Consider the following 115,343-nt stretch of genomic DNA (forward strand, 5'->3'; position numbering starts at 1 on the left):
CCAACCTATTACGAGAATGATGGCTTAGACGTTGTTGCCGCACGCCTTGCAAAGCCTGGACATCAATTGCCGCAGCTTGCCCGCATCACTCCGATGCCGCATGCTTTGCCTGATCAGGCGATTGTAGAGCTTGGCAGAATGATGGAGAAACTCCATGCCTCGGGAGCAGCAGGGTTCTATGTAGATGTGCTGCAAGCGGCAAGAAGCTTTGCGGATTCACAAGCTGTTCTAAACCGTTTGCCGGAGCTTGCGGCTGCCAATCATTATGCCGATAAACCTCTGTATTTGTATGTCCCGCCGGATTATCCGAATGAGAGGCTTATTGCTATATTAAGCAATCCGAAATCGATTATATGGAGCGGGGTGGTCATCGGTGAGGCTGTCCGTGATGGCGGAAGCGTTGGCGATGAAGGCGGTGGCGAAGCCATACGCGTGGGAAGAGAAGGTAAAGCTCTTGCCCTGGATAAAATAAAGCTGCTCCGCAGCGTGTGCGGACCCTCCCTGGTGATTAAAGCGGGAGGCGGAGTGCATGAGCCGCAGGATGCGCTCGATCTCCTGAAGGCGGGCGCGGACGGCATCATGCTGCATAGCGGCTTAGTGTATGCCGGTCCAGGCCTGCCGAAACGAATAAATGAAGCTATTGTTTATGAACAGGTTTGCAAGCTTCCCGTACCCCAAACACCCTCCTTCTGGAAGCATTGGGGGTGGATGTGCCTGCTGGGCATCGGGATGATGATTGGAGGTATTTTTTCCTGGATTATCGCTGCTACTTCCGTGCTGCTGCCTTATGATTTAGACTTTATAGGCATGTCGCTAGAGGAGCTGCGCCATATCAACCCTAATCTTCTTCATTTCATGTCACATGACCGGGTTACGCTGGCGGGAACGATGATTTCGATTGGCATTTTGTATTATCAGTTGGCTAAGCATGGAATAAGAGAAGGCATGGACTGGGCTAGAACGGCTTTGCTGACGTCGGGGGTTGTTGGTTTTTTAAGCTTTTTTTTATACTTGGGCTATGGTTATTTTGATCCGTTTCATGCACTGGCCTCGGCTATCCTGCTTCCGATGTTTTTTCTTTCGATGCGAAGCAATCCGGAGCAGCCCTATCGCCTTCCTGTCAACCTCCGCAACGACCGCGTATGGCGGCTTGCCATGTGGGGACAGCTTTGCTTTGTCGTGTTAGGTTTTGCGCTGGCTGCCGGCGGATTAACAATCGCTCTGGTTGGGGTTACAAACGTTTTCGTGAAGACCGATCTTGCTTATTTGTACGCCAGCTTTGCTGCTCTAAAAGAAGTAAACGCGAAGCTAATTCCGCTTATTGCCCATGACCGGGCCGGTTTTGGCGGCGCGCTGCTGTGCGATGCCTTAGCGATTCTCATCACAGCGCTATGGGGCAGCCGGCAAGGCGCCCGTTGGTTATGGTGGACGCTTCTGTTTGGCGGTGCGCCGGGTTTCTACGCTGGATTTAGCGTGCATTTTTCAATTGGATATACCGATTTCTGGCATCTTTCACCGGCTATATTTGCTTTGCTGCTCTATGTTTTCGGACTTATTTTGCTATACCCTTATTTGATGAAAAAGGCGCCGCTTACAAGTTTAACGTACAAATGAAAGCGGTAAGAAGGAAGATGTCTGCTTTTGTCGAAATGATAACGAGGGAGGTGATTAGCTTGGACTTGAAAGTGCCTGAAATCATGTTGCCTCAATTTAAAATGCCTAACTTGTCCGAACCGGTAAATACGCCAGGACAGAATTTAGCGAGCGAGTTTTACAAGAAAATAATCCGTATGATTAAAAATTTTGATGCGAGACTGGATGCTACCGAGCAGGTAGGCGTTAGGCTCGTTACATTTGGCAAGTCTGTAACTTTTCAAATAACCGATGTTGGATATGATGATCCCAGCTTGATCATGTTCACTGGAAATTTAGATGACGGAAGTCCTGTTACATTAATCCAGCATGTATCGCAAATCAGTTTCTTATTGATGGCTGTTAAAAGACAAAATCCAGAGGAGCCTAAAAGACCTATTGGGTTTCAAAGCCAATAATTTTATAGCTTGAAAAAAATCGGGCGTCCCTTGCAGGACGTCCTTTTCACGGGAGGGGAGAGAGAGTTACAGGATATATGCTAACTCTGGGTTTATAGGAGACGGGGATGACATCGTAAAGCAAGCCATAGATTCAACGGAAGGATTTACGATTGTTCTTTGCGGACTAAAGGCGCTCCTAGAGCATGGCATCGTCCTGAATCTCGTGTACGATAAGGCTCCTGAAGCCCATGTTAAACGTTAAGAAGAGCCCTCAAATTGAGCTTTGCAAAAATAGCTAAAAACCAAAACGGCAGCCAAACCCTGGGGTTAGGACTGCCGTTTATTCATAATTGCTGGATTTGTTTGGACAAGTGTTTGTCCAACAAGTCATTACTTCGCCTACATGTAAGGGCGGTTTTGGTTCATCATCAATGAATGTTTTCATTACATCCTTGACTGCTTCAAATACACTTGTCAAATCATTCACTTCTTTCGTTTTTTTTAGTGTGTATAATGTCCCGAATAACTATGCACTTGTCTCTTAATGAATTGTGAAGAACATAACCCACTTATAAAAACAAATAATAAGGAAGAGATTGGAAGATGAATAATAAAGGGAATGTAATTGATCTGCAGTCACTGGTAAATGCAGCCGATGGCAGAAGCACACGAGGATGGTAATACCTAGGAAAGCACCTTCAATAAGAAAAAGGCTCCTCTAGAGCGGATCTCCAACCGCTTTAGAGGAGCAGAAAAAAAGGTTATATACGTATGGTAAACAATTAGCGCGCGTAATTCCAATTAGAAAAAATTAAGGTGGATTAGAATAAATTCATTATGTTTCATCTAAATAGCATATTGATGCAATAAGGCTTTAAACAAAAAATCGGGCGTCCCTTTCGGGACGCCCTTTTCATGGGAGAGGAGAAACCGGACGAAGAGCTTATGGGGAAACGTAAGTCTTCTCCGCGGTTGTCTACGGCATCTTGCGACGCCGATAAATGTATCTTGTCCGGTTTAAGAGGAAATATACATGATTAGGGTGAGAAATATTTTTGTGCACAGTTGGACGGGTCCTCTGCTCCGTAATTTTCGACATGCTTCTGCTTTATTAAGAAAGGGATTCTATGGTACGATAGGCGGGAATGAGATAGAAGGGGGCAATTGCAGTGAGAGTCATTGCGGGCGAGGCCAAGGGCCGCACGCTGAAGGCTGTGCCTGGCATGAACACGAGGCCGACAACGGATAAGGTAAAGGAAGCTATTTTCAGCATGATCGGGCCTTACTTCGACGGTGGAACGGCGCTGGATCTGTTTGCAGGTACGGGCGGTTTGGGCATTGAGGCCTGGAGCAGAGGTGTAGAGCGTACCGTCTTTATTGATCGGGAGAAAATAAGCGTAGAGATTATTCGGCAAAATGTACAAACGGCGAATATGGGCAGCGCCGCTGAAATTTATAGGAATGATGCGGAGCGTGCATTGAAAGCGCTAGCGAAGCGGGGACAGAAGTTCCGGCTTGTTTTTCTTGATCCGCCATACAAAATGATAACGATGGACAGTTTGATGGCGCAGCTCGCAGTGAATCAGCTGCTGGAGCCGGAGGCGATTATTGTAGTCGAGCATGATGCAGCACACCGGTATCCGGAGCAGCTGGAGCATTTTGAACAACTGAAGCACGCGAAATACGGGGATACCGCCGTGTCCATATTCCAATATATCAGCTCAGACAGTCACGACGGAAGTGAGGTCAATGTCAATGTCAATGAATAAACAAGAGCGTGTAGCCGTATACCCGGGAACCTTTGATCCTGTTACTTATGGACATCTGGATATTATTCGCAGATCCGCTAAGCAATTCGATAGGCTTATTGTAGCCGTTTTAAATAATTCCAGCAAAAATCCGATGTTCAGCGTTGAGGAGCGCAAGGCGCTGCTTGCCGAAGTCACGCGAGATATTCCGAATGTAGAGATCGACAGCTTCCGGGATTTGCTCGTCCGATTTATGAAGTCGCGGCAGGCTAACGTAATTATAAGAGGAATTCGATCGGTAACCGATTTTGAGTATGAGCTTCAGCTCGCTTCGACGAACCATTTGCTTGATGATGAGATCGATACGATGTTTATGATGACAAACCCTAAGTATTCCTATTTGAGCTCCAGCATTGTCAAGGAAATCGCACAGTTCAACGGGGCTGTTCATGAGCTGGTGCCGCCTGTTGTGGAGAAGCAATTGCGGGAGAAATATAAACCAAAGAGCTAAACGGATTTTCACCTAAGCCATTATTCGTCTTATAGCGATTATAGCGGTCTGCCAGCTCGGCGAAACGGCAGCAGCATAATAGAAATACCGAGTCCGAGGAGCGCAAGCAGAGCGCAGGCCGACAGGGAAAACTGCCATAATAACGGTAAATCACCGGCTCTCAAGGCAACAGCAACGGCTTTATCCGGCGAGAATGATTCGACTGGCGCAAATGCCGGTGCGGCTGCTGGTACGAGTAGAGGGTGCAGCAGGGACGTGGCCGGCTTCCAGAGCAGCAGCATGAATAGGAGGGCATGCAGCGCATGTGCGACTCTCCATGCAACGAACGGTAGAAGCTTAAGGTCCGTTCCGGTAATGGAATAGCCTGCTTGTAAAATGCCGCTGAGCCCGCTCCATGCGAGCACGGCTGCGATCGCAGCGGCGTTGCCAAGTGTTCCGGCTCCCGGCGCATCCCAGACAGCAGCTGCATAGGTACCCAAGTGGCCTTCAAAAAAGGCTTTGCTGATGAAGCTTAGTCCGGCTTTGTCCAGAAGAGATGAGAGAAGCGGCTCTGACAATTTGGCAAGAACAGCTGCGAAAATCATAAAACCGCCGATCAGCATCAGCTTCTGAACGCCGGCAGCAACGGCATCGCCAAGCGCTTTGCCGAAGCTGCGGCCATCCTGCTCCCTGCCGAGGCGGAGCGCTTCGGATGCTCGCTGAAGCATGCCAAGGCCTCGCTCCGTATCTTTAGCTGCAGTAGATTGCATATCCGATGCTTGGCCGCTTTGACTGAACAGCGTCATGAGAAGCATCAGCCATAGAGCAGACAGCCATACGATAACTGCAATGATCACTCCGACAATAGGTTTGTGCAGAAAGCCTGCGCCAATGACGACGAGCATGAACAACGGGTTAGGCATATGGGCAAAGGCAAGCAGCCGCTGGCCTTGCTGCTTGGTAACGAGACTTTTTTTGCGCAAAGAAGCAACCGCCTCCGCTCCTCCGGGATAGCCTCCCATCCAGCCTAGTACGAGCGCAAGCGCCGCTTCTCCCGGCAGCTTGAACAAGCGGTTCATTAATGGCTGCAGCAGTGAACCGATGGCATGCGCAAGGCCGAAGGCGGTAATTAGTTCAAATAATACGAGAAACGGCAGCAGGCCGGGAAATACGATGTTCCACCATACGGTTAGCCCTTGCAGCGAGGATTGAAATGCAGCATCCGGCTGAAGAATAATGGCAACGACAAGCAAGATGGACAGGAACGCAAGCAAAACCGTTTTAGCCAATGCTGCTCAACTCCTTTATTTCGCTGGGGAATATGAATGATAGGGCAGGCTGGTAAGCAGATTGAAGACATGAAGAATTGGACAATCGTATACGTTAAATAGTACGCATGCCGGGTGCCGGATAGACCACATGCGATCGCTAGTCCAGCAGTCGAAAAGCGATTTCGGCATGTCTGATAGGGAAAACGGAAGTTTGAATGGGGGGTGACAGGTGCAAAAGCAACGTGCTGGTTTACGCAGAATGGCGATGATTGGTTTATCGACCGCAGCATTCATGTGGGTGATATTGTACGCTCCAACGCCCTATGTTGTTTATGAGCCTGGAATTGCCGTTCCCGTTAAGTCGATGGTATTGATGGAAGAAGGCGATCGTCTGGGCGGCGGCGATTTTTTGCTTACTGCCGTAAAATTGACGGAGCCGAATTTTTTGCACACATTTCAGTCGATGTGGAATTCGAACATGGAGGTGCATCTCAAGCGGGATGTGCTTCGAGGCTATTCGAAGGAGCAATACGCAGACAGATTGAATGTTATTATGCAGGGGGCGCAAAATAATGCAATCGAAGCGGCTTATCGTTACGCTGGTTTTCCTTATGAGAGCAGAACGAACGGCATTGTCATATCCGATGTGCTTGTGAAGAAGAATACCGGGTCCAGCTCATTTAAGGCGGGGGATAAGCTTCTTGGAATTAACGGCGTTAAGCCGATCGGCAGTATGTCGGAATGGCTTGATAAACTGCAAAAGATAAGCAAGGACAAGCCGGTTCAATTCGAGATTGAACGTGGAGGAACACGGCTTAATGTGATCTTTGCAGCGAACTTATTTCATTCGACGATGACAAACGAGCAGCGCTTAGAGGCGATTGGCATCATGAGTTTGACCGAGCTCCGCAGCTTGGAGCCGGCGGATGAAGGCAAACGTCTCACAATAACAGCTGGAGATATCGGCGGTCCTTCGGCCGGTCTGGTCTTTGCGCTGCAGGCTATAGATCTGCTCTCTAAAGGGGATTTATCGGGCGGCCTTCGCATAGCGGCAACCGGCACCATAACCGTGGACGGGAAAGTCGGCGCGATCGGCGGAATTAAGCAAAAAATCGTCATTGCAAGCAGCGAGGGCGCCCAGCTGTTTCTGGCGCCTGCGGATAATTTTGAGGAAGCCGAGGCGAAAGCAAAAGCGCTTGGCACCCCGATGAAGGTGGTTAGCGTTAAAACGCTGAAGGAAGCAATGGATCAAATACAAGCCTTTCATGATGCGTCTACATAAAAAGTTCGAGAACTCGCTGAAGTCCGAAATTATTCAACCGTAACCGGCTTCTCCGTAAAGTCACGGAACAACGAGTGTGCGGAGGTTGATCCAGGGACGCCGAGCATATAGACACTGCTCGCTTGCGTGTCCAGCTCCAGGTAGCGGAAAGGCTGCGGTGCCCGCGCTGCGCTAAGCAGCACGGGCAGCTTGGCGGAATTCCGCATGCGCCGAAGCAGATGCTTGCCTTTTTCCGTAAAACCAAGCACTCTTATATATTCAACTCCCGATGCGAGCTTGTCTTGTGTGAAGTCGGCTTTGCTGTGTCCTAGCAGAATAGAGAGAAGCGCGCGCTGCAGCTTCGTCCGGGTGTAGCGCTTCGTTTTCAAAGCCTCCAGTATGTCTTCGAATTGACGTGATGCCAGCTGCGGAAGGGCATTCCGGATCCGGTGTTCTATGCCCTCGGAAATCTCATGCAATTCGGCCAGTTCCGAAGGTGTGCGAGTTACAATGGCATGAAGCAGAGCGCTTGTAAAATGCTCCCAGCTGATTGGGCAATGGCCTGCCGACCATTCCTGCTGCAGCGTACGCAGGGTTGATTCCGGCACGAAGGAGCGCGCTGCTTCAAGCGAGCGCTGCTCAAGCAGCAGCTTGCGAATGGCGGTTGCGCTTGCAATCATACTGTCGGTCGCGGTTTCCTGGTTATACTGCGCCTTCTCGCGGGTAATGGTGAAGGGCTCCATTTTGCCGCCCAGCCGTTTCAAGGCAAGTAAATAATGGAGCGCCAATGTATGATTGGGAAGCGCGAATGGGAAATTAGCTGCAGAGGCATATCCTCGATCCGATAAGTAGGCGGTTATTGCGCTGCTGTATGCGCTTGGATAGCTTATGCCTGTTTGAAGCAGCTGCTTCAGGAGCGCCTTGAAGGCAGGCGGCTCATTCGCGACGGTTTCGGCTGCCTGCAGCAAAGGCTCAAGCTCACCGTTTTCCGTGCCGAAGCAGAAGCTTTCAACGACGCCTGTCGCCTCGAGGAGGGAGACAGCTCCATAGGCAAACCACTCGGCCGCTTGCGTCGCATAAGCGACTGGCAGCTCGATAACGAGATCACAGCCGCCCTCTAGCGCCATCTTCGTTCTGGCCCATTTATCGAGCAGGGCAGGCTCGCCGCGCTGCAGGAAATGACCGCTCATGACGGCAACGACAGCGTCCGCCTGCGTTATTTTGCGCGATTGTTGTAAATGATACAAATGTCCGTTATGAAACGGGTTGTATTCGACAATGAGTCCGACGGTGCGCATTCGTTTGACCCTCTCTCTGTTAATTGTTGGTTGTTTCACTATAGCATAGAGAGGGAGCTCAATCACGGATTGCTTTAGGTTTAGTGAAAAACAGTGTGAAAATGTTGACAAAACGGTATTCTGATAGATATAATAATCTTTGTTTGTTTGGGGTGATCTGATGCAGTTTCATATTCAAGAAACAATGTCCAAAGGGTTAAAAACGACAGTTAACGAAGAGTTGGATGTCAGTGACCTTTTTAAAGGACGCCAAGATGTTTATCGCACGGGACCGCTCCGGGTATCGCTTCAGGTAACAGGGCATGAAGGCTTTATTGAAGCTGATGGCGAGCTTGCCATCGATCTTGAGCTTGCTTGTTCACGCTGCCTCGATCCGGTGAAGGAACATACGATTATTCCTTTCTCGGAAGTATTCAAGCCGGCTTCGCCCAGCGCAGAGCGCGATGAGAATTCGGATGAGGAAGAGAGTGACTTTATTGAAGTAGATGCGGAGAGACTGGATTTGAGGCCTTATGTGGAAGAAGCGCTTCAATTGTTCATGCCTTTTGCACCGCTCTGCAGCAATGATTGTAAAGGTCTTTGTCCCACGTGCGGACAAAACTTAAATGAGCACAAATGCAGCTGTTCTACGGAGAAGATTGATGTCCGTTTTGCAGCGCTAAAGGATCTATTTAAGGAATAGCTAAGTTGTGATTGAATTTTTGAAGGAGGTGTTAAATATGGCAGTACCTCAGCGTAGAACATCCAAAACTCGCCGTGATAAACGTCGTACGCATTTCAAACTTGCAGTACCTGGCATGGTGAAATGTGAGCAATGCGGAGAGCTGAAATTGGCTCACCACGTATGCAAAGTTTGTGGATATTACAAAACAAAAGAGATCATTTCCCAATAGTGAATTGATGTCAGGGATAGCACTTCATCACGCGATGAAGTGCTATTTTTTTGCCGCATGAGAATGTTTTACTTGTTAATTCATAGCGCTAAAAACGATACTTTCTTGTGCTACATTGCGCTCGAGCGTATTTTTTTATATACTTATTTAGTACCAGGTGATAAAATCGGGCAACATACAAATACTAATCGTGCTGATGCTGATAGGGCTAAGGCGCGGTTTAAATCGTTTATCAGTCACTTCACGGTTAAAGGCGGTGCCGAACATCGAACGAATGCCCAAACGGCAGCGGCATCAGCAGCTTGCCCGATACATTGAAGAAAATCCTTTTATAACCGATCGGGAGCTCACGCGCCTGCTAAAGGTAAGCATCCAGACCATTCGGCTTGACCGGATGGAGCTTGGTATTCCGGAGCTTAGGGAGCGGCTGAAGCTGATGGCCGAACGCTCCTACGACTCGGTTCGATCGTTGCCATTGCATGAAGTAATCGGTGACATTGTCGATTTGGAGTTGGACAAAAGCGGAATCTCGGTGTTCGAGATTCGCGAAGAGCATGTATTCTCAAGGACCGGCATCGCTCGCGGTCATCACGTATTTGCACAGGCGAATTCACTTGCAGTTGCTATTATAGATGATGAAATTGCACTTACTGTAACGGCTGATATCAGATTTATCCGTCCAGTTAAGCTAGGGGAGAAATGTATTGCCAAGGCTTACGTCAGGTCCATCTCGGGCGAGCGAAGCAAGGCAAAGGTCGAGCTGTTTACGTATGTTGGCGATGAAATGGTGTTCCAGGGTAACTTTGTTATTTTCCGGTCCGCGGGAGATACAGAAACGGAAGGAGGAAACGAACGTGCGGATCGCTATTGATGCTATGGGCGGAGATAACGCTCCGAGCTTAATCGTACAGGGAACGCTTGAAGCGGCGGCGCAGTGGCCGGATACAGAGCTGCTGCTCGTTGGCAATACGTCAGTCATTGAACCGCTTATGAACGGGCGGAAGCCCGCTAACGTGACCATATGTCATGCGGACGAAGTCATCGGCGCCGACGATGAGCCGGTTAAGGCGGTGCGGCGCAAAAAGGGAGCGTCCATGGTTGTTGCCGGACAGCTTGTTCGCGAGAAGCAAGCCGATGCGATGCTCTCGGCAGGCAATACGGGGGCTCTGATGACGACGGGACTTCTCGTCGTTGGAAGGATGGAAGGCATCGAGAGACCGGCGCTTGCGCCTATGATGCCAACGATGGACGATGTCGGCATTCTGACGCTTGATTTAGGAGCGAATATGGATGCTAAACCGGAGCATTTGCTGCAATACGCAATTATGGGCAGTATATATCGCACTAAGGTTCATGGGCTGGAGAAGCCCAGAGTAGGACTTCTTAACGTCGGAACCGAGGCGATGAAGGGGAACGAGATGAGCAAAGCGGCATACGCCTTGCTGGAAACGGCGCCCATTCATTTTATTGGCAATGTCGAGGCCAGGGATGTTCTTAACCGTAATTGTGATGTGCTCGTTTGCGACGGCTTTGCCGGCAACATTATGCTGAAGGCGATGGAAGGCGCGGCAGGCACAATTTTCACATCGCTTAAAGACGCATTTGGTCAATCGCTAATGACGAAGCTGGCTGCGGCCATCATGCTGCCGAAGCTGCGCTCGCTCAAGAAAAGAATGGACTATAAGGAGCATGGCGGTGCGCCATTGCTTGGATTGAACGGCCTTGTTGTAAAATGTCATGGCTCGTCGGACGCGCTCGCCGTCAAAAATGCGGTAAGGCAAGCACGAAGCGCCATTCAAGGCCAACTGATTGAAACGATTGCAGCAGAAATAAACGGGAAGTGAGTGTGAGGAATGAGTTTACATCCTGTAGGCATTATTGGAACGGGCAAATATGTTCCAGAACGCATTTTAACGAATAAAGAGCTGGAAGCGATGGTCGAAACGAATGATGAATGGATCGTCACGCGCACGGGCATTAAAGAACGCCGCCTTGCATCCGCGGAGGAGGCAACGTCCGACCTTGCTCTGCATGCATCGCTTAAAGCAATCGCTGCGGCTGGTCTAACTGCGGAAGATATTGATCTTATCGTTGTAGCTACGATTACGCCTGATATGTTTTTTCCATCGACGGCATGCTTGCTGCAGGAAAAGCTGGGAGCCAAGAAAGCGGCTGCTTTTGATCTGTCGGCTGCTTGCTCCGGTTTTATTTACGGGCTGGCAACAGGTTCGAGCATGGTTGCAAGCGGCATGTACAAAAATGTGCTTGTCGTAGGCGCTGAGACGCTATCGCGCATTACGGATTATACCGACCGCAATACATGTATTCTGTTTGGAGACGGCGCAGGCGCTGTCGTCCTAGGACGGGTTGAAGAGGGCCGTGGATTCCAATCCTTCGAGCTTGGCGCGGACGGCAGCGGCGGAGAGCTGCTTAAAGTGTCGGGAGGAGGCTCCCGCATTCCGGCAACGGCAGAGAGCATCGAGACGAAGCAGCACTTCATTCACATGGCCGGCAATGACGTATTTAAGTTTGCCGTAAGGATCATGGGAGGCGCAGCCGAGGAAGCCTTGGTTAAGGCTGGACTTACGAAGGACGATATCGACCTTCTTGTCCCGCATCAGGCGAATATCCGGATTATTCAATCCGCTTTAAACCGGCTAGACCTTTCTGCGGATAAAGCGATGATTAATTTGGATAAATACGGAAATATGTCATCGGCATCCATTCCGGTTGCTCTTGCAGAAGCTGTAGAGCAGGGACGGGTGAGCGAAGGCGATCGCCTTGTGCTCGTGGGCTTTGGCGGCGGTTTGACGTGGGGCGCTTCGGTACTTGTCTGGTAATTTTTATGTTTAGGTAAACATCAAGTATAAAATAAACCGCGATAATCTTTCTTCTTATAATCGTTCTAAATTTCACCGCGTTCGAGCTTTGCCGCCGCTGGCCGGCGCAATGCGTATACGCGTGTCAGGGGGAAACGTATTGAGTAAAACAGCATTTGTTTTTCCGGGACAAGGCGCTCAGGTAGTCGGAATGGGCAAGGACGTCTACGATGCATTTGATCGTTCCCGCTCGATTTTTGAACAGGCGGATGAAGCTCTCGGCTTCTCCTTAAGCAGTATTATATTCGAAGGTCCGGATGAGGCGCTGAAGCAGACAGCAAATACTCAGCCTGCCCTGCTTACCGTCAGTGTCGCCTTGCTTGCGGCATTAGAAGGACGCGGACTGAGGCCGGATTATGTGGCTGGTCACAGCCTTGGAGAATACAGCGCGCTTGTCGCTGCCGGCGTGCTTAGCTTCGAGGATGCCGTTCGAACTGTTCGCGCCCGCGGACAGTTTATGGAGCAAGCCGTTCCGAGCGGACAAGGCGCAATGGCGGCAGTGTTAGGTGCGGAGCGCGGGACGCTCGCTGCGCTATGTGCAGCTATTACGGCTGATGGCACGGCTGTCGAGCTGGCGAATGTGAATTGCCCGGGACAAATCGTAGTGTCAGGCACAGCCGCAGGCGTTCAAGCAGTTGCCGAACGCGGTAAGGAAGAGGCTGGCGCGAAGCGGGTCATTCCGCTTGAAGTAAGCGGTCCTTTCCATTCTTCGCTCATGAAGCCTGCTGCGGTTAATCTTCAGGCAACGCTCGCAAGCATCGCGATGAAGGATGCGATCGTTCCCGTTGTGGCTAATGTGACTGCAAATGTCGCTACAGCGGCTGACGATATTCGCAGCTTACTCGTGGAGCAGGTTTATTCACCTGTGCTATGGGAAGACAGCGTTCGCTATTTAATCCAGCAGGGTGTTGATACATTTGTGGAAATCGGCTCGGGAACGGTTCTTGCCGGCTTGATTAAGAAAATCGACAAAAATGTAAGGGTCATTTCCATAAACAGCATCACTGCGCTTGAAGCGCTGCAGGTAACGGAACATTAGGATGGAGGCGATATGATGTTTGCCAGCTTGGAAGGTAAGAAAGCGCTCGTAACCGGGGCGTCGCGCGGAATAGGCAGATCGATTGCAATTGCACTTGCCGAAGCAGGCGCGGATGTTGCGGTTAACTACTCCGGCAGCGAGGCTGCGGCAGTTGAAACGGCACAAGCCGTTGAAGCTCTTGGAAGACGCGCAATTGTCATCAAAGCTAATGTCGGCAAAGCAAGCGAATTTGAAGCGATGGTCAAGGAAGTCATCGAACAATTTGGCGCAGTTGACATTTTGGTGAATAATGCGGGTATTACTAGAGATAATTTAATCATGCGTATGAAGGAGGACGAGTTCGACCAAGTTATTGAAACGAACCTTAAGGGCGTCTTCAATGGCATTAAAGCGGTCACTCGTTCGATGATGAAGCAGCGTTCCGGCCGGATCATCAACATTTCTTCGGTCGTTGGTGTGCTCGGAAATCCGGGACAAGCTAACTATGTCGCGGCGAAGGCTGGCGTAATCGGCCTGACTAAGGCTAGCGCTCGCGAGCTTGCGTCCCGCGGCATAACAGTTAACTGTGTTGCCCCTGGATTTATCCAAACCGAAATGACGGACAAGCTACCGGAAGAAATGCGCCAGTCGCTGGCTGGCCAAATACCGCTTGCCCGTCTCGGTGACCCGAGCGACATTGCAAATGCGGTCCGTTTCCTTGCTTCGGATGCCTCAGCCTATATGACTGGACAGACGATTCATGTGGACGGCGGCATGTATATGTAGCACTAAATAATTCCCCTTTGTGGAATTAGCACGGTTACGTATGGCATTTTATCTTTAATTCTCGTATAATACCATGGAGGAGGTGAACCGGATGTCCGAAGTAGTAGATCGCGTAAAACGTATCGTCATCGACCGACTAGGCGTAGACGAAGCGGAAGTTACACTTGAAGCTTCATTTAAAGATGACCTCGGCGCTGACTCTCTTGATGTCGTTGAATTGGTCATGGAGCTAGAAGACGAGTTTGATATGGAAATCTCTGATGAAGATGCAGAGACAATCACCACTGTGGGAGAAGTAGTTAAATACATACAATCTCATACGTAAGAAGGACAAGTCCCGTTTTAAAAAAAACGGGACTTATCTCCATCTAGACCGTTTTCATTGATTACGATTATGCAAAGCGTTATAGCTTGATACGCATCGATTTTATACCTCCTTATATTTCAAGCGTAAAGGCTCTCTCCGTTCACGAATGGTATCGCTTTTATTTACCGAGAAATATAAGCAGGGTATACGCATCAAATGAACGTCGACTTAAATGAAACAAGATGATGCAGCATGCTCATCTATATTGCTGGACATAGAGGTGAATCGAATGAAACAAAGAGTTGTTGTTACTGGTATGGGGGTTATTACCTCGCTCGGTTCCGATTTGGAGCAATTCTGGGGTAACCTGATGGAAGGAAAATCCGGGGTATCGGTTGTTGAGGCCTTCGATTTCTCCGAATACCCAACGCGCATTGCCGCAGAAATCAAAAATTTCAATCCCGAAGATTACGGTTTAGATAAAAAAGAAGCACGCAGAATGGACCGTTTCGTTCAATTTGCGGCAGTAGCCAGCCAGTTGGCGGTTAAAGATGCGGATTTGCAAATTGGCCAAAATGCGGACGCTGAACGCGTTGGAGTTATGGTTGGCTCCGGTATCGGCGGGCTTGGCACTTGGGAGGATCAGCATAATATTTTGCTGGAGAAGGGTCCTAAGCGCGTCAGCCCATTCTTTATCCCGATGATGATCGCGAACATGGCCTCCGGCCAAGTGTCGATGCTTACCGGCGCGAAAGGCCCGAACAGCACAGCGGTTACTGCTTGTGCGACGGGTACTCATTCCATCGGAGATTCGTTCAAAATGATTCAGCGCGGCGATGCCGACGTCATGATCGCCGGCGGTGCAGAAGCGACGATTAGACCTACAGGAATGGCGGGCTTCTGCTCGATGCGGGCGATGTCTGTACGCAATGATGAGCCGGCAAAGGCAAGTAGACCGTTCGACATAGACCGCGACGGTTTCGTTATGGGCGAAGGCGCTGGCGTATTGGTACTGGAGTCGCTTGAGCATGCTCAAGCACGCGGTGCAAAAATTTATGCAGAGGTGATTGGCTACGGCATGAGCGGCGACGCCCATCACATGACCGAGCCCGATCCGGATGGCGCTGCTCGCTGCATGACGAAGGCGTTGAAGGATGCCGGTATTGAACCTTCTGACATCGACTACATCAATGCGCACGGCACATCAACACCGGTAGGCGACCGCTCGGAGACGAAGGCGATTAAGAAAGCGCTTGGAGACCATGCTTACAAAGTAGCGGTCAGCTCGACAAAATCGATGACGGGCCATTTGCTTGGAGCTGCCGGTGGCGTAGAGGCCGTTATTCTTGGCTTGACACTCAAAAACGGTATCATTGCTCCGACCATTAATTTGGATAATCAGGATCCTGAATGCGATCTCGATTACGTCCCGAATACACCGCGTGAGGCGAATGTGAAGACGGCATTGTCAAACTCGTTCGGCTTCGGTGGTCACAATGCATCGATCGTGATGAAAGTTTATGAAGCGTGATTCCTTTTATGAGCTGCAGCAGCGGCTGCAGCTGAATTTTAAACGTACGAAGCTGCTGAAGCAGGCCTTCACCCACACTTCTTATGTCAATGAACACAAGCGCGGGTCTGCTCAGGACAATGAACGTTTGGAGTTTTTGGGTGATGCGGTGCTGCAGCTGCTAGTGTCGGAATATTTGTTCGCGACTTATCCGCAGCGACCGGAAGGCGAGCTGACGAGAATGCGCGCCTCTATCGTCTGCGAGCCTTCCTTGGCACAATTTGCGGAACGTCTGGAGCTCGGCTCCCACGTGCTGCTTGGGCGCGGTGAAGAGCAGCTAGGCGGCAGGCAGCGTCAGGCTTTGCTGGCTGACTTGTTTGAGTCGTTTGTCGGCGCGATCTTCCTTGATGCCGGCATTGAGCAAACGAGAGCCTTCCTTAATGAGCATATGTTCCCGTTCGTTGAGTCCAATGACTACGGCCTGCTTGTGAAGGATTCCAAGTCGAAGCTGCAGGAGCGCTCTCAGCATCATGGACTGGGTCCGGTTGAATATCGTATCATCGAGGAACGTGGACCAGCGCATGATCGTGAATTTGTCGTTGAAGTATATCTCGGGGAAGAACGCTTTGGCGTTGGAAACGGGAGAACGAAGAAGGAAGCGGAGCAGCGTGCTGCGGCTGAAGCATGGCGTACGCTGTCGCAGGAACAAGCTTAATCAGCGAAGAGAGTGTCCAGTGAAGGTCATGCGACCGGAAGGACACTCTTTTTTTCTTAAAATATAAGATATTTATAAGTTTCACACTTATAAATATACTTATATTTCACCGCGAAACAAGCTTTTGCCGCCAAGGACGGCGACAGCCGTTTGCGCTTGGTAATAACTGAAAATACATACATGTATTCGATATGATAATAAATGGCGACGACGCTTTTGTACGGTCTAAGGAAGGTGAAAGCCATTTTCACTGGGCTACCGTTAAACCGCCGTTAAGGTTATCAAGGCCCATTAGATGTGGTACAATGAGGGGTGAGGTGAAAACCAAAACATGTTTCTGAGACGGATTGAATTATCAGGTTTTAAGTCTTTCGCCGATAAGACTGAAATGGAATTTGTAACCGGAATTACAGCGGTGGTAGGTCCGAACGGCAGCGGAAAAAGTAACATTTCGGATGGCATACGCTGGGTGCTTGGCGAGCAAAGCGCGAAGAGTTTGCGCGGCGGCAAGATGGAGGATATTATTTTTGCCGGAAGCGATGCCCGTAAGGCTGTCAACTATAGCGAGGTTTCGCTTACGCTGGATAATGCTGACGGTGCGCTGCCTCTTGAGTATAACGAGGTAACGGTCACCCGCCGTGTACACCGGAGCGGCGATAGCGAATATTTGATTAACAAGCAGCCGTGCAGGCTAAAAGATATTACCGAGCTGTTTATGGATACCGGTATCGGTAAAGAGGCTTACTCCATCATCGGACAAGGTCGAATTGAAGAGATTTTAAGCACGCGCTCGGAGGACCGGCGCGGTATTTTTGAGGAAGCCTCCGGCATAGTCAAATACAAGTCGCGTAAACGCGAGGCGCAGAGAAAGCTCGATGAAACCGAGCAGAACCTGCTTCGCATACATGACCTTGTAGCGGAGCTTGAGGATCAAGTTGGTCCGCTGCGCAAGCAGTCGGAGAAAGCCATTCACTTTAAGGCTCTTAAGGAACAGTTGAAAACGAAAGAAATCTCAATGTACGTACATAACATTGAACAGATCCATAGCTCCTGGAATGAAGCGAACGGCAAGCTTGAGCGTTTGCAGCAGGAGCAGCTTCAGCTGTCCACTGTTGTCAGCAAGCATGATGCGCATTTGGAGAAGGATCGCCAGCAGCTGCGGGAGCTTGAGCAGGCTCTCGACCAGCTTCATGAAGCGATGCTGCAAATTAGCGAGGATTTTGAGAAATGCGAGGGCTATGGCGAGGTTCTTAAAGAGCGCAAACGCAATCTGGAGCAGAATAAACGGCAGCTTGAAGAATCTATTGCCGCGCAGGATGCCCGCATTGGCACTATGACTCAGGAGGAAGCGGAATTCCGCAGCCGCGCTGCGGCGCTTCAGCTTCAGCTGGCTGATCTCCGCGCGAAAATTACCGAAGAAGAAGCGCGATTGCTTGGCGTTGCGGGCGGTGCAGTTGCCGATGCGGAGGAAACGCTTAAGGGCGAGCTGCTGGAGGTGCTCAGCGCAATGGCTCAGCATCGCAATGAAATTCGATATGCGGCTCAGCAGCAGGAAACACTGCAGCGGCGTATGGAGCGAATTAGCGAGGACGAGACAAAATGGCAGGAGCAGCAAGCAAGACTGGATGAAAGACGGTCAGAGCTAACGCTTTCACTTGAATCTACGCTCGCTCGCCTGGAGCAGGCAAGGAACACATCGCTCGCCGAGTCTGAGCAAACCAGAACGATTTCGCAAAGCATGGAAGAAGTTACGTTAGCCATTCGAAAGTGGGAGCAGAAGCTCGACAGTCACGTTTCGAGACGCGACACGATGAAGGAAATGCAGGATGCTTTAGACGGCTTCATGCAGGGTGTTAAAGAAGTGCTCAAAGCCTCGAGGCGCGGCAGCGGCGGCATTAGCGGTGTTCATGGCGCGGTTGCGGAGCTTGTTCGTGTTCCTGAACGTATCGAAACGGCTGTTGAGACGGCGCTTGGCGGAGCGCTGCAGCACATTGTCATGGAGGACGAGAAAACGGCCCGTACCGCAATCGCCTTTCTGAAGCAGCGCCAGCTTGGACGGGCAACCTTCCTTCCGCTGGATGTCATCCGTGGCAGACAAGTGCCTGAGCATGACAAGCGGACTGCAGAATCGGTCGACGGTTTCGTTGGTGTTGCTGCTGATCTGGTCAGCTCGGATTCCCGTTATGCGGCGATAGTGAATAATTTGCTGGGTAATGTACTGCTTGCCGAGACGCTAGAACAAGCGAATCGGATCGCTTCGAAGTGCCAATACCGCTACCGCGTCGTTACACTTGAGGGCGATATCGTAAATGCCGGCGGATCGATGACGGGAGGCAGCTTGCAGAAGAAGGGGGCCAGCTTGCTTGGCCGTCAACGTCAGATCGACGCGCTTGACCAAGATATTGAGAATGCACGCAGGATGGTAGAGCAGCTGCGCAATAAGCTAAGCGATTTGCGCAAAAAGCATTCGATACGCACCCAAAAAATAGAGGAATTGCGCGCTGAAGGCGAGAAAAGCCGGATTGAGGAGCAGCAAATCAGAGCGGAGCTTCAGCAGCTGCACAATGAAGCCAAGCATTTGGATGAACAGCGGCAGCTATACTCGGCAGACCGCAATACGCATTTATCCGAGCAGAAGGATGCGCAGGCGGCGGCTGCAGCGGCAGAGCTCCGGTTAGAGCAGCTTGTCGTAGATGAGGCAAGGCTGCAGGAAGCGATCCGTATGGCGGAGGAGCGGCGTAGAGCGAGCGAATCGGCTAAGGAAGAGCTGCAAGGCCAGCTTACCGATATTAAGATCGCGGCGGCGAAGACGGATCAGGAAAGGCTCTCGTTCGAGGATCAATCGGCACGCGTGCGCGCTGATATACAGCGGGTGAAGCAGGAGCTGGCAGGGCTTCGCTCCTTGTCCGTACAGCAGGAGGAAGAGCTGAAGCGCCATGCCGATGAGACGGTGCAGCAGATTGAGCAGCTTAACCATCTTCGCTTGAAGAAGCAGGAATGCGCGGAACAGACGGATTTGAAGCGATCTGCGCGCGCACAGCGTATTACTGAGCTTGATCTGGGCGAAAGTGAGACGAAGGAGCAGCGTGCTCAGCTCAGACAAGTCGAAGAGCAAATGCGGCAGACGGAGATTGCTGCTAACCGGCTTGATGTGGAGCTGGATAATCTGCTTCGCAAGCTAAGCGAGGAATATGAGCTCAGCTATGAGCTTGCCAAAGAGCAGTATCCGGTGCCGGAGGATGTTGTCGGGACGCAGAACGAGGTTAGAGATATTAAACGCCAGATAACGGCTCTTGGCGAGGTTAACCTGGGCGCTATCGAGGAATATGAGCGGGTTAGCGAACGGTTTGAGTTTTTGTCAGAGCAGAAGAATGACTTAATCGATGCGAAAACGACGCTGTATCAGGTAATCCGTGAAATGGACGATGAAATGTCGAAACGGTTCAAAATGACTTTTGAAGCGATTCGCGGACATTTTGTCATCGTATTCGCGAAGCTATTCGGCGGTGGAAGGGCTGATCTTGTGCTCGTAGAGCCGGATCGCGTGCTTGATACCGGTATTGATATCGTTGCGCAGCCACCGGGCAAAAAGCTGCAAAACCTGCAGCTGCTGTCTGGCGGAGAGCGCGCATTGACGGCGATCGCCTTGCTGTTTGCCATTTTGCAGGTGAAGCCGGTTCCGTTCTGCGTGCTCGATGAGGTAGAAGCCGCGCTCGACGAAGCAAACGTATCGCGTTTCGCTCAATATTTGCGCGAGTTTTCGGAGCTGACGCAATTCATCGTAGTAACCCACCGCAAGGGTACAATGGAAGAAGCAGATGTGTTATATGGCGTTACGATGGAGGAAGGCGGCGTATCCAAGCTCGTATCGGTACGCTTAGAGGATGATGAAGAGCCGGTATCCGCATAAACAAATAAAGCCGGCAATGTGAGGATAGGGAGTTGAAACGATGAGTTTTTTTAAGAGGCTTAAGGAAAGTATCGCAACGAAGACGGAAGCGGTAACGAATGTTTTCAAAGAAGGCTTGTCGAAGACGCGTACTGCGTTCGTAGAAAAGGTCGAGGAGCTTATTACGCGCCGCAAAAAAATCGACGAGCAATTTTATGAGGAGCTTGAAGAGATTCTAATAGGCGCGGATGTTGGCGTAAACACCGTTATGCAGCTGATTGACGATCTTCGCGTCGAGGTGAAGAAGCGCAAGATCGAGGATGCCGCAGATTTGCAGCCGGTTCTTTCCGAGAAGCTGATCCAGCTTATGAAGAGTGACGATCAATCCGGTTTACGGATGGCTTCGAGCGGCATTACCGTTATTTTGTTCGTAGGGGTTAACGGTGTCGGCAAAACGACGACAATCGGAAAGCTTGCGCACAAGTTCAAGAGTGAGGGCAAAAGCGTGCTTATGGCAGCCGGTGATACGTTCCGTGCAGGAGCAATCGAGCAGCTTGAGGTATGGGGGCAGCGCGTAGGCGTCGACGTTATTAAGCAGCAGTCAGGAGCGGATCCGGCGGCCGTTATGTATGATGCGGTGCAAGCCGCTAAACAGCGCGGCGTAGATGTGCTCTTGTGCGATACAGCTGGAAGGCTGCAAAATAAAACGAATTTGATGGAAGAGCTCAATAAAATTTTCCGCGTCATAAGGCGCGAGCTGCCGGATGCCCCGCATGAGGTTCTGCTTGTGCTTGATGCAACGACAGGTCAAAACGCGCTCAGCCAAGCGAAGCTGTTCGGCGAGAAGAGCGGCGTCACCGGTCTTGTACTGACGAAGCTGGACGGTACCGCTAAGGGCGGCATCGTTATCGCGATTCGGAATGAGCTTAGCTTGCCGGTCAAGCTTGTTGGGCTAGGAGAGAAAATGGGCGACCTTCAGCAGTTTGATTCGGAGCAATTTATCCACGCGCTGTTTGCCGGGTTAATCCAACGCGAGGATGAGCAGGATTCGGAGAAAACGACGGAATAACGCGCTTTTGAGCCGAGCTCAATGCTGGTCTTTGCTGCTTGTAAAGGTGACAAGGGGAAATGCTTGACAGCTGCCTATGGCGTCATGTATGATAATAGACGTCGCCTAGTGTAAAGGTATTTACCTTGTCGGTGACGCAAGCATAATAACAGGAGGGGCTGCGGGGATGAAAGCAAATGAACCAGATGCCTTATCCAAAATGACCCGAATAAACTTGTTGTTCGACTTTTACGAGCCGCTCTTAACAGAGAAGCAGCGGACGTTCCTTAAATATTATTTTCACGATGATTTCTCCCTTGGAGAGATCGCGGCAGAGTTCGGCATTAGCCGGCAGGCGGTATATGAGCACATCAAGCGTGCTGAACAGGTGCTTGAGAGCTATGAAAGCAAGCTTGGCTTGCTTGTAAGGCATGAATCACTTCAACAATTAACGGTGCAGCTTGTCAACAGCGTAAACGAGCTTTCGATTGCTGAGCAGGACAGGCAGGCGCTTATGCGTGTCATTGCACAATTTAATTAGGCTGAATAATACATGAAGAGTGGAGGTGACGGTACATGGCAGCATTTGAGAGCTTATCAAGCCGGCTTCAAAATGTGTTCAGCAAGCTGAGGGGCAAAGGTAAGGTTTCCGAAGAAGATGTTAGTGAAGCGATGCGCGAGGTGCGATTGGCGCTTCTAGAGGCGGACGTTAACTTTAAGGTCGTGAAGGATTTTATCGCGAAAGTGAAGGAACGGGCAATTGGCCTCGATGTGTCAAAGAGCTTTACGCCCGGCATGGTCGTCATCGATATCGTAAATAAAGAGCTAACCGAGCTTATGGGCGGCACACAAAGCAAGCTGGTGAAGGCAAGCAAGCCTCCGACAGTCATTATGATGGCAGGCTTGCAGGGTGCCGGTAAGACGACGACGACAGGCAAGCTGGCAAAGCTGCTCCAGAAGAGCAACAATAAGCCGCTTCTCATCGCGTGTGATATTTATCGTCCCGCAGCGATTAAGCAGCTTCAGGTTCTTGGCGAACAGATTAATGCGCCGGTCTTCTCGCTTGGTGATCAGATTTCACCAGTCGAAATTGCGCGTGCCGGACTTCAGCATGCCAAAGAGAACGGCAATGATTATGTCATTATCGATACCGCAGGCCGCTTACATATCGACGAAGAGCTGATGGAAGAGCTGAAGCAAATTCATCAGATTACGAAGCCGGACGAAGTGCTTCTCGTCGTTGATGCGATGACCGGTCAAGATGCGGTTAACGTAGCGCAAAGCTTTCATGAGCAGCTCGCTTTAACCGGTGTCGTACTGACTAAGCTCGATGGCGATACCCGAGGTGGCGCGGCGCTTTCGGTCAAAGCCGTAACGGGCTGTCCGATTAAGTTCGCGGCGATGGGTGAGAAGATTGACTCCTTGGAGCCGTTCCATCCGGAGCGTATGGCATCCCGGATACTCGGCATGGGCGATATGCTCTCACTCATCGAGAAGGCGCAGTCGAGCATCGATGCAGAGAAAGCGAAGGAAATGGAACGTAAAATGCGCACAGCAGACTTTACGTTCGACGATTTCCTCGATCAGATGGAGCAGGTTCGCAATCTGGGGCCGCTCGATCAAATTATGGATATGCTGCCCGGCATGAACAAGATGAAGGGCATGAAGGATATAAAGGTCGATGAGAAGCAAATCGGCCGCGTCGAGGCGATTGTCCGCTCCATGACGAAAGATGAGAAGCAAAAGCCGGAGCTGCTAAATCATAGCCGCCGAAAGCGCGTTGCTGCCGGCAGCGGCACAACGGTCGTTGAGGTTAACCGCCTCATTAAGCAGTTTGACGACATGAAAAAAATGATGAAGCAATTCTCATCGATGATGGGACCGAAAGGGCCGAAGGGCGGCAAGAAAGGCCTGAAGGGCTTGCTCGGCAAAAATATGAAGTTCCCGTTTTAACAGCTGTTTACTCTTTGAAGGAGGTGAATTTTCATGGCAGTACGTATTCGTTTGAAAAGAATTGGTGCTCACAAAGCTCCTTTCTACCGCGTAGTAGTATCGGATTCCCGTTCACCGCGTGACGGACGTTTTATCGAAGAGATCGGCACTTATAACCCGGTTGCACAACCGGCTCAAGTTAAGATCGATGAAGAAAAAGCGTTGAAATGGCTGCAAACAGGCGCGCAAGCATCTGATACAGTTCGTGACTTGCTTTCCAAAGCTGGTGTTCTTAAAAAGTTCCATGAGCTTAGGCAACAGAAATAACTGTTGAATAGCGGAGGGCCTTGAGATGAAAGAATTGATACTTGTCATAGCGAAGGCATTGGTTGATCATCCGGATCAGGTGCTAATCAATGTGAAGGATGATGACCGAGGCACGATATACGAGCTTTCGGTTCACCCCGAGGATGTCGGTAAAATCATCGGTAAACAGGGACGCATAGCGAAAGCGATGCGTACGGTAGTGACTTCTGCTTCCGTCAAATCGCAAAAGCGCGTCATCGTCGACATTATGTCATGATGAACGTACAGGAAGAAGGTTAGGATGAATGTCCTAGCCTTTTTTTAATGTGCTGTTTTTTTAGTATAAGGCTTAACCTAGCGGCTTCGTTCTCCAGCGTGGAACGATGCCGTTTTTATATGTATAATAAGGGTATACACAAATGAAGGGCTGGTTGTAATGAGCGAAAAATGGTTTACAGTCGGGAAAATTGTTAATACGCACGGTCTTCGGGGAGAATTGAAAATACTTTCGCAAACGGATTTTGCAGATATCCGGTTCGCAGCCGGCAGTAAGCTGCTCATGCAGAATGAGGAAAACGGAGCAACGCTTGAAGTCAATGTTATTAGCTCCCGGCCGAACAAAAACGTATACATACTGAAGCTGGAAGGCTTCATTGACATTAATCAGGTTGAGAAATATAAGGGCTGGGTGCTTAAGGTATCCGAGTCTAATTTGGTTGATCTGGATGAAGGCGAATATTATTACCACGAGATAATTGGCTGCCGCGTCGTAACAGAAGAAGGTGAGGAACTGGGCACGATTTCCGAAATTTTAAGCCCGGGCGCCAATGATGTATGGGTTGTTGACCGGCCGAAAGGCTCCGGCAAGCAGCTGCTCTTACCCGTCATCGATGAAGTCTTAATAAGCGTCAACACAAAAGAAAAGATCGTGATGGTCCGCTTGATGGAAGGATTGATTTAAGCGATGAAAATAGATGTGCTGACGCTGTTTCCGGAAATGTTCGACGGCGTATTTCATGCGAGCATTTTAGGTAAAGCGAAAGAAAAAGGGATCGTCTCCCCTCAGGCTATTAACTTCCGTGCTTATTCGGGCAATAAGCATAATACGGTCGACGACTATCCGTACGGGGGCGGAGGCGGCATGGTATTGAAGCCTGAGCCGGTATTTGCGGCAGTTGAGGATCTTAAGCTGGACGAGCATGTAAAGCCTCGCGTCATCTTGCTATGTCCGCAAGGGGAGCAGTTTACACAGCAGAAGGCAGAAGAGCTAGCAAAAGAGAAGCATCTGGTCCTCATTTGCGGCCATTATGAAGGTTATGATGAGCGTATTCGCGAGCATCTGGTCACGGACGAGCTATCGATCGGCGATTATGTCCTAACAGGCGGAGAAATTCCGGCGATGGTGCTCATTGACAGCATCGTTAGATTGCTTCCAGGGGTGCTTGGCAACGAAACCTCAGCAGTTACAGACTCGTATAGCACGGGCTTACTTGAGCATCCACATTATACGCGGCCTTCTGAATTCCGCGGCTGGGAAGTACCGGATGTTCTCATTTCCGGCCATCATGCGAATATAGAGGTGTGGCGCCGCGAGCAGTCGCTGCTTAGGACGCTGCAGCGCCGTCCTGACCTGCTGAAGAGCGCTGCGCTTTCGGATAAGGAACGGAAATGGCTGGCTGCTCGGTCGAAGCAGGAGCCAAATAAAGCGGATAAATAGAATAACTTCAGTCAGAAGAAAGCCGCAGCGGATGCCGTTGCGGCTTTGTTCGAATATAAAACATAAGAATGACTAAGTTTTGAGCTTATGCGATCTTGTCACCAGACGTTTAAGCCGGAACAGAAGAGCAGTTTATGGAGTTGACCCAGCCATAGTGGGCAAAAATGCTATCCGGGTATCCGGCTGCGATGTTTTCTGCGGCAGAATGGTATTTAACGCCCGCAGCCTTCATGCGGTCAAAAGGGGACAATCAGTCGATTCGGTGTTAGTATACATAAAATAGGAATAAAAAAAATCGTGTTGTATTATTGGGCTGGTTATGGTAAAATTTCTAATGTTGTTCGTTAAGTCGGACGGTCCGCTATCAGCGATGAACCGGTTCAGAGGAATTCGGTGAGCTTATAAGAACGTCTATGGTGGAAGGAGTGAATCAAATGAATCTTTTGCAAACAATTGCGCAAGAAAATCTGCGCCAAGGTCTACCGAACTTTCGTCCTGGTGACACGCTAAAAGTTCATGTGAAAGTTATCGAGGGAACTCGTGAGCGTATCCAATTGTTCGAAGGCGTTGTAATTAAACGTCGCGGCGGTGGAATTAGCGAAACTTTTACAGTGCGTAAAATTTCCTACGGTGTTGGTGTGGAAAGAACTTTCCCGCTTAACTCGCCTAAAATCGAAAAAATCGAAGTGGCTCGCCGTGGTAAAGTACGTCGCGCGAAATTGTACTACCTACGTAGTCTTCGCGGAAAAGCTGCTCGTATTAAAGAAATTCGTTAAGAACAGACGACAAGAGGGGCTTGCGCAAACAAGCTCCTTTTCGTTTTTTCTCAAAGTCGTTTACATATTACAGCTTAGGGAAGAAGGCGGACAGAGTGGACTCACAGCAGCGAAATGACGGGCTGAACAATGGTAATACGAATGATTTGAAGGATACACAAAACCATACGAATATTCAGCAAAATTTGCCAGAACGTGCAGTGACCCATGGTTCCAGCTCCGGCAAGCAAAGCGGTACTTACAAAGAAATCGTCGAATGGATCAAGGCGCTAGTTATCGCGGTCGTGCTCGTATTTCTCATTCGCCAGTTTTTGTTCTCGCCGTTTATCGTGGACGGACCATCGATGCAGCCGAATTTTGAGACGGGTGAACGCTTAATTGTAAATAAAATATTGTACACGATCCGCGAGCCGAAATTCGGAGAGGTAGTCGTATTCGATGTTCCGGAGCAGGGCCGAAAATTCATTAAACGGGTTATTGGCGTGCCAGGCGATAAGATTAGACTGGAAGGCGATAACCTTTATATTAACGACAAGAAAATCGATGAGCCTTATATAAAGGAAGCTATTGAAGCGGCCCGCGCTGAAGGCAGGCTGTACAACACTGGACCCAACTTCCCGAATTCAGATGTGAAGGATATGACGGTTCCAGAAGGGACGATTTTTGCGCTTGGCGATAATCGGGGCGATAGCACGGATAGCCGATTTATCGGTTTTGTGACGGATAAGGAAGTTGTTGGCCGCGCCGATATTATTTTTTGGCCGCTGAACAAGCTGGAGTTTATTAAGCACTGGACTAAATGAGGTGAGTAGATGACCATTCAATGGTTTCCGGGTCATATGACCCGAGCGAAACGGCAAATACAGGACAAGCTCAAATTAATCGATCTTGCCATTGAACTATTGGATGCCCGGGTTCCGCTTTCGAGCCGTAATCCGATGATTGAGGAAATTTTGAACGGAAAGCCAAGGCTGATTGTATTGAACAAAGCTGATTTGGCCGATCCGAGGACGACTGAGCAATGGATGGCTTATTTCCGTAACGAAGGACATGAATCGATCGCGATCGATTCTTCGACGGGAACGAAGGTCAATGAGGTTCCGCTTAAGGCGAAGCAGATTTTGCATGAGAAAATAGCCCGTCAAATCGCCAAAGGAATAAATCCGCGCGCTATCCGCGGGTTAATCGTAGGCATACCGAATGTCGGAAAATCCACGCTTATTAATAAGCTGGCCGGCCGCGCCATTGCTTTAACAGGTGACCGGCCAGGCGTTACGAAGGGGCAGCAGTGGATTAAGATTGGAACGGAAATGGAACTGCTCGATACCCCTGGTATTTTGTGGCCGAAGTTTGAGGATGAGCTTGTCGGCTACCGGCTTGCGATGACAGGCGCGATAAGAGAACAGATTTTAAACGTAGACGATATTGCTTTTTTTGCGATGCGTGAGCTAGTGGACCGTTACTGGCCTAACATAAAAGAGCGCTATGAGCTTGAAACGCCTCCGAAGGATGTTTCCGATCCGGATGAAATCGTAAGGGTAATGGAGGATATCGGGCGCCGGAGAGGCTGTCTGGTAAGCGGTGGGCGTGTCGATTTGGAGAAAACATCCGGGATTATTTTGCGTGACTTGCGCGCAGGAAAGCTTGGACGCATTACGCTTGAAGCTCCACCTTATTGATTTGAAACGGGGGAACGTAACGTGCTGCAATATGAACAGTCGTTATGGCAAGAGGGATACAACGCCATTGCCGGCGTGGATGAGGTTGGCCGCGGATGTCTCTTCGGAGACGTTGTGGCTGCAGCCGTTATTTTGCCGCCGGGGCTAGTGATAGAGGGAGTAAATGACTCCAAGAAGTTATCCGAGAAGAAGCGAGACCAGCTCTATGACATTATATTGCGGGAATGCGTGGCCTGGTCGGCCGCTCGCGTTGATGCGGAAACGATTGACCGCATCAATATTAAGCAGGCTGCCAGGCTAGCGATGAAGCTTGCTGTGGAATCGCTGCAGATTCCTTCCGATTATTTGCTTGTCGATGCAGAGAAGGTTGACGTCACGCTGCCGCAGCTGTCGATTATCAAAGGCGATGCTACAAGCCAGTCGATCGCAGCGGCATCTATCGTGGCTAAGGTTACGCGTGATAGGCTTTGCGCGGCACAATGGGAGCAGGAATACCCCGTTTATGGAATCGCTGTACATAAAGGCTATGCGACGAAGCTGCATCGCGAACGATTGCTTGAGAATGGGCCTAGCCCATTGCATCGCAGATCGTTTCTTGGCAACTTATTTACGGGGGAGCAATTGCTTCTCTTCTAGCCGCTTCCTGGAAGGGATGCTGACTGACGCTCGATTGATTGTACGAGGCAATGAATGCCTGGTGTAATGATCGGCGTCTTTTTTTATTTTTAAGCTTGTTTTTCGAGATAAATCGCTTCATGCTTGGCTCTTTATAACCGATATAAGGTTTATGAGTTTTAATGGTGACGTACGAATTATAATACAGAATGATAAGCGCGTGGAAAGCAACTCGTAGATAGGCGCTGGAACTGCGGAGGCCGATGAACAGATGAATATAAGTCAAATGATGCGAAGCTTCTTGGGCGAAGCGTCTAGTGCGGATTCGCGTGCAATAGAGCTGAAGGTTGGACAAATCGTGCGGGGTGTCATCTTGCAGGTTATGGAAAATAATGAGGCACTCGTCCAAATAAACGGTGTACAGGTGCGGGCGAAGCTGGAGATCCCGCTTCAAGTGGGGCAGTCAGCCATGCTGCAGGTACAGCCGCAATCCGGTGGAGCACTCGTCATGCTAAAGCAGGTTGAACCGGGCGCAGTGGGATTGCCGGAGGACACATTTAAGGAATGGGCTAAGCAGCTGGCATTGCCCGAACAGAAGTGGGCCGCCCTTCTAGTAAAGGATTTAAGAAAAGAAGGCGTCATTTTGAACTGCGAGGTTGCACAAGTCTTTCAGCAGACAGCATCCGCGATGCCGGAAGGCGGAGATGCAAAGCAATGGATGCAGGCAGCTGCAGCTACGTTTAAACGGGGCTTGCCTATGACTGGCGCTACAGTTGGTGCCATGCAGCAGGTTATGTTCGGACGCAGTGCGCACGAGCTGCTTGAAACGCTGCAGCAGCAGCTATCGTCTATTGCAGCTGACACAGACGGAGTGACAGCAGCGAAGCCATTGCCGCATGCGGCTGCGCGTGTACTGGCTCTGCTAACGGAAGGCATGGAGCTGCTTCGCGGCGCAACTTCTTCGAGTGCGAGCGAGGCATTGCGTGCTTCAGGAGCAGGTTCAAAGGAAGCTGCAGCTGCCAAACCGCAGAATGCGCAATTGACAAGGACAGATTTACCTCAGGGCAGCGCAGCCGTTTTGGCTGCGGGAGAAGAGGGTTCCGGGCAGCAAGCAATGCCGCAAGCGGCTCGAGCTGCAGCAAGCCCGCCTAATTGGCTTGGACAGATGATGAAATGGATGGGGGTGGACCATGAGCTCCAGCTGGCCAAAGCGGTTACGATGGATACGCAGTCGAGTCAGCAAGCGCCTGCGTTACAATCACAGACAGCTTCAGCAGTTGCTGCTGTGAAGCCTTCTGCTGCATCGCCAAATCATCCTTCTCCGCAGATTGTCCCGGCAGTTGAAGTGAGCAGCAAGGAAGCGGCTCAAACGGTTATTACCGCCCAAGGCAGTACGGGTGATGCAGAGGATCAGCAGTCAATGAAAATTCAAGAACTTAAACATTCCGCGGAACGAGCTGCAGCAGCGGTTATCTCAGCCGTAGCGGAAGGCATGCCTGCTGCTGGTTCCTCCTCGCCTGCACAGCAGGAGTCACTGAAAAGCGCGCTGATTTCATTAGTTTCTGCGGAAAATACGCCGCCTGCCATTAAGGAAACTGCGCAGCAGCTCGTCCAGCAAATAACGGGACAGCAGCTTTTGCTCACGCCTGAACGCAATAGCTCGGTGCTGACACATGTGACTATGTTTATTCCGCTTAATAATACGGAAGGGAAACAGACCGCATCGGTTCATATTCAGACAAGACGCGGACGCAAAGGAGAACTGGACTCCTCCAACTGCAGGCTGCTGTTCAACTTATCGATGAATACGCTTGGAGACACGATGGTTGACGTAAATGTGATGGACAAAATTGTAAGCTTGAATTTATGGAACGATCATCCCGCCATCTCAATGCTCGCTGAGTCATCCCGTTCCGAAATTGCGGGCAGCCTTCAGCAAGCAGGCTATCAGCTGCTTTCGCTTCGTACAAAGCCTTTGCCAAAGGCTGGCGAGCAAAGGCTGGAGGAGACAGGGGCGGCGGCCAAGAACCAGCAGCTGCCTGAAATGTCCGCCTTTTCTTCCAATCGATACAAAGGAGTCGATTATCGCATATGAGCAGCGATCAGGAGAATAAACCGCAGCAATCGAAAATCAGGAAAGCAGTTGCGCTAAAATACGAGCCCGGTGAACGAGCGGCTCCGGTTATGGTAGCAAAAGGCAAAGGCCATTTGGCGGATCTTATACTGGAGAGAGCTATGGAAAACGGCATTCCCGTCCAAGAGGACTCCTCGTTAGTTGAAGTGCTCTCCAAGCTCGATATTGATCAAGAAATTCCCCCCGAGCTTTATACGCTGGTTGCTGAAATTTTAAGCTTCGTCTATCGTTCTGATCGCAAAGCGAGGGATATGAGAAATGGTTGATGGCGAAGGAGCGGTTAGCAGACAAATTAAATGGGACACTAGAAAGCATACGGGTCAGATCGGGGAAGCCGCAGCTTGCGTTTACTTGACGGAAGCAAACTATACCATAGTGGACCGTAATTGGCGCTGCCGCAGTGGAGAAATCGATATTATCGCGGAGCGGGAAGGCAGACTCATTTTTGTAGAGGTGCGGGCAAGAAAGGCTGGCGGCAGATTCGGCACGGCAGCTGAGTCGGTAGATCGTCGGAAGCAGCAAAAGCTGAGAGATACGGCTCAGGTATATTTGCGCAGCGTTGGGCGTTCTGATGCATCCGTTCGATTCGATGTAATTGCTATAAGCTTGAACGGAATGGATGAGTCGATCATCGAATGCAAGCATTTCGAATGCGCTTTTTAATAGAACGTCAAATCGAAGGGCTTTCTCTTAGGTTATAAACCTAAGAAGAAAGCCCATGCCTTTAAATGAAGAAAATGATTAAAAAGACCGATTAATAGGGATAAAACAGCTATGCGATCATGGAAGCTGCCTGTCCAGCCCGCGATATTGAATGGCTTCAGCGACATGCGCCGTTTCGACCGATTCACTGGCTTCGAGATCGGCTATGGTACGGGCAAGCCTCAACATTCGATCATACGCTCGCATGCTTATTCCAAGCGCATCAAAAGCATTTTCTAACAGGCTGACTGCACCTTGCTTTATGTTTACAGTTTTGCGGAGTGCAGCGCCTGTTAATTCGCCAATGACAGTGGTGCCGCTATCAACGTTTCGGGCGTGCCGGAAGGCTCTGGCTTCCAGAACGAGCCTCCTCATTTGAGCGGTGTCAAGAGAAGGTCCAGACTTTGCAATGTCCAATGAAATAGGGCGCGGTACCTCAAGCTGCAAATCGATGCGGTCAAGCAATGGGCCGGATATTTTTGAACGATAGCGGCAAATGGCAGCTGCGCTGCAAGTACAACGCTTTTCTCCATACTCATGTCCATAGTATCCGCACGGACAAGGATTATAAGAGGCTGCGAGCATAATGCTCGCGGGAAACTGGAACACAGCCTTGGAGCGGGAAATGGTCACAATTCGGTCCTCAAGCGGCTGACGCATGACCTCCAGCACTTGCCTTGGAAACTCAGGAAGTTCATCCAGGAAGAGAACACCGCGATGAGCGAGCGTTACTTCGCCAGGCTTCGGTATCGAGCCGCCTCCGATTAATCCGCCGGCAGAAATCGTATGGTGAGGCGCGCGGAATGGCGGATCGGTAATGAGGCCGCGGGAGCCTTCGAGGAGCTTGCCTGCCACGCTGTAAATTTTCGTAACCTCCAGCGCTTCCTGTTCGTTCAATAGCGGCAAAATGCCTGTCAGACGGCGAATCATCATCGTTTTACCGGTGCCTGGCGGTCCGCTCAGAAGAATATTATGATTGCCGGCTGCGGCAATGAGCATTGCGCGTTTGGCTTGATGCTGCCCGATGACATCCCCGTAATCTCCGGTACTATCTTGTCTCTCAAGTGAAGTTTGGTGCGAGTCTCGATTAAAGGAAGAGTTGTTGTCTGGATTGACGCGAATATGATGCCAGCCGTCTTGTTTCTTTTTGTGCAAATCAAGCTCGTTCAAATGATTTAACGCAAATAACTCCATACCTGTGATCCAGCTTGCTTCCTTCACGTTGCCGATTGGCAGCAAAACACGCGTAAACCCAAGCCTCTTTGCTTGCTCAAGCATCGCCAAAACGCCGGCTACCGGACGGACATTGCCGTTCAGGGAGAGCTCGCCTAACAGCAGCGTATTCTCGAAGAGGGCGGCGCTTATTTGACCGCTTGCCGTCAAAATTCCAGCCGCAATGGCCAAATCGAAGGATGTTCCTTCTTTACGCAAATCGGCAGGTGCCAGATTAACCGTAATCCTGTCCATTGGAAAGATGAAGCCGCTGTTTTTCAACGCCGCTCTCACGCGCTCGACAGACTCGCGGACTGCCGGATCAGGGAGGCCAACGATGTTGATTTGTGGTAAACCGCTCGAAATATCCACCTCTACCGATATACTTTTCCCGTCTACCCCATACACGCTTGCACTATGAATTAAACTAAACAAGACAAAAAGCACCCCCATTTGTGTGAATGAAGGTGCTTCCTTTCGATTCCGTCCCTAGATATGAATTTGGAAATATCATAGATTAGTTGTCTTCAGGTTGTCAATGTTTAAAATTTTCGCGTATAGAAAAGGTGTTTTGGTCATACTAGATGGCGTGGTTCCCTGGGTAATCAGATGTCAGCTATAGCTGTTCCATTTGTTTAATCTCAATTTGAGATGAAATCCATATCAAAAAAGCCGTATTAATTATGTCTGAAAATAAGGTAACAAATGTCGAAAGGTGCTACAATGATAGAGGTTTGTGTACATATGACTGATTTCAGTCTATGAAATGGAGGATTTCAACAATGAATATCCATGAGTATCAAGGGAAAGCGGTCTTGAAACAGTATGGTGTCGTCGTGCCAGAAGGAAAAGTAGCCTTCTCCGTAGACGAAGCTGTTGAAGCTGCTAAAGCGCTCGGAACACCGGTGGTTGTCGTGAAAGCACAAATTCACGCTGGCGGCCGTGGTAAAGCGGGCGGAGTTAAAGTGGCAAAAAGCATTGACGAGGTGCGTGCATACGCTGGCGAGATTTTAGGCAAAGTGCTCGTTACGCATCAAACAGGTCCAGAAGGCAAAGAAGTAAAACGTCTTCTGATCGAGCAAGGCTGCGACATCAAGAAAGAGTATTATATCGGTGTGGTATTAGACCGCGGTACGGGTCGTGTCGTTATGATGGCTTCGGAAGAGGGCGGCACAGAAATTGAAGAAGTAGCCGAGCACTCCCCGGAGAAAATTTTCAAAGAGATCGTTGATCCGGCTGTTGGCCTGCAAGCTTTCCAAGCCCGTAAATTGGCTTACGCAATCAACATCCCTAATGAGCTTGTTAACAAAACGGTTAAGTTCATGCTTTCGCTCTACACGGCTTTCGTAGAAAAAGACGCTTCCATTGCAGAAATCAATCCGCTCGTCGTAACTGGCGATGGACAAGTTATTGCACTTGATGCGAAGCTTAACTTCGATTCCAATGCGCTTTACCGTCACAAGGATATCATTGAGCTGCGCGACTTGGAAGAAGAAGACGCCAAAGAAATCGAAGCGTCTAAATTCGACCTTAGCTACATCGCTCTTGACGGCAACATCGGTTGCTTAGTTAATGGTGCGGGCCTTGCGATGGCGACTATGGATATTATCAAATATTACGGCGGCGACCCTGCCAACTTCCTAGACGTAGGGGGCGGTGCGACAGCTGAGAAGGTAACGGAAGCGTTCAAAATCATTTTGTCCGATGAAAAGGTTAAAGGTATTTTCGTAAATATTTTCGGCGGCATTATGCGTTGTGACGTTATTGCAAACGGTGTTGTCGAAGCAGCGAAGCAAGTCGGCCTTGACCGTCCGCTCGTTGTTCGTCTAGAAGGCACGAACGTAGACCTCGGCAAAAACATTTTGAAAGAATCGGGATTGAACATCGTGGCTGCGGATTCCATGGCGGACGGCGCGCAGAAGATTGTCGCTCTCGTGAAATAAGATAACTTGCTGTGTGGCTTTAGGCCGCATACGAATTCATTCAGGGGATGTGAGTTAAGAGTGAGCATTTTGGTCAATAAAGATACAAAAGTCATTACCCAAGGTATTACAGGAGCTACTGGCTTGTTCCATACAAAAGGCGGATTGGAATACGGCACGCAAATGGTTGGCGGCGTAACACCTGGTAAAGGTGGCACGAACGTTGACATTACACTTGATAACGGCACGCTCGTATCATTGCCTGTATTCAATACGGTTGCTCAGGCGAAAGCTGCTACTGGAGCTAACGCTTCGGTTATCTACGTACCACCGGCATTTGCTGCGGATGCGATCATGGAAGCTGTTGACGCTGAGCTTGACTTGGTCATTTGTATTACAGAAGGCATTCCAGTGCTTGACATGGTAAAAGTAAAACGTTACATGGACGGCAGCAAAACGGTTCTTATCGGGCCGAACTGCCCAGGCGTTATTACTCCGGATGAATGCAAAATCGGGATTATGCCAGGTTACATTCACACAGCTGGACACGTTGGCGTTATATCCCGCTCAGGAACATTGACTTATGAAGCGGTTCATCAATTGACGACTCGCGGAATTGGACAATCTTCTGCAGTAGGTATCGGTGGCGATCCGGTAAAAGGCTCCGAGTTTATTGATATCCTGAATCTCTTCAATGAAGATCCAGACACCTATGCGGTAATTATGATTGGTGAAATCGGCGGAACGGCAGAGGAAGAAGCCGCTGAGTGGATTAAAGCCAACATGAAAAAACCGGTTGTCGGCTTCATTGGCGGCGCAACGGCGCCTCCGGGCAAACGGATGGGACATGCAGGCGCAATCATTTCCGGCGGTAAAGGAACAGCTGCTGAAAAAATCGCAACGCTTGAAGCATGCGGTATTAAAGTAGCTCCAACACCATCCGAAATGGGTTCAACGCTTGTAAGCGTTCTTGAAGAGCAAGGCTTGCTCGAAAAATGCATTACCCGCAAATAATCATATCGATTTAAGCAAGGTAAGCAACCTTTCAACAACCCGAAAACGGGAGTTGAAAGGTTGCTTTTTTATTTGCCGGTTGCCATTATTTTTACGGTTGACTTGCAATCTTATGGCGTGTAACGCACAATAGATAAGAATGCAAGCCAGCCCAGTTGAAGAAAGGGTTGGTTGATATGGAGAAAAATAAAGATATTCGCAGACAAATGATTATTGCCTTTCATGAAATTCCAGGTATCGGATGGCATGCCATTCAGAAGGCCGTTACGCATCAATTTTGGAATAAAAGATCATGGAGTATAGAAGATTTACTTGCTATAGGCTTAAATCGGAGTCAAGCGCAATCAGCAGCAGAGCGTTATGCAGAACGTCCATGGATTTTGACAGAGGATCCATCCGAAGCGGTCGCCAGAGCGAATGCGGTTGCTTTAACGCCCTATGATTCCGCATATCCAAACCTTTTGAGAGAAATCGCCCAGCCGCCTTGGGTCTTATATGCAAGAGGGAGACTTGAATTATTGCAGCGACCTGCTGTCGCGGTTGTTGGAACGAGAGTGCCAACAGCTTATGGCAGGCATTCGGCGACTACGCTGGCACAGGATCTGTCCTCTGCAGGCTTAACGGTCGTAAGCGGTCTCGCAAGAGGCATCGATAGTAAAGCTCATGAAGCGGCGTTATACGGGGCAGGAGGCACGATTGCCATTCTGCCGACGCCGATCGATAAATGTTATCCGCCCGAAAACCTATCATTATTTCATAAGATTGCGGAGCACGGCTTGCTCGTCTCGGAAACGCCTATCGGAACGCCGCTGCATCCCGGACAGTTTCCTCAGCGTAATCGCATTATTGCAGCCTTGTCGGTTGGAACTGTCGTTGTGGAAGGGGCTACGAAGAGCGGCTCACTGATTACAGCGAAGCATGCATCGGACATGTCGCGGGAATTATTCGCGATCCCCGGCCCGATCTCATCCCCGAAGAGCAAGGGGCCGAATGAGCTCATTAAGCGGGGAGAAGCGAAGCTAATAAGCGGCGTTAACGATATTATCGACGAGCTGCATTGGCTGCCTGCTGCATTAGAAGCTTACAAGGATGCAGAAAAAGCGAGTCTTTCCAATCAGGAGGCAGAGGGTGCCAAGCTAACGGCAGAAGAGAACAATTTGATCGCTTTATTAAGGGATCAGCCGTTGTCAATTAATGAATTGCATGAGCTCTCAACCATTCCGTTTGGACATTTGAACGCACTTCTGCTAAATTTATGTATAAAACGCAAAATTGAATTGCAGCAAGGGTCAATATATATTGCTTTATAAGCTTGCAATGGAGAGAGGAGGTGCCTTACATGGCAGATTCTTTAGTTATCGTCGAATCGCCCGCAAAAGCCAAAACGATCGGAAAATATTTAGGCAGTAAATATATCGTTAAAGCTTCAATGGGACATATTCGCGATTTGCCCAAAAGCCAGATCGGCGTCGAGGTTGAAAACGATTTTAATCCAAAATATATAACGATACGCGGCAAAGGCAGCGTCCTCAAGGAATTGAAGGATGCCAGCAAAAAAGTTAAACATGTCTTTCTGGCAGCCGATCCGGATCGCGAAGGTGAAGCGATCGCTTGGCATTTGGCACACTACTTGGAGCTCGACGAGACCGATGCATGCCGCGTAGTATTTAATGAAATAACGAAACAAGCCGTTAAGGACGCATTCAAGACGCCGCGCAAAATTAATATGGATTTAGTGAATGCTCAACAGGCGAGACGGATTTTGGATCGATTGGTCGGATACAAAATCAGTCCTTTGCTATGGAAGAAAGTGAAAAAAGGCTTGTCAGCCGGCAGGGTGCAATCGGTTGCGGTTAAGCTCATCATCGATCGCGAAAACGAAATCGATGCTTTCACACCCGAGGAATACTGGTCCATTACTGCGAAGCTGAGTCATTCCGGCATTCCGTTTGATGCGAAATATTATTCCATAAACGGAGATAAGCGTGAACTTGGCAAGGAAGCGGAAGTGCAGGAAGTGCTCGGTGCGATGAAGGGCAGCCAGTTCACGGTCTCTGACGTAAGAGAGAAGGAGCGTCTGCGCAATCCGGCACCGCCATTCATCACGAGCTCGCTGCAGCAGGAAGCGGCAAGGAAGCTGGGCTTCCGCGCTTCTAAGACGATGTCTGTCGCGCAGCAGCTTTATGAAGGCGTTGAGCTGGGCAAGGAAGGCACCGTCGGTTTAATTACCTATATGAGAACCGATTCCACGCGGATATCGCCAGTTGCGCAAGAGGAAGCAAAGGAATTTATCACGGAAAAGTACGGTGCGTCATTCGTGCCTGAACAACCGCGAATTTATTTGAAGAAAAACAGCAACGCCCAGGATGCGCATGAAGCGATTCGGCCGACCTCTATTTTGCGGGATCCTGAATCGATGAAGCCTTTTTTGAGCCGCGATCAGTTCCGGTTATATAAACTCGTATGGGAACGCTTCGTATCAAGCCAAATGCAATCAGCGGTGCTGGATACGATGACGGTCGATTTGCAGGCGGGTGAGACGGTTTTTAGAGCTACGGGCTCTAAAGTCAAGTTTGCCGGCTTTATGAAGGTATATGTGGAAGGCAATGATGATGGCACGGTAGAGGAGCATAAATTTTTGCCGCCGCTAACAGCAGGGGATATTATAAACTCGGAATCCATTGATCCAAAGCAGCATTTCACGCAGCCGCCGCCGCGCTTTACGGAGGCTAGGCTTGTTAAGACGCTTGAGGAGCTCGGCATAGGTCGTCCAAGTACGTATGCGCCTACGCTTGAGACGATTCAGAAGCGCGGCTATATTGCAATGGAAGAGAAAAAATTTATGCCGACCGAGCTTGGTGATCTTGTTATCCAGCTTATGGAGGAGTTTTTCCCTGAAATTCTCGATGCCGAATTTACGGCTAACATGGAAGGCAACCTTGACCATGTGGAGGAAGGCACGGAGGATTGGGTAAAGGTTCTTGCGAAGTTTTATGAATCCTTTGAGAGAAGATTAGAAGTAGCTGAAGACGAGATGAAGGAAATCGAGATTCAGGATGAAGTGTCCGATGAGCTTTGTGAAAAATGCGGACGTCACTTGGTCTACAAAATGGGGCGCTTCGGTAAATTTCTGGCTTGCTCGGGCTTTCCGGATTGCCGTAATACAAAGCCGATCGTCAAAGACATTGGCGTTACTTGCCCGAAATGCGCGGAGGGAAAAATCATCGAGCGCCGCAGCAAAAAAGGCCGGATTTTCTATGGCTGCGATCAATATCCGGGCTGCGATTATGTTTCGTGGGACAAACCGACGAACAAGCCCTGTCCGCAATGCGATTCCAAGCTGGTGGAGAAGCGCAACCGCAGCGGCGCAAAGCTGCTCTGCCCAACCTGCGACTATTCTGAAGAGGTTATCGAAGAAGACGAGCAAGGTACGGATACCGAATAACGATGTAGCCTTCTCTTACCAAATGAATAATATGGGAGAGCGCATGCCCGTCAATTTCAAACGCATGAACAAGTCCTCCCTCCACACAGGGAGGACACCGTTGTTAAACGGCCTGTTCATTTACCGATAAGGATTATTTTTGATAAACAAGCTCGTACAAAAATGTAAGCGTGTCCCGCAGGAACGAAAGCGCTCCATGCCCTCCTGACATTACAGCATCTTTAGTTGATAAGCGGGTTAAAATAACTGAATTTTTTGTATTATGCTGAGAGAATTATATTTTGAAAGGATTGAACACATTTTGTCACAATCACAAAAAGTAACCGTCATTGGAGCAGGTCTTGCAGGAAGTGAGGCTGCATGGCAAATCGCATCGCAGGGAGTACCAGTAACTTTATACGAAATGCGTCCGGTAACGAAAACGCCAGCTCATCATACGAACCAATTTGCGGAGCTTGTCTGCAGCAACAGCCTGCGGGCCAATGGTCTCTCTAATGCTGTAGGCGTCCTAAAGGAAGAAATGCGCCGGCTTGACTCGCTAATTTTGAGCAGCGCCGATCAGCATGCCGTACCGGCAGGCGGGGCGCTAGCGGTTGACCGTGACGGCTTTTCCGGTGAGGTTACGCGCCGGCTGCATGAGCATCCGCTAGTCGAAGTGCGTAATGAGGAAGTGACGGAAATCCCGGCAGATGGTATCGTAGTCATCGCTACAGGGCCGCTGACAGCACCGGGTTTATCTTCCCAAATTCAAGAGCTGCTAGGCGAGGAGTACTTTTATTTTTACGATGCAGCTGCTCCAATCGTAGAAAAAGATTCAATCGATATGAATAAGGTTTATTTAGCTTCCAGATATGACAAAGGGGAAGCCGCATATTTGAACTGCCCAATGACGGAAGAAGAGTTTGGAATTTTCCATGAGGCGCTTACGACGGCAGAGAAAGCAGAAGTAAAGGATTTTGAGAAGGAAGTATACTTTGAAGGCTGTATGCCGATTGAAGTGATGGCGAGCAGAGGCAAGCAAACGGTATTATTCGGTCCAATGAAGCCCGTTGGCCTCGTCAACCCGCATACGGGCAAGCTGCCGCATGCCGTTATCCAGCTTCGTCAAGATAACGCCGCAGGTACTTTATATAACCTGGTTGGCTTCCAGACCCACCTGAAGTGGGGCGAGCAGAAGCGTGTATTCTCATTAATACCTGGACTGGAAAACGCGGAATTCGTTCGTTTTGGTGTCATGCACCGCAATACATTTATCAATTCACCGCGTCTGCTTAAGCCGACTTACCAGCTTAACAACCGCGACACGCTGTTCTTTGCAGGTCAAATGACCGGCGTTGAAGGTTATGTGGAATCGGCTGCGTCCGGCTTAATTGCCGGCATAAACGCTGCGAGACTTGCACGAGGTCTGGAGCCGCTTGTCCTGCCGGAGCATACTACGCTCGGAAGCATGGCTCATTATATTACGACTGCCGATTTCAAACATTTTCAGCCGATGAATGCTAATTTCGGGTTATTTCCGCCGCTTGAGAAGAAGATTCGGAGCAAGAAAGAAAAGAACGAAATGATCGCGAATCGCGCGCTGGAAAGTATCGAGCAATTTAAACGGGAACATTTGCAGTAACCTTTCGTAATGAAGGCATGACAATCTATTTTCAAGATGGAACCTTGGGGAGGCAAAGCAATGGAAATGCAATTTCACGCAACTACGATCTGTGCAGTTCGGCATGAAGGGAAAGGCGCTATTGCCGGGGACGGACAGGTAACTTTCGGGAACAGCATGGTCATGAAAAATTCAGCGAAAAAAGTAAGAAGGCTTTACCGCGGTCAAGTCATTGCAGGATTCGCGGGATCGGTCGCAGATGCGATTACTTTGTTCGAGAAGTTTGAGGCGAAGCTGGAGGAGCATCATGGCAATTTGCAGCGTTCAGCAGTGGAGCTTGCAAAGGAATGGCGTTCCGATCGCGTTTTACGCAGGCTGGAAGCGATGATGCTGGTTATGGACAAAACCGGCTTGCTGTTAATTTCGGGCAATGGCGAAATCATTGAGCCGGATGACGGCATTTTGGCAATAGGCTCGGGCGGAAGCTTCGCTTTGTCTGCGGCAAGAGCGCTTCATCGCCACGCGCCTCAATTGGAAGCAAAGGATATCGCGCGTTCTTCACTCGAGATCGCAGCTGAAATTTGCGTGTTCACGAATCATAATATTATCGTAGAAGAAATCGTATAAATCAATTAATCCTCTTTAGAATAGACGGCAAGCTTCGGGATGTCATAGGGAAGAATAGATATCGGAGGGATTTTATAATGGGAAATGATGCATTGACGCCACGGCAGATCGTAGCGGAGCTTGATAAGTATATCGTTGGGCAAAAGCCGGCGAAACGTTCCGTAGCAATTGCGCTTCGCAATCGTTATCGCAGAAGTTTGCTCGATGAAACGCTGCGCGATGAAATCGTTCCGAAAAATATTTTGATGATTGGACCAACCGGAGTCGGTAAAACGGAAATCGCCCGCCGTTTGGCGAAGCTGGTAAAGGCGCCTTTCGTAAAGCTTGAGGCGACAAAATTTACTGAAGTGGGCTATGTCGGCCGCGATGTTGAATCAATGGTCCGTGATCTCATCGAAACAGCCATTCGGATGGTGAAAACGGAAAAAACCGAAAAAGTCAAAGATAGAGCCGAAAAGCTTGCTAATGACCGGATCGTATCCTTGCTGGCGCCGTCCGCAACAAAAGCGAAGTCGCAAAAAAATCCGTTCGAGATGCTCTTTGGCAATCAACAGCAATCCGAGGAGCCGAAGGAAGAGCCTGAAGTAGAGAATGCGCTCTCTCAAAAACGCTCGCAGCTCAAGGAACAGCTGTCCTCAGGTAAGCTCGAAAATGAAATGATTGAAATTGAGGTCGAGGATACCTCGCCGAGTATGATGGATATGCTTTCTGGACAGGGGCCTGAAGGCATGGGCATGAATATGCAGGAGTTGTTCGGTCAGCTTATGCCGAAGAAGCCAAAGAGGCGCAAGCTTCCGATAAGGGAAGCACGTAAGGTGTTGACGCAAGAAGAAGCGAATAAGCTGATCGATATGGATGATGTGATCTCGGAATCAATTGCCAGGGCGGAGCAATCCGGCATTATTTTCATAGATGAGATTGATAAGATCGCAAGCCCTTCGCGCGGTTCCGGCCCGGATGTTTCCAGAGAAGGCGTTCAGCGCGATATTTTACCAATTGTAGAGGGTTCTACGGTAATGACCAAATATGGTCCGGTCAAAACGGATTATGTTCTGTTTATAGCCGCAGGCGCGTTTCATGTTGCTAAGCCTTCCGATCTGATTCCCGAGCTTCAAGGCCGCTTCCCGATTCGGGTAGAGCTTACAAGCCTCAGCCTGGAAGATTTTGTAAGCATATTGAAAGAGCCGAAAAATGCTTTAACGAAGCAATATGCGGCGCTGCTCGAGACGGAGGGCATACAAATCGAGTTTTCGGAGGAAGCGATTCGCGAGCTAGCATCTATCGCTGCTGAAGTAAATCGCAATACCGAAAATATTGGCGCGCGCCGCTTGCATACGATTTTGGAAAAGCTGCTTGAGGATTTATCGTTTGAAGCACCGGAGCTTTCGCTCGATAAAATGACGATAACGCCGGAATATGTTCGGGAAAAACTGGGAAGCATTGCACAGAACCGTGATTTAAGTCAATATATACTGTAGTTGTTATGAGTTTTAGGAGGCATCAGAATGACTTTACTAACAAAGACAAGAACGCTGAATCGATTGCTGCAACGTGCGGCCGGCAAAGCGCTCAGCTTTAGGGAAATGGCGGAAGTGCTTTGCACAACGATCCAGACGAATGTATTCGTCGTCAGTCGCAGAGGGAAAATACTTGGCTGTTCGGCCGTAGACGCATATGATCATGATTTTATGCGAACGTTATCTGCCGACGAGCTTCGTTTCCCGCAAGAGACTAACGTTCGTTTTCTAGATATGCAAGAATCGATGACGAATGTGAAACCGGATCCTGGTATTTACGAAACCTTTCCAAGGTTAGGGGATCAAGAAATAATGACGGTTGTGCCCATTATTGGCGGAGGAGACCGTTTGGGAACTTTAGTGCTGACCCGTTTGTCAGGCACTTTCGATGATGACGATCTTATATTGGCGGAGTATGGGTCAACGATCGTTGGTATGGAAATTTTGCGTGAGCGGACAGAGGAAATTGAGCAGGAGGTTCGCAGTCGAGCTGTCGTTTCAGTCGCGGTCGGTTCTTTATCGTTTAGTGAATTAGAAGCAGTCGAACATATTTTCGAAGAGCTTGATGGCAAGGAAGGCTTGCTCGTAGCGTCGAAAATCGCTGATCGAGTAGGTATTACCCGCTCAGTCATCGTTAACGCATTGCGCAAGCTTGAAAGTGCCGGCGTTATCGAAACGAGATCTTTAGGGATGAAAGGCACATACATTAAAATATTGAACCAGCAGCTGCTGCAAGAGCTGGAAAAAATTAAGTCCTGATTGCAGGACTATGAGAATAAAAGGGCCCTATCTTTTTTAAAAGATAGGGCTTTTTTCTTATTGTAATAATTTAGGTAATTGTTAAATATTAATTTATCAGCAAAAAACGACACAGTCGTCTCATTTTTTTAATATTTCTGTCGAACAAAGAAGGAAATTAGCGGTAATCTGTTGAATAGGTAAAATAGATCTCTTATGTGAAAGTGGTGAAACTACGTGAATTTGTTGAATGGCGCAGCATTCGGAAGAATGGAAGGTGCGCTTCAAGCAGCAGAAATGCGGCAACGCGTCATTTCTAACAATGTGGCAAATGGAGATACGCCGCATTTCAAACGGTCTGAGGTTTTATTTGAGGAATTATTAGGGCAAATGACGGGGGACCGGCAAGGTCGATTGACGGGTAAAAGAACGAATGATAGGCATATTGCTATAGGACCAGGATCACCCGGATCATCTAATGTGCCTATACCCCAAATTGTGACCGATGAATCAACTTCGATGAACAACAATGATAACAATGTTGACATCGACCGAGAAATGTCTTTGCTGGCCAAAAATCAATTGAGCTATAACCTGTATGTGCAACAAATTAATCATGACGTGAGAATGATGCGCACGGCGATTGAAGGGAGAGCCTAACGGTGAGATTGTCAACAGGGTTTGATATTAGCGCTTCCGCATTATCTGCGCAACGTCTGCGTATGGATGTTATTTCTTCAAATATAGCAAATGCAGAAACGACTCGAGGCAGTTTTGTAAACGGTCAATTCCAGCCATATAAGAGGAAGATGGTCGTTATGGAACCGATGCAGCAGTCGTTTTCAAGTGTGCTTTCCAGTCAATTAAGTGGAAGCTCGGCAGCGCAAGGCGTTAAAGTAACAAAAATAAAAGAAGACCACTCGCCGAACAAGCTAATCTACAATCCAACTCATCCTGATGCGGATGCCAATGGCTACTTGAATATGCCGAATGTGGACGTTACGAAGGAAATGGTGGATATGATTTCGGCGACACGTTCCTATGAAGCAAACGTAACGGTTTTAAATGCTTCCAAATCGATGTTTGTTAAGGCATTAGAAATCGGCAAATAACCATACATAATCATTCTGTAAAGTATTGGAGGAATATTGATGATACAAGCGATGTCGCTTGGACCGGTGCAGCCCGCGAAACTAATTGATACAAAATCGGTTCAAGAAGCGACTCCGGCACAATTAACACAGTCCTTTGGACAATTTTTGCAAACGGCAATCGATAATGTAAGTAACCAAGAACAAAACGTACATAAGCTTAATGATAAATACATAATGGGTCAGGCGGATGTTTCGAAGGTTCTCATTGCTTCAGAGCAATCACAGTTGAGTTTGCAGCTCACCTCACAAGTCCGCAACAAAGTAGTTGAGGCTTATCAAGAAATAATGCGGATGCAAATCTAATCATACTTAAGACCTAGCATAGTATTTGGGTGAGGTGACAACGTGAACGAGAGAATCGCCCAATATCGAGATAGGCTCACTCAATTTTGGGGCCAAATGGGCAGAAAACAAAAAATATGGTTGGGGGCATCTATTAGTGGACTGTTGTTAACAATCATTTTGTTAACGATCGTGTTTTCGAGAACGGAATACGAAATTGCTTTCCAAGATTTAGACACGACCGATGCAGCAGCTATTATGACTTACTTGGATAGCAGTGGAATTGTTTATCAGCTCAGTAACAACGGGAAAAGCATTTCAGTGCCAAGCACGGATGCATCCCGAATTAAGGTAGATGTCGGCTCGCAAGGATTAGTTCAAAACGGTTCAATCGGATTCGAAGCCTTTAGTGCAAGCTCCAGTCAATTTGGAACAACTGAAAATGAATTTAACGTGAAGTATCTCAATGCCTTGAATGGAGAAATACAGCAGCTTCTAAATGCTATGCAAGGTGTGGATAGTTCGAAAGTTTTGGTTAATTTGCCGGAAGAAAGTGTATTTCTTTCAGCGGAAGACGCTGAACAAGCATCCGCATCAATCATGTTGAAGTTTATTTCAGGCTATCGGCCTAGTCAAAAAGAAATCGACGGGTATTATAACCTCGTAAAAACCGCTGTTCCAAATTTAGCGATCAAAGATATCACGATTTCTAGTCCCCAAGGAGAATTGACATATTCTGAAACAGATGGTGGATTGGCTGGCAGTACAGATGCTGTAGAATCGCAATTCATCATTCAACGGAAATATGAAGCCGAGCTTAAGAAAAACATTCAGCAATTTCTCGGGCCGATCGTCGGAGCTGATAATTTAGTTATTCAAGTGTCCAGCAGCATGAACTTCGATAAGAAGACATCGCAGGAATCAGTCGTGAAGCCGCTTGATAACAACAATAATAACGGAATTATTATTAGCGAAGAGATCAACAACAGCACTTCGACCGGCAATTCGGGAGAGGCTGGCGGCGTTGCAGGAACCGGGGAGACTGATGTGCCGGGGTATGAGGCGGCGTCGACAGGCGGAAGCTCTTCTGAAACGAACTCGCAAATTCGGAATTATGATGTTACACGAATTAACAATAACATCGTATCCGGCCCTTTTGTTCTTAAAGACCTTTCTATTAGTATCGGAATCGAACAATCAGAAATGAATGATGAAGCGAGTAAAACAGCAATTATGACCTATTTAACTGCATTGGTAAGAGCGCAGCTCGCGGATTCTGGTCAAGATGTGAACGATGATGCACTCATGCAAAAGAAAGTATCCTTAATCGCAAGAACATTTTCCGGCAGCAGTTCTGATGATCAAGCAGGTCTGCTATCTACGCCATGGATGATTGGCATAGGTGTTGCTGCTCTTGCCATAATCGGCGGACTGATCTTTATGCTTGCCCGCAGACGCAAAAAAGTTGTCGAGGAAGAAATTGAATTGGCAGCTCCTGCTAAAGTAGAATATCCGACGCTTGATTTAGAAAGTATCAGTAACGATAGTCAAGCCCGTAAAAATCTTGAAACACTTGCAAAACGAAAACCGGATGAGTTCGTTAATCTTCTTCGCACATGGCTCGTGGATGAATAGAGGTGGTTCAATTGTCAAAGTTAATGCCAAGCTTAACAGGTCGCCAGAAAGCTGCTATTTTGCTTATTACGCTTGGACCTGAGGTATCGGCACAAATATTTAAGCATTTACGTGAAGAAGAAATTGAACAGCTAACGCTGGAAATCGCCAATGTACGAAAAGTGGACAGTATTGACCGAGAAACGATATTGAGCGAATTTCACCAAATTTGCATGGCTCAGGAGTACATAACGCAAGGTGGTATTTCCTACGCAAAAGACATATTGGAAAAAGCGCTGGGCGAACAAAAAGCGCTTGAGGTCATTAACCGATTGACAGCTACGCTGCAGGTAAGACCATTTGATTTCGCCAGAAAAGCGGAGCCTACGCAAATTTTAAACTTTATTCAAAATGAGAATTCGCAAACGATTGCTTTGGTCTTGTCCTATTTGCAATCTGAGCAATCCTCGCATATTCTTTCTTCTCTTCCTCAGGAGAAGCAAGCAGAGGTAGCAAGGCGAATCGCGTTGATGGACAGTACGTCGCCAGAGGTTATTTCTCAGGTTGAGCGCATCCTTGAGCAAAAGTTATCCGCTACGGTTACGCAGGACTACACAAATGCCGGGGGTATCGATTCTATCGTACAAATTTTGAACGGTGTCGACCGCGGTACGGAGAGAACCATTCTTGATGCGCTTGAAATTCAAGATCCGGAGCTTGCAGAAGAAATCAAGAAGCGCATGTTCGTGTTCGAGGATATTGTCAATATCGACAATCGCTCGATTCAACGTATCATTCGCGATATCGAGAATGCTGATCTTCAGCTGTCGCTTAAAGTGGCGAGCGAAGAGGTGCGTGAAGCGATATTCCGCAATATGTCGAAACGGATGGCAGAGACCTTCAAAGAAGAAATGGAGTTTATGGGGCCGGTCCGTCTGCGCGACGTGGAAGAAGCACAGACTCGTATCGTTGCTACCATTCGCAGACTAGAAGAGTCTGGTGAAATCATCATCGCCCGCGGTGGAGGAGACGACATCATTGTCTAATTTGATAAAATCTTCGAGCGTGATTACTCTTGATCAATTAAAACAGCTGGAATGGCTGTATCAACGAAATGTTGAAATGCACGAGCCGCTTGATCAGGAAGCGGACATTGAGCCTGTACCTGATGAAGAGACCATTTCTTTGCGAGATCAAATTTTGAATGATGCTCAGCTCTATGCGGAAGAAAGACTTCGCGAAGCGGCCCAGGAAAGCGAAAGGCTTCTGGCTGAAACGCAGCAGCAGATCGATGTTTGGTGGCTGCAAAGGCGTACGGATGACGAAGCAGCAGCCGAAGAATCGCGGCAAGCCGGCTTTGAGCTAGGTTATGCTGAAGGGGCTGCGCAATCAGAATCGGAATTGCGAGAGAGCTGGGAGTATAAGCTTTCCGAAGCATCGGATGTATTAAAAACTGCATTCGAAATGCGCGAGCAAATCATTCAGGAGGCGGAGCCATTTCTAGTTGAATTAAGTTGCGCCATTGCGGAAAAAATCATTGGACAGCAGCTTACGTTAGCGCCTGAGATGGCTATCGAGCTGATTCGCAAATCGTTGTCTCGAAGAAGAGAGCAGGGCGTAATCACGCTGTGCGTCGCGCCAGGCCAGCTCGCATTCGTACAAGCTGCCAGAGAAGAGCTTCATTTTGCGATCGATTCGCAAGCCGAGCTGCAAATTTTGCCTGACTCGACGGTAAAGGACAACGGTTGTGTCATTCGTTCTGTATATGGCAGCATCGACGCCCGGATCGATACGCAGCTAGCTGAGATTAAACGAGAGTTGATGCATCTTGCTCATCATAGCGGCGAAGAGCGAGGTCATTTCGATGAAAGTGAATAATTTGGATGTTCTAAAGTACATCGAGCACATGCAGCCACTTGATCCCGTGCGGGTAAACGGCAAAGTAACACAAGTTATCGGTCTGACGGTTGAATCGGAAGGGCCGGATGCGAGTATCGGTGACGTTTGCTTAATCTATCCTTCCAAAGGAGCGAAGCCGATCAAAGCAGAAGTCGTCGGATTTCGCGATAACAAGGTTATCTTGATGCCGCTCGGCGATCTTCATGCGATAAGCCCTGGCTGCGACGTCGTCGGCACCGGCAAGCCCTTAACGGTTCAGGTCGGATCAGAGCTGCTGGGTAAAGTGCTGGACGGCCTCGGCAATCCGCTCGACGGATCCTTCCTGCCTAGGCGGATGCAGCATTATTCGACGCATAATGAGCCGAGTAATCCGCTAAAGCGTCCACGAGTCGTTGAACCGCTCGGGATTGGCGTGAGAGCGATTGATGGCCTGCTTACCGTAGGACGCGGTCAGCGCGTCGGCATTTTCGCTGGTTCCGGTGTCGGCAAAAGTACGCTGCTAGGGATGATAGCAAGGAATACATCCGCTGACGTCAACGTAATCGCCTTAATCGGTGAGCGAGGACGTGAAGTGCTGGAGTTTATCGAGAAGGATCTGGGGCCTGAAGGGCTAGCTCGTTCGGTCGTAATCGTAGCTACTTCAGACCAGCCGGCATTAATTCGTATGAAAGGCGCTTTAATTGCGACTTCTATTGCTGAATATTTTCGCGATCGTGGTCTAAACGTTATGTTAATGATGGATTCGGTTACGCGTTATGCGATGGCGCTGCGCGAAGTTGGCCTTGCTATCGGTGAGCCTCCCGCTACACGCGGCTATACGCCTTCAGTATTCGCAGCTCTGCCAAAACTGCTTGAACGAGCAGGGACAGGTCCTACAGGTTCCATTACAGCCTTCTACACCGTGCTTGTCGACGGTGATGATATGAATGAGCCCATCGCGGACGCTGTCCGCGGAATTTTGGACGGTCACATCGTTTTGAGCCGGCAATTAGCTCATAAAGGACATTTTCCAGCAATCGATGTGTTAGCCTCTGTTAGTCGCGTTATGAAGGAAATTGTAACGGAAGAGCAGCAGGATGCGGCAAATGATTTGAAAAAACTACTGTCTATATATAAAGATTCGGAAGACTTGATAAATATCGGGGCGTACCAACGTGGCTCAAATGCAGAAATTGATATGGCGCTTCAATTTATTGAGCCGATTCAGAGTTATACGAGGCAGAAGACCAGCGAAAAGGTGAGCCTTGAGGAAGCGCAAAATCGTTTAATTACCGATTTTTACAGGAGTTGAACCGTTAGATGGCATCGTTTCGTTATTCATTTCAAAAGGTTGTTGATTTGAAGGCTAGTGAGAAGACACAAGCAGAATGGACTCTGTCATCAGCAATTGGCGCTCTTACAGAAGAGGAGCTGTCGCTTGAGCTGTTACGTGCGAAGCAGCGGGAATGGGAAGGCAAGCTGCATGAGGCTACGCGTATTGCCGTTCCCCTGTCAGAGCTTCAAGTCATCCAGCATTATTTGGATCATTTAGTAGCTTGTATTACAAGCAAATTGAAAGATGTGCTGCAAGCACAGAAGGCGGTTGAGCAAAGCAGGCTTAAGCTTTCAGACAAGATGAAGGATGAGAAAGTGTGGCTTAAAGCAAAAGATCATGCGCGTGACCGATTCCAGCATGCTATGCAAATCAAAGAGCAGAACGAGTTGGATGAGCTGGCAAGCGTCCGTTTCATGATACCAACCCCATAAACGTGATGCGTGAGACCGGCTAGAGGGAGTGAGTAGAATTGGCGGGTTTGGATAAAGAAAAGCAAGGTTACAGCGCGCTGGAACGAATCATGTTTTTGATGACGCCGATTTTATTCGCAATCGTTTTGCTCGGCGTACTGTATACCTTGTTCAATATTGATTTTCGCAATAAGATGCTGGAGGCCGGAAACTCGGTTCCCTTCTTAAAGGACGTGCTTCCTGAGCCTAAGGTTGCGGGAGGGGTATTAAATGATGATGAATTGAAAACAGCAAATATGTCTGCGAAAATTGCGGATTTGCAAGCGCAGCTGACTGCGATTGAAAGCGAACTGGCAGCTGCAAACCAGTCTAAGACTGCGCTTGAGCAAGAGGTTAAAGATTTGGAAAGCGATAACTCTCAGCTCAAGAGCGTTAATGATGAGCAATTGCTTAAGGATGAGGAATACGAAGCAAAAATTCAAGAATTAGCGAGTATGTTTTCCAAAATCACGCCAAGCAAGGCAGCCCCTATTTTGCAAAGCATGACTTTAGAAGAAATCGTGCTTGTATTTGCAAATATGCGTTCCGATGACAGGGTTCGTATTATGGAGAAGATGAATCCGCAGACGGCGGCCGACGCAGCTATGATGCTGAAGGATAATGTGAAGACAAAGGATTTGCAAATAGCCGCGCTTCAAGCAAAACTAAATGCTCAGAAGACGCCGGAAACGAAGAAAGCAACCTCCGTGCTTGATCAAGAGCAGTTAAGTGCAACGTTCACGGCTATGGATGCAAAAAGCGCCGCTGAATTGTTAATTAAAATGGTCGAGGTAAGTCCAAGCAAGGTGCTTCGGATTCTTAATTCGGTTGACAATCAGTCGAGATCGGCGATTCTGGCCGAAATGTCGGGAATTAATGAAGCGACCACAGCTCAGCTTGTATCCAAATTGATGACAGGCAGTTAACGGCTGATCAAGCAGCTTTTGAACCCCCTATTCGAAAGGAGGTGAGAAAAATGGAAATGATGATTCCACAAATTGCGTCAAGCCAGCCACAGGCTCAAGCGACTACAACTGGACAAGCGAGCAAAAGTACAGGCGGAGCGGTGTTCCAAAAAACGTTAGTGAAGCAGCTTAACGGCGGCGATGCTGCTGGTGGTACTGCAAATACGCTAGGCAATCAGCCAGTTGGAATTGTATTAAAGGAAGCGGCAAGCGAAACCACAGATTCCGCAGCTGCCCCAACTGTATCTGATCTGATGTCGATTATCGACGGATTGCTTGAACAGCTGGCTGAACCGGCAACAGAAGAAGGCGAAGCGCCAGCAGAAGATGAGCAGCAGCTGAAGCAATTAGAAGCTGTTCTCGATCAAATGAATGCGCTGCTCGCGCTGCTCGGAATTCCAGTTCCTGTTATTCAGCAGCCGGCTAAGCCATTGAATGCCGAGAATGGAAGCATGTCCGATCAGCAAGCGGTTGCGAACATCAGGGCTGTAAAGTCTAACTTGCAGGATACGCTGCTGCAAATACAAGCCATGCTTCAGCAGGGGGCGACTAAGCTGATTCAACAACAAGAGCCAACGGAATGGGTAGCGAAGCAGCTTCAAGCGTTAACAGCGATTTTGGAAGGCGAGACGGTGGATACGAATAAACCGCAGACGAAATCGTCAGCCTTCACACAACAACTGTTTTCAGCGCAAACTGCTCCACAAGCTCAGGTTAGCACGCTGTTGCAGCGCTTATCGCAGCAAGCGGCAGTTCATCCGGCACTCCTATCTACAGCAGTTCAAAGCTCGGAGAAAGGCGTCGATTCAGAAACAGCCGCTTCATCGGCTGAATCGCCCCCGCTGGTTCAGCCGGGCGCAAGTAATCCGGATACGCTGCGAGGTTTCGCACCGCTGGTTGCAAATGCAGCAGCTGCTTCGACTTCATATGTCGTTGCGGATGAGTTTGCTAAGTCGATGACGGGATTGATCGTACAAAAGTTTGATTTAACATCCGTCAATGGTGTTTCAGAAGCGAAGATTATACTTTTCCCTGAACATATGGGACAAGTGGACGTACGAATTACGATGCAAAATGGCTTATTGACGGCAATCTTCCAAACCGACACAGCTATGGCCAAAGATATGCTGGATAATCAAATGGCGCAGCTTCGTTCCGCTCTTCAAGCACAAGGCCTAATGGTCGATAAGCTTGAGGTGTCGCAGGGGCAATCGATGACACAGCTGTCTCAGCAGCATCAAGGTCATGGAAGCAGTCAGCAGCAAGATTCCAGCCGTCAGTCTTTTCACGGCGAAGAGGGATCGAGCGAAACTCATTTTGAAACCGAAATGATTGAACAATCGGCAATTCAAGGACTTGGCTTCGGCAGAGGAATAAACGTTAAGGCTTAGCAGAGCAATCGTACCGCTAGAGAGATCGGAGGTGATCGGAAATGGCAGATAGCATTTCTACTCGCGCAGTTTGGCCGAACTATAGTCAAGCGAACGTGCAAGCCGCAGCAAACAAAACTAGCACGGATACGCTTGGCAAGGATCAGTTCCTAAGCATTCTAGTAACGCAGCTTCGTAATCAGGATCCCATGCAGCCGCTGCAGGATAAGGATTTCATCGCACAGATGGCTCAATTCACCTCGGTGGAGCAGCTTATGAACATGTCTACTGAGCTTACCTTAATGCGTCAGAATATAGGCTCCGCTTCAACCATGATTGGCAAAACGATTGAATGGAACGAAGCTGACGATGCAGGAGAAGTCACAACCCAAAAGGGCGTTGTTGATGCCATTATATCGAAGGACGGCATTCTATATGCAAGAGTAGGCGGTGCTGAGATCGCTCTTGATTATGTCACAGCGATATCGGAAACGAATAGTGACAGTGCTAGCACAGAGGAAACGGCAGATAATGCCGGCGTCGGACCTGCGGATAATTCATCTTCTGAATCAGCGGATGCTGAGGAGGGGGCGGAAACCTAGTGAACGATGGCGTGAAAATCGGCCATATTTTCCCGGTTAAATCCACATCCATTCAATCAGGCAAAACGGCAGCTATCCGTTTACCGCAATCAACAGAGTTTCAAGGCATGCTTGATGCGAAAATGCTTAAGTTCAGCCATCATGCCGAGGTGCGCATGCAGCAGCGAGGCATTAAACTACAGCCGGAATCGTTAACGAAAATTATCAATGCCGTTGAAGAGGCTGCATCTAAAGGCGCTCAGGATACTTTAATCGTTTTTCGAGATATTGCAATGATTGTGAATGTTCCAAACCGCACTGTAGTAACGGCTATGGATGGCGGACAAATGAGAAGTAACGTATTTACTCATATAGACAGTGCTATTATTTTATCGTAAGGCTGGACCTATCAGGAAGCCTCAAGCTGCGGACCGATTGAAGCAGCTATATGATAGTGCATACATACTTAGAAGCCAAAGAGACCAATCCATATTCCAGGAGGAAAAACGAAAAATGTTAAGATCGATGTATTCGGGCGTATCCGGTATGCGCGGCTTTCAAACAAAGCTTGATGTCATTGGCAACAATATCGCCAACGTCAACACGGTTGGTTTTAAAGCAGGCCGCGTCATGTTTAAAGATATTCTAAGCCAGACTGTTGCAGGCGTTACCGCACCTGAGGAAGGCGTGCGAGGTGGCGTAAACGCGAAGCAAGTCGGTTTAGGCGTATCTATCAGATCTATCGATACGGTACATACCGCAGGAAGCGCAATGACGACGAATCAGGTGACAGATCTACGTATCGACGGCGACGGCTTCTTCGTTGTCCGAGCTAACGACGAATCTGAAATGCTTCTGACGCGCGCAGGAAACTTTACGCTGGATGCGAACAGACAGCTTGTAACAGGCGATGGATATTTTGTACTTAGCGTCGATCAGGAGCCGATCGTTCTTGACGAAGCGATTACTGCTTTTTCCATTGGTCAAGATGGAACGATTACGGGCGTAACGGCTGACGGTACGGAAGCTGTTGCACAGCTTGGCGTTGCGAAGGTTGTAAACCCTAGCGGTCTTGAGAAGCTTGGCGGCAATATGTACCGTGTGACGGCCAATGCTAACCCGGACGCTTCGATTGAAGACTTTATGACGTTCGCAGGCGACCCGGAGCTCGGTACTGGATCGATCATTGCCGGACAGCTGGAAATGTCTAACGTTGATTTGACAGCTGAATTTACGGAAATGATCGTTGCGCAGCGCGGTTTTCAAGCAAATTCACGCATTATTACAACATCCGATGAAATATTGCAAGAGGTAGTTAACTTAAAACGATAGGTAAGTCATAACGGGCGGGAGGCCTAGTGCCTCCCCTAGGTGTGAGGGGGTAACTAATGATTACTGTAACGCGATTAAATGGAACTAGAGTCACGATAAATGCACTATTAATTGAAGTGATCGAAGAATCTGCGGATACCGTTATTACGCTTACGACAGGAAAAAAGCTGGTAGTAAAAGAGAAGACAGCTGAGCTGTTGTTGCTTAACGGGCAGTATCTTCGGACAATTGGCCTCGTTGCGGCGGCCCAAAAGAGTGAGCAAATGGAGGGGCCCTCAGCATGAAAAAAATGCTTCCATGGTTAATTACTATTTTGTTATCTATAACATTAATCGCAATTGTAGCCATTATATTGTTTAAATCCTTTTTTACCGACCCTAAGGAGCAAGCGACGGAGACAAAAACCATTGAAGTTAAAGTGTTGTCTGCGGATGAGCGTGTAGAGGTTACATCCGAATTAAAGGATTTCAGAAGAAACCTGAAAGACCCCGAATATGTTGTTGTTCTTAGCTTTGCTTTCCAGCTTGACAGCAAGAAAACAAAGGAAGAGTTCGATAAGCTGACCGAAATCGAGGTTAGACCCATCATTAACCGTACACTAGCTGATATGACCGCTGACGAGCTGAAAGGCTCTCAGGGCGAAGATGCACTCGAATCCAAGCTGCTTAATCTTATTAATCCCATTATCCCAAAAGGTAAATTGGTTAAGGTAGAAATCACAAACTTTATTATTACAGAAATTTAACTGACTACGCCGACATTCCTCGAAGGAGGTGAGATATTTGGTTGATGTTTTATCGCAAAATGAAATTGATGCGCTGCTTGCTGCTTTGGATTCCGGAGAAATGGATGCAGAGGAATTAAAAAAGGAAGAGACGACACGGAAAGTCAGTTTGTATGATTTCAAGCGCGCCGTTCGTTTTTCGAAGGATCATATTCGAAGCTTGACCCGGATTCACGAAAACTTTGCGCGATATTTGACAACCTATTTCTCAGCGCAACTACGCACATTTGTTCAAATAAATGTCGTGCAGGTCGAGCAATTGCCTTATGACGAATTTATTCGTTCGATTCCTAAGATGACGATCTTGAACATCTTTGAAGCGGAACCGCTGGAAGGGCGGATGGTGCTTGAGGTTCATCCAAACGTAGCTTACGCCATGCTTGATCGAATGTTAGGCGGACAAGGTATAGCGCCTTCAAAATTTAATAGCTTAACTGAGATCGAGACGATCATCATGGAGCGTATCTTCAGCCGAACGTTTGAAAGCCTGCAGGAAGCATGGAAAACGATAATTGATATTTCTCCTAGACTGGAAGCTTTGGAAACGAATCCTCAGTTCATGCAGATCGTATCTCCGAACGAGACGATAGCACTTATTTCTTTCAGCACCAAAATTGGTGATACAACAGGAATGATAAACCTTTGTATCCCGCATGTCGTTATCGAACCGATTATGTCCAGATTATCTGTTCATCATTGGTTTGTTTCGCAGAAGAAAGCCCGTGCGCCGGAAGAGGTTGAAATATTGGAGCAGCGGGTGAACAAAGCGAAGCTTCCAATTGTTGCTGAGCTTGGTGAATCCTCACTTACGATCAATGAGTTTCTGGGACTGAATATAGGCGATGTTATTTCATTGAATAAGTCAGTCGATGATGGTCTGAAAATTAAAGTTGGAGAGAAGCTTAAGTTTATTGGCAGTCCGGGCTCCGTTAAGGATCGACTGGCTGTTCAAGTAGATCAGGTTGTCAGCGAAGGAGTGGAAGAAGATTATGACGAGTAAGGACTATTTGTCACAAGAGGAAATTGATGCATTGCTTCGTCAATCCGTAAGTGAGCCGGAACCGGAGCTGCCCTCTGAGGCCGGACAACAACTTTCAGACTTCTTATCCGAAATGGAACAGTCTGCGCTGGGCGAAATTGGAAATATCACCTTTGGCAGTGCCGCGACAGCACTATCGACGCTGCTGGGCAAAAAAGTAGACATCACGACGCCGCAGGTTACCATCGTAAAAAAAGACGAACTCCCGGACATTTTCCCAAAACCGCATGTCGCGGTCAGCGTGCAATATGTTGACGGATTTCAAGGCATTAACTCTCTCGTTATTAAGACAAAGGATGCCCAAATCATTGCTGACTTGATGCTAGGCGGTGACGGGCACAACATCTCTGTCGAAGAATTGAACGAAATTCATATTAGTGCTGTACAAGAAGCCATGAATCAAATGATGGGTTCTTCCGCGACGTCGATGTCAACGATTTTTAATCGTTTTGTCAACATTTCACCGCCAGGAATTGATATTTTAGATGTGAATAACGGCGATGGCATGGAGCATTTGCCGCCAGTGGATTTGTTTATTAAAATTTCGTTCCGGTTGACAATCGGCGATCTTATCGATTCGACTATTATGCAGCTTCTTCCTATCCCTTTTGCAAAACAAATGGTTGATATATTAATGGGTGTAGTAGAAGAACCGCCAGCGCAGCCTGCAGTTACGGCTCCAGCTGCGGCTCCCGCAGCGCAGCAAGCAATGGCTATGCAGGAAACGGCTGCGGCAGCTCACATGAACGCAGTGCCGCCGCAAATGCACATGGCTCCGCCTTTGCAGCAAATGCCGCAAATGAACCATATGAACCAGATGTATGAAATGAACCAGATGAACCAAATGAACCAAATGAACCAAATGAACCAAATGCCGCCCATGCAGTTTCAGACGCCTGCATCCGGCTACGACATGCCCATGCAGCCGCTTGGGCCGCATACATATGGTCATGCAGCTAACCGCAATGTAAACGTACAACCCGTCCAATTTGCTAATTTTGGCAACGCTCCGTTGATACAGCCAGATGAAACAAACCTCAATTTATTGCTCGACATACCGCTTAAGGTCACGGTAGAATTAGGAAGGACCCAGAAGCAAATAAAAGATATTTTGGAGCTGTCGCAAGGTTCGATTATCGAGCTGGACAAGCTAGCTGGCGAGCCGGTCGACATCCTGGTGAATAATAAGCTAATTGCCAAAGGCGAGGTTGTTGTTATCGATGAAAACTTTGGTGTTCGCGTAACGGATATCGTAAGTCAATGGGACCGTATTCAAAAATTACAATAGTATCCTGGGAGGATAAAAAAAGATGGCAAACCGCATTCTTATCGTAGACGACGCAGCTTTTATGCGCATGATGATTCGTGACATTTTATCAAAGAACGGCTACGAAGTCGTCGGTGAAGCCCCGGATGGCGCTCAGGCGGTTGAAAAGTACAAGGAACTGAAACCGGATTTGACAACAATGGATATTACGATGCCTGAGATGGACGGAATCTCCGCATTGAAAGAGATCAAAAAGCTAGATAGCAATGCCAAAGTAATTATGTGTTCAGCAATGGGTCAGCAAGCAATGGTTATTGATGCGATCCAAGCAGGCGCAAAGGACTTCATCGTTAAACCGTTCCAAGCCGATCGCGTAATTGAAGCGATCAAGAAAACGCTCGGATAACGGTTAGACACGATGTTAAACTTACCTTCGCGCATTTCAATGGTGTCTGCTCTTGGGATGGCGATTTGGCCTCGTTTTGCTGCTGCTGCAACAGACGGCAGCAGCGCAAACAATGATGAACAGATGGTGTTCACTGGTACTAAGGATTTAGCGGGTAGCTTGATTTGGGTCATCATCTCGCTTGCCATCGTTATCGTGTTGATCATTTTAGTCATTAAATGGTTGTCTCAGCGCAACCGCACGTGGGGAACGAACCGTTCACTTCGTTCACTCGGCGGAATTGCGCTCGGACAAAACAACTCGCTTCAAGTCGTTGAAATTGCTGGACGGATATACATTGTTGGTGTCGGCGAGAACATTACCTTAATTGATAAGATTGACAATGCCGAGCAGGCAAACGCTGTTCTTGCTGCGCTTGAGCGACAGCAGCAATCTGCTTGGTCAAAAGACCTAATAACTGAGCTGCTTGGCAAACTAAGAAACCGTAACGAAAAAGCCGAGCCTGAGCTTTCAGAAGAGCAATGGAATTCAACCTCCTCCTTTCAGCATTTGTTGCAAGACAAGCTTAGTAAACAAGCAGACCGCAAACAACAATTGGAATCGTTGCTTCATGAATCTAAATCAAATGAACGGTTGATGGATGATGAAAAATAAGTGGTGGATATCAATCGTTGCTGTACAGCTGCTTGCCATGCTCATACATAATCAGGCATTTGCGGAGCCATTGCCCGACGTTTCTATTAACATTGGCGACGGAAGCGGCGACACGCCCGGTAATAGCGCATTATCCATTCTTCTATTAATAACAGTATTAAGCATCGCGCCGGCAATTATGGTGCTAATGACCAGCTTTACGAGAATTGTTATCGTCCTGGGCTTTGTAAGAACTTCGCTTGGAACGCAGCAAATGCCTCCCAATCAAGTGTTAATCGGACTTGCGATGTTTTTAACTTTTTTCATCATGGCGCCAACGTTTTCGCAGGTCAATGACGTTGCTCTTCAGCCCTATTTAAAAGGTCAAATCTCGCAAACCGAGGCTTTTCAAGAAGCGTCCGTGCCAATGAAGAAATTTATGTTCTCCCATACGAGGGAAAAGGATTTAATGCTCTTCATGAACTACACCAAAACGGAGAAGCCTGCTTCATTTAAAGAGATTCCAATAACGGTATTAATACCGGCATATGCAATAAGCGAGCTCAAAACAGCTTTTCAAATGGGATTTATGATTTTCATTCCGTTTCTGGTCATCGATATGATTGTTGCGAGCACATTGATGGCAATGGGGATGATGATGCTGCCTCCTGTCATGATATCATTGCCGTTTAAACTGCTTCTATTTGTATTAGTAGATGGATGGTATTTGATCGTAAAATCTTTATTATTAAGCTTCAACACGTGATACTAGCAGGGAGTGACGTTCGATGAGTACTGATTTCATAATCGGATTGGCCAGCGAGGCCGTATTCGTGGTTTTGAAAGCCAGTGCACCAATGCTCGTTCTTGCTTTGGTCGTAGGGTTACTTGTCAGCATATTTCAGGCTACAACGCAGATTCAAGAGCAGACGCTGGCATTTGTCCCGAAAATTGTAGCTGTTTTCGTATCCATCATTATTTTTGGACCATGGATTCTTAATACGGTTATCGACTTTACTTACAATCTGCTGAACAATCTTCATCATTACATCGGTTAGGTTGTGAGTGAATGAACGCGATCGTACAAGGTTTTCCTATTTTTTTGCTTATCTTTTGTCGAATAACTGCGTTTTTCGTCGTCGTGCCTGTGTTCTCCTCGCGCGGCGTACCGAATGTGTTTAAGATCGGTTTCGGCTTCTTCATTTCGTTTATCGTTTTTTTAACGTACGGAATGAAGCAGACGATTGTACCGGACGCGGAATATGTACTTATTCTGTTTCGTGAAATATTGGTCGGCGTACTGATGGGTTATGTGGTCTATTTGTTTTTCGCCGTTGTTCAAACCGCTGGCGCCTTTATGGATTTGCAGGTTGGTTTTGCAATGGCAAACATAGTAGATCCTCATACGGGTACGTCAGCCCCTTTGCTAGGCAATTTTAAGTACATGCTGATCATCATCATTTTTCTGATGATGAACGGCCATCATTTTTTAATAACGGGTCTCATGGATAGCTACAAATGGATGCCTTTGTCAAATGAGCTGTTTAGCAGATTGATGAGCGGCAGCGTGACCGACTTTTTAACGAGATTGATAGGCAACACGTTTCTGCTTGCCATTCAAGTAGCTGCGCCGCTTATTGTGGCCATGTTTTTGACAGATGTAGGCTTGGGTTTCCTGACAAAAACAGCTCCTCAGTTCAATGTATTTGTAATCGGCATCCCGCTAAAGCTTATCATCGGCATGATTTTGCTTGTCTTGTTAATGCCAAGCCTTGCTGGCATATTCGAAAGATTGTTTTCCATCATGTTTGGCGCTCTGGAACAGCTATTCGGTATTGTGCTGGGACCGCCGCCTGAAGGGCAATAGGAGGATGCTGCCCATGCGCAATTACCGTCTAAAGCTTGATCTTCAGCTGTTCAGTCAGGAAAAGACTGAGCAAGCCACTCCGAGAAAACGGGATGAAGCAAGAAAGAAAGGTCAGATCGCCAGATCCGCCGACTTGCCAGGTTCACTTATATTAATGTTTGTTTTTATGAGCTTCATCATGTTAGGCGGTTATTTCAAAGCGCATATTATGATGCTGTTCGGAAATTTATTCGAAGACTGGCTGTTGATGGATTTAACGGCTGGAAACGTGATGACGCTCTTCAATGATGTAGCCGTCCAGCTGCTGCTCATTTTGCTTCCGATATTTGCAATAGCCGTTATTACCGGGATTCTTGGAAACATTGTGCAGTTTGGTTTTTTGTTGACAGGCGATCCTCTTAAAATGAAATTTAGCAAGCTGAACCCGGTTAACGGGTTTAAACAAATCTTTTCAACAAAAACAGTAGTTGAATTTTTTAAAAGTATTTTGAAGCTGCTGATCGTAGCAGTGCTCGTATATATGACGATCATGAAGGAATGGAATCGGATATTGGTATTGGCAAGCCTTCCGGTTCAACAAATATTTAGCTTTATCGCAGGTTTAACCGTGAAGCTGGGGATCGAAATCGGTACGGTGCTTACGGTACTTGCGCTGGCCGATTATTTCTATCAACGCTTTGAACATAACAAAAGCTTGAAAATGTCCAAGCAAGATATAAAGGATGAACACAAGAAATCGGAGGGTGACCCGATCATCAAGGGCCGTATTCGTGAGCGTCAGCGCAAAATGGCGCTTCAGCGAATGATGCAGGAGGTTCCAAAAGCGGATGTCATCATTACAAACCCTACACATTTCGCTATCGCATTGAAATACGATGCAACGAAGATGGAAGCGCCCAAGATCATTGCCAAAGGGATGGACCACGTTGCGCTTCGCATCAAAGAAATAGCCAAACAAAATGGTGTAGTAACAATGGAAAATAAGCCGCTGGCCAGAGCGCTTTTCGAACGGGCTGAGATTGGAGATGTTATTCCCCCAGACCTGTTCCAAGCTGTGGCTGAGGTGCTCGCATATGTATATAAGCTGAAAGGACGCGTGAAATAATCATAACACTACGGGAGGAGGCGGCGTCATGAAAGCAAAGGACTTTGTAGTACTTTTTGGCGTAATTGGAATTGTGCTCATGATGATAATCCCGATCCCAGTCCTACTACTAGACATTCTCATTATTTTAAACATTTCGATCGCTTTGATGATTTTACTAATCGCTATGAATACGAGAGAGGCACTTGATTTCTCTATATTCCCGGCCATTCTATTAATCACTACTCTATTCCGACTAGCGCTGAATGTTTCAACGACTAGAAATATTTTGTCGCATGCTGAAGCGGGGGAGGTCGTCGCTACATTTGGCAGCTGGGTTGGCGGGGGAGAAATTGCAATCGGCTTTATCGTCTTCCTCATCCTCGTTGTCGTTCAATTTATCGTCATCACCAAAGGCTCTGAGCGGGTAGCGGAGGTCGCAGCAAGATTTACGTTAGACGCGATGCCAGGTAAACAAATGAGTATCGATGCGGACTTGAACGCCGGATTGATCAATGAACAGCAAGCGAAAGCCCGCCGATCCAAAATTGAACGGGAAGCTGATTTTTACGGTGCGATGGACGGTGCCAGTAAATTCGTAAAAGGCGATGCAATTGCCTCTATCATCATTCTAGCCATCAACTTGGTAGGCGGATTCATTATCGGTATGGCTATCCATGATTTAAGCTTTGGAGAATCGCTTTCAACCTTCTCTATCCTTACAATCGGAGACGGACTCGTCAGTCAAATACCTGCCTTGCTTATTTCAACCGCCGCAGGCTTGATCGTTACCCGTGCTGCATCTGACGGTAACCTGGCGGAGGATGTTACGGCGCAGCTGTTCAAATATCCGAAGCTCTTATTTATCGCCGCAGGAACGATAGCTTTATTAGGACTTACACCAATCGGGCCAATGCGGACATGGCCATTCGCTATTTTGCTTGCATACGGCGGCTGGTACATGCATAAGGCGATTCATAAGCAGAAGGAGCAAGAGGAGATGCTCGTTGAAGAGCAGCAGATTGAAGAGGTTCGCAGTCCCGAAAGCGTCATTAGTCTTCTGCAAATTGATCCGATTGAATTCGAGTTTGGTTATGGTCTTATACCGCTTGCGGATACGCAGCAGGGTGGAGATTTGCTTGATCGGATCATAATGATCCGCAGGCAATGCGCTCTGGAACTGGGGCTCGTTGTTCCAGTTATTCGGATCCGGGATAATATTCAACTAAAGCCGAATGAGTATGTAATCAAAATTAAAGGAAACACCGTTGCTCGCGGTGACTTGCTGCTCAATCATTATTTGGCCATGAGCCCGGGTTTTGAGGATGATTCGGTCATCGGGATAGAAACAATCGAGCCAGCCTTCGGATTGCCTGCCATTTGGATCGATGAGCAAATGAAGGAGAGAGCTGAGCTGTCCGGCTATACAGTCGTAGATCCGCCTTCAGTCGTGGCAACGCATTTGACGGAAATCATTAAACGTCATGCACATGAGCTCATTGGACGCCAAGAAACGAAGCTGCTGGTAGAAAATGTGAAAGAATCGTATCCGGCGCTTATTGATGAATTGATTCCTTCCATTCTTACAATCGGCGACGTACAGAAAGTATTGTCTAAGCTGCTGCGTGAAAAGGTATCGATTCGTAACCTCGTTACCATATTTGAAGCATTAGCTGATCACGGTAACTATACGAAGGACGCTGATATATTGACAGAGTATGTACGTCAGTCATTATCCAGACAAATTACACAGCAGTTTTCTTCAGGCAGCGACACCCTGCGGGTTATTACGGTCGGGCCGCAGCTTGAGAAAAAAATTGCAGAGTCTGTACAGCAGTCGGAGCAAGGCAGCTATATTGCGCTCGATCCCGTTTCTACGCAGCAGATCTATCAGAAGCTTAATGAGCATGTCAATCGTCAAATTCAATCCGGCCAACAACCTGTCGTACTCGCATCACCTGCAATCCGAATGTATTTGAGACAGATTGTGGAGAGAACGATGCAGGATGTGCCTGTGCTTTCCTACAGCGAGCTTGAACCGAACATTGAAGTACAAAGCATCGGGGTGGTGAACCTATGAGAGTAAAACGTTATGTGGTAAATGCACTGCCTGAGGCTGTTTCGATGATTAGGAGCGAGCTTGGGAAGGATGCCGTTATTTTGAATACGAAGGAAATAAAGGTTGGCGGGTTTATGGGAATGTTTCGTAAGAAGAAGATGGAGGTTATAGCCGCTATCGAATCGAATCAAACGCCTCCTCCGCCGCAGCCTCTGCGTAAAGCGGATCCCCAAGTGGATGCGGCCGTTGAGCAAATATTGCTTACGGCGCAGCGCACAGCTACTGCAGTAATGGAGCCGCCCGCAGCTCCTATTGTTGCGGAGCAAAATGCGAGAATCGAACGGGAACAGTTCATTATGGATGAGATTCGAGATTTAAGAGAATACATAGTCAAGCTCTCTAAACAATCAAGCAATCAAATGGCGATGTCCGAGCAATTGATTCAGCTCAAAGAGCATTTGATCGAGCAGGAATTGGATGCGCCTTGGATCGAACGGTTGCTTGAAACGATTATGGACAAGCAGAACGAGGAACGAATTGAATTCAACAGGGAGCAGGTTTGGGATCATGCCGCTTCTCGCCTTGAAGAGTGGCTGCGGCCTTACGTAGGCAGCGGTATTAGCAGTCAAGCAAGAGTCGTGCATTTTGTCGGACCAACCGGTGTAGGCAAAACGACTACGATCGCAAAGCTTGCAGCAGAGCATACGATTAAGAACGGACGGAAGGTTGGATTTATTACTTCTGATACATACCGAATTGCAGCAGTCGATCAGCTTAGGACATATGCAAACATATTGAACGTACCTCTAGAGGTCGTTTTCTCGCCAATGGATTTGCCGCGTGCCTTCATGCAGCTTGCCGAGCGGGATTTAATTTATATGGATACAGCAGGGCGGAATTTCCGCAGCGAGCTGCATGTATCCGAAGTGAACAGCTTACTTCAAACAACCGAGCCCAGCGAAACGGTGCTGGTGCTTAGCATGACAGGCAAGACTCGCGACATGGCTGCGGTTGCGGAACATTTTAGCAAATACGGTGTTCGCAAAGTATTGTTTACGAAGCTGGATGAAACAGCGGTCTTCGGAGCAATTTTTAACCTGATCATGAACTTTGAACTGCTTCCTACTTATATGGCCAGCGGACAGACCGTTCCGGACGATATTGCGAAGTTTCAAGTAGAAACGTACATACAGCAGCTGCTCGGGAGTAAGAGCCCATGATGGATCAAGCGGAAGCGTTACGTAACTTAGTAAAGCAGCAAGAGCTTCAGGACGAAGGCCGTACGACTCGCGTTGTAACGGTTACCAGCGGGAAGGGCGGCGTCGGGAAATCGAATTTTAGCCTGAATTTCGCATTGTCGCTGCAGCGGTTGGGGAAAAAAGTGCTTGTGTTCGATGCAGATCTCGGGATGGCTAACATTGATGTGCTGATGGGCGTATCATCAACCTATAATTTATATCATTTGCTTAAGCAGGAAAAAACGATTTGGGAAATCGTACAGGAAGGGCCGGAGGGACTTAACTTTATCGCCGGCGGATCCGGTTTACGCGACTTGATGGATTTATCTGCGGAGCAGCTTGACCGCTTCGCGGATGAAATAGGCAAGCTGCATGGCAAATATGATGTGATTCTGTTTGATACGGGTGCCGGACTTTCGAAGGAAACGGTTAAGTTTATCACTTCCGCCCAGGAAACAATCGTCGTCACTACACCTGAGCCGACATCGATTACGGATGCTTATGCGTTAATTAAGATGGTTAAAGCGATGGACGTTGACGTTCAATTCAAGTTAATAGTCAATCGCGCCACTGATTTCCGGGAAGGCAAGCAAACCGCTGATAAAATCAGCATGGTTGCTCAAAGGTTTCTTCAATCTGATTTGCCTCATTTAGGCATTTTGCCAGATGATCCAAACGTTTCTAAAGCTGTTAAGCGTCAAATGCCGTTTACTGTTGCTTACCCGGGAAGTGAAGCATCGCTTGCGGTTGAACGGATTGCGAAGCACTTTCTTGAGATCCCGCAGAGCACTGCAGTTAGCGGCGGAGTCAAAGGGTTTTTGCATAAAATGTTCAGACGCTCAAGATAATCCTTTGGAAGTGAGGAGGAAACAAAATGGCTCCTTATCGTATTCTTGTTGTTGATGATTCCGGATTTATGCGGAAATTCATAAGCGATTTAATTGTTAAAGATCCGCAATTTACGATTGTGGCGACTGCTGAAAATGGATTAGACGCCATTGAAGCCGTTCGGGAATGGAAACCGGATGCTGTTACATTAGATTTGGAAATGCCGTTAATGAACGGAATAGAAGCACTGAAAAGGATAATGAAAGACAACCCAACGCCTGTCATCATGCTCTCGGGAATTAGCGAGGACAATACGAGAGAGACGATTAAGGCGCTGCAATTCGGCGCATTCGACTTTATAAGAAAGCCTTCAAGCGCCATTTCGAACGATATTCATCAGGTCGGCGAGGTTTTGCTTGAGAAATTGCGTTTCGCCGTGCTGACGAAGCGGCATCAACCTGTCATTACGATTAGCGAGATGCCGGAGTCGATTGTCGAAGAAGCAAAGCCAATTATACATAGTAGAGACCATACTTTGAAAAAGCCACTGCAGCTTGAGGAGCCTGTTATTGCACCGCTGCCTGCACCTATCAAAGATCGGTACAAGCCGGTTTTTTCGAAAGTAGAGCACAAGCAGCGGCTGCAGCAAGAGGTAACCCCTTTACATACAAAACCAAAAGGCGCAAAGCCTGAAGTAGCTGAGCCGAGTAAGGCCGCTTCGGCGTTTGCTGCTCGCAAATCCGTCATCAAGGAATCGCTGGCTGATGCTAAACCTCTTTTTGCAGAGCCACCCTCTATAAAAAAGGCCAAGTTTAGCGGTCTGCAAGCAGTTTTCAAACATATAGTAGCAATCGGTACATCGACAGGCGGACCGAGAGCGCTCCATGAAGTCATTACTTCTTTGCCTGCTGATTTTCCGGCTCCTGTGCTTATCGTACAACATATGCCTCCAAAATTTACAAAATCGCTTGCTCAGCGGCTTGATAGCTTTAGCGGGCTGCATGTTGTTGAGGCGGAGCAGGGGCAGAGGGTGGTTGCTGGAGTTGTTTATCTTGCACCTGGCGGATATCACATGGAGCTTGCTAAGGATTCGTCCGGCTACTTGATATTATTGACTGAGCAGCCTCAACGCAACGGTCATCGCCCTTCCGTCGACGTTTTGTTTGACTCGTTGACAGCATTTCGGGAGCTTAAGCGGCATGCAGTCATCATGACGGGTATGGGAAGCGATGGCGCGAAGGGCATGAAGCTGCTAGTCGAATGCGGTGCCGAAACAACGATTGCCGAAGCAGAAGAAACCTGTGTCGTTTATGGCATGCCCAGGTCCGCGGTTGAGGCTGGTTGCGTGGGCAAAGTACTGCCGCTGCAGCACATTGCCCCGCAGCTTGTGCAGGCAGTGCTGAAATAAATAGGCTAGATCGCTTAACCATACTTACAGGAGGTGCTGGGAAATGGATATGAATGCCTATTTATCGATGTTTATCGATGAATCTAATGATCACCTGCAAGCGTTGAATGAAAACTTGCTTCGACTGGAAAGCGAACCTGAGGAGCTTAGTATCGTTCAAAATATATTTCGTTCAGCTCATACGCTGAAAGGGATGTCGGCCACTATGGGCTTTGAAGATTTGGCTGCGCTGACGCATGAAATGGAAAACGTGCTCGACCTCGTTCGAAACAGCAAGCTGAAAATGGACAGCTTTATTTTTGACACCTTGTTTAAAGGCCTGGATGCGCTTGAAGCGATGGTCCAGGATATCGTAGGCGGAGGTACAGGGAAAGCTGACGTCACTTCCATCGTGAACTCATTGCAAATTATTTTAAAGAGCGACTATAGTGCGAGCAAAGCGGTTGAAGCTGGAGCAGTGGCAGCAAGTTCAGCAGGCGCTTCAGGTTCAAGCGCATCAGGGGTGATGCTGCTCGATGAATTCCAATCCTCCGTATTGCTTCAATCGATCGAGACGGGCCACAACGTTTTTCACATTCAGATAGCTATTCGCGATAATTGCATGCTAAAAGCGGTTCGCGCTTATATGGTGTTTGAACTGCTTGAACGTACGGGAGAAGTTATTAAATCCGATCCGTCCGTTCAGGATATTGAGCAGGAAAAGTTCGATTTCACCTTCACTGTGTTTACAATTTCTCAAGTGACACAGGAAGATCTTCAAGCACAGCTTCTTAACATATCTGAGATTGAGTCTGCTGTTGTAACGTTACTGGACTCAGAAACGTTAGCTGTACTCAGTCAATCCCATGCAGCTGCGGCAGTAGAAGTTATTGAGGCTGCTGAGGTTGCGAAGGCTGATACTCCGTCGAAAGCTGGTGGAGATGCGCCGCGTGAAGCAGCAGCAAGCAAAGGACAAGCTTCTGCCGCACCAGCTAATGTATCCCGAACAATTCGTGTCGATATTGAGCGATTGGATACACTTATGAACTTGTTTAGCGAATTGCTCATCGATCGCGTAAGACTTGAGCAGCTTTCTAGCGAAATTAAGCGAAACGACTTAACCGAAACGGTAGAGCATATGACACGCGTAAGCTCGGACCTGCAAAGCATCGTTCTTAAGCTGCGGATGGTTCCTGTGGATTCCGTTTTCAATCGTTTCCCTCGAATGATTAGAGATTTGGCTAAATCGTTAGACAAAAAAATTGATCTTGTCATTACAGGTGCTGACACAGAACTTGACCGTACCGTTATTGATGAAATTGGCGACCCGCTAGTTCACTTGCTTCGTAATTCGGTTGACCATGGCATTGAAACCGTCGATGAGCGAATTGCAGCCGGTAAGCCGGAAACAGGTACAATCTACCTGCGTGCCTATCACAGCGGAAATCATGTCTTTATCGAAGTGGAAGAGGATGGCCGCGGCATCCACCAAGAACGTGTTCTCAAAACAGCTGTTAAAAATGGTGTCGTCTCCGAGGAGCAAGCTAAGCTGCTGTCCCCGGATGAAATCAATATGCTTATTTTTGCAGCAGGCTTCAGCACCGCCGATAAAATTTCGGATATTTCAGGACGAGGCGTCGGTCTAGATGTCGTGCGGTCCAAAATCACCTCTTTAGGCGGTAACGTGACAATCGATTCCGTATTTGGAAGAGGAACAAAGTTTTCAGTTCAGCTGCCGTTAACCCTTTCTATTATTTCGGCGATGCTTATTCAGCTGGGCTCTGAGAAATATGCAATTCCTTTATCCTCTATCGTCGAAACCGGAATCATTCGCAAGGAACAAATTTTGCATGTTCATGGCCATAAAATGATTGAGTTTAGAAACACGATCATACCGTTGATATCGCTTAGCAAAGTGCTTGAATCTCCGGATTTCAATGAAATTAACGAGCAAGAAACCGAAATTGTAGTCATTCGTAAAGGCGAGAAATGGGCTGCCGTTATGGTTGATGAATTTATTGGCCAAAGTGAAATTGTCCTAAAAACATTAGGCAAATATTTAACGAATATTGAAGCGATTTCTGGCGCAACGATACTTGGCGACGGGTATGTCGCATTGATTATTGATCCGAATGCATTAATCAAATAGGGAGGTTTTTAAGATGGGGGAAGAATTAAAAGTTATCGTGTTCGCACTTGGCAACGAAGAGTACGGAATTGAAGTAGATAAGGTCCGCACGATTGAAAGAATATCTCCGATTACGCGCGTCCCGAAAACTGCTGCTTTTATCAAAGGGGTTATTAATTTGCGCGGCGTGGTCGTTCCTGTCATCGACCTGCGTGGCCGTTTTAACCTGCCGGAAACGACGGCTACCGAAAACTCCAGAATTATTGTTGTCGTTGCAGAGGACATCGAGGTTGGCTTTATCGTTGATTCAGCGAATGATGTCATCGATATCGATACGGATACGATCGATTTGCCGCCGGAAATTGTTGGAGGCATTAAAGCTAAATACTTAAGAGGCATTGCAAAGCTTGGTGAAGGTCGACTTCTCATCATGCTGAACTTGTCCGAGGTGTTGAACAAGAGCGAAATCATTCAATTAGAGCAAATAGAGGTATAACTAGTGAACCTATTTAGCCGCTTTGAAGCATTTGAACTGGATGTATTGAAAGAAGTCGGCAACATCGGGGCAGGTAACGCTGCGACCGCGCTATCGCGCTTATTAGACAAACCAGTCGATATGGCTGTACCAAAAGTAAGCTTACTCCCCTTCGAAGAGGTTGCAGAACGGGTTGGCGGCTCCGAACAAATCGTGCTCGCCGTGTTTCTTCGGGTGGAAGGAGAAGCTCCCGGCAACATGTTTTTCATAATAGAAGAAGCATCTGCCAGACGTATATTGCGTCAGCTGCTTTCGATGAACATTGAGGAGAAGGATGGCTACTCCGAAATGGAGCTGTCTGCGCTATGCGAGATCGGCAATATTTTGGCAGGCTCTTATTTATCCTCTTTAGCTGATTTTATGCATTTAACGATGGCCCCATCCGTTCCTGCTATAGCAGTAGATATGGCAGGAGCCGTACTGAGCTACGGGTTAATGCAGTACGGAGAGATGGGGGACTCGGCCCTTCTAATCGAAACGACATTTTTGGAAGATTGCCAATCACTTGAAGGACACTTCTTCCTCATTCCAGATCCAGAGTCGTTTGAAAAGATTTTTAGGGCTTTGGGAGTCGTTAGCGAATGATACAACAAAATTTGGTCAAAGTCGGCATGGCTGATTTAAATATTGCAACTGATGGAGCAATACTCAAAACGACCGGCTTAGGATCTTGTGTGGGGCTTACTCTGTATGACCCCGTCCGAAAAATTGCCGGAATGGCACATGTGATGCTGCCGTCATCAGAAATTGCCCGAGAGATTAAAATGAACTTGGCCAAATATGCCGATACTGCCATCCCCGAATTGCTTGATCGGATGATAACAGCCGGCGCATATGTCGAGCGGATGAAAGCAAAGATGGCTGGTGGTGCTCAAATGTTTGCCATGACGGGCCATACTGATTCCTTAAGAATTGGTCCCCGTAACGTAGAGTCATGTACGGAGATGCTGCGAAGATTTAAAATCCCGGTTATTTCTCAGGATACGGGAGGAAGCTTTGGACGGACGATTGAATTTGACAGTACAAGCGGAATGCTGTCCATCAGAAGCGTGCAGTTTGGAACAAAGGAGATTTGATATGCTGGGGACATGGCGATGGAATGTCGTATTTGGTATTTTTGGCACCGTGCTTACGGTAGCTTTCTCGATCGGAAACAATCCGATTACTGTTATGCTGCTTAGAAGTATGTATGCTTTCATCGCTTTTTTTGTTCTAGCGTATGGAGTACGGGCAATATTGGCATATATTCTTCAGCCCCCATCTCTTGTGGGCGAGCAGACCGAAGATGAAGAAGGCAAAGGCACACTGCTTGATTTGCAAACTCCTGATGAGTCAATGGATATTAACCAAATGCTAAAATCGCAGCTGCAGGATGGCGGGTCAGCGCCATCCGCTGATGCTTTATCTAATGAAGCAGCCGGCTTTCGACCATTAAATCCTCCACAATTATTATCTACAAAAAATACTCAGCCGGAAGAATTGGTTAAAGCCATTCGTCACCTGACAGGAGAGTGAGTCGATGATCGAGCAGAAAACCCCTCATTTGACAAACTTGCAGATGTGGCAAGCATGGAGAGAACAGGGCGATTTGGAAGCTAAGAAAAGGCTTATCGAGCAATACTTGCCGCTTGTTGATTATGTTACGAATCGAATGGCGATCGGGCTTCCAAAAAACGTTATTAAGGACGATCTTTACAGCAATGGCGTAATGGGCCTTATTGATGCGATCGAGAAATTTGATTACCTACGCGGCTTGCAATTCGAAACCTATGCGTCTTGGCGTATTCGCGGTGCCATTATTGATGGATTACGGCAGGGGGACTGGGTTCCGCGTTCCGTAAGGGAGAAAGCGAAAAGAGTGGAAGAGGCTTATCAGCATTTGGAGCAGCAATATTTGCGATCCGTAACTGATGCTGAGATTAGTCGTTACCTTGAAGTCTCTGAGAAAGAATTTACGAACATGCTCCAAGATATTGCGGTCACAACCGTGTGCTCCTTGGAAGATCCGATTAGGGAAGAGGAATCGGAGACGAGAATGTCATTGCTTATAGATGACAAAGCAAAAAATCCGGATCATAAGGTACATGAGTTTTATTTAAAAGAATCATTGATTAAAGGTATTGAACGGCTTACGGAAAAGGAACGCACAGTCGTTTCTCTGTTTTACTACGAGGAATTATCATTAAGTGAAATTGCTGAAGTAATGACATTATCACCATCGAGAATTTCCCAGCTCCACTCGAAAGCGATTTTGCGGCTGCGGGGAGCTTTGGCTAAGCATAAAGATCAACTCTTGCAGCATTAGAAAGGAGGGCAGTATAGTGGATAATCTACAATTTGAATCATACCTTAGCATTCAGATATCAGCTGATAAGCTGGCTGCATTTTTAACATTTAGCCGAGTTTCAGATGAATTTAAGTGTAAGGGCGACGAGCTAGAGCGTTTCGTGCGCAGCAAGGGGGTCGTTCACGGCTTGAAAACTGAAGTTCTGAATCAAATTGCTGCTAATCCTCCGGCATATCATAAGGAGCAGACGCTGGTTGCACAAGGTGAGCCTCCAGTACCAGGTAAGGACGGCTTTATCAAGCTTGTCTATGATATGGAATCTGGGATTAGCGCCCCTGCGGAGCTTGAGCATGGAAAGGTCGACTTTAAAGAGGTCGTGCAGCTCAAAAACATCAAGCGCGGTCAATTGATTGCAGAACGCTTCGATCCTCAGCCGGGACCGTTCGGAAAAACCGTAACGGGCGAGGAAATTCCGGCCAAGCTCGGCAAGCATGTCAGATTTAAAGTTGGCAAAAATGTCGTGCTCAACGATGGCCAGACAGGGATGTACTCCGCTATTGACGGTCTTATTTCACTTACGGAAAAAGAGAAAATCAATGTTTTTCCTGTTTATGAAGTGAATGGCGACGTCGATTATAGCGTCGGAAACATTGATTTTGTAGGAACGGTAGTCATTAGAGGCAATGTGCTGAGCGGTTTCCGGATCAAAGCATCCGGCGATATTCGGGTAATTGGCGGTGTCGAAGGGGCTGAAATCGAGTCAGAGGGTTCCGTTGAAATTACGGGCGGCATCCTGGGGAGCAATAAAGGTTTTGTAAAGGCTGGACGTAATGTGCGAAGCACATTCATTCAAGAAGGCAATGTAGTGGCCGGTGAAGAGGTGCTCGTCTCCCAAAGCATCATGCATTCGCATGTAAGAGCGGGGAAAAATGTCATTTGCTCCGGCGCCAAAGGATTAATCGTTGGCGGGCTCGTGCAGGCAGGCGATTTTGTCAGCGCTCGAACGGTCGGGAACTCCATGTCCACAGCAACGACGATTGAGGTAGGCGTAAAGCCTGAATACCGTATAGAGCTGCTCGAGCTGAGAACCAGACTTAAACAGAATATGGAAAATTTGGACAAAACGGATAAGGCTCTTGCTATTTTGGATCAATTGGCAGCAGCAGGCCAGTTGTCTCCGGAAAAGCTGGCATTGCGCATTAAACTTACGGCTACGAAGCGTCAAATGCTCCTGGAAAATGACCATACTAAAGACAGAATTCTTAATATTGAGAAATCGCTTGAGGATGCTGACCGCTCGAAGATCGATGTTAGCAATATTGTGTATGGTGGAACGAAAATCGTGATAGGCAGATATACCAAGTTCGTGAAGGATTCATCGCAGCGTGTATCATTCCGGTATTCTGAAGGCGATATCGTTCTACTTCCGTATACCAAATAGATAGCACAAATTAGGGAAAAATAGTGCTATAGAGCAATCGAATGGGCTTCATGTCCGCAGCGGGAATGATGGGCAGCAGGGGAATGCTTATCAGAAGCCAAGTCAGAAGCGTTCAGATTCGGAGACTGCGGATAGTGAGCAAGAGCAGCCTCCGGCTCATCCTTTTAAAGGGCATAAGTTAGATATAAAATTGTAAAAAAATAAAAGGCGAATATTAGAAAGGCAGGCTATGAACGATGCAGCCATATTTGCAATATATTGTATTATTCGGAGCGGTTGTCATTGTTGGCGCCTTTGTAATGCCTCGGAAAAAGCAGGATAGAGCACTTCCGCCGCAAACTATACAAAATATAGAAACCGCATTAGAGCAGTTTATGGAAAACATGGAGAAGGATAATGAAGACCTCGTTCTCCTAGTCAGAAAAGCGCAGCAGGAGACAAAATCTGATGCTGAGCGCCAAGAGCAAAGGATTGCTCAGCTGGAGAAAAAATGCGAACTGCTTGCAGAGCAGCTGCAATTGGCACTATCCCATTCTGCATCGTTGGCGCTCCAGAATGATACTCCTCCCCAAACCAAAGCAATCGATACGACTAAGCATGAAGTGAAGCATGCTCTGCAGCAAGAGCCCATAATTGAAGAACCTCCGATGATTAACAGTATCCATGCCCGGTACTCGGAGCTTTTCATGTTATATGAGCAAGGCAAATCCATAGAAATGATATCCAAAAAGCTTGGAATGAATAAAGGCGAGGTACAGCTTATTATTCAACTGGCAAAGCAGGAGGCGGCTGTCCATGCTTAAAAACCGGGCATTTCTGATTGGCCTCGGCTCGGGTATCATCCTAGGGGCTTTACTTTTCCAGCTCATGCTCTCAGGCGAGCAGAGCAGACAAAAGCTGGGCCAATTTGGGAATGAAACGGCTGAGAAGCTTTATACGCGTGCAGAAGTCGATGCATTACTTGAGGCAGAGAGACTGAAAGAGCAGCCTTCCGCCTCCGTTAAGCCGGTCAAGGAGGAGCTAAGCGGGGGTAAGACTAAAGAGACCGCACCCACCGAGCCAGTCAAGGAGAAGGCCGCAGCTGTGCATGTCATCCGGATCGAAGCGGGTTTAGGAATAGCCAAAACGGCGGAGCTGCTTGCCGGACAAAATATTATTCATGACCAGGCAGCTTTCATCAGTCATATGAACAAGTCGAAAAAGCTGGTCCGTGCCGGTTATTTTTTGTTTCAAGAAAATATATCTGTGGATGAAGCCATTACAGTCGTTACGGGGCAGCCGATAACGAAAGCGCAAGCGGATGCGATTACTGCTAGCAATTAAGAAAGCTAACCTATCTTTTCGAAAAACGTCTGTTGCACGTGCTAGTTATTTATGGTATATTAATTCACGGTGTTAAAAACGCACGCGGGTCAATTTTGTCAAACGGTGCTTCCGCCCGGCGGAAGTTTTGGCGAAAGATGCGACTAGCGGAGGAGCACTAAAAAACCATTACAGGAGGTGTTGAAGAAATGGCGGTTATTTCCATGAAACAGCTACTAGAAGCTGGGGTACACTTCGGTCATCAGACTCGTCGTTGGAACCCGAAGATGGATCGTTATATCTTCACAGAAAGAAACGGAATTTACATTATCGATTTGCAAAAAACGGTTAAAAAAGTTGACGAAGCGTACAACTTTGTTAAATCGATCGCTGCAGACGGCGGCACTATGCTGTTCGTAGGTACGAAAAAACAAGCACAAGATTCCGTGAAAGAAGAAGCAGAGCGTTGCGGCAACTTCTACATCAACCAACGTTGGCTCGGCGGAACTTTGACTAACTTCCAAACGATTCAAAAACGTATCGATCGTTTGAAACAGCTTGAGAAATGGGAAGAGGACGGCACTTTTGAAGTTCTTCCGAAGAAAGAAGTTATCATTCTTCGTAAAGAAAAAGACCGTTTGGAAAAATTCCTTGGCGGTATTAAAGGAATGAAAGGTTTGCCAAGCGCGTTGTTCATCATTGACCCGCGCAAAGAGCGTATCGCTGTTGCGGAAGCTCGCAAACTTGGTATCCCAATCGTTGGTATCGTTGATACGAACTGTGATCCAGACGAAATCGACTATGTCATCCCAGGTAACGATGATGCAATTCGTGCCGTTAAATTGTTGACGTCGAAAATGGCAGATGCAATCGTTGAAGCTAACCAAGGCGAACAAACAACGGCTTAATTTAGAGGCTTTAGGTAGTCAACAAAGGGTGGTCAGATGGTGATAAACCTCTCACTGCCCTTTTTTCGAATAAATATATAATTACGGAGCTAAATGGCTTCGTAAAACTTATAGGAGGGCTTATAATGGCAGTTAGTGCTAGCGCTGTAAAAGAACTACGTGAAAGAACTGGAGCAGGTATGCTCGATTGCAAGAAAGCTTTGGACGAAACAAACAATGATATCGAAAAAGCGATCGCGTTTCTTCGTGAAAAAGGTTTGGCGGCTGCAGCAAACAAAGCTGGCCGTATTGCAACTGAAGGCGTAGTTGAATCGTATATCCACGCTGGCGGCCGTATCGGCGTTATCGTTGAAGTTAACTGCGAAACAGATTTCGTTGCGAAAACAGAACAATTCCGTGATTTCGCAAGAGATGTTGCTATGCAAATCGCAGCAGCTAATCCGAAATTTGTTCGTCGTGAGGATGTTTCTTCTGAAGAGCTTGAAAAAGAACGTGAAATTTTGAAAGCTCAAGCGCTAAACGAAGGCAAACCGGAAAAAATCGTTGAGAAAATGGTTGAAGGACGTATTTCGAAATACTACGAAGAGTTCTGTCTTCTTGAGCAATCCTTCATCAAAGACCCAGACAAAACAATCGCTACTTTGCTTAATGAAAAAATTAGCAAAATCGGCGAAAACATCTCTATCCGCCGCTTCGTTCGTTATGAGCTTGGTGAAGGCCTAGAGAAAAAAGTAGACAACTTTGTTGAAGAAGTAATGGCTCAAGTTAAACATTAATCCGAACGCACAGGCGGGGCGGGGCGTCCGCCCCGCCTGCTTGTATGAATAGAACAAATTTGAAGTGCCTCTTCTAATGAGGTGCATGATGGAGGTATTAATGTTGGAGAATCCTGTTTATAAGCGTATCGTATTGAAAGTTAGCGGTGAGGCGTTGTCCGGATCGGAAGGATATGGGATTGAATCTTCGGTCATTTCTTCGATTGCTGATCAGGTGAAGGAAGTCGTTGCACTTGGAATAGAAGTAGCGATTGTCGTCGGCGGCGGCAACATTTGGCGCGGTATTGCCGGCACTGCAAAAGGGATCGACCGTGCTACAGCCGATTACATGGGTATGCTGGCTACCCTTATGAATGCACTCGCACTTCAAGATGCACTGGAACAAATTGATGTGCCAACCCGCGTACAAACATCGATCGCAATGCAGCAAATTGCTGAGCCTTACATCAGACGCCGTGCAATTCGTCATTTGGAAAAAGGCCGCGTCGTTATTTTTGCTGCAGGGACAGGAAATCCGTTCTTCTCAACGGATACGACAGCAGCGCTGCGTGCGGCTGAGATCGAAGCAGAAGTTATCTTAATGGCGAAAAACAAAGTGGATGGCGTATATTCCGCTGATCCATTTAAGGATAATACTGCTGAGAAGTTTGCGGAGCTTACATACATGGATATGCTGAACCGTAATCTAGGAGTAATGGATTCAACAGCAGCCTCACTTTGCATGGACAATAATATTCCGCTTATCGTATTTGCAATTACGGAGAAAGGGAATATTAAACGCGTCGTACTGGGTGAGAAAATCGGAACGATTGTGAGAGGAAGTGCAAAATAATGCCACAAGATTTGAAAAAAAATGCAGAAGAACGTATGGATAAAGCGATCTCGGCGCTAAAACGTGATTTATCCTCCTTACGCGCTGGTAAAGCAAACCCTTCTTTGCTGGACCGCATTCAAGTGGAATATTACGGAGCAATGACGCCTGTAAATCAATTGGCTAACATTAACACTCCTGACTCGCGCACTTTGTTTATTCAACCGTGGGACAAATCGTCTATGTCGGCAATCGAGAAAGCGATTATGAAATCGGATCTTGGTCTAACGCCTTCCAACGATGGCGTAGCGATTCGTATTTCTATTCCGCCGCTTACGGAAGAGCGTCGTGCAGAGCTTGTAAAAACTTCGAAGAAGTTTGGTGAAGAAGCGAAGGTGGCGATTCGCAATATTCGCCGTGACGCTAACGATGGCATAAAGAAGCTTGAGAAAACGACGATTTCTGAAGACGAATCGCGTGGACATCAAGAGGATATTCAGAAAGTAACGGATAAATTTATTGCTGAAGTAGACAAAGTGCTAGTTGCCAAAGAAAAAGAAATTATGGAAGTATAATGATACTCTGGGCCCCTCCGATAGGTGGGGTTTGGTTTTGATTTCGGTTGGGAGGAAGTAAGATGATCGAGCGACTTTGGGCCAAACTAGGCAAATCGTCCTTACAGCCGACTGATTCTGTGGCCTTAGAAAATGTGCCGGAGCATGTTGCGATTATAATGGACGGGAACGGTCGTTGGGCTAAGGATCGTGGATTGCCACGAATGGCAGGTCATCATTCCGGCATGAAAGCGGTCAAACGCATTACAATTGCAGCAGATCGGTTAGGCGTCAAATATTTGACGTTATATGCGTTTTCAACGGAAAACTGGAAGAGACCGAAAGCTGAAGTGGATTTCCTCATGAAGCTGCCGCAGCAATTTCTTGAAATCGAATTGGAAGAGCTGATTGCTAATAATGTGCAGGTCCGTATGATGGGACATAAAGAGGATTTGCCATCATTTACAATAAGCGCAGTTGAAGAAGCAATCGTCAAGACCGCTAATAATACAGGACTTGTTTTGAATTTTGCTTTAAATTACGGAAGCCGTAAGGAAATGCTTGAAGCTGTAAAAAATATCGCAGCAGATGTTCAAAATGGACAATTGGCCATAGATGATATTGATGATAAAGTGATGGCCGACCGATTGCTTACGAGCGGATTGCCCGACCCGGACTTGCTTATTCGTACAAGCGGAGAATTGCGACTAAGCAATTTTATGATGTGGCAGCTTGCATACAGTGAATTGTGGTTTACGGATGTGTATTGGCCGGAATTTACGGAAGCGCATTTTCAAGAGGCGATTTTGGAATATCAACGCCGTGCGCGTCGATATGGTGGATTGTAGCTTCAAGCATCGGAGTGTGACTTCTCTTTGAGACAACGAATTATTACCGGAGTTGTAGCAGGTGCAGGGTTCATCGGACTAACGGTAGCAGGCGGATGGTTATATACGAGTCTCCTCATATTACTTGCAGTTATCGGCTTTACAGAATATGCGCGCATGAATGGTGTAGCATGGTCGCATCCGTCTTCTTTGCTCGGATACGCGGGCGTGCTACTGTTCGTGCTTCCTTGGTCAGAATGGGGGATTACGGTTCCGTCAGTGCTGACAATTGTTTGGATGCTTGCTTTCTTACTGCTTGCTCTGACCGTAATTACAAAAAATAGAACGACAATTGATGGCGCCGCACTTATGTTGCTTGGCGCTTTATATGTAGGTTATGGCTTTGCAGCCATGGTTGAAGTGCGTCAAATCGAGCAGTACGGTTTATTATGGACGTTTTTGTCCTTTGGGTGCATCTGGTCATCGGATATAGGTGCTTATTTTACGGGACGGGCTATCGGAAAAACAAAGCTCTGGCCGTCGATTAGCCCAAACAAAACGGTTGAAGGCGCCTTGGGGGGCGTGTTTCTTTCCTTAATCGTATCCGCGATATTCGCTTTAACGATTCCGGATTTTGTTGCTTTACCAAAAGCCTTGCTGATTGGATTAATTGCTGCAGCTGCCGGTCAATTCGGAGATCTGATACAATCGGCTTACAAGCGGGTGAGAGACATTAAGGATACAGGCACGTTGTTACCGGGACATGGCGGTGTGCTTGACCGATGCGACAGCTGGCTCATCGTATTTCCGCTGTTAGTGCTGACAGAGCTGCTGCCCGTATAAGTCAGGAGGTTTTTTGCATGAAAAAAATAAGTATACTGGGTTCGACAGGTTCAATCGGAACACAGACGCTCGATATTGTAGCTCACGATCCTGAACGCTATAAGGTTGTCGGCTTATCCGCAGGGACAAATGTCGATCTGATCATAGAGCAAGCGAAGCGATTTAAGCCCGTGCTCGTAAGCTTAGCAACAAAGGAAGCTGCTGACGCCGCACGTCCTCACATGCCGCCGGGCACGAGAACGGTCTATGGTGAAGAGGGGCTTATCGAAGCCGCGGCTGGTACGGATGCTGACATCGTTGTAACAGCTATTGTGGGAAGCAGAGGGCTGCCCGCTACATTAGCGGCTATTGAAGCCGGCAAAACGATTGGCTTGGCGAACAAAGAGACGCTCGTTACTGCGGGTCATATCGTGATGGATCGAGCTAGGCAGCACGGGGTATCGGTATTGCCGATTGACAGCGAGCATTCTGCGATATTCCAATGCTTGAACGGTGAAAATCGTCATTCGATCAAACAAATCACGCTGACGGCTTCCGGCGGTTCTTTTCGCGATCGCACAAGGGAGCAGCTTGAAGGCGTGACGGTTGCTGAAGCGCTCAATCATCCAAACTGGTCAATGGGCGCGAAAATTACGATTGATTCTGCAACGATGGTCAATAAGGGGCTTGAGGTCATCGAGGCAAGATGGCTGTTCGATGTTACATACGATCAAATAGATGTCATTATTCATCCGGAAAGCATCATTCATTCTTATGTCGAGTTCGCCGATCACAGCATAATCGCACAGCTTGGTCTGCCGGATATGCGTGTGCCGATTCAATACGCTTTATCCTATCCGGAGCGTAACGCAACGCCAACGGGCAGGCTGAATCTGGCTCAAATCGGCAAGCTGAATTTCCGTGAGATGGATTTCGCCAGATATCCTTGTCTAAGGCTGGCCTTTGAGTGCGGCCGTCAGGGTCAATCGGCGCCTGCGGTATTTAATGCAGCTAACGAGGTAGCCGTCGCGCGCTTTTTGAAGGGCGAAATTACGTTTCTTGACATCGAGCGGATATTGGAGACAGTAGTCGGTCGACACGAAGCATCTGATATCAATGACTTGCAAATGATCGCAGAAGTGGACGCTTGGGCGCGTCAGCTGGCAGAATCCGTATAATATCGGTCAAATACCGGTTCTCTTGTATCGGACGGGAGAATAATGATAATCTATGTACAGGCCGTAACGAACAGGAGGCTTCAGCTTAATGCACATGATTCAAGTCGTCTTTTTGACTGTACTCGTCTTTTTCGTTATCGTATCGATCCACGAATGGGGTCATTACTATTTCGCAAAACGCGCGGGCATATTGGTTCGGGAATTTGCAATTGGCTTCGGACCAAAACTCTTTTCCGTAAAACGTGGTGAGACCAGATATACGCTTAGGCTTATTCCTGCAGGTGGATTTGTTCGGATGGCCGGAGAGGATCCTGAGATCATCGATGTTCAGCCAGGGCAAACGATAGCTGTCCGTGTGAAAGATAACCGGATCACCCGGCTCTATTTGGACCGGCTTGATGAGCGCAGCGGTGTTATTCGCGGTGAAGTCGTTGCCATTGATTTAGAACGCAAGCTTGCTGTTACATTGGACGTTGAAGGGGAGAACGAAAGCTTCGCGGTGCATCCCGCTGCGTTGATGATTACAAAAGGCAAGGAAACGCAGATCGCGCCGCTAGACCGTCAATTCGGCAGCAAAACGGTAGCTCAGCGCGCGCTTGCTATATTTGCAGGGCCGATGATGAACTTCATACTCGCATTCGTATTGTTTGCTGCGTATATTCAGATGGCCGGTATTCCTGTCGGGACACCGGATAAGCTGCTCGTTGGCGAAATAACAGAAGGCATGCCTGCATCTAAGGTTGATCTGAAAGAGGGCGACGTGATTGATGCGATCAATGGTGTCAAAATCGGTACGGATTATGACAAAATGATTGCAATCATCGGACAATCGCCAAATGTGCCTGTTAGAATGGATATCATTCGAGATGGCAAAGCCCAGCAGGTCATTATAACGCCTGAGCCAAACGAAGAAGGGGTAGGCAAAGTGGGGATTAGGTCTACACTGCCGGAGATGCCGAAACGACCAGCTACCTTTAAAGAAACGTTTACTGGTGCAGGAAAGCTGATGAAGACTATGACGATAAGTATTTTTGAAGGGTTCAAGAAGCTTATTTTTGGAGAGTTCAAGCTTGATGATCTTGGAGGTCCTGTACGAACCGCTGAGGTAACAAGTCAGATTGCTCAGCAGGGCATTACTCAGCTTACATCGTGGACGGCATTACTCAGCTTGTATTTAGGAATATTCAACTTGCTGCCGATACCGGCATTAGACGGCAGTCGTCTCATATTCCTGGGAATTGAAGCCATTCGCCGTCGTCCAATTGATCCAAACCGGGAAAGTATGGTGCATTTCGTTGGCTTTGCGCTCATCATGCTGCTGATGCTAGTAGTTACTTATAATGATATTTTACGATTGGTTAGAGGGGAGTAATTAGTCGCTCATGTCTAAGGATAAACAGTTTGTCACAGAAATTACGCCACAAAGCGAAGATTTCTCCAGATGGTATTTAGATGCAATTAAAAAAGCGGAGCTTATGGATTACTCACCGGTACGGGGCTGTATCGTGTTCCGTCCGGAAGGCTATGAGCTTTGGGAAAATATTCAGCGCGATCTGGACCGGCGCTTCAAGGAAACCGGTCATCGCAATGCATATTTCCCTATATTTATCCCCGAAAGCTTCTTTCAGAAAGAAAAGGAGCATGTCGAAGGCTTTAATCCTGAGCTGCCATGGGTAACGGAAGCAGCAGGCGAGAAGCTCGAAGAGCGCCTCGCTATACGTCCGACATCGGAAACGATGTTTGGCCATATGTATTCGAAATGGATTCAATCGTATCGTGATCTTCCTTTGCTTATTAACCAATGGGCAAACGTGGTTCGTTGGGAGAAGCGGACGATGCCATTCCTGCGGACGAGCGAATTTTTGTGGCAGGAAGGCCATACAGCTCATGAGACGGAAGAGGAAGCGCGTCAAGAGACGATGCAGATGCTCGATGTTTATACGCAGTTCGTAGAGGAGTTTCTCGCTATACCGGTTATTAAAGGTGAGAAAACGCCTTCGGAGCGTTTCGCGGGTGCGGTTGATACGTATTCCATCGAGGCGATGATGAAGGACGGGAAGGCCGTACAAGCAGGTACCTCCCATTACCTCGGCACGAAGTTTGCGGTCGCTTTCGACATTAAATTTCTTGATCGTGAAAATACATTGCAGTTCGCGCATACGACTTCTTGGGGCGTTAGCACAAGGCTAATCGGCGCATTAGTTATGGTTCATGGCGATGATCGCGGTCTGGCGCTGCCTCCGAAGGTGGCACCAACTCAAGTTATTATGATTCCGATTGGTCCTGCGAAAATGCGCGAGCAGGTTGTCGGCCGTGTTGACGAGCTTTATGCCGAGCTCAAAAAAGCCGGCATACGGGTACGTGTGGACGATCGCGCAGACGTCAGTCCAGGCTGGAAATTTAACGAATACGAGATGCGCGGCGTACCGCTGCGTCTAGAGCTTGGACCGCGTGATATGGAAAACGGACAAGTTGTGCTCGTATCCCGCATCACAGGCGAGAAGCGCATTGTACAGCAAGTGAATCTCATCGCTGAAGTAGAAGCCCTCCTGGAAGAAACACATCAAGAAATGTACAACCGGGCGAAGCAATTCCGCATCGACAACTCGCGTTCGGTTGATACGCTTGATGAAATGAAGAGCTTTCTCGAGGAGCAGCGCGGCTTCGTAGAAGCTGGCTGGTGCGGATCTGCCGCATGCGAGAAACAGGTTAAAGAAGAAACAGGCGCTACTAGCCGCAATATTCCTTTCGAGCCTGCAACGCAAAAGAAAACATGTCTTGTATGCGGCGATGTAGCCAAGCATACTGTCGTATTTGCACGTGCTTATTAAGAACTGAAGCTAGCTCGGTTCGGATCTTAAGGAGTGGAGTTTTATGAGCCAAACCGCGGACAAGCGGCAGCGCTTCGAGCTGCTATTACAGCAGTCGCAGCTGCCGCATGAACTTATACAAACTTATTTTCAAGATGGATATATTGATCAAGTCATCGTTAGCAACAGCAACCGTGAATGGACGTTTTGCATCCGCAAAACGTCCATGGTTCCTTTACAGGCCTATAATGGACTGTGTCAAGCCGTTCGATTGAAATTTGAGCATATCGCAGCAGTGACCTTCGTACTCATCTACGATCCAGTAGTGGAGACGGAGTCCATTGTTTTGCAGTACTGGGGATTATTCATGGAGTGGGCGCAGCGCGAGATCGCTTCCGTAAACGGATGGCTGCAGAAGGCTACCATTGAAGTCGAGGGCGACGTGCTGACGCTGTCTTTGCTCGATAATACAGGTTTGGAGCTTTCCCGCAAGAAACGTTTGGATGAGGAAATCATTCGTTTTTACAATCAATATTTCCAGCGCACATGCAAAGTGAAGATGATCGTCAGCGAGTCCAGGCAGGAAATTTTGGACGAGTACGCCCTTCGGATAGAGCAGGAGGAGCGAGAGTACGTTCAGGAGCTAATGGCTAGCTCGCAATCTGAATCGGAGCTCGTAGACGAGGCTGAAATTAAGCTTGCTGTCGGTTATGACATTCGCGATGAGCCTGTTCCATTAATGAACATTATGGAGGAAGAGAAGAAAATTACGGTGCAAGGCGCAGTATTTGGTCTTGACGTGAAGGAGCTTCGCAACGGAAGCACGTTATTTACGTTTAATGTCACCGACTTTTCGGATTCCATAGCAATGAAGATGTTTGCTAAGACGAAGGACGACGTAAAAATATTAAACCAGCTGGCTAACGGCAAGTGGGTCAAAGCACGCGGGCGGATCGAATATGACCGTTTCATGCAAGAGCCTGAGCTGGTTATGATGCCAAATGATTTGCATGAGGTGAAATCGCCTCCTGAACGTATGGATAAAGCAGAAGAAAAGCGCGTCGAGTTTCATCTTCATACAACGATGAGCGCAATGGACGCGGTAACGCCAATAGACGTATATATAAAGACCGCCGCAAAATGGGGACACAAGGCCATTGCGGTAACGGATCACAGCAACATACAATGTTATCCCGATGCGAATAAAGCAGCTAAAAAAAATGGCATCAAGGTGCTGTTCGGCGTAGAAGCGAATGTCGTTAACGATGCGGTTCCTATGGTGCTGGAATCCAGGCCAGAGCCGCTTGCAACAGCAACTTACGTCGTGTTCGATATAGAGACGACAGGCTTATCGGTAATCAACAACAAAATTATAGAGCTAGCCGGCGTTAAAATGCGTGAAGGCAAGGAAATCGACCGTTTCTCTACGCTCATTGATCCGCATGAAAAAATTCCATATCATATCCAGCAATTAACAAATATCAATGATGATATGGTAAAAGGACAGCCGGACATTGAGCCGAAGCTTCGCGAATTTATCGAGTTTATCGGTGATGATGTGCTGGTCGCGCATAATGCTCGATTCGATATCGGTTTTATTCAAGCGAATTGTAAAGCATTTGGCATGCCACAGGTGAAAAATCCAGTTCTTGATACGTTGGAGCTGGCCAGATTTATTTTTCCGACTCTCAAAAATCACCGTTTGAATACGTTAGCGGATAAATATAAGATCAGTCTCGAAAACCATCACCGCGCCGTAGATGACTCACTTGCGCTCGGCGGCGTGCTTTACGGCTTGATCGCGGATGCAGCTGAGCGTAATATAACAAACCTGCATCAATTAAACGATTATGTCGGCATTGATCTATCGAATTCACGTCCGTTCCACAGCAATATTTACGCGTTAAATGCGGTCGGCAAGAAAAATTTGTTTAAGCTTATTTCTATTTCTCATACCGAGCATTTTAAACGTGTTGCTACGATTCCAAAGAGCAAGCTTGTTCAGCTCCGTGAAGGCTTGCTCGTTATTTCCGGCTGCGAGAAGGGCGAGTTTTTCGAGACGGTGTTGAACAAATCGTACGAAGAAGCGCTGGACGTTGCCCGCTTTTATGACGTCCTTGAAATTCAACCGATCGACTTTTATATGCATCTGGTTGAGAAAGGACTGGTCGGCAGCCGGGCTGAGATCGAGCAAGCACATCGCCGGATCTGTGAAATCGGTGATGAGCTCGGTAAACCGGTAATCGCTACCGGTAACGTACATTATTTGAATCCGCGCGACAAAATGTACCGGGATATTACCATTCACGGCATTACGGGCTTCAGTCCACTGAAGAGCATACGCAAGCCTGATGCCCACTTCCGCACAACGGAAGAAATGCTGGAGGAGTTTGCTTTTCTCGGAGAAGCAAGAGCATATGAGGTTGTGGTGAAAAATACGGTCGAGCTCGCGGATCGTTTTGAGCCGTATGATATGTTCCCGACAGGCCTGTTCGCACCTAACATTGAAGGGGCGGATGAGGAAATTCGCAACACCTGCTATGAAACGGCGAAATCGATGTATGGCGAAGATTTGCCGCAGGTCGTTATTGACCGCTTGGAGAAAGAACTAGTGCCGATCATTAAATTTAAGTTTTCCGCCAACTATTTGATTTCCGAAAAGCTCGTGAAGAAATCCAATGAGGACGGTTACTTGGTCGGCTCGAGGGGATCGGTCGGATCTTCAGTCGTCGCTACGTTTCTAGGCATTTCTGAGGTAAATCCGCTGCCCGCCCATTATTTGTGCAAAAATTCGGATTGCCGCCATAGCGAGTGGTTTTTGGATGGAAGTATTCCAAGCGGCTTCGATTTACCGGACAAATTATGTCCGAAATGCGATAAGCCGATGAAGGGTGAAGGACAAGATATCCCGTTTGAAACATTTCTTGGCTTTAAAGGCGACAAGGTTCCCGATATCGATCTTAACTTTTCGGGCGATTATCAGTCAGTCGCCCATAATTATACAAAAGTATTGTTTGGCGAGAAGAGCGTATTCCGTGCGGGTACGATCGGTACTGTCGCAGAAAAAACGGCCTACGGCTTCACTAAAAAATACGAAGAGGAGCACGGCAAGAAATGGCGCGGAGCGGAGCTCGCGAGACTTGCTAGCGGCTGTACCGGCGTAAAGCGGAGTACCGGACAGCATCCAGGCGGTATTGTCGTCGTTCCCGACTATATAGAGGTTGAGGATATTACACCCGTGCAGTACCCCGCGGATGATGTGAACGCGGAATGGAAGACGACTCATTTCGATTATCATGCTTTTGATGAAAACTTGCTGAAGCTCGATATACTCGGACATGATGATCCAACCATGATGCGGATGCTGCAGGATTTGACGGGTGTCGATCCGACTACCATTCCGATGAACGATCCTAAAGTAATGAGCATGTTTAACTCTACGAAGGCGCTTGAAGTTCCGGGCGAGCAAATACGTTCTTCGGTTGCGACTTACGGCGTACCGGAGATGGGAACAAAATTCGTAAGGCAAATGCTTCAGGAAACGCAGCCATCCTCTTTTGCGGATTTGCTGCAAATTTCTGGTTTGTCTCACGGTACGGGCGTTTGGCTCGGAAATGCCCAAGAGTTAATTAAGAACGGAACCTGCAACATCAAGACGGTTATCGGCTGCCGGGATGACATCATGCTGTTCCTGATTTATAAAGCGGGCATGGATGCGGGTCTTGCGTTTAAAATTACGGAAAGCGTGCGTAAAGGTAAAGGCTTGACGCCGGAGTGGATTGAAGAGATGAAACGGTGCAAGGTGCCGCAGTGGTACATCGATTCCTGCCTGCGCATCGAGTATATGTTCCCGAAAGCGCATGCTGCCGCCTATGTTATATCGGCGGTCCGCACCGCATTTTTCAAACTCTATTATCCGATTCAGTACTATGCCACTTACTTTACGGTCAGAGCGGATGATTTTGATTTAGAGCTGCTGTGCCAAGGGTACGATGCGATTTTGCGGAAGCTGATTGAAATCGAAGCCAAAGGATTTAATGCGCTGCCTAAAGAGAAAAACATGGTTTCCCAGCTGGAAATGTCACTTGAAATGACAGCCAGAGGCTTCTCATTCAAGCCGATTGACCTGTACCGCTCCGATGCGACGAAGTTTCTTGTTGACGGTGATTCGCTTATTCCGCCATTTGCTGCTATTGCAGGTATCGGGGATAACGCGGCGCGCAACATTGCAGCTTCTAGAAATGAAGGCGAGTACTTGTCGATCGAGGATTTCCAAATGAAATCGAAGGCGACGAAGACGATTGTTGAGGTGCTCGGCAACATGGGATGCTTCCGTGGTTTGCCTGAATCCAATCAGCTTTCATTGTTTTAGAATAAAGCCGGCTAGAAAAGATTTCTTGTCACTATAGTGCGGTTATGATATAATTTTTCTGGCAATGATGATGATAAAGACTTTGATGCAGAAGAGTGGGGAAACCCACTCTTTACGTTTTGTATTCGGCAAAATGGCATAGTGCGTATAAACAGGAGGTCAATTGAATTTGAGTATTTCCAAAATCAAAGCTGCCGTCCAGGAAATGGTACTACCATACCTCAGCAGCAATGGATTTGAACTGGTTGATATTGAATATGTCAAAGAAGGAAGCAACTATTTCCTTCGCATATTCGTAGATAAAGAAGGCGGCATTGATATCGATGATTGCGGCCGTATCAGTGAATTTATGAGCGAGCAATTGGATAAAAACGATCCGGTAACAGACGCTTATTTTCTAGAGGTTTCTTCCCCTGGCGCAGAAAGACCGCTTAAGAAGGAAGAAGATGTCAGTAAAGCAATCGGTAAACACGTTTACATAACGACATATGAACCGATTAGCGGCGCTAAAGAATTCGAAGGGCTGCTTCTTGCATTTGACGGGGAAAACGCGGTTGTACGTACAGGGAAGAAGGATTATACGATTCCTTATGCCAAGGTAGCAAGCGCAAGGCTCGCTATCGTGTTTTAAATATTCGTTTTCTATATTGAAAGGGGGAAATCCAGTCCAATGAGCATGGATTTTATTGAAGCTTTACAGGAAATAGAAAGAGACAAGGGGATTACGAAGGATGTGCTCCTGGAAGCCATCGAGGCCGCGCTTATCTCCAGCTACAAAAGGAATTTTAATACTGCGCAAAACGTACGGGTCGATATAAATCGTCATACTGGCGTTATTAAAGTATATGCGCGCAAGACGGTTGTCGATGAGGTGCTGGACCCGCGTCTGGAAATTACGGTAGAGGCATCGCGTGAAATCAATCCTCATTATCAGCTCGATGATATCGCTGATATTGAAGTGACGCCGCGTGATTTTGGACGTATTGCTGCCCAAACAGCGAAGCAGGTTGTTACACAACGTATTCGTGAAGCAGAGCGCGGACTGATTTATAACGCATTTATCGATAAAGAGGAAGATATCGTCAACGGTATCGTTCAGCGTCAGGATGTTCGCAACTTGTTTGTGGATCTTGGCAAGGTTGAGGCTGTATTGCCTTTGACTGAGCTAATGCCGACCGACAAGTTTAAGCACGGTGACCGCGTGAAGTCTTATATCACGAAAGTGGAAAATACGACTAAAGGCCCGCAAATCATTTTATCCCGTACGCATCCTGGCTTGCTTAAACGTTTGTTCGAGCTTGAAGTGCCGGAAATCTATGACGGTGTCGTGGAAATCCGTTCGGTTGCCCGCGAAGCCGGCTTCCGTTCGAAAATCGCCGTTCATTCCCGAAATTCCGAGGTCGATCCGGTAGGTTCATGTGTTGGGCAAAAAGGTCTGCGCGTTCAGACGATCGTAAACGAGCTTAAAGGCGAGAAAATCGATATCGTTCGTTGGTCTGAAAGCGTGGATGAATATGTTGCGAATGCACTCAGCCCATCCAAGGTGCTTGAGGTTATCGTGCACGAACAAGAGAAGATGGCTAGAGTTATCGTGCCAGACTATCAGTTATCGCTTGCGATCGGTATCAAAGGTCAAAATGCGAGGCTTGCCGCTAAGCTTACTGGCTGGAAAATTGACATCAAGAGCGAAACGCAAGCGGAGCAGGAGTATGGCCGTCCTAAATCATTGACAACGGTTATGCATCAGGACTCGGTTTCCATCGATTAATCAATCGTTAGATGGATAGCGTCAATTCAGTTGGCATAGGAGGGGTGTACAATGAGACCGAGAAAAGTACCACTTCGCAAATGCGTCGCTTGTCAGGAGATGAAGCCGAAGAAGGAACTTATTCGGATTGTGCGGACACCGGCCGAAGAGGTGCAGATTGACCTGACAGGCAAAAAAGCGGGCCGCGGAGCGTATTTGTGCGGTAAAGTGAGCTGCTTTAAATTAGCGAAGAAATCCAAAGCGCTTGATCGAGCGTTAAAGCAGCATGTTGGAGAGCATATTTATGATCAGCTTGAGCAGGATTTTGTAGCGGTAGAGGAGCAGTTTATTGCCGGCAAGGAGCTGATAAGCGATGAAGCAGAATAAGAGCTTATCGCAGCTTGGCATGGCTATGCGTGCCGGCAAGCTTATTACAGGCGATGAAATCGTGCTTAAAGCGGTAAGATCCAAGCAAGTGCATCTTGTTATTATTGCAGGGGATGCTTCAGAAAATACGAAAAAAAAATTTCGTGACAAATGCAACACCTACGGTATACAACTCGCTGAAGCATTCGACCGTGAGCAACTAGGAAAGGCGATTGGTAAGCCAGAACGGGTTGTAATAGCGGTAACCGATGCACAATTCGGAAAAATGATTGCGAGTCATCTGAGTCATAATACGGAGGTGGACCATATTGGACAATAAACAAGACAGCAAGGACAATAAAGATAAGCTGCGCGTTTACGAGTATGCCAAGTCACTTAATATGAGCAGCAAAGAAATCATTACGATTCTTAAACGACTTGATTTACCTGTCAATAACCATATGAGTGTCATGGAGAATGAGATGGTAAACAAAGTCGAAGGATTTTTTCGCAATATTAAACAAAATGCCGCCGCTAAGCGTGCACAGGAAACAACTAGCGTATCGGTATCCTCCGCTCAACCAACTGCAAGCAGGCCGCAATCGCAGCAGCCGCAGCAGCAGGAACGGAAGGTACTTCCAATTCAGGAAAACAAAAATCTAAAGCAAGACAGACAGGGGCCTATGAATTCTATTAATACGAAACCACAAACCAACCAACAGCAGTCTGAACAAAGACCAGCAGGACAACAATCGAGCCGACCAGCACAACAGTCTAGCAATAACCGTCCGTCACAAGGAAACAATAGCTCCAGCCGACCGAACCAAGGACAAGGCGGACAAGGAAATCGCCCGGGTCAATCAAACGCGGGTTCAAGCCGTCCAGGTCAAGGTCAAGGAGGTTCAAATAACCGTCCGGCATCATCCGGCCAAAATCGTCCTCCACAAGGCGGACAAGGAAATGCGACAAGCCGCCCAAGTGCTCCTCGTCAGGATGCAGGCAGCCGTCCAGCATCATCGGGACAAAGCCGTTTTGACACCAAACCGGCACAAGGCCAATCACGCGGCAATGACGACAAGAAAAACGCAAGACCAGGACAAAAACGGTTTGAAGATGGTAAACCGGGTGGCTTTAGAGGTAACAACAACCGCGGTCAAAAAGGACGCGGAGGGAGATTCCAGCAGCAGCAGCCGCCACGCGAGAAAATTGACAATACACCTAAAAAAATCATTGTACGCGGTACGATGACTGTTGGCGAATTGGCTAAATTGCTTCATAAAGATGCATCAGAAGTAATCAAAAAGCTGATTTTCCTGGGTGTTATGGCTACGATCAACCAAGAGATCGATATGGACGCCATTCATTTGATCGCTACTGATTACGGCGTAGAGGTTGAAGTGAAAATTCCGGTTGAGGAAGATGACTTCGAAACCGTTGAAGAGACAGACGAAGATGAAAATTTGGTATCACGTCCACCGGTTGTTACCATTATGGGTCACGTTGACCACGGTAAAACGACCCTGCTTGATGCGATTCGCAAAACGAACGTAACAGGCGGAGAAGCGGGCGGTATCACGCAGCATATCGGTGCCTATCAAGTTGAAATTAACCAAAAGAAAATTACGTTCCTCGATACACCGGGTCACGAAGCGTTTACGCTTATGCGTGCCCGCGGCGCGCAGGTAACGGACATCACAATTATCGTTGTAGCAGCTGATGACGGCATTATGCCGCAAACAGTTGAAGCGATCAACCATGCCAAAGCAGCCGGCGTTCCCATTATCGTTGCGGTTAACAAAATCGATAAGCCGGAAGCGAACACTGAGAAAATCAAACAAGAAATGACCGAATATGAACTCGTTCCGGAAGAGTGGGGCGGCGATACGATTTTTGTCGAAGTTTCCGCTAAGCAAAGAATCGGTCTTGAAGGTCTTCTCGAAATGATTTTGCTCGTTTCAGAAGTAAATGATTACAAGGCGAACCCGAACAAGCGCGCTCGCGCTACCGTTATTGAAGCCGAGCTTGATAAAGGTAAAGGTCCGGTTGCACGTATTCTTGTGCAGCATGGTACATTGAAAATCGGTGATGCTTTCGTTGCAGGTAACTGTTTCGGTCGTATTAGAGCAATGGTTAACGATAAAGGCCGCCGATTAAAAGAAGTCGGTCCTTCTACTCCAGTGGAAATTACTGGTTTAACCGAAGTTCCGCAAGCCGGAGATCCGTTCATGGTATTTGAAGATGAGCGTAAAGCCCGTGCCATTGCTGACCGTCGTTCCATTAAACAGCGTCAATCGGATATGGGTGCGAATACGCGCGTAACTCTTGACGATCTGTATAACCATATCAAAGATGGTGAAATTAAAGATCTGAACGTTATTATTAAATCCGACGTTCAAGGCTCGGCAGAGGCACTTAAAGGCTCGCTTGCAAAAATTGATATCGAAGGTGTTCGCGTCAAAATCATCCACAGCGGTGTTGGTGCGATTACGGAATCCGACATCATTTTGGCGTCAGCTTCAAATGCAATCGTAATCGGGTTTAACGTTCGTCCTGATCCGCAAGCTGAAGCAACAATCGCGCAAGAAAAAGTTGACGTGCGCATGCATCGCGTCATTTACAATGTAATTGATGAGATTGAGCAAGCTATGAAGGGGATGCTTGATCCAATCTTCAAAGAGGTTGTTATCGGTCAAGCTGAGGTGCGGAACGTATTTAAGGTTACGAAAGTTGGCGCTATTGCAGGTTGTATGATCACTTCCGGTAAAATTACTCGTAACGCGGAAGCGCGTCTTATCCGTGGAGGCATTGTCGTCTTCACAGGCAAGATCGATTCCCTTAAGCGTTTCAAAGATGATGCCAAAGAAGTTGCTCAAGGTTATGAGTGCGGTATAACGCTAGATCGTTACAACGATGTTCGTGAGGGAGACACAATCGAAGCGTTTGTCATGGAATCGGTAGAGAGGTGAGTATAGCATGGCAAAAATCCGGGTAGGACGGGTCGGCGAACAAATTAAAAAAGAGCTGAGCCAAATTATACAAACAGAGCTGAAAGATCCAAGAATCGGTTTCATTACCGTAACCGGTGTTGAAACGTCAAGCGATCTATCGCAAGCTAAAGTGTTTTTAAGCGTGCTTGGCAGTGAGGAACAGAAGGAAGCTACGCTTAAAGCTCTTGCAAACGGAACAGGCTTTATCCGCACAGAGCTTGGCAAGCGCATGCGTCTTCGTCATACTCCAGTATTGCTGTTCAAGTTTGACAGCAGTATCGAGTACGGCAGCCGTATCGAAGCTCTGCTTGAAAACATCAATAGCGGGAATTCAGTTCGATGACGGTACAAGGTAGCTATTTGAAGCAGCTGGATGATGCGCTGGCATTCTTCAGTGATTCCGATCACTTTCTGGTCGTGTCGCATGTTCAGCCAGACGGTGATGCTATAAGCTCTACTGTAGCCGTAGGCTGGCTGCTTCAGAAGCTGGGCAAATCGGCTGTGCTGATGAATGAAAGCGAATTGCCTACGAGACTTAGCTACTTACATCAATTCGATTCGATTGTTAACTATAAGCAAGCTGTGCCCCAGCAAAAATTCAATGCCATTATTTCGGTCGATTGCGCGGATTTCAAACGCATTGGAGAGGTAGCGAGCAGTTTTGCTCCAGAAGCAAAACTGCTCAATATTGATCACCATCCGACGAACAACGGATTTGGTACCGTAAATGTCATACGAGCGGAAGCTGCTGCCACAGTTGAAATATTGTTTGATCTAATCGAGCGGGCAGCAATTTCGTTGGATCTGAATTGTGCAACGGCTATCTACACCGGTTTATTAACAGACACGGGCGGCTTCCGTTACTCTAACACGAGTCCGCGCGTAATGGAGATTGCCGCACAACTTCTTGCTGTAGGCGTGTCCGGTAACGAGCTTGCCGATCATTTGCTTGAGAAAATGACGATGGCAAAGCTTAAGCTTCTACAAATTGCTTTAAACCGGCTCACCTTTTCAGATAACCTGGAGATCGGTTGGGTTTATATCGGCAAGGATGATTTGCGTAATACAGGTGCGGTATCTGAAGACCTTGAAGGTATCGTGAATTATGCTCTTAATGTTGATGGGGTAGAGGTCGGCATACTATTTAAAGAAACAGATGACGGCGCCGTCAAAGCCAGTCTGCGCTCAGCAGGCAAGGCTAATGTAGCCGCAATCGCTCAAGCATTTGGCGGTGGCGGTCATGTTAGGGCAGCAGGCTGTCGGCTCGAAGGTTCATTATCAGATTCGATTACAGTGCTAGTGGAAGCGGTCAGAAAGGCGTTGATTTAAACGATGGACGGCATTTTGGCAGTTTGGAAGCCTGAAGGCTGGACTTCTCACGATGTGGTTGCGAAGGTTCGCCGAATACTAAAGATGAAGCGGATTGGACATGCAGGAACGCTTGATCCTATGGTGACTGGTGTATTGCCATTATGTTTGGGGCGTGCAACTAGAGTGGTTGAATATGTACAAGAGCGACCTAAGTCATATGAAGCCGTATTGCAGCTTGGTATTGCTACGGATACGGAAGACTTAACCGGAACCGTCATCGAGCGCCAAGCGTCAGTAGCTGTTACTGAGGAAGCGGTTCGTCAAGCATTATCGCGTTTTACCGGTGAAATTGAACAAGTTCCGCCGATGTATTCTGCGGTAAAAGTGGATGGCAAACGATTGTACGAGCTTGCCAGAGAAGGAAAGACCGTTGAGCGGAAATCGAGAAAAGTAACGATTCATCAGATTGATCTCATGGACGCGCAGCTTGAGCTCGAACAGCCGAAAATAACGTTCTCGGTCATCTGTTCGAAAGGTACATACATTCGCACCTTATGTGTAGACATCGGCAAAGCGCTAGGCGTTCCTGCGACTATGGCCCACTTGACGAGAACGATGTCAGGCGGCATAACGAAGGAAAGCTGCTTGACGCTGGAACAGATCGAGGAATTGCAGCAGGCTGGTAAGTTAGGCGAGCATTTAATCGCCGCAGATGAAGCCATTACGCATTTGGAGCGGGCAATCGTTCCGGAATTGATTGGAAAGCTTGCGCTGCAGGGGCAGAAGGTTAACCTAAACCATGCCGGTATTTTGGCTGCAACGGCTGAAGATGGACAACTAATTCGTCTTTATAACGAACATAGCTCTTTTCTTGGCATTTTTCAGATTGACCAGGGAGCAGCCGTTTTCAGACCGGTAAAAGTATTTTCAGCTTAACCTATCGATGTAGAAAGTTAACAGGGAATGCAGGTGTTTCAGCGTTGGAAATTATTCCATTAAGTTTTCCTTTAAACGGATTGTCCACGTTATCGCTGGACAGACCGCTTTCCATAGCAATCGGTCACTTTGACGGCGTTCATCGCGGGCACCAAAACGTGATTCGCCAAGCCGTGAATGAGGCGAAGGGAGCCGAAATGCTATCTGCGGTCTTAACCTTCGATCCCCATCCGAAGGAAGTTCTCGGACAAGGGGATCAATACTACCGTTGTCTTACACCTCTTGACGCTAAGACTGCTTTATTTGCTGAGCTCGGAGTAGACCTTGTATTTATTATGAGGTTTGATCACGAGTTTGCTTCCGTATCTCCTGAGCGATTTGTGAACGAGGTGCTGCGGACGCTGCGTGCCAAGCAGGTAGTTGTTGGCTTCGATTTTAATTTTGGCCATAAAGGCTTAGGCAATACAGAAGCTTTGAAACAGTTAGGGCAACCTGACATAGCCGTTCATGTCATTGAACCTCTGTTCGAGAACGGAATAAAAGTGAGCAGCACCTATATCCGTGAAGCGCTTGAACTGGGTGATCTTGAATTGGCTGAACGTTTGCTTGGACGCCCTTATGAAGTACGCGGCAATATCGTGCATGGAGATAAGCGAGGACGGACGATCGGCTTTCCTACAGCTAACCTCCGATTTAATGCTTCGTTCATCGCGCCAAGACTGGGCGTCTACGCGATAACGGCTTGGATTAATGATAAAGCATACCCTGGCGTCTTGAATTACGGTTTAAAGCCAACCTTTCATGAGAAAGAGCTGCAGCCGGTAATGGAGGCTCATTTGTTTGACTTTAACGGGAACATCTATGGCGAACAGATGCGTTTGCAATTCCATTCATTCATCCGTTCCGAGAAAAAATTCAATTCCATTGATGACCTTATCAAACAAATCGAATCCGACTCTCATCAGGCTAAGGAAATTCTCGGTTATCACTGATGTGCATGTTTGTTTTTTAGGGTGATCGCAACGTCTTGAAGGAATGAAGATAAGCAACTCGACAACTGTTCACATTATATGTTATACTATACAACGTTGTGAGTAGACATACAGCTGTGTGTGTGCTGTTCATAACTTAACCTTAGCTTGGGTGTCCGATCTCACCGGCGGCAGCGAGGCTAATGGCGATTATTTAGAAGGAGGTGAATTAGGATGGCAATTACACAAGTACGTAAAAACGAACTGATTGAGACGCATAAGACACATGCAACGGACACGGGTTCTCCGGAAGTTCAAGTAGCTATCCTGACTGAAAACATCGTTAACTTGACTCAACATTTGCGGGAGCACAAGAAAGATCATCATTCCCGCCGTGGTTTGCTCAAGATGGTAGGTCAGCGCCGTAAGCTGCTTGCATACCTCAAAAACAATGATGTTAGACGTTACAGCGCATTGATCGAAAAACTCGGCCTACGCCGTTAAAACATGCGTAATGAAAAGCAACCTGGTTGTCCAGCCGTCCGGGAATACCGGATAAGCGGATTCGGGTTGCTTTTTGTAATAGGGAGACACTCAGAAAAACCTGCCAATTTGCAGTAAAATAGACTAAACAAATAACCTTTAGGAGGGATAAAATGGTACAACGAATTGAGATGATAGTAGGCGGAAGACCACTATCCATTGAAACAGGCCGACTTGCGAAGCAAGCGAATGCCTCTGTAACTGTGCAATATGGGGATACTGTCGTATTGTGTACTGTAACAGCTTCTGCAGGACCGAAAGATTTGGATTTCTTTCCATTAACGGTAAACTACGAAGAACGTTTGTACGCAGTTGGTAAAATCCCTGGTGGATTCATTAAACGTGAAGGCCGTCCAAGCGAGAAGGCGATTTTGTCCAGCCGGCTTACGGACAGGCCTATTCGTCCGTTGTTCCCGGATGGCTTCCGAAATGACGTACAAGTCATGAACATCGTTATGAGCGTAGACCAGGACTGTCCGCCGGAAATTGCATCTATGATCGGTACATCTGCTGCATTATCGATTTCTGACGTTCCATTCGACGGTCCGATTGGCGGCGTAAGCGTTGGTCGTGTGAATGGTCAATTTGTCATAAACCCGACAGTTGAGCAGGAGCAGCAAACAGATCTTTTTGTTGTCGTAGCCGGCACAAAGGATGCCATTATGATGGTTGAAGCGGAAGCGAACGAGGTTACTGAAGAAGTTATGCTCGAAGCGATTATGTTCGGTCACGATGAAATCAAAAACATTGTTGCCAAAATCGAGGAATTGCAAGCGATTGCCGGCAAACCAAAAATGGAAGTTAAGCTACATACCGTGAATGCACAAGTAAGTGCTGAAGTTCGCGCTTTTGCTTCTGCCCAGCTGGTAGAAGCCATTAAAGTGGAAGAGAAGCATGCCCGCCAGGACGCAATTGACGCTGTTAACAACGCGGCGATTGCTCACTTTGAAGAGCAATATATCGATACGCCTGAGCTGATTTCCGATGTGAAGGAAGTCCTTTATGACATCGTGAAAGAAGAGGTTCGCCGGCTTATTTCACATGATAAGGTTCGTCCAGACGGTCGTTCGCTGGAAGAAATTCGTCCGATTGACTGTGACGTAGCTCTTCTGCCGCGCACACACGGATCGGGCTTGTTCACGCGTGGACAAACACAAGCGCTAAGCGTTTGTACGTTAGGCGCGATGGGTGACGTTCAGATTTTGGACGGCATATCTCCTGAGGAAACAAAACGTTTTATGCATCACTACAACTTCCCGCCATTCAGCGTAGGTGAGGCTCGTCCGCTTCGTCCGCCGGGACGCCGGGAAATTGGTCACGGAGCACTTGGTGAGCGCGCGCTTTCCAAAGTAATCCCATCGGAAGCGGAATTCCCTTATACGATTCGTCTCGTTTCCGAAGTGCTGGAATCAAATGGTTCATCATCACAAGCAAGCATCTGCGCAAGCACGCTGGCTATGATGGATGCAGGCGTACCTATCAAAGCACCTGTAGCAGGTATCGCGATGGGTCTCATTAAAGACGGCGAACACTTCGCTATCCTCTCTGATATTCAAGGTATGGAGGATCATCTTGGCGATATGGACTTCAAGGTTGCTGGTACAGCTGCAGGCGTAACGGCTATTCAAATGGATATCAAAATTGCAGGCATTAATCGTGCGATTTTGCAGCAAGCTCTTGAACAAGCGCGTCAAGGACGTATTTTCATCCTGGGTAAAATGCTGGAAAGCCTGCCGACTACTCGGACAAGCTTATCGAAGTATGCGCCGAAAATTTTGACGCTTCGCATTAACCCGGACAAAATCCGTGATGTTATCGGCGCAGGCGGAAAAATCATCAACAAAATTATTGAAGAAACAGGCGTTAAAATCGATATCGAGCAAGACGGAATGGTATTCATTGCCTCCTCAAACGAGGAGATGAACCAGAAGGCAAAAGCGATTATCGAAGGTATTGTAAGAGAGGTTGTCGTTGGCGAAATTTACGTGGGTACAGTTAAGCGTGTAGAAAAATTCGGTGCATTTGTTGAGATTTTGCCGAATAAGGATGGACTTGTCCATATTTCGCAGCTGTCGACTGAACGTGTTGCCAAAACGGAGGATGTCGTGAACATTGGCGACCAAATCAAAGTTAAAGTAACAGAGATCGACCAACAAGGCCGGATTAATTTGTCTGCCAAAGTTTTAATGACGCAAGAAGCATCTCCGCAATAAGAGTACATCTCTAAGGCCGAAAATAGCAGCACAAGAAAGAAAAGAGCCAGATTTGATCTGTCTCTTTTTGTTTTTTTATATAGAACCGAATTGCCGTTACTCGTTTACGCTTGCATAATCTCGTCCCATATTTCATACAAATGGATTAACATGCTTCTTTAAGGTCAAGCTTAGGAAGAGTGCGAGGTCGTTAATGGGAGTGGGAGTTATGATGGTAAGAAAAGCTGCTGCAATTGCAGCAAGCATGCTCATGCTGCTTGTTTTCGTGAGCATTAATGATGATGTATCGCAATTTCTTGCCTCATTGAAATATGGCAATGCTAAACCGGCTTTAGCGGTGCTTACTGCTTCCCAGACGGAGCGTCAAAGGCTGCTGTCCATCATCTCCGCGGAAGCGGATAAGCGAAAAATTGATCCTGTTAATGCGCGGATTGACCGCGTATGGAAAGCGATACCTGGTTATAATGGGATAGAAGTGGATGTAGAGAAAACGCTCGAAGCAGCATTGCTTGCGCCTCCCGCGAATACGATTCAATATGTCTTTAAAGAAGTTGAGCCGAAAATCAAGCTTAACGATCTTGGCCCTTATCCCATCTACCGCGGAAATCCGAACAAGAAGATGATTTCCCTCATGATTAATGTAGCTTGGGGTAATGAATACATAGATTCTATTTTAAAAACACTGAAACGGGAAAATGTGAAAGCAACCTTTTTCCTTGATGGCAGCTGGTTGAACAAGAACGCGGATATCGCCAAACGAATACAAGGCGAAGGACATGAGATGTCTAATCATGCATATACTCATCCTGATATGAGAGCTTTAAGCAGGCAGGCGCAATCTAATCAAATTTCCAAAACCGAGGCGTTATTGAAATCCACATTGAACGTAAATAACAAATGGTTTGCTCCTCCGTCAGGCTCGTTTAATCAAGCTACCGTTCAAATTGCCGAGGAGCAGGGATTAAAAACGGTGCTGTGGACAATCGACACGGTTGATTGGCAGAAACCTCCGGCTGATTCAATTATACGCAAAATATCGATGAAGCTGGAGCCGGGCGCATTAATATTGATGCATCCCACATCATCGACGCGTGATGCGCTTGCAGGCATAATCGCTACGGCTAAAACAAATGGCTATGCGCTTGGGACGGTCAGCGAGACGCTTTCATCCAAGCGCATACCTGCTGCTGTTGAGGGGGCCGACTGATTCTGCTATAGTAAAAACATTCATGTCTACAAACACATGCTTACGATGTCAGTTTTGTTCGGCAAACTTATAATGAAGGATTGCCGCGCAAAACAATAGGAGGACTACTGGTGAAAAAATACACGCTTAGCAATGGATTACGCATTGTCGTCGAATACATTCCGACCGTAAGATCGGTTTCTTTTGGAATCTGGGTCAAAACGGGCTCACGCAATGAGACGCCTGAAAACAACGGAATCTCACATTTTATTGAACACATGCTGTTCAAAGGCACAGAGAACCGTACGTCGAAGGACATCGCCGACTTATTTGACGGCATTGGCGGTAATGTCAATGCGTTTACTTCTAAGGAATATACCTGTTATTTTGCAAAAGTGCTTGATGAGCATTTGCCGCTCGCTGTGGACGCGCTTTCAGACATGTTCTTCCATTCTAAGCTTGATCCCGAGGAGCTGGCGAAGGAAAAGAATGTCATTCTCGAGGAAATCTCCATGTACGAGGATACCCCCGATGATAAGGTGCATGACGAAGCATCGCGTGCTGCATTTGGAGACCATCCGTTAGCTTATTCGATTTTGGGGATTAAGGATCGTTTATCGGCCATGGATTCGAATACGCTTCTCGGGTATATGAAAGATGCGTACACGCTTGAGAATACGGTCATCAGTGTTGCAGGCAACGTGGAAGAGCAAGGCTTGCTCGCATTATTGGAGAAGCATTTTAGAGGCTTTACGAACAGCAAGCCGTCATCCTCGATCGTTAGTCCGCCGACTTTCCACGGTGATTACTTATTTTACAAGAAGAAAACCGAACAAAATCATTTATGTATATCATTTCCAGGCTGCTCAATTACTGATTCTCACTTGTATGCCATGATTCTGCTGAACAACGCGCTTGGCGGCGGAATGAGCTCACGGTTGTTCCAAGAAATTAGAGAGAAGCGCGGACTTGCTTATTCCGTCTATTCCTACCACACGTCCTATGCAGATACGGGCTTGTTTACTCTATATGCGGGAACGGCACCTAAGCAAACCAAGGAGGTGCTCGACTTGACGATGGAGCAGCTAAACGAGCTGTCTGTTAAAGGTCTAGGCGAGGATGAATTGCACCGTGGCAAGGAGCAGCTGAAAGGAAGCTTGATTTTGAGCTTAGAGAGCACAAGTAGCAGAATGAACCGTTTAGGCAAAAACGAGCTGATGCTCGGTCAACACTACACGTTAGACGAGCTGCTGAAGCGGATCGATTCGGTGCAGATGGCGGATGTCGTTGAAGTGACGAAGAGAATGTTATCCGTACCTTTTTCGGTCGCAATGGTAGGCTCTAATGATAAAGCAGCAGCGCAGCTTGGGAGGAATCAATTTGTATCAAGTTCTGTTTAAACGACTAGAAGGCAATGAAGATATCACGATTCCGCGAAAAATGTCCGAATGGGCTGCGGGCTTTGACCTGCAGGCTGCTGTAGGTGACCCTGTCGTGCTTGCGCCAGGGGAGCGCAAGCTTATTCCTACCGGCTTTGCAATGGCTATGCCCGGCGAGCTGGAAGCGCAAATCAGACCGCGCAGCGGACTCGCATACAAGCATGGCATTACTTGCTTGAATTCACCAGGAACGATCGATGCGGACTACCGGGGCGAGGTAAAGGTGCTTCTTATCAATTTGGGCCAGCAGCCATTTACGATTACGCGCGGAGAGCGGATCGCGCAAATGGTTTTCCAGCAGGTGCCTGCGGTTATCATTGCGGAAACAGAAGAATTGCCTGATACTGTACGAGGCGCGGGCGGTTTTGGACATACGGGCGTATAGGCCTGCATTGAATAAACATATAACTTTTTTTAAAAAAAGATCAGGTCATTTGCCTGATCTTTTTTTTATTTTTCACCCCGCTCTGGGCGCAAGCATAAGATGATCTAGATCTAGTAGCAAGAAAGGAGTGAAGCTTAATGCTAACAGGCGTTCAAGTGCTGCTGCTTGGCGGTGATGCAAGACAGCTCGAGGTCATACGCAAGCTGACAGAGCTTGATGCTGCCGTCACCGTCTCAGGCTTTGACGGCTTACATTCGTCGCTGGACGGAGCCGTTCAAGCAGAGTTCGAAGAACAGCTGTTCGAAGGCGTCGACGCGCTTCTGCTGCCCGCGGTAGGCACAGATGACCAAGGCTTGATTCATGCTGTTTTCAGCGATCGTCAAATGCAGCTGACTGATAGCCATTTTGCAAAGCTGCCTAAGCACTGCACGGTGTATACGGGAATGGCCAAACCATATTTACGCCAGCTGTGCGAGCAGCACAATTTATCATTAATTGAGCTGTTTGACCGTGATGATGTCGCGATATACAATTCCATACCGACTGCGGAAGGCGCATTGATGATGGCGATTCAGAATACCGATATTACCATTCACGGTGCATCATCCATGGTACTCGGATTTGGCAGAACCGGATTTACGATGGCTCGCACACTTCAAGGTTTAGGATCGAAGGTGAAGGTTGGCGTACGTCGATCGGAGCAGTTTGCAAGAGCTTCGGAAATGGGCTTTGAGCCTTTCTACATCAGTGGTTTGTTGCAGCATGTAAGCAATATTGACTTGCTTTTTAATACAATTCCGACTATGATAGTCACAGCGCAAATTATCGCAAATTTACCTTCGCGGGCCGTAATAATCGACCTTGCATCGAAGCCTGGCGGCACTGATTTCCGCTTTGCGGAGAAGCGGGGAATTAAAGCGATGCTCGCACCCGGACTACCCGGTATCGTCGCACCCAAAACAGCTGGACGTATCATGGCGGATTGCTTATCACAGTTGATTTTGGAAGATACGATTAAGCGGGGGAATGGGATATGAACTGGTCTGGAATAACAGTGGGTTATGCTTTGTCTGGCTCGCACTGTACATTTGCTGAGGTTATGCCTGAGATTAAACGGTTCGTCGATGCAGGCGCGAATGTGGTGCCGATCGTATCGAATACGCTTATGACCACGGACACGAGATTCGGAAAGTCCGAGGATTGGCAGGCGCAGCTTAAAGCAATTACTGGAAATGAACTGATATCTACGATCGTGCAGGCGGAGCCGCTTGGTCCTTCTAAGCTGCTGGACGTTCTCGTTATCGCGCCTTGCACAGGCAACACGACGAGCAGACTAGCAAATGCGATAACAGACAGCGCTGTGCTCATGGCTGCCAAGGCGCAAATGCGCAATGGACGTCCGATTGTGCTTGCCATTTCAACAAATGATGGACTCGGTTTAAATGCCGCTAACATAGCGAAGCTGCTAGTGGCTAAACATATTTATTTCGTACCGTTCGGCCAAGATAACCCTGTGCAGAAGCCTAATTCACTTGTTGCCAGAATGGATTTGGTCTTGGAAGCATGCGAAGCCGCCCTTGCGGGAAAACAGCTGCAGCCTCTGCTTGTCGAACGGCACTAATGACACATGTATAGAGGGGAGACGACAACAAATGTCGAATCAGAAATTGTTTAATGTTGCTGTAGTAGGAGCAACAGGCGCAGTAGGGGAACAAATAATAAAATTACTAGAGTCAAGAAACTTCCCGATTCAGAACCTTAAGCTATTATCGTCTGCTCGTTCAGCAGGCACCAAGATTAATTTCAAAGGTCAAGAGCTGACGGTAGAAGAAGCAACGCCGGATAGCTTCAAAGGTATTGAAATTGCTTTGTTCAGCGCTGGCGGCGACGTTACTAAAGCGTTGGCTCCGCATGCGGTAGAGCATGGTGCAGTATGTATCGATAACACGAATGCATACCGTATGGATGAGAACACTCCGCTTGTCGTTCCTGAGGTGAATATCGAGAAGGTTAGCGAGCATAATGGCATTATCGCAAACCCGAATTGTTCGACAATCCAAATGGTAGCTGCGCTTAAGCCGCTTCAAGACCGCTATGGCATTTCCCGTATCATCGTTTCCACTTATCAAGCCGTTTCAGGTGCCGGAAGCCGTGCAATTGACGAAATGCTGCGTCAAACGCAGGCTGCACTCAATGGCGAAGCTGTAAACCCGGATATTTTGCCGGTAGGAGCTTTGCCGGTTAAGCATCAAATCGCATTCAATGCGGTTCCGCAAATCGATAAATTTCAAGAGAATGGCTACACGCTCGAAGAAATGAAAATGGTTCGCGAAACGAAAAAAATTATGGGTGACGAATCCATCCAGGTTACGGCCACATGCGTGCGTATTCCTGTCGTTTACGGTCACTCGGAATCCTTATATGTTGAACTCAAAAACGACTACGATTTAGAAGAGGTTAAACAGCTGCTAGCAGATGCACCGGGCATTACGCTCGTTGACGATCCTGCTAACCAGCAGTACCCTCTTGCGACTGACGCTGCCGGTAAGCCGGATGTATTTGTTGGTCGCTTGAGACGCGATCTAGGGTCTGACCGCGGACTTAATATGTGGATCGTATCCGATAACCTGCTCAAAGGCGCAGCATGGAATGCTGTTCAAATCGCTGAACATATCGCAAAGGGTTAATTTATTAAGTACTGGGTAATACGCTAGGCTGCTTCTTCTCGGGATCGATTACGGAGGATAATCATTATGCGCATCCTGATCCAAAAATTCGGGGGCACCTCATTATCTACCGATCATGCCAGAGAACACGTTATCCATCACATTAGTAGAGAACGCAGTAACGGCTTGGCTGTTGTCGTTGTTGTATCGGCCATGGGCCGCAAGGGTGATCCTTATGCAACGGATACTTTGCTGCAGCTCATTCGTAATAATGGCGACAAGCTTCCGATGCGGGAGCGGGATATGCTGCTAGGCTGCGGGGAAATTATTTCCGCAGCCGCTTTATGCAGTTTACTCATCGCAAGCGGCATTCCATCCGTCGTTTTAACCGGCGGACAGGCGGGCATAATTACTGACGAACAGTATGGGCAAGCCCGAATTAAACAAATTCATCCGGATAAGGTATTAGGTCATTTAGGGGCAGGAAAGGTCGTTATTGTAACCGGCTTTCAAGGCAGCACGGCACAAGGCGACACGACTACGCTCGGACGCGGTGGCAGTGATACATCTGCAACTGCGCTCGGTGCAGCGCTGCGAGCCGAAATGGTCGACATCTATACAGACGTAAACGGAATCTTGACAGCAGATCCTCGCATAGTTGAAGAGGCAAAGCCATTGTCTGTCGTAAGCTATGCTGAAATATGTAACATGGCAAGGCAAGGCGCGAAGGTTATTCATCCGCGTGCCGTAGAGATTGCCCAGCAGGCACGCATACCGCTGCGGGTACGATCTACCTTTTCGAACGAGACGGGTACGCTTGTAACCGACTCAGCCGAGCTAAAAGCAGAACTCAATGTTAAGGATCGGCATGTCACGGGAATTGCGCATGTATCCGGAATTACACAAATAACGGTTAAGGCTATCGAAGGCCGCAATGATGTGCAGCTGCAGGTGTTTCAATCGATGGCAAAACATCATATTAGTGTTGACTTTATAAATGTAACGCCTAGCGGTGCAATTTATACGGTATATGACCATGATGCTGAACGTGCAGTTAATGTGTTGAAGGATGGCGGTTTCGCGCCTTCAGCAATAAATGGCTGTGCAAAGGTATCCGTAATTGGCGGCGGAATGAATGGAGAGCCTGGCGTTATGGCGCGCATCGTGGAAGCGCTGACGGAACAGGGGATTTCCATCATGCAATCAGCTGATTCTAATACAACGATTTGGGTGCTCGTTCGTGAAGCGGATATGGCAGAGGCATTACGTTCTCTCCACGCGAAGTTCGAGCTTCATCGATAGAGAGCAATACTTTTGGGAGGAATTCAGATGGAATTTGGAAGGCTAATTACCGCGATGGTAACCCCATTCGATGCGGACGGTCATATTGATTGGCAAACGACCGGCCGACTGATTGATTATTTAATTGAGGAGCAGCAAAGCGATAGTCTTGTCGTTTCAGGCACTACTGGCGAATCGCCGACGCTGTCCGATGAAGAGAAGCTGGAGCTGTTCCGATTTGCTGTCAAGCATGCGAATGGTCGTTGCAAAATTATTGCCGGTACAGGGAGCAACAACACAGCCCATTCCATCCATTTGACGAAAGATGCGGAAGCGGCTGGTGTAGACGGCATCCTGCTTGTCGCTCCTTATTATAACCGTCCTAGCCAAGAAGGACTTTATCAGCACTTTAAGGCTGTTGCGGAAGCTACAGCTCTGCCTATCATATTGTATAACGTGGAAGGCCGCACTGGTGTGAACCTTTCCGCAGAAACGACGCTTCGCTTAGCGCAAATCGAAAATATTGTGGCAACGAAGGATTGCGCATCAACCGATCAATTAACGCAAATTATTAGCGGAGCTCCCGCTGATTTTAAAGTATACAGCGGAGATGATGGCGCAACTCTGCCAGCGTTGGCCGTTGGCGGATACGGTATTATCAGCGTAGCAAGCCATATTGTCGGAGCACAGATGAATGAGCTAATTAAAGCTTATATTAGTGGCAACGTGCAGGAAGCAGCTCGTATTAATGGGCTTTTACATCCGATTTTCAAAGGCCTGTTCTATTGCCCGCATCCGGTACCTAATCCAGTCGCAGTCAAATTTGCACTTGGTTTGAAAGGTTTCCCGGTCGGCGGTGTAAGGCTACCACTAGTAACAGTGAACGAATCAGAAGCCGCATTTTTACGCAATTTGATCGTATAAATAGACGCTATCGTTGACTGCAGCCGGTGCATCCAGCATCGGTTTTATTTTTTTGGGAAGCATAATGAATAATAGCAATATCGGGTTTCACTTGTATTCCATCTTTTTCTTCATGTATAATGATTTCAAGTGACTGGGTGCGGCAAATATTTGGAAATGAACTTAACGTCAGAGCGGCATCTGACGATAACAGCACATAAGTATAAAAAAGGTTCGGCGTCACAACACAAATGGAAAAGTACGTAGCAAACTCGTACTTTTCCATATTAAGACAATACTTACGAAGCGTTCTAGCTTCGCAAAATTTAATAAGAGGATTACGAAGCAAGTATGCTTCGCAAAATTTTAAGGAGGAAAGATACACTTGTCTAAGAAGAACAACCAGGATAAACTGCTTATATTTGCATTAGGCGGAGTAGGCGAGATCGGTAAAAATATGTACGTCATCCAGTATAACAATGACATTGTTGTTGTTGACTCAGGCTTGAAGTTTCCAGAAGAGGACATGCTCGGAATCGATATTGTAATTCCGGATATCTCGTATCTAACGGAAAATCGCGATAAAGTTCGCGGAATAATTATTACGCATGGACATGAGGATCACATCGGCGGCTTGCCGTATGTACTAAAGAGCCTAAATGTTCCATTATATGCAACTAAACTTACACTCGGACTGATCGAAGGTAAACTGAAGGAAGCAGGCTTGCTAGGAGAAACGAAGCGTATTCTCATCAATGCAGACAGCGAAATTCAATTAGGCACTATCCGTGCTTCCTTCTTCAGAACGAATCACAGTATTCCTGATTCCGTTGGCGTTAGCTTGGATACGCCGGAAGGCACAGTCGTTCATACGGGTGACTTCAAATTCGACCATACACCGGTTAACGAGCAATTCGCTGATTTACAGCGTATCGCTGAAATTGGTAAACGTGGCGTTTTGGCGCTATTGTCGGACAGCACGAATGCTGAGCGTCCAGGATATACGCCGTCTGAAGCCCAGGTCGGCGACAATCTAGAAGATATTTTCCGGAAATCATTACAGCGCGTAGTCGTTGCTACCTTCGCATCCAATGTACACCGGATTCAACAAATTATTAATGCTGCAATCGCTACCCGCCGCAAAATCGCTGTTGTAGGCCGCAGCATGGTAAACGTTGTTGGCATCGCTTCCGATCTTGGTTACTTGAACATTCCAGAAGGTATGATTATCGAACCGGAGGAAGTTAATAAATTGGCAGCTGATCGGGTTGTCATTTTATGTACAGGCAGTCAAGGCGAGCCAATGTCGGCGCTTACGCGCATGGCTCGTTCAACACACCGCAAGGTGGATATTTTACCTGGAGATACGGTTATTATCGCCGCAACGCCGATTCCAGGCAACGAACGTTATGTTGGTCGTACGGTTGATGAATTATTCCGTTTGGGCGCAAATGTTATTTACGGCAATGGTTCGGTCTCAGGCGTTCACGTATCCGGTCACGGCAGCCAAGAAGAATTGAAGCTTATGCTTAACCTGATTAAGCCTAAATATTTCATTCCTATCCACGGTGAATACCGGATGCTTCGCCAGCATGCAAAGCTTGGAGAAGCGATCGGCATCGATCGTGAAAACATTTTTGTCATCGATAACGGCGATACTGTCGAATTCCAGAACGGAAACGGCCGTAAAGGCTCGAAAGTACAAGCCGGCAATGTATTAATTGATGGTTTGGGTGTTGGCGATGTCGGTAATATTGTACTGCGTGACCGTAAGCTGTTGTCGCAAGACGGCATTTTGGTTGTCGTGGTTACATTGAGCAAGCAGGATGGAGCGATTTTGTCAGGCCCGGATATTATTTCTCGCGGTTTCGTTTATGTTCGCGAATCCGAAGGTCTTCTTGATGAAGCTAATCGCATCGTTACTTCAACGCTTACACGACTGATGAATGATAAGGTGAATGAATGGGCATCGCTTAAAACGAATGTGAAGGACGCGCTTGGCCGCTTTTTGTACGAGCAGACTCGCCGCCGCCCAATGATTTTGCCAATTATTATGGAAGTATAATTCAATAGTTGAACAATGAAGAGAATCGCTTGTCCAATCCGCATTTGCCGCGGCGGACGCAAGCGATTCTCTTTTTTTTTATGTTGTATGTAATCGCTGCTTCAATTTGAATAAATTCGACATTAGACCCCATACTATGACAAGCATTAATTCATAAGAGGGGGATTGCACATGAATTGGCAATCACAGATGGACATAGCAGCAGAACAGACCGAACCAAATGTGGATGAGAAAAAAAAGGCGAGTGCTGTTGTCGAAACGATTCAGCAGCTCGGCCAGACTGCTATTCCCGCACAAACAGAGTCAAATATTTTTTGTATGACGATTATTGGACAAGTGGAAGGGCATCTCGTCTTGCCCCCGCAAAATAAAACGACTAAGTACGAGCATTTGATTCCGCAATTAGTGGCAGCAGAGCAAAATCATAAAATTGAAGGCATTTTTATCGTACTTAATACGGTAGGCGGCGATGTCGAAGCGGGACTGGCGATTGCTGAAATGATTTCATCCCTATCCAAGCCTACCGTAACGCTTGTGCTTGGCGGTGGACATTCCATCGGCGTTCCGATTGCAGTAGCAGGCGATATGTCGTTTATTGCAGAAACGGCGACGATGACGATACATCCGATTAGGTTAAACGGACTCGTGATCGGCGTACCGCAAACCTTCGAATATTTGGATAAAATGCAGGAACGTGTCGTCCGTTTTGTCATATCGCACTCCAATGTAACGGAGCACACCTTTAAAGAGCTGATGTTCAAAACCGGTGAGCTTACCCGCGATATCGGTACAACGGTCATTGGCTCGGATGCGGTGAAGCATGGGCTAATTGATGCGGTGGGCGGCTTGGGAGAAGCGCTTAAAGAATTAAATCGACGGATTGAAGCTGCTAAGATTGGAAAAGTCGAGGTGAAAAGTGTATGACAATATATACAAATATGCCCCTTGAAGTGGTATTGGAAGGCTTTCATGACGAAATGGAACAGCTGCAAGAGATATGGTCAAAAGGCGTTAAGATGCAGGTCATGCCTGTTGCGCCAGGAATGGGTAAAATTGTGCGTCTTCTAGAATGCAGCTTAGATGATTACTTAAATCCGAATTTAACACCTGGCACGATCGTCCATTACCAATAAATAGCAAACATACGTTCGTACGAATGTCTCATAGGAACATTTGTCCACCTATGGTATAATCTTTTACCAGAGGTGACGAATGTGGCAAAGAAAAAGAGACGAAAAAAATCAATCGGCACAAACTTAAAATATGAAGTATATGGCATTTTGCTCATTACGATCTCCATTATAGCTCTTTCTGGAGAAGCAGCTGTCGGGCGCTCGTTATCCAAGCTATTTGGACTTGTGCTCGGCAAGTTTTATTTCGTGCTTGCTATAATTGGCATAGTTGTCGGATTGACAGTCATGATTAAACGAGCTTGGCCAAAAGGCTGGACGAATAAGCGGACTGGCTTTTTTATTCTGGTACTCGCTTTTACTCTGATGAGCTCCATATCGGAAATTGACCAGAAACTGACCCCAACGGTTGATTTGACAGGTACGATGATATTCAGGCAGCTAAGCAGTGATTTGCAATTATCTCTAATAAGCGTACCGGCAGAGAACGATTTACCGATTAGAAGCAAAGAAATTAGCGGCGGTTACGTCGGCGCGATTCAATATTCATTATTTTTCTCCTTATTTGGTTACTACGGTGCAAAGTTAATTATGTTCGTCATGTTCGCTATTTCCATAATGCTGATGACGGGTAAGTCGTATGTGGAATTAGGAAGATTGGTGACCGCCAGAGCTACTCGAATGTTCAGATTACTGGCGGCCAAATGGGCGACAAGATCATCACGGCGTGTTTCAACTGCGGTGGCTAATGCAAATGCAGGACCGACGGATATGGACGATGATGAGACGATCGATGACGATCATGAAGGCTATGTCGTGTCTCCGCCAAGGAGGAGGAGATCCTTGTTTTTCTCTTGGAGACAGGATCGTGATACCGAGGAACCGGGCAATGAGGATGATGAGCAGGACGAATGGGTATTCGAGCCAAATGGCCCGAATGCACATGAAAACAATAATCCGGCTTGGCAAAATGATATGGAACCGCCATGGGAGAAGTCAGGCGAGGATCTACATACGGAAGTAAGGAATGCTGAGCCTGTGCGGGATGGTGTCATACCATGGGAAGAGGCTGGGACAGGCATCATTATCGATCATGAGTTGTCTGCTGGACCTAGCGGGGAAGAATGGAACGAGTCATGGCCTGTTCAGGAACATACCGATTCCGTGCTGGATGAGGAGGAGGAGGATGACCAGGAGGAGGATCCGGCTTTACAGGATTCGGAAATGCGATCTAATGTTGGCTCCGAAGCCTCGGAAGCCATAGTAAATGAGGAAAGTGTCATGCAGAGCGCACCTAAACACCAAATTGCTCTGGAAGAGGCAAATATAACAAAGCCATATTTGCTGCCTCCGTTTTCGCTGCTTACGAAGCCGAATTTACTTGGCAAAAGTGCTGATGCATCCGATATGTATGACTCGCGAAGAAAGCTCGAGGCAACGCTTGAAAGTTTTGGCGTGCGGGCTAAAGTGCTTGATGTCGTAAGAGGTCCCGCGGTTACGCGCTATGAGGTTCAGCCGGCAACAGGAGTTAAAGTTAGCCGTATCGTAGGACTTACGGATGATATCGCTCTTGCGTTAGCTGCCAAGGACATCCGTATGGAAGCGCCGATACCAGGTAAATCGGCGATCGGAATAGAAGTGCCGAACATGGAAGTATCCGTCGTCACGATGCGCGAGGTAATGGAGACGGCGACTTTCCAAAATGCATCGTCTAAATTATCAATCGCATTCGGTCGTGACATTTCCGGTCAGACGATTGTGGGCAATTTAGCAAAAATGCCCCATTTACTCGTTGCAGGCGCTACAGGATCAGGTAAATCGGTTTGTATTAACGGTATTATTACAAGTATTTTGTATAAAGCTGCACCGGACGAAGTGAAATTTCTCATGATTGACCCGAAGATGGTTGAATTGAATGTGTACAATGGAATACCGCATTTGCTTGCTCCTGTCGTTACGAATCCTAAGCGGGCTTCACTCGCCTTGAAGAAGATTGTTGTAGAGATGGAGAGCCGCTACGAGCTATTTTCTAAATCTGCGACGCGTAACATTGAAGGGTATAACAATTTAATGGCGGATAATCCGGCTGCAGTTCTTCCATATATCGTTGTTATTGTGGACGAGCTTGCGGATTTAATGATGGTTGCCGCGAATGACGTAGAGGATTCGATCGCAAGACTTGCCCAAATGGCGCGGGCTGCCGGAATTCATCTCATCATTGCGACTCAACGGCCGTCAGTCGATGTTATTACAGGTGTTATCAAAGCGAACATCCCGTCGCGTATCGCATTCGGCGTATCTTCTCAAGTCGACTCGCGAACCATTCTTGATATGGTTGGAGCTGAGAAGCTGCTTGGCCGCGGCGATATGCTGTTCTTACCTGTAGGAATGTCTAAGCCGATAAGGGTGCAAGGCGCCTTTCTATCGGATCAGGAAGTGGAAACGCTCGTTAATTATGCTCGCGGCCAAGCCGAAGCGGAATATAAAACAGATCTTGTGCCTGAGGTTGAAGAAGAATCATCCGAATCCAATGAGGTGCTCGATGAGCTTTACGATCAAGCGGTACAAATTATTTTGGAAGCGAAGCAAGCGTCGGTTTCCTTACTGCAGCGCCGAATGAGGATCGGTTATACTAGAGCTGCAAGGCTGATCGACCAAATGGAGGCTCGCTCCATTGTCGGTCCATATGAGGGAAGCAAGCCGCGGGAAGTGCTTATTACGTTGGACGAATTTCAAGCTGGCCGAGTCAGCTCCTAATTTCCGCTCATTGCAGGAAGAGGATCTTCATGCATAGAAGAGGGATCAATTTCTCATACTAAAGTTAGGTAACGCTACCTTAAGCGAACTAACTTGCAAGAGAAAGGCAGATCCCATCATGAGAAATCGTTTGATTTTGATGACCTCGATTATCGTGCTGTTGCTGTTCGGGTCCATTTCATTACTGCGCGGAGAGCATAACGAAACAGCGGAAACGTTCAGCAACGCTACTTTGACGGTAGGTTCCTCCGGTCAGGACGTCTATGAATTGCAAGGACGGCTCAAGCATCTCGGTTATTTCAAAGGTGAAGTAGACGGGAAGTTTGGTCAAAGCACTAAAAACGCGGTAACGTGGTTCCAATGGAAGTTCGGCATGAAATCGGACGGCGTTGTCGCAGCAAAAACAAAGCTTAAGCTTTGGGAGGCTACGAAAAGCTGGAAGCCGTCAGCAGCTCCTTCAGACTCGAAAGCAGGTGCCGGCGGGAAAGAAACCGCTAGCTCGAAAGGCAAGAAAACGTCAATTGCGAAGTCCAACCGGCTCGGCTTGACGGATAATGATTTGCAGATGATGGCCAACGCCGTTTACGGCGAAGCGCGCGGTGAGCCTTACGAGGGGCAAGTAGCAGTTGCAGCTGTTATTATTAACCGTTTGAAATCGCAAAGCTTTCCGAATACGATTTACGGCGTAATCTTCCAACCGGGCGCTTTCACTGCGGTTGCTGACGGGCAAATTTGGTTGACGCCGAATGAAAAGGCTAAAGAGGCGGTCGAGGATGCCATTAATGGCTGGGACCCAAGCGGCGGCTGCCTCTACTATTTTAATCCGGAAACGGCTACCTCGAAATGGATCTGGACCCGGACGCAAATCAAAACGATCGGCAAGCATATTTTCTGTATGTAACTATAAGGATTTCACGAAAGGAAGCAGCCATTACTGCCTAGCGCAGCAGTGGTTGCTTCTTCCATTTCCTATAGGTTAGAATGGTATAGTGAATTGTCAAATGGAATAGATTTACTCTATAACGCACCGATGAAAGGAGCAAACCGAGTGGCCCAATTCGAAAGAGGGCAGCTGCAGCGTATTCGTCTGCATGTGCTGCCTACAAAACGATTTAAAACGTTTGCTATTTCCTTATTTGCGGGACTTACTCTTGATGAAGCAACGGTAACTCCGGTTGCGCTTATCCCGTTCGTTCTGAGAAGAGGCACAGCGAATTTGCCGGAAACAATCGCTTTCCGTGAGAAGCTGGATGATTTATATGGAGCAGGCTTTGGTTTCGACGTGTATAAAAGAGGCGATTCCCAAATCGTTCAATTCCGCATGGATGTCATAAATGATGAATTTGTTTCGTCGAACACTCCGCTCCTTGCAGAATCGCTTCGCTTCCTGGGAGATGTGCTTACCGATCCGTTGTTAGACAATAATGGTTTCCACCATAAATATGTGGATGCAGAGAAAACGACGCTTAAGAAGAGGCTGGAGGCGATCGTGAACGATAAGATACGGTATGCCGCTGAGCGATGCCTGGAAGAGATGTGCGCGGATGAGCCTTACCGTCTTCATCCGCTTGGCAAGCTGGCAGACATCGATGCGATCACACCTTCGTCGTTGTATGCAAATTACGAGCAGTGGTTGGATAACGCCGCGCTTGATTTATATGTAGTTGGCGATACGACGCTGGAGGAAGTTACTGAGCTCGTAACGAAAGCCTTTAAGCTAAAGGAAGGCGCGCCATCTGTTTATTCGGTTCCAAATGTGCAGCATCCTGTTAAAGAAGTGAAAACCGTTACGGAGCGAATGGAGGTTAGTCAGGGCAAGCTGAATTTGGGTCTTCGTACCGGAGTAGGCTATGAAGATGACGCTTATCCGGCTGTTTTGATGTATAACGGCATTTTGGGCGGATACCCTCATTCGAAGCTTTTTTTGAACGTGCGCGAGAAGGAAAGCTTAGCGTATTATGCCTCATCACGGCTTGACGGTCATAAAGGTCTTTGCACGATTCAATCCGGCATAGAGTTTGCGAATTACGACCGTGCGGTTGTCATTATTAAGGAGCAGCTTGAAAGCATGCGCCAAGGCCAGCTTTCGGAGCTGGAGCTGAATCAAACGAAGGCGATGATTTCTAATCACCTCCGTGAGCTTCAGGATTCCGCCTATGAGATGATCGCCTATGATTTCAATAGCGTACTTACCGGGAAGCAGCGAAGCGCAGAGCAGCTGCTTGAGCAGGTTCAGGCGGTTACCGCTGAGGATATCGTAAAGGTTGCGGCTCGCGTGCAGCTGGATACGATTTACTTTTTGCGTGATCGAAAGGAGGCATAACGAATGCAAACCCTTAGCTATCCAAACGTGCAGGAAACGTTATATCGGGAAGTTCTTGATAACGGTCTTGAGGTTATCGTGCTGCCGAAGGAAGGCTTTAATAAAACCTATGCGACATTTTCCACGAAATATGGCTCGGTCGACAACCGGTTTTCGGTCGGCAATCAGCCTCCGGCGAAAGTGCCTGACGGCATAGCCCATTTCTTGGAGCATAAAATGTTCGAAGAGCCTACGGGCGACATTTTTGCCGTATTTGCATCTCAGGGAGCGTCAGCGAATGCGTTTACGAGCTTCGACAGAACGGTTTATTTGTTTTCGGCGACGGAGCAAATTAACAAGAACTTGGAGACGCTCATCAATTTCGTTCAAAACCCTTATTTTACGGATACAAACGTAGAGAAAGAAAAAGGAATTATCGAACAAGAAATTAATATGTACCGTGACAATGCCGATTGGAGAGTTTATTTCGGTCTGATTGATGCGCTTTATCACGAGCATCCGGTGCATATCGATATCGCCGGTACGGTGGAATCCATCAGACAAATCGACAAGGAAACCCTTTACCGCTGCTACGAGACGTTTTATCATCCATCTAATATGCTGTTGTTTATCGTCGGCAGCGTAAATGCTGAGGAAGTGTTTCAGCTTGTACGCGAGAATCAAAACGGAAAATCGTTTGAGCCTCAAGGTCCGATAGAGCGTTTTTTTGAGAAGGAGCCTGAATCCGTAAAGATTAAACGCAAGGTGA

Annotated in this window: 113 protein-coding genes and 1 pseudogene (2 of these 114 cut by a window edge); 111 read left to right on the forward strand and 3 right to left on the reverse strand. The window is 47.7% G+C overall.

Going from position 1 to position 115,343, the window contains the following annotated elements:
* The 5 genes and pseudogenes from ASG81_RS17890 to coaD all read left to right on the forward strand — a co-directional run.
* Window positions 1-1,614, forward strand: the 3' portion of a protein-coding gene (locus ASG81_RS17890; RefSeq protein ID WP_056637708.1) for a hypothetical protein. 357 nt of this gene lie to the left of the window's left edge; only the last 1,614 of its 1,971 coding nucleotides appear in the window; its start codon lies off the left edge, out of view; the stop codon is at window positions 1,612-1,614.
* A gap of 59 nt (window positions 1,615-1,673) precedes the next feature.
* The gene (locus ASG81_RS17895; protein WP_200961539.1) at window positions 1,674-2,051 is read left to right on the forward strand and encodes a DUF6173 family protein; all 378 of its coding nucleotides are present in this window, start codon (window positions 1,674-1,676) and stop codon (window positions 2,049-2,051) included.
* Between the two features lie 82 nt (window positions 2,052-2,133).
* Window positions 2,134-2,295 (forward strand): annotated as a pseudogene (locus tag ASG81_RS32865) (polyketide cyclase); the annotation flags it as partial.
* A 907-nt stretch (window positions 2,296-3,202) separates the two neighbouring features.
* Window positions 3,203-3,802 (forward strand): 16S rRNA (guanine(966)-N(2))-methyltransferase RsmD, encoded by a 600-nt coding sequence (gene rsmD, locus ASG81_RS17900; RefSeq protein WP_056636981.1) that lies wholly within the window; start codon window positions 3,203-3,205, stop codon window positions 3,800-3,802.
* The gene (gene coaD / locus ASG81_RS17905; RefSeq protein WP_155971635.1) at window positions 3,789-4,292 is read left to right on the forward strand and encodes a pantetheine-phosphate adenylyltransferase; all 504 of its coding nucleotides are present in this window, start codon (window positions 3,789-3,791) and stop codon (window positions 4,290-4,292) included. Before rsmD ends, coaD begins: the two co-directional genes overlap by 14 nt.
* 38 nt (window positions 4,293-4,330) lie before the next feature.
* Here the strand turns inward: coaD and ASG81_RS17910 are convergent, their stop codons facing one another.
* A complete protein-coding gene (locus ASG81_RS17910) occupies window positions 4,331-5,560 on the reverse strand; it encodes a nucleoside recognition domain-containing protein (protein WP_056636986.1) in 1,230 nt (409 codons plus the stop codon).
* Between the two features lie 211 nt (window positions 5,561-5,771).
* Between ASG81_RS17910 and ASG81_RS17915 the strand changes: the two genes are divergently transcribed.
* The gene (locus ASG81_RS17915; protein WP_056636990.1) at window positions 5,772-6,824 is read left to right on the forward strand and encodes a S16 family serine protease; all 1,053 of its coding nucleotides are present in this window, start codon (window positions 5,772-5,774) and stop codon (window positions 6,822-6,824) included.
* Between the two features lie 29 nt (window positions 6,825-6,853).
* Here the strand turns inward: ASG81_RS17915 and ASG81_RS17920 are convergent, their stop codons facing one another.
* Window positions 6,854-8,101 carry a nucleotidyltransferase gene (locus ASG81_RS17920; RefSeq protein WP_056636993.1) on the reverse strand — a complete coding sequence of 416 codons (1,248 nt, stop codon included), beginning with the start codon at window positions 8,099-8,101 and terminating at the stop codon, window positions 6,854-6,856.
* 160 nt (window positions 8,102-8,261) lie between these two features.
* On the opposite strand from ASG81_RS17920, the gene ASG81_RS17925 reads away from it, so the two are divergent.
* The 25 genes from ASG81_RS17925 to ASG81_RS18045 all read left to right on the forward strand — a co-directional run bounded on the left by ASG81_RS17925 (window position 8,262) and on the right by ASG81_RS18045 (window position 30,968).
* Window positions 8,262-8,783 (forward strand): YceD family protein, encoded by a 522-nt coding sequence (locus tag ASG81_RS17925; RefSeq protein ID WP_056636999.1) that lies wholly within the window; start codon window positions 8,262-8,264, stop codon window positions 8,781-8,783.
* Window positions 8,784-8,820: 37 nt separating this feature from the next.
* Window positions 8,821-8,994, forward strand: coding sequence for a 50S ribosomal protein L32 (gene rpmF / locus ASG81_RS17930; protein WP_006036546.1), 174 nt, complete (start codon window positions 8,821-8,823; stop codon window positions 8,992-8,994).
* A 274-nt stretch (window positions 8,995-9,268) separates the two neighbouring features.
* Window positions 9,269-9,865 carry a transcription factor FapR gene (gene fapR / locus ASG81_RS17935; protein WP_056637002.1) on the forward strand — a complete coding sequence of 199 codons (597 nt, stop codon included), beginning with the start codon at window positions 9,269-9,271 and terminating at the stop codon, window positions 9,863-9,865.
* Entirely contained in the window at window positions 9,849-10,838 is a 990-nt protein-coding gene (gene plsX / locus ASG81_RS17940) for a phosphate acyltransferase PlsX (RefSeq protein WP_056637005.1), read from the forward strand. Before fapR ends, plsX begins: the two co-directional genes overlap by 17 nt.
* Before the next feature lie 9 nt (window positions 10,839-10,847).
* The gene (locus tag ASG81_RS17945; protein WP_056637008.1) at window positions 10,848-11,834 is read left to right on the forward strand and encodes a beta-ketoacyl-ACP synthase III; all 987 of its coding nucleotides are present in this window, start codon (window positions 10,848-10,850) and stop codon (window positions 11,832-11,834) included.
* A gap of 139 nt (window positions 11,835-11,973) precedes the next feature.
* Window positions 11,974-12,912 (forward strand): ACP S-malonyltransferase, encoded by a 939-nt coding sequence (gene fabD / locus ASG81_RS17950; RefSeq protein ID WP_056637011.1) that lies wholly within the window; start codon window positions 11,974-11,976, stop codon window positions 12,910-12,912.
* A 15-nt stretch (window positions 12,913-12,927) separates the two neighbouring features.
* Window positions 12,928-13,677 carry a 3-oxoacyl-[acyl-carrier-protein] reductase gene (gene fabG, locus ASG81_RS17955; protein ID WP_056637014.1) on the forward strand — a complete coding sequence of 250 codons (750 nt, stop codon included), beginning with the start codon at window positions 12,928-12,930 and terminating at the stop codon, window positions 13,675-13,677.
* Between the two features lie 91 nt (window positions 13,678-13,768).
* Window positions 13,769-14,002 carry an acyl carrier protein gene (locus ASG81_RS17960; protein WP_053375686.1) on the forward strand — a complete coding sequence of 78 codons (234 nt, stop codon included), beginning with the start codon at window positions 13,769-13,771 and terminating at the stop codon, window positions 14,000-14,002.
* Window positions 14,003-14,273: 271 nt separating this feature from the next.
* The gene (gene fabF / locus ASG81_RS17965) at window positions 14,274-15,515 is read left to right on the forward strand and encodes a beta-ketoacyl-ACP synthase II (protein ID WP_056637016.1); all 1,242 of its coding nucleotides are present in this window, start codon (window positions 14,274-14,276) and stop codon (window positions 15,513-15,515) included.
* Window positions 15,505-16,209 (forward strand): ribonuclease III, encoded by a 705-nt coding sequence (gene rnc / locus ASG81_RS17970; protein ID WP_056637019.1) that lies wholly within the window; start codon window positions 15,505-15,507, stop codon window positions 16,207-16,209. The genes fabF and rnc overlap by 11 nt, the downstream gene beginning before the upstream one ends.
* Before the next feature lie 331 nt (window positions 16,210-16,540).
* Window positions 16,541-20,119 (forward strand): chromosome segregation protein SMC, encoded by a 3,579-nt coding sequence (gene smc, locus ASG81_RS17975; protein WP_056637023.1) that lies wholly within the window; start codon window positions 16,541-16,543, stop codon window positions 20,117-20,119.
* Between the two features lie 40 nt (window positions 20,120-20,159).
* Window positions 20,160-21,167: a signal recognition particle-docking protein FtsY gene (gene ftsY, locus ASG81_RS17980; RefSeq protein ID WP_056637025.1), complete on the forward strand. Its 1,008-nt coding sequence runs from the start codon at window positions 20,160-20,162 to the stop codon at window positions 21,165-21,167.
* Between the two features lie 166 nt (window positions 21,168-21,333).
* Window positions 21,334-21,687, forward strand: coding sequence for a YlxM family DNA-binding protein (ylxM, locus tag ASG81_RS17985; protein ID WP_056637028.1), 354 nt, complete (start codon window positions 21,334-21,336; stop codon window positions 21,685-21,687).
* A gap of 35 nt (window positions 21,688-21,722) precedes the next feature.
* Entirely contained in the window at window positions 21,723-23,099 is a 1,377-nt protein-coding gene (ffh, locus tag ASG81_RS17990) for a signal recognition particle protein (protein ID WP_056637031.1), read from the forward strand.
* Between the two features lie 33 nt (window positions 23,100-23,132).
* A complete protein-coding gene (gene rpsP / locus ASG81_RS17995; RefSeq protein WP_056637034.1) occupies window positions 23,133-23,405 on the forward strand; it encodes a 30S ribosomal protein S16 in 273 nt (90 codons plus the stop codon).
* A gap of 25 nt (window positions 23,406-23,430) precedes the next feature.
* The gene (locus tag ASG81_RS18000; RefSeq protein ID WP_056637037.1) at window positions 23,431-23,661 is read left to right on the forward strand and encodes a KH domain-containing protein; all 231 of its coding nucleotides are present in this window, start codon (window positions 23,431-23,433) and stop codon (window positions 23,659-23,661) included.
* Window positions 23,662-23,820: 159 nt separating this feature from the next.
* The gene (rimM, locus tag ASG81_RS18005) at window positions 23,821-24,345 is read left to right on the forward strand and encodes a ribosome maturation factor RimM (RefSeq protein ID WP_056637040.1); all 525 of its coding nucleotides are present in this window, start codon (window positions 23,821-23,823) and stop codon (window positions 24,343-24,345) included.
* A gap of 3 nt (window positions 24,346-24,348) precedes the next feature.
* Window positions 24,349-25,101 carry a tRNA (guanosine(37)-N1)-methyltransferase TrmD gene (gene trmD / locus ASG81_RS18010; RefSeq protein WP_056637044.1) on the forward strand — a complete coding sequence of 251 codons (753 nt, stop codon included), beginning with the start codon at window positions 24,349-24,351 and terminating at the stop codon, window positions 25,099-25,101.
* A 434-nt stretch (window positions 25,102-25,535) separates the two neighbouring features.
* The gene (gene rplS / locus ASG81_RS18015) at window positions 25,536-25,877 is read left to right on the forward strand and encodes a 50S ribosomal protein L19 (protein WP_053375699.1); all 342 of its coding nucleotides are present in this window, start codon (window positions 25,536-25,538) and stop codon (window positions 25,875-25,877) included.
* A gap of 185 nt (window positions 25,878-26,062) precedes the next feature.
* Window positions 26,063-26,680, forward strand: a complete 618-nt coding sequence (gene lepB, locus ASG81_RS18020; protein WP_056637713.1) for a signal peptidase I — start codon at window positions 26,063-26,065, stop codon at window positions 26,678-26,680.
* Between the two features lie 9 nt (window positions 26,681-26,689).
* Window positions 26,690-27,556 (forward strand): ribosome biogenesis GTPase YlqF, encoded by an 867-nt coding sequence (gene ylqF / locus ASG81_RS18025; protein WP_056637047.1) that lies wholly within the window; start codon window positions 26,690-26,692, stop codon window positions 27,554-27,556.
* Window positions 27,557-27,577: 21 nt separating this feature from the next.
* Complete coding sequence (locus ASG81_RS18030; RefSeq protein ID WP_056637050.1) at window positions 27,578-28,192, forward strand: ribonuclease HII; 615 nt, start codon at window positions 27,578-27,580, stop codon at window positions 28,190-28,192.
* Window positions 28,193-28,442: 250 nt separating this feature from the next.
* On the forward strand, window positions 28,443-30,266 hold the full coding sequence (locus ASG81_RS18035) for a hypothetical protein (protein ID WP_056637052.1): 1,824 nt from the start codon (window positions 28,443-28,445) through the stop codon (window positions 30,264-30,266).
* Window positions 30,263-30,571, forward strand: coding sequence for an EscU/YscU/HrcU family type III secretion system export apparatus switch protein (locus ASG81_RS18040; RefSeq protein WP_056637055.1), 309 nt, complete (start codon window positions 30,263-30,265; stop codon window positions 30,569-30,571). The genes ASG81_RS18035 and ASG81_RS18040 overlap by 4 nt, the downstream gene beginning before the upstream one ends.
* Window positions 30,564-30,968, forward strand: coding sequence for a YraN family protein (locus ASG81_RS18045; RefSeq protein ID WP_056637059.1), 405 nt, complete (start codon window positions 30,564-30,566; stop codon window positions 30,966-30,968). The genes ASG81_RS18040 and ASG81_RS18045 overlap by 8 nt, the downstream gene beginning before the upstream one ends.
* Before the next feature lie 117 nt (window positions 30,969-31,085).
* On the opposite strand, the gene ASG81_RS18050 is transcribed toward ASG81_RS18045, so the two are convergent.
* On the reverse strand, window positions 31,086-32,654 hold the full coding sequence (locus ASG81_RS18050; RefSeq protein ID WP_056637715.1) for a YifB family Mg chelatase-like AAA ATPase: 1,569 nt from the start codon (window positions 32,652-32,654) through the stop codon (window positions 31,086-31,088).
* A 347-nt stretch (window positions 32,655-33,001) separates the two neighbouring features.
* Between ASG81_RS18050 and sucC the strand changes: the two genes are divergently transcribed.
* The 80 genes from sucC to yfmH form a co-directional block, all read left to right on the forward strand.
* A complete protein-coding gene (sucC, locus tag ASG81_RS18055; RefSeq protein WP_056637062.1) occupies window positions 33,002-34,162 on the forward strand; it encodes an ADP-forming succinate--CoA ligase subunit beta in 1,161 nt (386 codons plus the stop codon).
* A 60-nt stretch (window positions 34,163-34,222) separates the two neighbouring features.
* The gene (gene sucD / locus ASG81_RS18060; RefSeq protein WP_053375706.1) at window positions 34,223-35,155 is read left to right on the forward strand and encodes a succinate--CoA ligase subunit alpha; all 933 of its coding nucleotides are present in this window, start codon (window positions 34,223-34,225) and stop codon (window positions 35,153-35,155) included.
* 176 nt (window positions 35,156-35,331) lie between these two features.
* The gene (gene dprA / locus ASG81_RS18065) at window positions 35,332-36,465 is read left to right on the forward strand and encodes a DNA-processing protein DprA (protein WP_056637065.1); all 1,134 of its coding nucleotides are present in this window, start codon (window positions 35,332-35,334) and stop codon (window positions 36,463-36,465) included.
* Between the two features lie 29 nt (window positions 36,466-36,494).
* Entirely contained in the window at window positions 36,495-38,600 is a 2,106-nt protein-coding gene (gene topA, locus ASG81_RS18070) for a type I DNA topoisomerase (protein WP_056637069.1), read from the forward strand.
* A 301-nt stretch (window positions 38,601-38,901) separates the two neighbouring features.
* The gene (trmFO, locus tag ASG81_RS18075; protein WP_056637072.1) at window positions 38,902-40,221 is read left to right on the forward strand and encodes an FADH(2)-oxidizing methylenetetrahydrofolate--tRNA-(uracil(54)-C(5))-methyltransferase TrmFO; all 1,320 of its coding nucleotides are present in this window, start codon (window positions 38,902-38,904) and stop codon (window positions 40,219-40,221) included.
* Window positions 40,222-40,281: 60 nt separating this feature from the next.
* Window positions 40,282-40,827, forward strand: a complete 546-nt coding sequence (gene hslV / locus ASG81_RS18080) for an ATP-dependent protease subunit HslV (RefSeq protein ID WP_056637075.1) — start codon at window positions 40,282-40,284, stop codon at window positions 40,825-40,827.
* Window positions 40,828-40,904: 77 nt separating this feature from the next.
* The gene (hslU, locus tag ASG81_RS18085; protein WP_056637077.1) at window positions 40,905-42,305 is read left to right on the forward strand and encodes an ATP-dependent protease ATPase subunit HslU; all 1,401 of its coding nucleotides are present in this window, start codon (window positions 40,905-40,907) and stop codon (window positions 42,303-42,305) included.
* A gap of 27 nt (window positions 42,306-42,332) precedes the next feature.
* Entirely contained in the window at window positions 42,333-43,103 is a 771-nt protein-coding gene (gene codY, locus ASG81_RS18090; RefSeq protein WP_056637080.1) for a GTP-sensing pleiotropic transcriptional regulator CodY, read from the forward strand.
* Window positions 43,104-43,319: 216 nt separating this feature from the next.
* Entirely contained in the window at window positions 43,320-43,742 is a 423-nt protein-coding gene (gene flgB, locus ASG81_RS18095) for a flagellar basal body rod protein FlgB (protein ID WP_056637085.1), read from the forward strand.
* Between the two features lie 2 nt (window positions 43,743-43,744).
* Entirely contained in the window at window positions 43,745-44,194 is a 450-nt protein-coding gene (gene flgC / locus ASG81_RS18100) for a flagellar basal body rod protein FlgC (RefSeq protein WP_056637087.1), read from the forward strand.
* Window positions 44,195-44,233: 39 nt separating this feature from the next.
* A complete protein-coding gene (fliE, locus tag ASG81_RS18105; RefSeq protein WP_056637089.1) occupies window positions 44,234-44,539 on the forward strand; it encodes a flagellar hook-basal body complex protein FliE in 306 nt (101 codons plus the stop codon).
* Between the two features lie 42 nt (window positions 44,540-44,581).
* On the forward strand, window positions 44,582-46,153 hold the full coding sequence (fliF, locus tag ASG81_RS18110) for a flagellar basal-body MS-ring/collar protein FliF (RefSeq protein ID WP_056637093.1): 1,572 nt from the start codon (window positions 44,582-44,584) through the stop codon (window positions 46,151-46,153).
* 23 nt (window positions 46,154-46,176) lie between these two features.
* Window positions 46,177-47,178, forward strand: coding sequence for a flagellar motor switch protein FliG (gene fliG / locus ASG81_RS18115; RefSeq protein ID WP_155971659.1), 1,002 nt, complete (start codon window positions 46,177-46,179; stop codon window positions 47,176-47,178).
* Window positions 47,171-48,010 carry a FliH/SctL family protein gene (locus tag ASG81_RS18120; protein WP_056637095.1) on the forward strand — a complete coding sequence of 280 codons (840 nt, stop codon included), beginning with the start codon at window positions 47,171-47,173 and terminating at the stop codon, window positions 48,008-48,010. The genes fliG and ASG81_RS18120 overlap by 8 nt, the downstream gene beginning before the upstream one ends.
* A complete protein-coding gene (fliI, locus tag ASG81_RS18125; RefSeq protein WP_056637098.1) occupies window positions 47,997-49,322 on the forward strand; it encodes a flagellar protein export ATPase FliI in 1,326 nt (441 codons plus the stop codon). The genes ASG81_RS18120 and fliI overlap by 14 nt, the downstream gene beginning before the upstream one ends.
* An 8-nt stretch (window positions 49,323-49,330) precedes the next feature.
* On the forward strand, window positions 49,331-49,777 hold the full coding sequence (gene fliJ, locus ASG81_RS18130; RefSeq protein WP_056637101.1) for a flagellar export protein FliJ: 447 nt from the start codon (window positions 49,331-49,333) through the stop codon (window positions 49,775-49,777).
* Between the two features lie 38 nt (window positions 49,778-49,815).
* The gene (locus ASG81_RS18135; protein WP_056637104.1) at window positions 49,816-50,721 is read left to right on the forward strand and encodes an MgtE protein; all 906 of its coding nucleotides are present in this window, start codon (window positions 49,816-49,818) and stop codon (window positions 50,719-50,721) included.
* Between the two features lie 50 nt (window positions 50,722-50,771).
* Entirely contained in the window at window positions 50,772-52,151 is a 1,380-nt protein-coding gene (locus ASG81_RS18140) for a flagellar hook-length control protein FliK (protein ID WP_056637107.1), read from the forward strand.
* Window positions 52,152-52,192: 41 nt separating this feature from the next.
* Window positions 52,193-52,732 carry a flagellar hook capping FlgD N-terminal domain-containing protein gene (locus ASG81_RS18145; RefSeq protein WP_081417412.1) on the forward strand — a complete coding sequence of 180 codons (540 nt, stop codon included), beginning with the start codon at window positions 52,193-52,195 and terminating at the stop codon, window positions 52,730-52,732.
* Complete coding sequence (locus ASG81_RS18150; RefSeq protein WP_056637111.1) at window positions 52,732-53,109, forward strand: TIGR02530 family flagellar biosynthesis protein; 378 nt, start codon at window positions 52,732-52,734, stop codon at window positions 53,107-53,109. Before ASG81_RS18145 ends, ASG81_RS18150 begins: the two co-directional genes overlap by 1 nt.
* A gap of 115 nt (window positions 53,110-53,224) precedes the next feature.
* Window positions 53,225-54,043, forward strand: coding sequence for a flagellar basal body rod protein FlgG (gene flgG, locus ASG81_RS18155; protein ID WP_056637114.1), 819 nt, complete (start codon window positions 53,225-53,227; stop codon window positions 54,041-54,043).
* Window positions 54,044-54,099: 56 nt separating this feature from the next.
* A complete protein-coding gene (locus ASG81_RS18160) occupies window positions 54,100-54,327 on the forward strand; it encodes a flagellar FlbD family protein (protein WP_056637116.1) in 228 nt (75 codons plus the stop codon).
* Window positions 54,324-54,788, forward strand: a complete 465-nt coding sequence (locus ASG81_RS18165) for a flagellar basal body-associated FliL family protein (protein ID WP_056637120.1) — start codon at window positions 54,324-54,326, stop codon at window positions 54,786-54,788. The genes ASG81_RS18160 and ASG81_RS18165 overlap by 4 nt, the downstream gene beginning before the upstream one ends.
* Window positions 54,789-54,825: 37 nt before the next feature.
* The gene (fliM, locus tag ASG81_RS18170) at window positions 54,826-55,827 is read left to right on the forward strand and encodes a flagellar motor switch protein FliM (RefSeq protein WP_056637123.1); all 1,002 of its coding nucleotides are present in this window, start codon (window positions 54,826-54,828) and stop codon (window positions 55,825-55,827) included.
* Window positions 55,817-57,154 (forward strand): flagellar motor switch phosphatase FliY, encoded by a 1,338-nt coding sequence (gene fliY, locus ASG81_RS18175; RefSeq protein ID WP_056637126.1) that lies wholly within the window; start codon window positions 55,817-55,819, stop codon window positions 57,152-57,154. Before fliM ends, fliY begins: the two co-directional genes overlap by 11 nt.
* Window positions 57,155-57,176: 22 nt before the next feature.
* A complete protein-coding gene (locus tag ASG81_RS18180) occupies window positions 57,177-57,539 on the forward strand; it encodes a response regulator (RefSeq protein WP_056637129.1) in 363 nt (120 codons plus the stop codon).
* Between the two features lie 57 nt (window positions 57,540-57,596).
* Window positions 57,597-58,193, forward strand: a complete 597-nt coding sequence (locus ASG81_RS18185) for a flagellar biosynthetic protein FliO (RefSeq protein WP_056637132.1) — start codon at window positions 57,597-57,599, stop codon at window positions 58,191-58,193.
* Between the two features lie 37 nt (window positions 58,194-58,230).
* Window positions 58,231-58,938 carry a flagellar type III secretion system pore protein FliP gene (fliP, locus tag ASG81_RS18190; protein ID WP_442952917.1) on the forward strand — a complete coding sequence of 236 codons (708 nt, stop codon included), beginning with the start codon at window positions 58,231-58,233 and terminating at the stop codon, window positions 58,936-58,938.
* Window positions 58,939-58,960: 22 nt separating this feature from the next.
* A complete protein-coding gene (fliQ, locus tag ASG81_RS18195) occupies window positions 58,961-59,230 on the forward strand; it encodes a flagellar biosynthesis protein FliQ (protein ID WP_056637138.1) in 270 nt (89 codons plus the stop codon).
* Between the two features lie 11 nt (window positions 59,231-59,241).
* Window positions 59,242-60,039 carry a flagellar biosynthetic protein FliR gene (fliR, locus tag ASG81_RS18200; protein ID WP_056637141.1) on the forward strand — a complete coding sequence of 266 codons (798 nt, stop codon included), beginning with the start codon at window positions 59,242-59,244 and terminating at the stop codon, window positions 60,037-60,039.
* Between the two features lie 13 nt (window positions 60,040-60,052).
* Window positions 60,053-61,144, forward strand: coding sequence for a flagellar biosynthesis protein FlhB (flhB, locus tag ASG81_RS18205; RefSeq protein ID WP_056637144.1), 1,092 nt, complete (start codon window positions 60,053-60,055; stop codon window positions 61,142-61,144).
* Window positions 61,145-61,172: 28 nt separating this feature from the next.
* Complete coding sequence (flhA, locus tag ASG81_RS18210) at window positions 61,173-63,203, forward strand: flagellar biosynthesis protein FlhA (protein WP_056637147.1); 2,031 nt, start codon at window positions 61,173-61,175, stop codon at window positions 63,201-63,203.
* A complete protein-coding gene (flhF, locus tag ASG81_RS18215; protein ID WP_056637150.1) occupies window positions 63,200-64,402 on the forward strand; it encodes a flagellar biosynthesis protein FlhF in 1,203 nt (400 codons plus the stop codon). The genes flhA and flhF overlap by 4 nt, the downstream gene beginning before the upstream one ends.
* On the forward strand, window positions 64,399-65,268 hold the full coding sequence (locus tag ASG81_RS18220; protein WP_056637153.1) for a MinD/ParA family protein: 870 nt from the start codon (window positions 64,399-64,401) through the stop codon (window positions 65,266-65,268). The genes flhF and ASG81_RS18220 overlap by 4 nt, the downstream gene beginning before the upstream one ends.
* 26 nt (window positions 65,269-65,294) lie before the next feature.
* Window positions 65,295-66,656 (forward strand): protein-glutamate methylesterase/protein-glutamine glutaminase, encoded by a 1,362-nt coding sequence (locus ASG81_RS18225; protein WP_056637156.1) that lies wholly within the window; start codon window positions 65,295-65,297, stop codon window positions 66,654-66,656.
* A 43-nt stretch (window positions 66,657-66,699) separates the two neighbouring features.
* On the forward strand, window positions 66,700-68,784 hold the full coding sequence (locus ASG81_RS18230; protein ID WP_056637160.1) for a chemotaxis protein CheA: 2,085 nt from the start codon (window positions 66,700-66,702) through the stop codon (window positions 68,782-68,784).
* A gap of 13 nt (window positions 68,785-68,797) precedes the next feature.
* Window positions 68,798-69,259 carry a chemotaxis protein CheW gene (locus tag ASG81_RS18235; protein WP_056637163.1) on the forward strand — a complete coding sequence of 154 codons (462 nt, stop codon included), beginning with the start codon at window positions 68,798-68,800 and terminating at the stop codon, window positions 69,257-69,259.
* Between the two features lie 3 nt (window positions 69,260-69,262).
* Window positions 69,263-69,883, forward strand: a complete 621-nt coding sequence (locus ASG81_RS18240) for a chemotaxis protein CheC (RefSeq protein ID WP_056637166.1) — start codon at window positions 69,263-69,265, stop codon at window positions 69,881-69,883.
* Complete coding sequence (locus tag ASG81_RS18245) at window positions 69,880-70,374, forward strand: chemotaxis protein CheD (RefSeq protein WP_056637169.1); 495 nt, start codon at window positions 69,880-69,882, stop codon at window positions 70,372-70,374. Before ASG81_RS18240 ends, ASG81_RS18245 begins: the two co-directional genes overlap by 4 nt.
* A gap of 1 nt (window position 70,375) precedes the next feature.
* Entirely contained in the window at window positions 70,376-70,813 is a 438-nt protein-coding gene (locus tag ASG81_RS18250) for a hypothetical protein (RefSeq protein ID WP_056637172.1), read from the forward strand.
* Between the two features lie 4 nt (window positions 70,814-70,817).
* A complete protein-coding gene (locus ASG81_RS18255) occupies window positions 70,818-71,603 on the forward strand; it encodes a FliA/WhiG family RNA polymerase sigma factor (RefSeq protein ID WP_056637175.1) in 786 nt (261 codons plus the stop codon).
* A 13-nt stretch (window positions 71,604-71,616) separates the two neighbouring features.
* Window positions 71,617-73,026: a DUF342 domain-containing protein gene (locus tag ASG81_RS18260; RefSeq protein WP_442952918.1), complete on the forward strand. Its 1,410-nt coding sequence runs from the start codon at window positions 71,617-71,619 to the stop codon at window positions 73,024-73,026.
* A 236-nt stretch (window positions 73,027-73,262) separates the two neighbouring features.
* Window positions 73,263-73,829 carry a DUF6115 domain-containing protein gene (locus ASG81_RS18265; RefSeq protein WP_056637183.1) on the forward strand — a complete coding sequence of 189 codons (567 nt, stop codon included), beginning with the start codon at window positions 73,263-73,265 and terminating at the stop codon, window positions 73,827-73,829.
* Window positions 73,822-74,349 (forward strand): hypothetical protein, encoded by a 528-nt coding sequence (locus tag ASG81_RS18270; protein WP_056637186.1) that lies wholly within the window; start codon window positions 73,822-73,824, stop codon window positions 74,347-74,349. The genes ASG81_RS18265 and ASG81_RS18270 overlap by 8 nt, the downstream gene beginning before the upstream one ends.
* A gap of 188 nt (window positions 74,350-74,537) precedes the next feature.
* Window positions 74,538-75,236, forward strand: coding sequence for a 30S ribosomal protein S2 (rpsB, locus tag ASG81_RS18275; RefSeq protein WP_053375748.1), 699 nt, complete (start codon window positions 74,538-74,540; stop codon window positions 75,234-75,236).
* Between the two features lie 110 nt (window positions 75,237-75,346).
* Window positions 75,347-76,012, forward strand: coding sequence for a translation elongation factor Ts (gene tsf, locus ASG81_RS18280; protein ID WP_442952919.1), 666 nt, complete (start codon window positions 75,347-75,349; stop codon window positions 76,010-76,012).
* Window positions 76,013-76,115: 103 nt separating this feature from the next.
* Entirely contained in the window at window positions 76,116-76,844 is a 729-nt protein-coding gene (pyrH, locus tag ASG81_RS18285) for a UMP kinase (protein ID WP_056637721.1), read from the forward strand.
* A complete protein-coding gene (gene frr / locus ASG81_RS18290; protein ID WP_056637192.1) occupies window positions 76,844-77,398 on the forward strand; it encodes a ribosome recycling factor in 555 nt (184 codons plus the stop codon). Before pyrH ends, frr begins: the two co-directional genes overlap by 1 nt.
* A gap of 62 nt (window positions 77,399-77,460) precedes the next feature.
* On the forward strand, window positions 77,461-78,225 hold the full coding sequence (locus ASG81_RS18295; RefSeq protein WP_056637195.1) for an isoprenyl transferase: 765 nt from the start codon (window positions 77,461-77,463) through the stop codon (window positions 78,223-78,225).
* A gap of 27 nt (window positions 78,226-78,252) precedes the next feature.
* Entirely contained in the window at window positions 78,253-79,047 is a 795-nt protein-coding gene (locus ASG81_RS18300; protein ID WP_056637198.1) for a phosphatidate cytidylyltransferase, read from the forward strand.
* Between the two features lie 17 nt (window positions 79,048-79,064).
* Window positions 79,065-80,204, forward strand: a complete 1,140-nt coding sequence (locus tag ASG81_RS18305; protein WP_056637201.1) for a 1-deoxy-D-xylulose-5-phosphate reductoisomerase — start codon at window positions 79,065-79,067, stop codon at window positions 80,202-80,204.
* 88 nt (window positions 80,205-80,292) lie between these two features.
* Window positions 80,293-81,576, forward strand: a complete 1,284-nt coding sequence (gene rseP / locus ASG81_RS18310; protein WP_056637204.1) for an RIP metalloprotease RseP — start codon at window positions 80,293-80,295, stop codon at window positions 81,574-81,576.
* 10 nt (window positions 81,577-81,586) lie between these two features.
* Window positions 81,587-83,035 (forward strand): proline--tRNA ligase, encoded by a 1,449-nt coding sequence (proS, locus tag ASG81_RS18315; protein WP_056637207.1) that lies wholly within the window; start codon window positions 81,587-81,589, stop codon window positions 83,033-83,035.
* A 43-nt stretch (window positions 83,036-83,078) separates the two neighbouring features.
* Window positions 83,079-87,386, forward strand: a complete 4,308-nt coding sequence (locus ASG81_RS18320; RefSeq protein WP_056637210.1) for a PolC-type DNA polymerase III — start codon at window positions 83,079-83,081, stop codon at window positions 87,384-87,386.
* Between the two features lie 169 nt (window positions 87,387-87,555).
* Complete coding sequence (rimP, locus tag ASG81_RS18325) at window positions 87,556-88,017, forward strand: ribosome maturation factor RimP (protein ID WP_056637213.1); 462 nt, start codon at window positions 87,556-87,558, stop codon at window positions 88,015-88,017.
* A 39-nt stretch (window positions 88,018-88,056) separates the two neighbouring features.
* Window positions 88,057-89,154, forward strand: coding sequence for a transcription termination factor NusA (nusA, locus tag ASG81_RS18330; protein WP_056637216.1), 1,098 nt, complete (start codon window positions 88,057-88,059; stop codon window positions 89,152-89,154).
* 51 nt (window positions 89,155-89,205) lie between these two features.
* A complete protein-coding gene (rnpM, locus tag ASG81_RS18335) occupies window positions 89,206-89,520 on the forward strand; it encodes an RNase P modulator RnpM (protein WP_056637219.1) in 315 nt (104 codons plus the stop codon).
* Window positions 89,507-89,839, forward strand: coding sequence for a L7Ae/L30e/S12e/Gadd45 family ribosomal protein (locus ASG81_RS18340; RefSeq protein ID WP_056637221.1), 333 nt, complete (start codon window positions 89,507-89,509; stop codon window positions 89,837-89,839). The genes rnpM and ASG81_RS18340 overlap by 14 nt, the downstream gene beginning before the upstream one ends.
* A 61-nt stretch (window positions 89,840-89,900) precedes the next feature.
* The gene (infB, locus tag ASG81_RS18345; RefSeq protein WP_081417426.1) at window positions 89,901-92,465 is read left to right on the forward strand and encodes a translation initiation factor IF-2; all 2,565 of its coding nucleotides are present in this window, start codon (window positions 89,901-89,903) and stop codon (window positions 92,463-92,465) included.
* A 7-nt stretch (window positions 92,466-92,472) separates the two neighbouring features.
* On the forward strand, window positions 92,473-92,829 hold the full coding sequence (gene rbfA / locus ASG81_RS18350) for a 30S ribosome-binding factor RbfA (RefSeq protein WP_056637226.1): 357 nt from the start codon (window positions 92,473-92,475) through the stop codon (window positions 92,827-92,829).
* On the forward strand, window positions 92,826-93,815 hold the full coding sequence (locus tag ASG81_RS18355; RefSeq protein ID WP_056637229.1) for a DHH family phosphoesterase: 990 nt from the start codon (window positions 92,826-92,828) through the stop codon (window positions 93,813-93,815). Before rbfA ends, ASG81_RS18355 begins: the two co-directional genes overlap by 4 nt.
* 3 nt (window positions 93,816-93,818) lie before the next feature.
* Window positions 93,819-94,733: a tRNA pseudouridine(55) synthase TruB gene (gene truB / locus ASG81_RS18360; protein ID WP_056637232.1), complete on the forward strand. Its 915-nt coding sequence runs from the start codon at window positions 93,819-93,821 to the stop codon at window positions 94,731-94,733.
* A gap of 44 nt (window positions 94,734-94,777) precedes the next feature.
* A complete protein-coding gene (locus tag ASG81_RS18365) occupies window positions 94,778-95,725 on the forward strand; it encodes a bifunctional riboflavin kinase/FAD synthetase (RefSeq protein ID WP_056637235.1) in 948 nt (315 codons plus the stop codon).
* Between the two features lie 213 nt (window positions 95,726-95,938).
* Window positions 95,939-96,208, forward strand: coding sequence for a 30S ribosomal protein S15 (gene rpsO / locus ASG81_RS18370; protein ID WP_053375765.1), 270 nt, complete (start codon window positions 95,939-95,941; stop codon window positions 96,206-96,208).
* A gap of 152 nt (window positions 96,209-96,360) precedes the next feature.
* Window positions 96,361-98,460 (forward strand): polyribonucleotide nucleotidyltransferase, encoded by a 2,100-nt coding sequence (gene pnp / locus ASG81_RS18375; protein WP_056637239.1) that lies wholly within the window; start codon window positions 96,361-96,363, stop codon window positions 98,458-98,460.
* 208 nt (window positions 98,461-98,668) lie between these two features.
* Complete coding sequence (locus tag ASG81_RS18380; RefSeq protein ID WP_056637242.1) at window positions 98,669-99,667, forward strand: polysaccharide deacetylase family protein; 999 nt, start codon at window positions 98,669-98,671, stop codon at window positions 99,665-99,667.
* Window positions 99,668-99,777: 110 nt separating this feature from the next.
* Complete coding sequence (locus tag ASG81_RS18385) at window positions 99,778-101,046, forward strand: M16 family metallopeptidase (protein ID WP_056637246.1); 1,269 nt, start codon at window positions 99,778-99,780, stop codon at window positions 101,044-101,046.
* Complete coding sequence (dut, locus tag ASG81_RS18390; protein ID WP_155971637.1) at window positions 100,991-101,470, forward strand: dUTP diphosphatase; 480 nt, start codon at window positions 100,991-100,993, stop codon at window positions 101,468-101,470. The genes ASG81_RS18385 and dut overlap by 56 nt, the downstream gene beginning before the upstream one ends.
* 137 nt (window positions 101,471-101,607) lie before the next feature.
* Window positions 101,608-102,507 (forward strand): dipicolinate synthase subunit DpsA, encoded by a 900-nt coding sequence (gene dpsA / locus ASG81_RS18395; protein ID WP_056637254.1) that lies wholly within the window; start codon window positions 101,608-101,610, stop codon window positions 102,505-102,507.
* Window positions 102,504-103,091 carry a dipicolinate synthase subunit B gene (locus ASG81_RS18400; protein ID WP_056637256.1) on the forward strand — a complete coding sequence of 196 codons (588 nt, stop codon included), beginning with the start codon at window positions 102,504-102,506 and terminating at the stop codon, window positions 103,089-103,091. Before dpsA ends, ASG81_RS18400 begins: the two co-directional genes overlap by 4 nt.
* Window positions 103,092-103,122: 31 nt before the next feature.
* Complete coding sequence (gene asd / locus ASG81_RS18405; RefSeq protein WP_056637258.1) at window positions 103,123-104,157, forward strand: aspartate-semialdehyde dehydrogenase; 1,035 nt, start codon at window positions 103,123-103,125, stop codon at window positions 104,155-104,157.
* A 66-nt stretch (window positions 104,158-104,223) separates the two neighbouring features.
* A complete protein-coding gene (gene dapG, locus ASG81_RS18410; RefSeq protein ID WP_056637262.1) occupies window positions 104,224-105,438 on the forward strand; it encodes an aspartate kinase in 1,215 nt (404 codons plus the stop codon).
* 27 nt (window positions 105,439-105,465) lie between these two features.
* Window positions 105,466-106,341: a 4-hydroxy-tetrahydrodipicolinate synthase gene (gene dapA / locus ASG81_RS18415; RefSeq protein WP_056637267.1), complete on the forward strand. Its 876-nt coding sequence runs from the start codon at window positions 105,466-105,468 to the stop codon at window positions 106,339-106,341.
* A gap of 364 nt (window positions 106,342-106,705) precedes the next feature.
* On the forward strand, window positions 106,706-108,385 hold the full coding sequence (locus tag ASG81_RS18420) for a ribonuclease J (RefSeq protein WP_056637270.1): 1,680 nt from the start codon (window positions 106,706-106,708) through the stop codon (window positions 108,383-108,385).
* Window positions 108,386-108,574: 189 nt separating this feature from the next.
* Window positions 108,575-109,309 carry a ClpP family protease gene (locus tag ASG81_RS18425; RefSeq protein ID WP_081417427.1) on the forward strand — a complete coding sequence of 245 codons (735 nt, stop codon included), beginning with the start codon at window positions 108,575-108,577 and terminating at the stop codon, window positions 109,307-109,309.
* Entirely contained in the window at window positions 109,306-109,518 is a 213-nt protein-coding gene (locus ASG81_RS18430) for a YlzJ-like family protein (RefSeq protein WP_056637273.1), read from the forward strand. Before ASG81_RS18425 ends, ASG81_RS18430 begins: the two co-directional genes overlap by 4 nt.
* Window positions 109,519-109,599: 81 nt before the next feature.
* A complete protein-coding gene (locus tag ASG81_RS18435) occupies window positions 109,600-112,272 on the forward strand; it encodes an FtsK/SpoIIIE family DNA translocase (RefSeq protein ID WP_056637276.1) in 2,673 nt (890 codons plus the stop codon).
* A gap of 118 nt (window positions 112,273-112,390) precedes the next feature.
* A complete protein-coding gene (gene sleB / locus ASG81_RS18440; protein WP_056637279.1) occupies window positions 112,391-113,173 on the forward strand; it encodes a spore cortex-lytic enzyme in 783 nt (260 codons plus the stop codon).
* 129 nt (window positions 113,174-113,302) lie between these two features.
* Window positions 113,303-114,595, forward strand: coding sequence for an EF-P 5-aminopentanol modification-associated protein YfmF (gene yfmF, locus ASG81_RS18445; RefSeq protein ID WP_056637282.1), 1,293 nt, complete (start codon window positions 113,303-113,305; stop codon window positions 114,593-114,595).
* 3 nt (window positions 114,596-114,598) lie between these two features.
* On the forward strand, window positions 114,599-115,343 hold the 5' portion of the coding sequence (yfmH, locus tag ASG81_RS18450) for an EF-P 5-aminopentanol modification-associated protein YfmH (protein WP_056637283.1). Its footprint extends 542 nt past the window's final position; only the first 745 of its 1,287 coding nucleotides appear in the window; its start codon is at window positions 114,599-114,601; its stop codon lies off the right edge, out of view.

The organism is Paenibacillus sp. Soil522, from assembly GCF_001428245.1.
In the GTDB taxonomy this organism is placed as follows: domain Bacteria; phylum Bacillota; class Bacilli; order Paenibacillales; family Paenibacillaceae; genus Pristimantibacillus.

Excerpts from the sequence above, each read along its gene's own strand:
- coaD (WP_155971635.1), top strand. The coding sequence starts at position 3,789 with ATGTCAATGAATAAACAAGAGCGTGTAGCCGTATACCCGGGAACCTTT.
- ASG81_RS17920 (WP_056636993.1), bottom strand. The coding sequence starts at position 8,101 with ATGCGCACCGTCGGACTCATTGTCGAATACAACCCGTTTCATAACGGA.
- ASG81_RS17925 (WP_056636999.1), top strand. The coding sequence starts at position 8,262 with ATGCAGTTTCATATTCAAGAAACAATGTCCAAAGGGTTAAAAACGACA.
- rpmF (WP_006036546.1), top strand. The coding sequence starts at position 8,821 with ATGGCAGTACCTCAGCGTAGAACATCCAAAACTCGCCGTGATAAACGT.
- fapR (WP_056637002.1), top strand. The coding sequence starts at position 9,269 with ATGCCCAAACGGCAGCGGCATCAGCAGCTTGCCCGATACATTGAAGAA.
- ASG81_RS17945 (WP_056637008.1), top strand. The coding sequence starts at position 10,848 with ATGAGTTTACATCCTGTAGGCATTATTGGAACGGGCAAATATGTTCCA.
- fabG (WP_056637014.1), top strand. The coding sequence starts at position 12,928 with ATGTTTGCCAGCTTGGAAGGTAAGAAAGCGCTCGTAACCGGGGCGTCG.
- ASG81_RS17960 (WP_053375686.1), top strand. The coding sequence starts at position 13,769 with ATGTCCGAAGTAGTAGATCGCGTAAAACGTATCGTCATCGACCGACTA.
- fabF (WP_056637016.1), top strand. The coding sequence starts at position 14,274 with ATGAAACAAAGAGTTGTTGTTACTGGTATGGGGGTTATTACCTCGCTC.
- rnc (WP_056637019.1), top strand. The coding sequence starts at position 15,505 with ATGAAGCGTGATTCCTTTTATGAGCTGCAGCAGCGGCTGCAGCTGAAT.
- smc (WP_056637023.1), top strand. The coding sequence starts at position 16,541 with ATGTTTCTGAGACGGATTGAATTATCAGGTTTTAAGTCTTTCGCCGAT.
- ftsY (WP_056637025.1), top strand. The coding sequence starts at position 20,160 with ATGAGTTTTTTTAAGAGGCTTAAGGAAAGTATCGCAACGAAGACGGAA.
- ylxM (WP_056637028.1), top strand. The coding sequence starts at position 21,334 with ATGAAAGCAAATGAACCAGATGCCTTATCCAAAATGACCCGAATAAAC.
- ffh (WP_056637031.1), top strand. The coding sequence starts at position 21,723 with ATGGCAGCATTTGAGAGCTTATCAAGCCGGCTTCAAAATGTGTTCAGC.
- rpsP (WP_056637034.1), top strand. The coding sequence starts at position 23,133 with ATGGCAGTACGTATTCGTTTGAAAAGAATTGGTGCTCACAAAGCTCCT.
- ASG81_RS18000 (WP_056637037.1), top strand. The coding sequence starts at position 23,431 with ATGAAAGAATTGATACTTGTCATAGCGAAGGCATTGGTTGATCATCCG.
- rimM (WP_056637040.1), top strand. The coding sequence starts at position 23,821 with ATGAGCGAAAAATGGTTTACAGTCGGGAAAATTGTTAATACGCACGGT.
- trmD (WP_056637044.1), top strand. The coding sequence starts at position 24,349 with ATGAAAATAGATGTGCTGACGCTGTTTCCGGAAATGTTCGACGGCGTA.
- rplS (WP_053375699.1), top strand. The coding sequence starts at position 25,536 with ATGAATCTTTTGCAAACAATTGCGCAAGAAAATCTGCGCCAAGGTCTA.
- ylqF (WP_056637047.1), top strand. The coding sequence starts at position 26,690 with ATGACCATTCAATGGTTTCCGGGTCATATGACCCGAGCGAAACGGCAA.
- ASG81_RS18035 (WP_056637052.1), top strand. The coding sequence starts at position 28,443 with ATGAATATAAGTCAAATGATGCGAAGCTTCTTGGGCGAAGCGTCTAGT.
- ASG81_RS18040 (WP_056637055.1), top strand. The coding sequence starts at position 30,263 with ATGAGCAGCGATCAGGAGAATAAACCGCAGCAATCGAAAATCAGGAAA.
- ASG81_RS18045 (WP_056637059.1), top strand. The coding sequence starts at position 30,564 with ATGGTTGATGGCGAAGGAGCGGTTAGCAGACAAATTAAATGGGACACT.
- sucC (WP_056637062.1), top strand. The coding sequence starts at position 33,002 with ATGAATATCCATGAGTATCAAGGGAAAGCGGTCTTGAAACAGTATGGT.
- dprA (WP_056637065.1), top strand. The coding sequence starts at position 35,332 with ATGGAGAAAAATAAAGATATTCGCAGACAAATGATTATTGCCTTTCAT.
- topA (WP_056637069.1), top strand. The coding sequence starts at position 36,495 with ATGGCAGATTCTTTAGTTATCGTCGAATCGCCCGCAAAAGCCAAAACG.
- hslV (WP_056637075.1), top strand. The coding sequence starts at position 40,282 with ATGGAAATGCAATTTCACGCAACTACGATCTGTGCAGTTCGGCATGAA.
- hslU (WP_056637077.1), top strand. The coding sequence starts at position 40,905 with ATGGGAAATGATGCATTGACGCCACGGCAGATCGTAGCGGAGCTTGAT.
- codY (WP_056637080.1), top strand. The coding sequence starts at position 42,333 with ATGACTTTACTAACAAAGACAAGAACGCTGAATCGATTGCTGCAACGT.
- fliE (WP_056637089.1), top strand. The coding sequence starts at position 44,234 with ATGATACAAGCGATGTCGCTTGGACCGGTGCAGCCCGCGAAACTAATT.
- fliG (WP_155971659.1), top strand. The coding sequence starts at position 46,177 with ATGCCAAGCTTAACAGGTCGCCAGAAAGCTGCTATTTTGCTTATTACG.
- fliI (WP_056637098.1), top strand. The coding sequence starts at position 47,997 with ATGAAAGTGAATAATTTGGATGTTCTAAAGTACATCGAGCACATGCAG.
- fliJ (WP_056637101.1), top strand. The coding sequence starts at position 49,331 with ATGGCATCGTTTCGTTATTCATTTCAAAAGGTTGTTGATTTGAAGGCT.
- ASG81_RS18140 (WP_056637107.1), top strand. The coding sequence starts at position 50,772 with ATGGAAATGATGATTCCACAAATTGCGTCAAGCCAGCCACAGGCTCAA.
- ASG81_RS18145 (WP_081417412.1), top strand. The coding sequence starts at position 52,193 with ATGGCAGATAGCATTTCTACTCGCGCAGTTTGGCCGAACTATAGTCAA.
- flgG (WP_056637114.1), top strand. The coding sequence starts at position 53,225 with ATGTTAAGATCGATGTATTCGGGCGTATCCGGTATGCGCGGCTTTCAA.
- ASG81_RS18160 (WP_056637116.1), top strand. The coding sequence starts at position 54,100 with ATGATTACTGTAACGCGATTAAATGGAACTAGAGTCACGATAAATGCA.
- ASG81_RS18165 (WP_056637120.1), top strand. The coding sequence starts at position 54,324 with ATGAAAAAAATGCTTCCATGGTTAATTACTATTTTGTTATCTATAACA.
- fliY (WP_056637126.1), top strand. The coding sequence starts at position 55,817 with ATGACGAGTAAGGACTATTTGTCACAAGAGGAAATTGATGCATTGCTT.
- ASG81_RS18180 (WP_056637129.1), top strand. The coding sequence starts at position 57,177 with ATGGCAAACCGCATTCTTATCGTAGACGACGCAGCTTTTATGCGCATG.
- ASG81_RS18185 (WP_056637132.1), top strand. The coding sequence starts at position 57,597 with ATGGCGATTTGGCCTCGTTTTGCTGCTGCTGCAACAGACGGCAGCAGC.
- fliP (WP_442952917.1), top strand. The coding sequence starts at position 58,231 with ATGCTCATACATAATCAGGCATTTGCGGAGCCATTGCCCGACGTTTCT.
- fliQ (WP_056637138.1), top strand. The coding sequence starts at position 58,961 with ATGAGTACTGATTTCATAATCGGATTGGCCAGCGAGGCCGTATTCGTG.
- fliR (WP_056637141.1), top strand. The coding sequence starts at position 59,242 with ATGAACGCGATCGTACAAGGTTTTCCTATTTTTTTGCTTATCTTTTGT.
- flhB (WP_056637144.1), top strand. The coding sequence starts at position 60,053 with ATGCGCAATTACCGTCTAAAGCTTGATCTTCAGCTGTTCAGTCAGGAA.
- flhA (WP_056637147.1), top strand. The coding sequence starts at position 61,173 with ATGAAAGCAAAGGACTTTGTAGTACTTTTTGGCGTAATTGGAATTGTG.
- flhF (WP_056637150.1), top strand. The coding sequence starts at position 63,200 with ATGAGAGTAAAACGTTATGTGGTAAATGCACTGCCTGAGGCTGTTTCG.
- ASG81_RS18220 (WP_056637153.1), top strand. The coding sequence starts at position 64,399 with ATGATGGATCAAGCGGAAGCGTTACGTAACTTAGTAAAGCAGCAAGAG.
- ASG81_RS18225 (WP_056637156.1), top strand. The coding sequence starts at position 65,295 with ATGGCTCCTTATCGTATTCTTGTTGTTGATGATTCCGGATTTATGCGG.
- ASG81_RS18230 (WP_056637160.1), top strand. The coding sequence starts at position 66,700 with ATGGATATGAATGCCTATTTATCGATGTTTATCGATGAATCTAATGAT.
- ASG81_RS18235 (WP_056637163.1), top strand. The coding sequence starts at position 68,798 with ATGGGGGAAGAATTAAAAGTTATCGTGTTCGCACTTGGCAACGAAGAG.
- ASG81_RS18245 (WP_056637169.1), top strand. The coding sequence starts at position 69,880 with ATGATACAACAAAATTTGGTCAAAGTCGGCATGGCTGATTTAAATATT.
- ASG81_RS18250 (WP_056637172.1), top strand. The coding sequence starts at position 70,376 with ATGCTGGGGACATGGCGATGGAATGTCGTATTTGGTATTTTTGGCACC.
- ASG81_RS18255 (WP_056637175.1), top strand. The coding sequence starts at position 70,818 with ATGATCGAGCAGAAAACCCCTCATTTGACAAACTTGCAGATGTGGCAA.
- ASG81_RS18265 (WP_056637183.1), top strand. The coding sequence starts at position 73,263 with ATGCAGCCATATTTGCAATATATTGTATTATTCGGAGCGGTTGTCATT.
- ASG81_RS18270 (WP_056637186.1), top strand. The coding sequence starts at position 73,822 with ATGCTTAAAAACCGGGCATTTCTGATTGGCCTCGGCTCGGGTATCATC.
- rpsB (WP_053375748.1), top strand. The coding sequence starts at position 74,538 with ATGGCGGTTATTTCCATGAAACAGCTACTAGAAGCTGGGGTACACTTC.
- frr (WP_056637192.1), top strand. The coding sequence starts at position 76,844 with ATGCCACAAGATTTGAAAAAAAATGCAGAAGAACGTATGGATAAAGCG.
- ASG81_RS18295 (WP_056637195.1), top strand. The coding sequence starts at position 77,461 with ATGATCGAGCGACTTTGGGCCAAACTAGGCAAATCGTCCTTACAGCCG.
- ASG81_RS18305 (WP_056637201.1), top strand. The coding sequence starts at position 79,065 with ATGAAAAAAATAAGTATACTGGGTTCGACAGGTTCAATCGGAACACAG.
- rseP (WP_056637204.1), top strand. The coding sequence starts at position 80,293 with ATGCACATGATTCAAGTCGTCTTTTTGACTGTACTCGTCTTTTTCGTT.
- proS (WP_056637207.1), top strand. The coding sequence starts at position 81,587 with ATGTCTAAGGATAAACAGTTTGTCACAGAAATTACGCCACAAAGCGAA.
- ASG81_RS18320 (WP_056637210.1), top strand. The coding sequence starts at position 83,079 with ATGAGCCAAACCGCGGACAAGCGGCAGCGCTTCGAGCTGCTATTACAG.
- nusA (WP_056637216.1), top strand. The coding sequence starts at position 88,057 with ATGAGCATGGATTTTATTGAAGCTTTACAGGAAATAGAAAGAGACAAG.
- rnpM (WP_056637219.1), top strand. The coding sequence starts at position 89,206 with ATGAGACCGAGAAAAGTACCACTTCGCAAATGCGTCGCTTGTCAGGAG.
- ASG81_RS18340 (WP_056637221.1), top strand. The coding sequence starts at position 89,507 with ATGAAGCAGAATAAGAGCTTATCGCAGCTTGGCATGGCTATGCGTGCC.
- infB (WP_081417426.1), top strand. The coding sequence starts at position 89,901 with ATGAGCAGCAAAGAAATCATTACGATTCTTAAACGACTTGATTTACCT.
- rbfA (WP_056637226.1), top strand. The coding sequence starts at position 92,473 with ATGGCAAAAATCCGGGTAGGACGGGTCGGCGAACAAATTAAAAAAGAG.
- ASG81_RS18355 (WP_056637229.1), top strand. The coding sequence starts at position 92,826 with ATGACGGTACAAGGTAGCTATTTGAAGCAGCTGGATGATGCGCTGGCA.
- truB (WP_056637232.1), top strand. The coding sequence starts at position 93,819 with ATGGACGGCATTTTGGCAGTTTGGAAGCCTGAAGGCTGGACTTCTCAC.
- rpsO (WP_053375765.1), top strand. The coding sequence starts at position 95,939 with ATGGCAATTACACAAGTACGTAAAAACGAACTGATTGAGACGCATAAG.
- pnp (WP_056637239.1), top strand. The coding sequence starts at position 96,361 with ATGGTACAACGAATTGAGATGATAGTAGGCGGAAGACCACTATCCATT.
- ASG81_RS18380 (WP_056637242.1), top strand. The coding sequence starts at position 98,669 with ATGATGGTAAGAAAAGCTGCTGCAATTGCAGCAAGCATGCTCATGCTG.
- dut (WP_155971637.1), top strand. The coding sequence starts at position 100,991 with ATGATAAAGCAGCAGCGCAGCTTGGGAGGAATCAATTTGTATCAAGTT.
- dpsA (WP_056637254.1), top strand. The coding sequence starts at position 101,608 with ATGCTAACAGGCGTTCAAGTGCTGCTGCTTGGCGGTGATGCAAGACAG.
- ASG81_RS18400 (WP_056637256.1), top strand. The coding sequence starts at position 102,504 with ATGAACTGGTCTGGAATAACAGTGGGTTATGCTTTGTCTGGCTCGCAC.
- asd (WP_056637258.1), top strand. The coding sequence starts at position 103,123 with ATGTCGAATCAGAAATTGTTTAATGTTGCTGTAGTAGGAGCAACAGGC.
- dapG (WP_056637262.1), top strand. The coding sequence starts at position 104,224 with ATGCGCATCCTGATCCAAAAATTCGGGGGCACCTCATTATCTACCGAT.
- dapA (WP_056637267.1), top strand. The coding sequence starts at position 105,466 with ATGGAATTTGGAAGGCTAATTACCGCGATGGTAACCCCATTCGATGCG.
- ASG81_RS18425 (WP_081417427.1), top strand. The coding sequence starts at position 108,575 with ATGGACATAGCAGCAGAACAGACCGAACCAAATGTGGATGAGAAAAAA.
- ASG81_RS18430 (WP_056637273.1), top strand. The coding sequence starts at position 109,306 with ATGACAATATATACAAATATGCCCCTTGAAGTGGTATTGGAAGGCTTT.
- sleB (WP_056637279.1), top strand. The coding sequence starts at position 112,391 with ATGAGAAATCGTTTGATTTTGATGACCTCGATTATCGTGCTGTTGCTG.
- yfmF (WP_056637282.1), top strand. The coding sequence starts at position 113,303 with ATGAAAGGAGCAAACCGAGTGGCCCAATTCGAAAGAGGGCAGCTGCAG.